Source organism: Sphingomonas sp. Ag1, assembly GCF_000980895.1.
GTDB lineage: Bacteria > Pseudomonadota > Alphaproteobacteria > Sphingomonadales > Sphingomonadaceae > Sphingomonas > Sphingomonas panaciterrae.
In genome coordinates this window covers 229,289-338,382 of the sequence record NZ_LAZX01000094.1, presented here as the reverse complement: position 1 = coordinate 338,382, position 109,094 = coordinate 229,289, and the positions used below count along the sequence as shown (strand labels likewise).

Genomic DNA, 109,094 nt, shown 5'->3' with positions numbered 1-109,094 from the left:
GGTACCGGGTGGTTAGCCGCGCAGCGCAAGGCTCCTGCGCCCCGCGTATTCCCCGAAGGTCTTCTATTCCGCAGGCCACCCGGCGAACCGGTCAGCCTTGCGTCCGCGCGCGCGGGCCCAACGTAACGGCTAAGCTCCGTAGGGCGACTGCCCCTTGGCACAGGCGCGCAGCCCGCGTCTACGGCTCGATTAGCTCGCGGGCGCTTCCTTCTTCGCCTTGGGCACCAGCTTCTTCGCGGCGAAAGCGGCGGCCGCGGACAGCGCCCAGGGCACGATCACTTCACGGGTGATCATCTTCAACAGTGCGTTCATCGTCATTCTCCTTGTGGTGAAGGGGTGCGGCATTTGCGGCGGTCGACGTTGCCGATCCGGTGGGCGACCCAGCCGCGGTGGAAGCGCTTCAGGACCGGGTTGACCCGGACGAGGCGGGCGTATTCGGCGCGCTGCAGGGCATCGAGGCGATCGAGCGTGGCAACGCAGAGCGCTGCCGCACCGAGCGTGCTCTGGCAGTACGTGAAGGCACCGATCGTCGCCGGCCCGACGCGCCCGTCCACCGCCAAGCGCGTGCCGCACTGCGCGTTGATCGACTGCTGAAACCAGCGGCCGGGACGCGCCGGGCCCATGTTGACCGTCGTGTCGAACAGCTCTTCGGTCACAGCCGCGTCGATCGCGATCAGCGGCTCGTACCCGGGTTCGACCAGGTAACGCGCGTAGTAGATGCTGTGCACCACCTCGTCCGGGATGGTGCGCATTGGGCCGACGTAGCCGTTCTCGACGGCGACCTTCTTGGTGATGCCCTTGTTGGTCTCGCCGCCCGGGTCGCGCGGATCGTTCACGTAGCCGCCTTCGACGGCGACCACGCCCAGGATCAGCGCCAGCGCGGCCGCGGCAATCTTGCCCTTATTCGCCACCGCGCTGCTCCTGGTTGGACGCGATCGGCGCGATCGTGGTGCGGCGCCGGCGCTTGATCAGCGACCGAACCATGTCGGTCTCGAGGATGCGGATTAGCGTCCAGATAACGGAGAGCAGCGCTGCGAGGTGCGGCAGCAGGTTGGCGAGCGTGCCGAAAGCGACGCCGAACGACACGACGTCGACCGACGCCTTCGCGGCGCCGGGAACATGGTCCAGCGTCATGGTGGTTCTCCAGAGATGGAAGGGCGCTAGGCGCGCCGTTTCAGGCCGCGAGCGGCAGCGTCACGTGGCGCAGCGAACCGTCGGCCTGCATCCGCTCGAAGCGCACCTGGCGCGCGGCGGGAAAGAACACGGCCGCGGCCTGCGACCATTGCGAGGGAGTGAGCGGGGTGCCGATCCACCCCATGAGGTGGACCGTATCGCCGTGGACCGTCACCACGATCATGCGATCGTAGTGCGGTCCATCATCAGGGTGGACGCGCACCAGCTCGGCGCCGGGCGCGATCGTAGAGGCGACCAGGCGCAGGTCGCCGATGCGAGCGGTGCGCATGCCGCTCACTCCTCGGGTGGGGCGGGCCAGGCTTCGGCTTCGTCGAGCGCGACTTCGGTGAGCATCAGCAACGCATCCTTCCGCTCGGCGTGATTTGGATCATCCATGACCCGGCGAGGCAGGACGTACTTGCCTGCATGTTTCCCCGCGACGATTTCGCGCGGATCAAGCTGGTGCTGGTCGGTTGCAGTGGCCTCACGGAAGCGGGCTGCCTGCTGCGGGCTCATGATGAGGTACGGGTACAACGTCATGTTATGCGACTCCTATCGCGGTGAAGAAGGTCTGGATGCGGGCGTGAAGGGCCATTGCTTCGCCGTCTGAAAGGCCCGAGGCGCTGCCAGCGACACCGATCGTGCCGGGTGAGTAGCTGCTGTTCACGCGAAGGATGGTGCCGTTCGACGAACCCGTCGAGCTCGAGGACGGTGTTGATGTGCCGTTGGGCGATCCGTTTACGTAATAGCTGACGAGGTTCGCGCTGGTGCGGCTCGCGATACGCGTGCCCAGTTTGGAGGTGCTCGGGTTTGCACCATTGCCACCGCCGTGAACGCGATACTGCTCGGTGCCGTTGTTGGATCGGACGGAAATGGCGTTCGCCCAATCCGACATGTTGCCGATGACGAGCGTGTCGCCGGTGGTGACCTCCTCCGTCATGCGGATAAAAAGGGTACCGCTGTTGCGCTGCATCCGGGTGAAGGGGCCCACCCATGGCTCACCCGTATGAAGGTAGGCGCTGCCGCCACCCGCGAAGCCAAGATCGGGTTTGAACGTCGGGCTGTTCACGGCGGTGAGCGACCGAAGTGGCGATCGGACGTTGATCCTTGCCGCCTGCTCGTCGTGGGCCGCCATGATCGTCAGCCAATCAATCTTGGCCCAGAGATCGTCCGTCTTCAGCCCCCGGATGAACTCGTCATAAAGTTGCGTGCGTGCTGCAGTCGGCTGGACCGACATGGCGCTGAGGAAAGCCTGGGTGTCGGGATCGAGTGACGCGACCGCCTCCGACTTGGTCGTGCAGGAGTAGGTTGCCGAGATGGTGCCGGCAGTCAGCGTGCTGTACGTGGTGGTGCTGTAAAGCGTCGAGGCATAGTGACTGACACGGAAACGGTCGCCGTGAATGCCCGTGGTCGGCCCGGGCCCGATATCGACGCCGTTCTTCCAGATAACACTGCCGGGCTCGCCGGAGACGGTGACGGTGACCGGCACGGTTGAGCCGGCCATGTCGAGGGTGATCTCGGTGGACAGGCGCCCCTGCCCAGGGGTGATGTTGGTGTCCTGGACAAAGGCGAAAGGCGCCGGATTGATGATCGCGGCTTGGCCGACCACGTCGGGGGCGCGGACGATCGCCGTCGACGGGAGCCCGGCCGGCGCGAGCGATACCGCTCCGGGTGCGATGGCGGGCGCGCGAACCACGCTACCGCTGGTGAGCAGTGCCGGGGTAACCGTAGCCGCTCCCTGCGCTGCGATGCTCGGGCCGCGCACGACGACAGTCGCGGCGATCGCCGGGGCAGTGATCGCCTGCGCCGGCACCGCCGCCACAATCGGCGCCGTGACGATGCTCGCCGGCAGGATCGCCGGCGCCCCGATTGCGGCCGCGCCCGCTGCCACTGCCGGCACGTGCACCAGGGCGTCGCCGGCGATCACGGCCGGCGCCACCATCGCGGCAGCTGCCAGCGACGGCACGCCGACGATGGACTGAGACGCGATCGTCACCGTGCTGACTGCCTGGGCATCGCCGGGCAGCGGCAGTGGCAACGCAAGCAGCACGGCAGCCAGGCCGCCGGTGGTGACGATCCTCGCCCGCTGCTGGATGCGGGTGACCTCGACCGTGCGAATCACGCGGCCGGCTCCGTTACCGGCGTCATCACCGGGAGCGTCACCTGCACGCCCAGCCAGACTTCCGGCTGAAGGTCGGAACGGACCAGGTCGAACGTGGCCGTCGAGTTGCCGATCTTCGCGGTGCCCGCGCCCGAGATGCGCAGCTCGATCGTCTCATCATCGATGCGGACGATCGAGCCGTCCCCGGTACTCAGCTGCGCGGCAAGCGCGTTCGCGCCGGCATAGTCGCGCAGCTCGGTGCGGACCGAGCAGCCGACCGGAAAGACAGGTTCGTCACCGGTGACGCGGACGCGGATCGAATAGGCATAGCCCTTCGCGATCGGCGCCACGCTCTGCTCGGTCATCCCCATGGGTGCGACCTTTCGCTTAGAGGGAGAAGATGCCGCCGGCGGCCCACGTCACGGAGACGTTGCCGCCATTCGGCGTGATCGGAAGGCCGGTCGCGGTGTCGATGATGGCGATCAGCTCCGACGTGCCCGGAGTGCCGGTGTCGCGGTAGATCACGATCGCCTCGGCCGCGCTGGCGGAGCCGGAGCCCGCCGGAACGGACGTGAAGGCGATGTCGTCGGCGTCGAAGGTGCCGCCCGCGACCGTCTTGTTGGCGAGCGTCACCGCCGCACCGATCCGCGCGCCGGCGGGGATGGCCGACAGGAATTGGTCGGCGTCGGCGTAGGTATAGGCGTCGGTGTCGACCAGCTGCGCCTTGATGGTGCCGGTCGCGAGATTGACGCCGGCGCCAAGAAGCGCCTCCTTGTACTTGGGGTACAGGCGGTTTGCCATGTTCTGCTCCTGAATTGAGTGGATGCGGATCAGTTGATCGTGGTGAGGTACGGCTCGATCATCTTGAACTGGCGCGTGTCGCTCGAGGTGGGACCGTAGCCACCGATCGGATCGAGCCGGAAAATGTAGGTCGCGTTCCAGCGGCCACCGCCGCCCCAGGCGGTCCAGCCGGCCCACACGTCGCGGTTGGCGAGCATGTAGGCGCAGGCCGCCGGCACGACAGCGCCGCACTGCTCCTGCCCGGTGATCGTCGGATCGCCGCCCATGAACTCGCCAAGGAACAGCTTGTGGCCGTTCGCGCGCGCCCAGTTGGTTGCCTCGACAAGCCGGTTCTGGGCATTGGCGTTGCAGACGCCGGACAGTCCGGGGCTGCCGGTGTCGAAATACTGGTGCAGCTCGATAGCAGCGTTGCCAGCCGGGTCGCTGAACGTGACAAAGGCCGCGGCATTGCCCTGGCCCACCCATGACCAGGCGCCGGTGTAAAAGGTGCCCGCGATGAAGATCCGGTTCAGCGCCGGCGTGCGCCCGCGGATCGCCTGCGTCACCCAGTCCATGATGTCCCGGCAGCGCGCCGGGGTGACCTGCCCGCCGCTCGGCTCATTCATCAGGCCGAACCAGACCAGCGGGTTGTTGGCATAGCGGTTCGCCAGCCGCTCCCACAGGTCGCACAGCGCAGCGGTGGGTAGGGCATAGTCGAAGCCGACTTTCCCCTGGTCAGCCCACCCCATGTAGTTGTGCACGTCGAGCAGCACGATCCTGCCCTGCGCGGTCACGTAGCTGATGATCTCGTCGATCCGGTCCATGTCGAGGCTGCCAGACCAGGTCGCGAGGACGCCAGGCGATCGCAGCTCGCCGAACGGCCCGTCCTGGATACGCTCCCAGCGCACCGGCAGGCGGATGATGCCCGCCCCCTTGCCGAGGTGGTAATCGATTTCCGGATGCCGCTGCGCCGGGTCGGCCTGCTCGGGTCGCGCCGGGTAACGATAATCGGTACCGTAGGTGCCCGGCTTCCGGTCGCCGAACTCGCCACCCGACAGATTGAGGCCGGTCACATAGGCCGGATTGGCAGGAATGGCTGGCGGCGAGAAGTAGACACAGGCGTCGCCGACGACAATCAGGCTCTCGGCGGTCGGATCGGCGAGGCGTAGCGCGTGCTTCCCCGCGCTGGCAGGCTTCGCCACCGACCAGCTCAGCTCGCCGTTCCATGCCGATGTCGAGGTGATCACGTCGCCGGCGATCGACAGCCCCGGTGTCGCGGCGATCGCCGCTGCCAGCGCGGCGTCGAAGCCGGCCGGCTTCGTTCCGCCTGACACCAGCCTCACCGATGCGGCCGACGTGCCGGTCGGGCTGGTGAGACTGTAGACGATCGCGCCGCCCGAAACCTCCGCCGCGATCCGCCAGTAGCTTGGGGTGGGCTCCACCGATGTATCGGCGATCTGGAACGTGATGGTACCGCCGAACAGCTGCGCAGGATTGGCGGCATCCCCATCGGTCCAGCGGTGGGTCTGGAAGTCCAGCTGCAGCGTGCCGGTGGTGATGTGGTCTTCGTTGATGGTGATCGGGATCCGGATCGGCGCCGCGTCCCGATACTGGTCCGTGAAGGTGATGACCCCGCCGTTGTAGTTGCCGCGAGTGGCGTAGCTGGTGTCGCACAGGCACCCCGCCGCCTCGGCAGCGGCCTTCAGCGTCGGGCGAAAGCCGCCGGCGATCTTCGACTGTCCCTTGTTCACGGCCGCATAGAGGAAGCTGGTGCCCGGAACCATGTTCTCCGTAGTCAGCTGGATGATCCGGCCGTCGCCCTCGTTCACGCTGGCGGAACCGGGCGAACCGTCCGGCATCAGCAACTGGGGGCGGAAAGTCGGCGTGCCGGCCGGCGTCTTCGACGTGTCGTTGATGAAGAACGGCAAGCCGTTGCCAGAGAGCGTCCCGGTAGCACCCTCCGGAAGCGCAAGCTGCAGCGTGACCTGTACCTGCCCAGGGTTGCCGTTGACGTCGGTGCGCCTGTTCGCGAGGCAGGTGATAGCCAACTCGACCGGAAGGCCATCATAGGTTTCGTCGACTTCGATTAAACCTGCGACCGCCGCGTTGTGCTCACTCGCTCTGAGCGCGGTGTACTTCATTCCACGTCGCTTCATTGCGGTGTTCCACGCCACATCCCACGGCAGCGACCAGTGCGCAGAACCGGCCTTTGCGCCCGACAGCTTCCAGATCATCTTCGACACGCCCGGCACGGCGTTGAAGCAGCGGATGGTGAGCCGAACGGTGGTGCCTTCGTCGAAGGTCACCAGGTTGGGGCGACTTGCCACCCAAATCGACGGTGTGGTTGCGACCGGTGTGAGCGCGGCCTGAAAGGCGGGGGAAACGGTCATGTCAGTTGACCATGTCGCCGCCCAGCACCCAGCGGGAGACCCCGCTGGTGACCAGATCGCACACGGCCGTGGCCATGGCGTATAGCCCGGCAGTGCGTTTGTAGTCCTGCCGGTGGATGACCGACCCGCCGTTGATGGCGGAGAACAGCAATCGAGCCGAGCCTTCCTGGAAGAACATGAACTGCGAGCCCTCCGGCAAGTTAGGCAGGCGCACGTTGATGTTGGGCGTATTCGAGCCGTTGCCGATACGGATCAGCTTGCCGACGTCGGCCGCCACCATGGTGAACGGGCCGGCGCCGCCGAAGAAGCGCACGCCGAAGCGAGCCGCGTCGACCCGCAAGCGTTCGATACAGGGAACTAGCCGCATCGTGCCGGGGCCTGCCGGCCACGGATAGTGGCCGTCGCCATTCGGTCCGCCCAGCGCAGTTCCGTTGAACCAGTCGTATGCCGCCTGGTCGCGGGCATCCTGCCGCGCCATGTACTCGAGCTGCAGCGCAGCGGCGTCGTCGAACTCCATTATCAATAGCCCTCCGCCCACCAGTCGACACCGCCGATGTTGACGTTGACGTCACCACGCGCTGCCTGAGTGGCGAAAACCGCCCCTGTCTGGGTCGGCTCGCCGATGTTCTCGATCCACAGGTCGGCGGTCGTCCTGTAGGTCGCATTCCAGACCTGCGCGCCGCGCGCCACACAGGCGTTCGGGAAAGGGCGTGGCCAGACGATGTTGAACTGGGTTTCCGAACTGATCGACCCGCGCAGCTTGCCAGTCATCCGGAGCAGCCCACCCGGCAGCTGCTGCACCGTATGGGTGCTGGTCAGCTCGTTGAAGGGGCCGCCGAACAGCGGCACGAGCGCCTCGTAGGCCAGCGTCTTCACGCGGACGTTTATCATCTCGACAGTACCGTCTTCGGCGATCGAGAAGGGGGAGAAAGGTTGCCCCCCGTTCGGGTTCACGATCTGGAAGACATCGGCGTAGATCGTGTAGGTGCCGACCTCGCCCGTCAGCGTGTTCACCGTGCCGGTGATCGCGCCGTCCAGATTGAGGACATTCATCGAGCGCAGCGTGGCGCCGCTCGCATCAAACAGGATCTCGTCGATCTTGGTTATGGAAGCGTCGTGCTCACTCGACGACTGCTCCAGCGATTCCACAACGGTGGTCAGCAGGCGATCGGCATCGATGTACACGCCAGCCGCGTTGAGGATCAGACCATTGCCCGCCGTGTTCTTGGCGGCGAGCATCGAGAAATCCTGCGCGAAGCTGGTGAAGCCGTCGGTCACCTGCTCCTGCACCCTCGTCATGACGGTGCCGATCGCCTCGCCATTGATGAAGGTGCGAACGTCAACGAGCGCCGCCAAGGCATCCGTGCGCAGGACACCGCCAAGGAAGTTAGAACCGTTGAGGACGGTGAGCCGGTTGATCTCCTCTGCCAAACGATCGCCGACCGGCGTCCCGTTGGGCGCGCCGACCGTGGCGCCGTCCTGCGGTCGCGGACGGCTCGGATCGTTATCCTCGACCGCGGTCCATAATGCCGTCTCGGCCGCCTCGCCGATCGCGAGGATCAGCGGGTTGTTGCCCTTGTCGTAGATGATCGGGTCGGCCGCAAGCACCGGCGCCGCGTCGCTGGCATCCCAGGCATAGATCGCCTGGTGCTCGACCGTCAGCGTCATCACGCACGTGCTACCCTGCCCCTGCTCCTGATCTGCGACCCGGAACAGCGCGCGGCGGAAGCCGAGCGGCGCAAAGGTGAACGGCACGACGTCGCCGACGCCATACTTCCACGCGCGCATGTCGAAGGGCGCAGTGAAAGCGCGCTGGTACTGCTTGCGCTGCAGCACCTGCGACGCGACCCGCTGCGCCTGGCTCGGGCTCTCCACCACGCCGAGATCCAGCGTGGCGATGCGGTCCTGCCCGTCCGGGCTGGCGATCCGCACCTCGGGATAGTCGATCAGCTGGTAGAGCGACGCCGCGGTCGCATCGACGTAGCGGCCGCGGATAACGTTGGGCGTCGCCTCGAGCGACGGATCGGGATCCCAGGTGAACGGGCCGACCACGTCGTCTTCGTTCAGCCCGTCGTCTGCCGCCGCGGCCGCCAGGTCGTTGTGCGCGATCGCCAGCTCGAGCTTGCCGTTGGTGTCGCGGAACCGGCCGCAGCAGGCGGCACAGAGCATGTCGAGGACGGTCTTGGGATCGTCGCCCTCGGAGATTACGCCGGCGCCGTGGTATCGCGGCTCCTGCCCGCCGGCCGAGCGGTTGACCAGCTCGTCGCACAGATTGGCTGCGACCTGGAACGACGGCAGGCCGATCCGCCGCCCGGGCACGCCGGAGCCGGTCGCGAGCCGCATTTCGCCAGTGACGGGGTTGCGGATCCGCCAGCCTAGCACGACGCGCAGGATCTGCAGCGCAAGGTTCTCGCCGATGACAACGCCGTCGTCCGCCCGATAGCGCCAGGTCGACTGGTCGTTCCAGCGCATCGGGCCCGAGCCGCCCGGCACCGTCGAGTCACGGCGCGGATCGTAGAGCTTCGCACCGCGGCCGATGATCGTCAGGCGGGTCGAGATCCCGTTTGCGAAAGGGCTGGTCGCCTTCTTGCCGTTAGGAGAGGTTTTGAAGCGGAGCCGTAGATAGGCGCAGCCCGTCAGCCGGGTGGATCCGTTCCACTTTCCCGAGCCGAAGGTGAAGGCGTTGGCCGGCGAACCTTCGAGAATGATGTTGGGGACGCTGAAGTAGCCGGCGAACTTGGCCGACACGCCGCGGCTGGCCGCCCACGCCAGCTCCTGGTCGATCCAGATCTCTTCGACGCCGTCGATCGCGTGGCTCGCGAGGCAGATGATCCAGTCGCAATATTCCTGGTCTTTGCCCGACCATTCTTCGTAGCGAATGTCGGTCGCCATCGCCGTCTGGCCGAGCACCGTCTTGCGGAAGGCACGCGGATCGACCGAAGCGATCAGGCGCTGCGCCTGCGATCCGGGAACCGAAGGGCCTTTCTGCAGCAAGCCAGCAGCGAGGGTGAGCCCCGACGAGGCGAGAAACAGCGCACCCGTCGAGATGCCGGCCACGCTCAGCGCCGCGATGCTTCCGAAAGCCACGGCGCCAACGCCGGTCGCGATCAGCGCCGCGGCGCCGACGATCATGCCGACCGTCTTGAGTGCCTTTGCCACGGCCTAGAACCCGTAGGCCACGCGCCAGGCGCGCGGCTCCACCCACGCGCGGCGATCGATCCGGACCAGCCCCTCGCGGTCGCCTTCGGACCCGACCGCGAACAGGAACGGTCCCCAGCAGATGCCGAGCAAGCCGCTGGACATCACGATGTCGCCGCGCTGGGCCAGCGCGGCCGGCACCGGCTCGAACTTGCCGTCCAGCGTTGCTGCCAGATCGCCGCGGCCGAAGCGGCGCAGTGCGCGCGCAGAGCCGATCGCGGTCGTGTAGCGCCCGCGGAACTCCGGCATCGGGTCGACGCCCGTCATCGCCTCGACGGCGCCGGCCGCAAAGATGCAGCAGTCGTGCTTGCCCCAGGCGAACGGACGCAGGCGAAGAGGTTCGAGATACGCGGCGAGCCGCGCATCCCAATCGGGATAGCGATGCATGGGCGTTCCTCGTTAGGTGCGACGGCTCGCGCCGTTGGCGATCGCGATGGCGACCTCGGCCGAGCGGTCGCCCGGGTCGAAGCTGCTCTGGTCGATGTACGTCCGGTTCGACGCCTGGCCGAAGAAGGCCAGGTATGATTCAACGCTGAGCTGGATCGTCTGCGACGTTCGATCGCCGACCACCCGTGGCACCGACATATAGCCGGTGTAGTAGCTCCACAGCGCCCCGATCTGCGTCAGGTTCTCCGGGTGGAGCATCCCGCGCCAGAGCCGGCAGTCGCGACCGACGAAGTTCGCGCGATCGCCGAGCTGCGTCATCAGTTCGTCGTCGACGCCGGCAAGGCCCGACAGGGTCAGCGTCAGCGTGTCGCTGCCCCCTTCGGCCGCCTTCACCGATCCGACCGCCACCATGCGCGGATCCACGGCCGTGAAGGTGAAGCCGTCGAGATCCTCGTCGCCGGTGCCGCTGAAGGTGAAATTGTACGGGGCGTTGGTGACCCGCACCGGCCCATCAGCCAGATCGAGGAAGCAGAACGTCACGGAACGGCGCACGTCCGCGGCGAGCGCGGCGAGCGCTGCCTGGTCGGGGCGGCTCTGCATCAGAACGCCTCTTCGCAAGCGAACGACACGGCATAGTTCTGCCCGATGCCGACCGACCAGCCGTTGCGCGGGTCGGACATCGCCATCACCGCATATGGGCGCCGGACCTCAAGAAGCGCGCCGTTCGCCGGCGTAAGGCGCAGGTACGGCTTGATCGACAGCACCGCCCTGCCCATCGCGTCGGCGATCACCGGTGCGCGGAGCATCAGCAGCTGATCGCCGACCGTCACGAACTGCCCGCGCTTGAGCTTCTGCCCTGCGGCGCCCCAACCCCGGGTGGCGAGCTGCAGCCCGCCCTGGCCGGCGCCGTCGACGCTCACCGCGATGCCGGCCGGCAGCTGGTCGCGCTCGACGGCCACCAGGCGGAAGCTGTTCGCGACGCCGTCCAGGTCGACCAGGAACGCACGCCAGTCGAGGACGCGTTCCTCTCCCAGGATTGGCGGGAGCGTCACCTGAGCGAACCAGCGCGGGGCCGCGGACAGGAGCGCCACACGGCGCTTGGCGGTGAATTCGCCCCGGTTGACCTGCGCGGGCTGGTCGATTGCCCAGTCAATCTTCGCTGGTACCGGCGCGGCCGGGAACGGGATCAGCATCAGCCCCACCCTCCTGGCAAGCCCGGACGTTGCAGACGCCGGATCGTGCGCGCCTGTGCGCCGGCCATGATCGGCTCGGCCGCGGTGCCGACGGTGGAAACCGCCACGCTCTGCATCTTCACTTCGAGCTCGGGGGCGGCGTCGATCGTCGCGTTGAGGTCGACCGCGATCCGCTGCGGCCGGCCGCTGAGGCCGCTGAGGCTCGGCAAGCTCGGCGCAACAACGCTGGGCAGCTTCGGTGAGCCGACAATTCCGCCGGTCGCCAAGCCGGGCACCCTGCCCTTGTTCATCGCGTCGATGATCGGCCAGTATTTGGCGGTCGCTGCGGCCGTGACGATTGACTCGCCGTTCGACACCATCAACGGCTTCTCACCGTCGATCAGAGCAAGGATGCTGTCCGACGTCCCTGTGCCCGGACCCGAGATCTTGCCCCCGGTCGCCCGGCCTTCGATTTTCCCGCCGGTAGCCATTCCGAAGAAGCTGCCGCCGATCGCCGAGACGATCGCCTTCCTGATGGCAATGCGCGCGAGATCCGCGATGATCGACGTCGCCATCTTCTTGAAGGCCGAGCCAACGCTTTCCGTACCGCTGACGATCGCAACCAGTCCGCTCTCGAGACTGTCCAGACCGTCAACCGCAACGCCCTGCAGCGCTTCGTTTGTGTCTCCAACGGTACGGCGCAGACGCTCACGATATTGATCGAGCGGGCCGGCATTGTTTCGGTCGACGCTTTGCTGGTCGGCCGCCTGCAGCCGGCCGAGCAGCGCCAATCGTTGCTGGGCTATTTTCTTCTGCGCCTCAGTCGAGTCGCGCGACGCGATCACGCCTTCTTCTTTTGCGCGCTCTTCCTCGTATTGAATGTTGAGAATGCGTTGTTCGAGATCCCGGCGCTCGCTGGCGGTCGTGACCAGGTCGCTCTGCCGCTGCAGCAGCTCGACCTCGTTGGACCGGTTGGCCGACGCGATGTTGAGCGCCTCGTCCGCCTCGCGCTGACGCTCCCTGGCATCAACGACGTCGGTCTCCAGCTTCGCGCGTTCGTCGTTCAGGCGCTGCAGCTCGAGCTTGCGGGTTTCCGCAACCTTGCCATCTCCGAGGCCGCCCTGCTTCGCCTGCTGCGCAATCCCGTTGTTGCGGTTCAGACGCTCGGCGTCGATCCGATCTTTTTCAATCTTGGCCCGCTCGATAGCGGAGTTGGTCAGATCGGCGCGGGCAGCGGCTATATCGTTGTTCGCCTGGCGCTCGGCCGCGCTGTAGGCTCGCTCGTCTGCCGCGGCGTCGCGGACCTCGGCCTTTGCCTTGCGATCTGCCGCTGCGGCCTCGCGATCGGCCTTGCGCTGGGCCGCGGCGCCGGTCTTGGCGTCACGGTCGCCCTGCGCGCCGGCCGAGGCGTTGCGGAACGAACCTGCATCTGCCGTGGCGGCCTGCTGAGCGGCCTCGGGCGACAGGCCATCCTTGCGGTACTTTTTGTACTGCGTCAGCTCGAACTTCTGCGCCTGCAGCGTGTCGATCTGGCTCCGATGGCCGCGCTCGCGTGCGATGGTCAGGTCACGCGTGACGCGCGCCAGCTCACCCTCGATGTCGCGGCCTCCGTTGCGATCGCTCTCCCGGATACGGGCATCCAGCGGGATCAGCGCTGCGCGCTGAGCCGCGCGAGCGGCCTCTCCCTGCTTCGCCCGGCTCTCCGCTATAATGCGGGCGTCCGCCGCGTTCGCGCGCTGATCTGCTGTGCTTAGGACCGCATACCCGGCGCTACCGAACGTCGACGATACACGCGGGCGTCGCCCGTCAATTCGCGTCTGTGCCTCATTCGCTCGCTTCTCAGCTGCGACCGACTCGGTCGTGAACTGTAGGATCTGCTCGCGACGACGCGCCACGGCCAACTGGCGCAGCTTCTCTGCCGCTTCTCCCACCGCGCCCGCGAAGGAAAGCATTTTGCCGGTCGCGCTGGTCGCCGAGGATCCCGCCTGCGCAATGCCTGACGCAGCAGCAGCGCCGGTGCTCGCCAGCTCCGCCAAGCCCTGGTTCAGGCGACGGCTGGCCTCAGCCGTTTCGCGCATCGCCACGACCGTTGCCTTGTTCCGCTCCTCGGCCGCGACCGAAGCATTCCGATAGAGAACCATGGCGCCAACCAGCGCGCCGATCGCCAGCACCGCCGCCCCGCCGGCAACCGATCCACCAATCAGGGTCAAACCGCCCGCGAAAAGGCGTGACGCGGCCGCGCCGGCGCGTGCCGCGAGCGTTGCCCGGGTGGTTGCAGCAGCTGCGAGGTTGGTCGCGGCCGTTGACCGGGCCTGAGCGCCGGCAAGGCTGCCCTCGGCGACGGCCAGCTCGCCATCCACCGCAGCAAGCCGCTGGCGGGCCGCGGCGAGGCGCTGGGTGGCAAAGGTGGCGTCATTGTTCGCCTTCGCCTGCGCCGCGAGTGCGGCATTGCGGCCGTTCAGCCCGCCCTGCGTCAGCGAAACAGCGGCCGCCCGGGCCGCGGCTTGCCGTTCAGCGACCAGCGCGCGCTCCGCTGCGATCTGCTCGGCGAGCGCGATCTGCTCGGCCCGGCGAGCAGCAATGGTGCTCTCGATCGACGCAACCTCGGTCGCCGCGCCGGCTGCGGCCAGCTCCGCCGAGCGCGCGGCCAGCTGGGCGCGGCTGACATAGGTCGCGTTCCCGAGCACGATCTGCTGTGCCAGCGCCCGATCGGTCTGCATCACGGTCGCGAGCACGGCCGAGACACCGCCGACCGCCAGGCCGGCAGCCTTCACGGTGCCGAACGTAACGGCGATCGTCGTCAGCGCCGGAATGATAGTGTCGAGGTTGTTGGAAAGCGTCTCGATGCCGCCTGCGATCCGGGCGGTTGCGCTGAGGCTGGCATCGGTCTCCCCGATATACTTGCCCAGGGCGTTGTTCAGGACGGTGAACGAATTGCCGATCGTCAGGTTTGCTTTCGCGGCCTGCGCTTCAAGCTGCTTCGAACCGTCCAGGAAGCCCTGGAAGAAGTCCTTCGATGTCAGGGTGCCGGCGATCACGTCCTCGCGGAGTGCCGAGACCGACCCCTTGTACTTGTCGATACCGTTGGCGACCGCCTGCAGGATCGGCCGCGCGCCCTCGTTGATGCTGTTGAATTCCTCCGCGCGCACATACGTGCCGCCCAGCGCCTGGGTGAGCTGCAGCAGCGCGCCGGCGCTGGACGCCGCGTCACCACCTTGCACCTTCAGCCCGGCGCCAACGCCGCTCACAAAGCGGAGAAGATCGGCTTGGCTGGCGCCCAGCTCCTTCGCGCCCTGGCTCAAGCGGCCATACAGCGCGCCCGTGCTTTCGAGCTGGATGCCGTAGCGCTGCGCGATCGCATACAGGTCGTTCTGCGTCTTGCCGAGCGCCTGCCCTTCTAGGCCCGCGACCTTCAGCTGGTTGGTGAACCGCGTATAGCCGTCGGCATAGTCCTTCAGCTGGTCGGCGCTGAACGCAGAAGCGATGCCGGCAGCGGAGCCAAGCAGCGCCGCCTTCATGCCTTCGGCCGATCGCCGCACGCTTGCTTCGGTCTGCGCCACGGACGCGCCGATCGACGAAATCTGCCGCTTGGTGGCCGCGATCGAGGTGTTGAGATTGGTCAGCGGGCGGCCGACCTCGCCGAAGCGGCGATCAAGGCCGTCGAGGCGCCGCTGCGTATCGCCGGCGAACTGGTCGACCCGGGCCTGTCCAGCCGTGAGATTACGGCGCAGCAGCTCGACCGACGCATCCACCTGGAGCAGCAGTTGCTTGACGTCGGTCGGAGCTGCCATGCTTCACTCCTCGCTGGGCGTGTTCATCGCCTTCCAGGCCTCGAAAGCGGCCCAGAATTCATGCGGTGTCGCGTGCCAGAATTGCCCTGCCGCCCACCCGAGTGCGGTCGAGGCGATGCCTGCTATTCGACGGCGGGGATCTCGGGGATCGTCGTCTCCGCCGCCTTCGCTTCCCCCGAGGGCAGGCAACCCCCGGTCAGCGCCAGGCCGAGCACCAAGGCGATACGCGGCTGTACCGCCATCACGCCGACCGGGTACAGCAGCTCGCCGATCGTATCGACGTTCGCGCCGCGCGCCGAGCTGGCGATCGCCTTGTCCGCGGCCGATGCATATTCGTCGACGACCAGGCCACGCCCCCAAGCGCGGACCAGCTCGGTCACGACGATCGCCTGCGTTTCCTGGCTGAGCGCGCCGGCCTCGGCGAGCTGCGCCAGCTGCATCAGCGGCGCGCCGGTCTTCTTCTCCATCGCGACGATCGCGGTGTAGGAGGGGCGGAGCACAAAGCGCTGCCCCTCCAGCACCAGGTCGACCTCGCCGCGGATCTCGTTCGCGGCGTCCATGGCTTAGCCCAGGATATCCTTGACCGGCGCGGCCGCGGCGCTGAACTCGATCTTCGCCTTCACGGCATCGTTCTGACCAAATTCGGTCGAGGTGATGTTGCCGTAGACCGAACCTTCGAAGACGACGTCGCCGACAGCGCCGGTCGCGCCACCCTTGCGGATCTGGACCATGAAAGGCACCGCCGGGGCGGCATTGCACAAGCTTTCCAGGCGAGTGTAGCCAGTCGCGTCCGGCAGGTTCGGCAGCATATCGAGCGAGATCTTCAGCGACTTGAGCCCCGGCGCCGAGGTGCCGTAGCCGGAATCGTCCTTGGTGGACGTATCGATCGAACCCGCATCGCGGCTGATCGAGAGGGCCTGCTGACCCTTGACGAGGTTATAGGTGCCCGCGGTCGCGCTATCGACCCAGAGCAGGTAATCGTTGCCAAGCTTCTTCGCCATCGTGCTTCTCCCATGTGAAAAGCCCCGCTGGCGAGGCGGGGCGAGGTTTGATGAAAGGGGGAGCCCTCAGCTGTTGCTGAAGGCGAGGATCGTCAGGATCGTGGTGCCGACGTAGCCGGAGCCGTCCTCGGCCAGCTCGGCCGCGCTGCTGGCGACCGAATAGTGCAGGTTCCAGTCGTCGGTTGCGATCGTCACGCCGGCGAGCAGCGCCTCGACCTCATCCTGTATGTCGGTACAGGGCCCGCGCTCGTCGCCCTCGACCTGAATGCCGATCACCAGCGTGATGCGCCGATCGGGATCGTCGGCGCCGGCGAACGGAACACTGAGCAATTCGCCGATGATCACGACGGGCAGCGGCTGGTCGTCCGGCACGTCCTGGAACACGGCCGCCCCGGTCACGCCGGCATCAAGCGCTTTGAAGGTTTCGGCCTCGACCGCGGCGGTGGCCTTAATCACGGCCGCCATCCCCGATACGCTTCAAAGCGCGATCAAAGACGTGGTTGGCACGCCGATTAATCAGGTCGCGCAGCTCGCGATATCGGCCGCTCACGAAGTTGTCGCCCTGACGAGCGCGAACCTTCATCGGCTTGCCGGTGCGCGGGCCGCGCTTGATGGTGACGGTCTGGGCCTTCCGGCCCTTGTCGAGGATGAAGCCGTAGAACAGCTTGGCGCGACCGCGCGGCGTGCCGAGGAGGCCGACCTGCAGGCGGAGCGTCTTTGGCAAAACTTTGTACTTCACGCCCGCGGCGAGCTTGCCGGTCTTCCGCCGGGCACGCGCCTGCATCGCTGCCCGGATCTTCTGACCGCCTTCGTCGAGCACGCCGACGATCTCGGCCGATACGGCTTCGGGCAGCTTCTTCAGCCGCTGGCGGAATGCGCGAGCGCCCCGAACCTTGCTCATTTGCCGTTCGCCCCGCTCTCGCAGGTCATCACCAGGCCGTCGCCGGCATCGTTCGGCGCGGCCGAGATGATGTCCATCACGATCGCTCCCCACACGAGCCGGTTCTTCGGCGTGATGCCGTCGCGGTATCGGATCGTCACGCGCCAGAGCTGGACGGCACGATTGATGTTCTCGCGAACGGCCTCCTGGCCTCGCAGTGCCACGATCTCGGCCCAGGGCTCGGCAACGTCGCGCCAACCACCGCTTGCCGGGTTCGGCCGGCGCCCGCCGGCGCCGTTGTCGATCTTGTCCGGCTCCTGCAGCACCACCTGGTGCTTGAGCCGGCGTGAATCGAGCGCGCTCACCCGTAGATCCGGTCATTCACGACCAGGCCCTCGATATCGACGGCGCGATCGTCGAACTTGCCGCGCATCAGGGCGAACATGGCCCACCGCAGGTTTTCCGGCACCGATGCGCCGGTCGGCCCGTAGCCAACCTTCAGATCGACCACGATCGGCCCGCGGGTATGCGCTGGCCAGCTATAACCCGGAACAAGATCGATGCCGCGCTCGAGGCCAGCGCCCGTCAGGTAGACGGTTTCGAGATCGACCGACTTCCGCTCCGCGCCGTCCAGGTAGGTGATATCGACGATCGCCATCACCGGTCCGACTGGCAGCACTGCCAGATCCGAAAAGCGGAAGGCACGGATGCGGACGGTCTGCTCAATCAGGCGCTGACCGGTGGTCTGCTCGAGATCCCGGCGCGCCGCACCGATCAACATGCGGATGTCATCGTCCTGCGCCGTGCCGTCGACACGCAGGAACCGCTTCGCCGAACCAAGCTCAATCGGTTCGACCGCCGGTTCGCTGATCGTGGCGAGCGGACCAAGCATGTCAGATGCGCTCCGCAAAGTCGGCATCGAGGAGGCGCTGCGCCTCGTCTGCATCGATGTCGGTGCCGATCGTCAGCTCCTGGCCGCGAGCACGCGAAACAGCCGGACCTTCCTGGCCGACCAGCATGCGGATGGCTTCCGCTCCGATCACGGGTGCGGCGACCGGGGGAGCGGCTGCAGTCATAGGCGCGTCGGTTGGGGGAACAGCTTCGGATGCGGGCGCGTCGACCGGAGAAGCGGTTTCGGTCGCAGGCGCGTAGATCGGAGGAGCGGCTTCGGTCGCGGGCGCATCGGACGGGGCCGCGGCTTCGGTCGCGGGCGCGTCGGCCGGAGGAACAGCTTCGGATGCGGGCGCGTCGACCGGAGAAGCGGCTTCGGATGCGGGCGCGTCGGCCGAGGGAGCGGCTTCGGTCGCGGGCGCGTCTGGCGCAGGCGCTGCGGCTGCCGCGGCGATCGCGCGCATGGTCTTCCGGGTGGTTGGGGCTTTCGCCATGTCGGGATCTCCTCAGTAAGAGGCAGGCGCACCTGCCGCTGACAGAAGAGGCGGGCCATTGGCGGCCCGCCTCCCTTGCTCGATCAGGCCTGCTGGAGGTGCTTGACCGCGTTGGCGTCGATCAGCTTGCCGTCGTAGCGGATCACGCCCGCCATCCCGACCTTCGGCCAGAAGCGCTCGCGCACGGTGCCGATCAGCGGCGAGCCGACTTTGCGGACGGTGTAGCGGCTATGGTCGCCGAACAGCACCGAGCGGGCGCCGGTGGCGATCGCCGGCACGTCGTCGTTCACCGAATAGGGCTTGCCGAGCAGGACGTCGGGCGCGTTGGCGCGCACATCGCCCATCTGCCACAGGTAGTTGCCCTGGCCGTCCTTCAGCTTGCGAACCACCGCCAGCGTGGTGTCGGCGAACTGCCAGCGACACTGCGGGCTGCGGCGATAGGCCTGATTGACCGAGTGCTGCAGGTCGATCAGCTCGTCTGCCGCGATCGCCGCGGCCGAGGCGGCGAGCTTGCCGCGGGTCGAGGCGCCGACGATGCCCTGCGGCTCGTTCACGCCGGTGCCGATCGTCAACTTGCCGTTCGCGCCGCGGCCGAGGCGCTCACCCAGCTTGCGTGCGATGAACTGTTCGACGTTGAAGGCCGAGTCCTGCAGCAGCTCGAAGCTGATCTGCAGCCACGGCGTCGCGAACACATAGGCGCCGATCGACGTGTTGCCGAACACCAGATCGCCCGAACCGTCGTCGGTCAGGTTGGCAGCCTCTGCCAGCGGCGCGCTGCCCTTGGTCGTGTCGTCGTTGGTCGGCACGTCATAGGGGTTGCCCGAGCTGGTGATCATCTCGTCCGTGACGGTCGGATCATACATGGGGCCCCAGTCACGCATGACCTCGACGATCCGTGCGGCAAGGGTGCGCGGCACCGTGAAGCCGCCGGCGGCCGGGGTGCCGGCGGTCTGCGCGCGGTTTTCCACATAACCACGACGCAGAGCCGAGCGCTGTTCGTTGCTGAGCTGCGACACGTCGCCGCCGACCGCGAGCATCCCGAAGAACGCGTCGCGATATTCGGTCTGGACGCGCTCGACGTCCTCGCCCTCGCCGCCGCGGTTCTCACCATCGTGGCCGCGCACCTCAAGATCGCCACCGTTCGGACGCCGGCCTTCGCGCAGCTCCAGGTCACGCGCCTCAGCACGCGCCATGCGCTCTTCACGCTCGATCTTCCGGTCGAGCGCGTCCAGCTCGCCCATGATGGTGTCGTGGCGCGCTTCCAGCTCGGCGGTGCGCGCTTCGTCGGTGTTTGCGGTGATCTCGCCGAGCGCGGCGCGAGCCTGCGTGACAAGGGTGCCGCGCTGCTCATGCAGCTGGGTCAAAGTGATCATCGATGTCTCCGGGGTTCAGGGGATGGCGTCGGTTTGAAGCGCCGACGTGCGCCTCGGGCTGGGCCCGGTGACTAGATCCCGCGCTCGAGCTGCGCCTGGCGGGCGCGCCGCGCTGCCAGACGCGCGCCGGCACCAGCGCGGTTGTGATCGCGCCGCTCGTCGCGGAGCAGCTCCAGGCTGCGCAACGCCACCTCGGTGTCGCGGTAAGCGGGATACGCGGTGTAGGTGATCTCGAAGAGCAAGGCCTCCAGGATCGTGCGCTCGGTCACCTCCTTGGTCTCGTCCCACTCCGATCGGACAGACACGAAGCCGATCGACATGCCGGCGATGTCGCCGCGCTCGAGCTGGACGATCAGGTCGCGTCCATCGTTCGTGTCCGGCAGCGGGTTCTCGAAGGCGAGCCCCTTGCTGTCCTCGCGCAGGATCAGCGTGCCGGCGCCCTTGCGGCCGACCACGCGACCGCTGTCGTGGCTATGCAGCGCCAGGACGTCGCGTTCCGCCAGCGAGGTGGTGAAGGCGCCCGGGGCGATCCGCTCGCGCCACATGCCGCCGATATCGGTCCAGGTATCGAACAGCGCGGCATATCCGACGCCGGTGCGGATCGCATCGTCCGCCGAGCGCAGCTCGAGCGGCGTGATGATCGCGCGCGTCTCGCGCCCGTCAATCTTGGGTGCTGGCATCGTCATCGTCCTTGGCTTCGCCGCCGCCGGCGGGCTTGTCGTCTTCCAGCGGTGGTCCGCCGTTGTGGCCGATCTTGGCGGTGAGCACGGTACCGAGCGGCACCGTCGCCCCCTGGATGTACAGCTTGCCGCCGTGGCCACTCGGATCCGGGGCGCGATCTTCCAGCGCGCGCGCCTCGTCGGGCATCAGCTGACCGGTCTGGATCGCACGGGCGAGGCCCTCGATCCGGCTCTTGAAGTCGCCGCGCTGCAGGCCGTCGAGGTTGTGCTTCACCTCGCGCGATCGCCGGCGCTGGCCGAACAGCTTGAGGTTCAGCTCCTGCTCGAAAATCACCGCCCAATGCACGACCAGGTGCTTCACGAGCTGCAGATCCTGCTGCTCGGTGTTGGAGAAGGTGCCTTTAGACAGATCCTGCAGGAAGACAGGCGGCAGCCCGTACAGGCGCGCGATCTCCTGGATCTGGAACAACCGTGCCTCGGTCATTTGACCCTTGTCAGGGTCGGTGCCGATCGGCTTCAGAGCGTGGCCTGGCGGCATGCCGAAGAAGGCACGGCCGGCTTTGCGCGCGAGGTCGATTGCGCGCTGGATCTGCTCGGTCGCCCGCTTCAGGCCCTCCGGCCCCTGCGGCAGCGGTCCCTCCAGCGCCATCGGCGGGATGCCGCCGCCAGCGAAGAAGCCAGCCGCATAATTGTTCATCGCGATCGCGAGGCCGATCGCCTTGCGGCCCATGTGGATCGGGCCATAGGCGCTGAGCTGGTCGGGCCGGAGTGCGAAGGTGATGTCGATCACGTCTGCCGCGGCATACTCTTGGCCGTTGCAGCGGTAGAACTTGCGGCCGCCACGCCGCACGACCGTCGTTGCCGTCGGGTCCATCGGCCAGATCGCGACCGGCTTGCCGCCCTGGCGCTCGATATAGCTAACGCCCCGGCCGCCGGTGAACACGCCGTGCCACATATACCGGCGCCAATTGGCGCTGGTCCATTCCGGGTTCGGCGCCTCGTTGAGCAGCATCTGCAGCTCGCCGCCGATCTTCTCCGCCTTGCCCGCACGATCGCGGAAGCTGTGGAGCGGCAGGGTCGCCATCATGCGCTCGAGGAAGTTGACCGCGTCGAACACGGCCGGAACCTCGAGCGCGCTCTCGACAGTCACATGCGGCAGCTCGGCCGCGTTGTTGCTGATGCCGAGGAACTGCGCCCAGTCGCCCCATTCGGCGGAGCTGGTGATGGTGTCGGTGCGCTCAAACGATCGCGTTTCGCGATCCCCGCCGAAGGGCCACAACCTCATTCGTCGGGCACCATGTTGAAGTCGGGATCATCCCAGGGGGAAGCCGGCATCGTTTCTTCCTCCTTGGTGAGTGCGACAGCGAGGGCCGCTATCAGCGCGACCGGGTTGTCGATCTTCGCCTCGATCCGCGGCTTGCGCGGGTAGACGTTATCCTTGGCGTCCAGCTGGGCGACGACGTTGGCGACCTGCCATTCCATCACCGGGCAGCCGGCGTGACGGATCAGCTCGGCCCGCATGAAAGCATCCAGCTGCTTCATGGGGTCGGAGAAGTTCACGACGGTAGGCCGAACTTCGAGGACCGGCGCGCCTTCCTTGACCAGGCGGTTGACCAGCATGGTCGCCTGTGCCGGATCATAGGCAATGGTTTCGACGTCGAAGATCTTGCGCGCCTCGTCGATCGCGATCTCGATCTCTTCGAAGTCGGTGATGTTGCCTTCGTTGACGTCCAGCAGGCCCTGCGCGTCCCAGCCCTGGTAGGAGCTGACGTCTTCCACCGCCTTGGTCGGCAGAAAGTACCGGCCGAGCCGAATGTACGGATCTTCCTTGGTCGCCCGCGGCCCGAGCGGCGGGAACAGATATTCGATCGCCGCGATATCGACCTTCGATGCAAGATCGAGGCTGATGATACATCGCCGGCCGACAAGGCGCTCGAGCGTCTGAGCATCGGCAAACTTCATCGGGATGGTGGCGTCGGTACACCGGCGCCACGCTTCGATATCGAAATAGGCCGCCTTTGCAGCGACCCAGAGGTTGAGATGCTTGGTCTTGAAGATCGCCCGCTTGCGCGGGGTGGCGATCGCGTCCCGCTGGCGGGCGAGCAGATATTCGAGCCCAACCGAGATCCCGATGTTCGGGTTGGCCTTCCGGAGCGCCGCTTCCGACTTCCAGTCGTCGTCCTCGTCGATCGAATATTCGGCGAAGAACGTGTCGTCTTCCAGCGGCGGGCCGCCGTTATGCCCGATGCCGTTGAGCCGCTCGCGCTGCTCCAGGATCATCGCGTAGCAAGGGCCGCCAAGGTTCTCGCCGGCCGTGGTGATCAGCAGCTGCAGCGGCTGGTCGCGCGCGCCCATGCCGGTGATCATCGTGTCGATCTGGGCGTCGTCGGCGTGCTCGTGATATTCGTCGTGGATCGAGCAGCTCGGCGATTGCCCATCACCGGGGTCGCCGATGATGGTTTCCATCCGCGATCCATCGTCAGGACGCAGCAGCTGCTTGGCGAGCAGCTGGATCCCGAACTTGTCTTTCAGCGCCTTGAGTTTCGACACCATCAGGCGCGCCGGCCTGAAAACCTCCCAAGCCTGCTTTTCGTTGGTCGCACCGGAATAAACTTCCGCGCCATACTCATTGTCGGCACAGAGCATGTAGAGCGCGATGCCGGACGCGATCGCCGACTTGCCGTTCTTGCGCGGCACAACCAGCAACCAGCGACGGAAGCGCCGGGTGTCTTTCTGCGAGCCTTCCTTATGGACCCACCCGAAGACGACGCAGATGTTCCAGATCTGCCACGGCTCAAGGATCAGCCGCTTCTTTTGGCGCGCCCATAGGCCTTTCGTATGGGGCAGCAGCTCGACGAAGCGGCAGGGCCGAGAGGCCTTTGCCTCATCGAAGCGGTACGGAAAGTCGTCGGACGCGCTGCGGACCAGCTCCGCCAGGAACCGCTCGCACTGAAGACGGATCTGCTTACCGGCTGGGATCCGCCCCGCCACGACGTCGCCGGCGTACTGGCGCGCGATCTGGGCATAGTCCCGCGTTGGCAGGCCTGCTGCTGTAGACACCGGACTAGAAGCCGGCGAACTCGTCCGCCTCGGTGCTCTTGCCACCTCCGAGCTTCATGGCGGCCGACGGGCTGAGCATCAGCTCGCCGAGCAGCGACTGAGCATGCCGCATGGCCTCGGAAAGCATGGAAACTTCGGGGCGGGCGCGGATCATCTCGGTGATCACCTGCTGCCCGTCCACCTTGCGGACGGTTTTGCTGGTGCAGGTGTCACCCGTCATTTCGAGCACCGCTTGCCAGCGCTGGATCTGTTCGAGCCGCTGCGCGAGAAGAGCGACCACCTGCGCGAAGTGCTGATCCGCCCGGCCCTGCGCCTCAAGCATGCCGGCGATATCGGCGAAGAGCAGCTGCGCGAGATCCGACAAATGCAGCGGCGGAATCATCGCGGCACCGGTCGGCGCCGGCAACGCCGCACGCTGCGCGGCCGTCATCGCGAGCGCCGGCGCGTTACGCTTTCGCCCCGCGCCGGGGCGGGATCCACCGCTCGCCATGGCCGTCTCCCCCGGGGATCATTTTGGGTTTGAATTCGCCCGCGCGAAAATCCGGTTGACCCCCGGTGTCCGGCCAGGCGGCCGTCGAGGGATCGACCCTCCCCCCCGGCCCGGCGGGGTCGAGGGGGTCGGGAGGGGGTCGGAGGGGCCGCAGAGGGGTCCAGGAGAGCCGATCGCCGCGTTCAGCCTGTACGGCTCTCGCGCCGCGTCTTGGCCTTGTGGCACGGCCCGCAGAGGCCCTGCAGGTTCGATCGATCGTTCGAGCCGCCCTCGCTGAGCGGCCTGATGTGATCGACTTCTTCGGTGGGCTGCTCCTCGCCGCGCTCCAGGCACTTGCGGCAGAGCGGCTCCTCGCTCTTGACCTGCTCACGCTGCCGAACGCCGGCTCGGCCGCGCAGGCGCTCATGCCTGAACCGGCTGACGTGCGCCTTCGCCTTGGGCCGAGCGCCAAAGCACGGCGGTTGGAACGGCATGCGCTCAGACGGTGGCGAGGTCGATCGAGATCGGCCGCCACGCAGCGTCGGGCGTCGGCCGTTCGTAGAACCGGACGTATTCGCGCGAACCAATCACGCGGATGCTTTCGCGGATCGCGCTGATTGCGCGGTTCCAGCGCTCGTCGGCGCTCTCCACACGCATCAGCATGAACAGCTCGGCGCGGTTGATCTGCCCTTGCTTGTCGACCTGGAACACGCGGTTGACCAGCGCGCGCATCTCGGCGCCGCTGTCGGCCGACCATTCGGCGAGACACTCGTCGATCAGCAGCTTCGCGGCCTGCAGCTCGGGGCCAAACTCGATCAGGTCAGCCACCTGCAGCTGCACCTTCATGCAACCGTCGAACGACGTCAGGGTGATGTTGCCCTTCTTGCCGCCGAGAGTGGTGCCGTACTGCTGCGCGATCAGCTCCTGCAGCGCGGTGATGGTGGAGAAGGTCTCGCGCTTGAACATGCGGACCGTGTCCGACGCAGCAGTCGCGCGGCCGATGATTCCGCGCACGCTCTCGTCCATCAGCAGATCCACCGGCTTCACCGCCTCGATCGGCACCAAGCTGCCCTTCGCATCGCGGAGATACAGCGCGTCGCCGACATGGACGGCCGCGGGGTGCGAGGCGTCGGTCATGCGGCCGCGGCGCCGACTACGCGGAAGATCGACAGGCTCTGCGGCGCGGGCTGACGCAGCGCCAGCTCGCGGAGCAGCTCGGCGAATTGCGCCTTCGGCACAGCCACGACCTCGCCCGGGACGGCTTCCAGATCCGCCAAGGCCTTCACCGCATTGATCATCGGATCACCAGAGGTAGCCGGTGCCAACCTTGGCGAGCGGCGGGTTAACTGATCGACCAGGGCCACGTGCGGCCTTGCGCAAGCGCGCGGCGAGCCCTTCCACCTGGTCGATGTGGCCGTCGTGTCTTGTCTGGGACGGCCGGCCGTTGCTCATGTCCGCAATCAGCACGTCGAGGTCGCCGCTGACGCTGACGAGATCGTCGTAGAGGGACTTGGGCTGGGCCATCTGGGAGGCTCCAAAAACGCGAAAGCCCGCTCGATGGCGGGTTTCGAACGCAGCTGTGGCGGGGTCGTTTTTGCCGTCTGCGTGTCGGTTTTGCGCCCCGCTGGTTCGGGCACCTCCCGAACGGTCAGGGGTGATCGGCCGCGATCGCGGCCCGCGCGGCGCGCTTCGTCGTGCCCCGGCCGGTCCACCACAGATCGAGCGCTTCGGTGAGCATGCGCCGCGCACGGGGCATGCTGAGGCCGTAACGGCGCGCGACGATCGTCAGCCCGACGTCGTGAACGATGATCGCGAGCAGCGCCTCGGCCGAGCTGCCCACCGCCGAGCGCCACCAATCATAGGCAAAGTCGGCAAAGACGGTGCCGAGCGCGTGGTGCTCCGCCCGGCCATGCGCGCCGCCATCGATGCGCGCCTCAAGGCTCGCCGTCTTGATGGAGACGCCAGAAGTGATGGACCGATAGGCAGCGGCGATCTCGTCAGCGGCCGCCAGCTGGTCGGCGTCGATCGCGCCGGTCGAATACAATCGCGCGAGCGATCCCGGCCGCCGGCGGGCGCGATCGGCGTGCTCGTGCGTCTCTGGCGTGCCCTGCGCCTTGTGCGACCAGCGCTCGCGCAGCTGCACGCGCTCCTCGATCCCAGGCTCGAGCACCATGATCGCCGGAGAGCTGCGGCGCGTCTTGCGCGTGCGCGTCGGCTTCGGCCGCTGCCGGCCGAGCACCAGGTGGTTGAAGCGCTGGCGCTCCCGATCGGTCGTGATGGTCATGAAGGCGCCCCGGCTAGTCGACGTCCGGCAGATGCTCGAATGGTGGGATCAGCGGTAGCTGCCCGTTTGGGAGGGGCTGCTGCAGGCGGCCCATTGGCTCGGCTGTGATCCAGCCCAGCTTCCGCATCACCGCCTCAAGCGCATTGCGAGATCCCGCCACGTCGCGGACGCGCAAGCTGCGTTGACCGCCAGGCGTCTTCTCGACGACCCCGCGCTCTATCAGCTGCCCGACAAGCTCCTTCGACCGAGACGGGCTTACATCTAGCGCATTGCTGATCTCGTCGTAGGTAGGGCTGACGCCGAAACGGGCGATCCGCTCGATGATGAACGCGAGCACCTGGTCGCGCCGCAACAGTCCCGCCGGCGGCTGAAAATCCACGCCCATCGTTTCCCCTCGCCCCCACAGAGGAACATAGAGGGAATCGCTCCATCTTGCCAGCGTGCCGCCTCGCCGCCGCTGGAACCGTCTCGCGGCTGCAACATTTTGCCCCGGCGGCTCTAGCCGGCCGCGTTGGACCGGCCCGGCGAGTTTATCCCTAGTCTCGTCGGGCCATGGCCGCCGTAGTGCCGTCGCAATGCAGCAATTGCAGCGGACGCCCCTCCGGTGCTGACCAAGCACGACAACGAACGCCATCCGCGATATAGCGACGCATGGAGTCGCTTCCCGAATTCATAGTCCGACCGAGACCCGAACGGGCACTCAAGGACAGTTGGGGAATATACGTCGAGAGCGAAGAACGGTGGCTCGACCTCGTTTTTCCGAACGAACGAGATGCGCAGGCTGCCGCGCAAATGCTTCAAAGCTCCGGTGCGAATACCCTGCCACGTCGATATCGCAAAACGCCAGGATGACGGCTATCGCGGCGGAGAACCCCTCCGCCACTGCCGCACTTTTCCGCAGCGTAGCGCTGCCCTGATATCCGCCTTGCTGGAAGTAGTACCCGCCCCGAGGGCCTAGCAATTGTTATGATGCCGGCCTCGACGCTGGGAAGATAGCGTGTCAGTCTCATTCCTTCAATTCAGCGGAGGGTTGAGATGACCGAAGATCAGCTAGGATATCATGACTTCATCGCCGACGTGGAGCACGTCAACGGTGTGCCCGTCGTGATCTCACCTTACGGTTTCAAGAAGCTGCATATCGAAGGGAAAACATACCTCACTCCGATGGACAAAGAGGAAGCGGCTGCTGTGGCCGCGCAGTTTGGCTTTACGGACAAATTGCTACCCGGTTGCGGGAAGGACCAACTAGGAAACTGCGTGCCCTACGATGGTTGCCGGAGATGCGCGCATTACGGGGGAAGCGGCGGTTGGATCTGTCTATGCGCTGACTAGGGCATCGAACCGCTAGCGGAGGCAGAAGGTCTGCTTCTTCGCCGATCACGGCGGAGACATCCTCCGCCGCGGTCGCCGATCTACCCTTCGGCCACGCCGCGGAGAGTGGGCGAAGTACCCACTCGATACCCGCGGCTATGCAACGGACCTCGAGGTAGCATACACTGGCTACCGTGCTGACAAAGGACGCCCTTATCACCGAACTTGCGCGCTGCCTTTACGAGGCCAGTGAGGACCTCGATCCCAGCGCCGGGCCATTCGTCCCTTGGCCAGAGGTGACAACGTTTGTTCACGATCACTATGTCGAGTTGATCGAGCGGCTACTTGATCGGTCTGACCTGCTAGTGCTCGCCAGCGACGACCAGGTAGTCCGGCGATAAATCGTTGGGAACGTCTGCAAACAGGCGAATACGAACCAGATGCAGGATTAGTCCGCCGTCCGTTTCAATCGCCCAATCCCAAATTTGATGTAACACACCCGGCTCTGTCGGCAAGCGCACGTTGGCTTCTCCGAAATAGCCGCCGATGAAGTGCGAGTAAGCTTCCGGTGAAGTATTACCCGTGACAATCCCTGGGAGATACGGCGTCGCTAGCCGAATACCTTTCGAATAGAGGTGCGCTAACGCAATCTTTGCCAGCATTCGTGCGAGCATGTCTATGTCCAGAGCACGACGATCGAAGACGGCCGGCGTTCCGGCTGACCCAAGTGCGGCGAGCGCGATTTCGTCCGGAACGATGACCACGTCGCCCACCGGCTCCTCTCCGATCGGCCGGTTCACCAACACTCCCGGCATGGGAAGGTCCATACCGAGGATGACGTAGGGATAAAGGCTGGGTTTCTCTTGCTTTATTTGAACGCCCCGACCGCGCTGATAGACCAGCAGGTCAATTGAGCTACGATTCTCGGTGATCTTGAAGCCGTTCTTGACCCGCATCGTACCGAAAATCTGGCGAAGAACGAACTGCTCGACCTTAGCCGTGATCGCCGCACACTTAGCGCAGCTGGCTTTCGGAAGCACTCTCTGACCGGCTAGCCCCCTCGGTATGATATGCTCCCGGCTGAGCGGGACATCATCAGCGTAGCAATAAATGCAGTGGCCGACCGGCTGAAGCCCGGCAGTCACTGGCTTCGTTTCACGGAAGCCCCACCGTCGGCGGTCGACTCTTCATAAGGCGGCAGTGTTTCCTGCAACGTGCTCGGGTGAACATTATGGCCGCCGGCCGCCACCAGGCTCTGCTCGAGCCGAGCGTCAGCCTTGCGGCCGTCCACCGGCGTACGACGCGTCTGGCCCATCGCCATCTGCAACTCGACCCACTGCGATGCTTGCACCCGCGCCGCGCCACGGTCCTTCAGGATTGAGAAGCGCACGTTCAAAACCGGGCTGGTCGAATAGGAGTTGCCCAGCAGCGCCTGCGCCAGGATGCCCTTGCCTCCGCTGACCTCGCGCTGACACAATACGTGCCGATCATCCTGCTCGACCACGGCAGCGTTACGATCAGCACAGAGATTGGCGAGCTTGTCAGATACAGCCGACGGCTCTTCCTTGAACCAGACGGTCAATGGACCCTCGGCGGTTGCCGGCGATGCCAGCAACAAAAACAAACAACCAAGCTGGTACCGCTGCAGTTTCGAACCGAACATTACTTGCCCCCACAAGTTATTGAGAAACGAACGCTTAGTAAGTCCCTCCCTCGTAGCCGAGGGAGAGGAGACAACATGAATGAGGTCGTATTTCGATCGACACCCGGGTGCCGCGAAGGCTGCGTGCCCTGTACTGTGCGCTGCGCTGTCATGATGGCTGGACAGCAGCAGGAGTGGGACGCCGTCGGCGCGGCTTGGCAGCTTCCGGCTGGGCCTCAGCGGGAAGCAGATCTGTCAGCTGCGCTAAGGCGCTGGGCAATCGCCGGGCAAGCAGTTCGGCGTGTTCGTCCGGATGCTCCGGATCCAGTTGCGCCAGCATCCCCGCGAACATTTGCGCCAACGCTGACGCTGGAGGCAGCCCGGCCCCCGGGTTAGGAGGCGGCGCGACGCGGTCGTGCTTCGGCAATGAGCGCGCGAGTTGCAGCAGCAGGCTCCGGTCACCGGCTGTCAGGCCTCGTGAACAGTCGACCAGTTCGCGCTCATCATAAGAGAGCTCGGGCTCGGGCGGCGCGCCAGCGGCAGGATCGTCGGCTTCGCCGGTGAGATATTCTGGCGTCGTAAGCAGTTCACGCGCAATCAGGTGAAGATACTTTGAGCCGTATCCACCACCAGAAACGAGCTTTCTAATGGTAGTCTGGGTGACGCCGACGCGACGTGCCAGCTCGGACTGCGACAGCCCGAACTCGCTCATTCGCTTCTGGAGTCGGTCCGCAACCAGCATCAGGTCACACTAAACCCAAGGGTTTGATGCGCGCGCGCATTTTGGTGCTTGACGCCATTAAACCAAGGGGTTTAGCTGGCAGCATGGATCAGGCAGACGCCCCCGCTCCGATTCTCGCGCTACGTCGCGCAGTGGACCTGAGACGGTCGCAGTCGGCGCTCGCTCGCGACATCGGCTTCACGCAGGGCTCTGTATGGCGCTGGCTGAACGGAACCGAGGTGCCGGCCAAGGCGGCGATCGCCATCGAGAAAGCAACCAAAGGCGCCGTCACCAAGGGAGAAATCCGCCCCGACCTCTTCGGCGCTGAGGCCGCAGCATGATCTTCTCTCTCAGCCGCGAACAGAGCGAGTTCCACCCGTCCACGGCGCAGCGGCGGCTCGATCGCTATCGCGCGCTGCTGGCCGGGATCGAGGCTGCGGAAGTTCGCTCGATCGCCGGCGGCGCCCGCCTCGACTTCGATCGAGCCCAATATGCGCTTGAGCGGTTGGTGAAAGCTCAGATTGAGTTCGCGGAGGCTCAGATCAAAGCTGCATTGCCGATCCCGGCGACGGACGAACCGTCGCCGTTCACGCCCGAACAGGAAGCCCGCGTTCGAGAGATAATGGAGGGCGGTCGGAGCAGGGTCAGCCCCGCCAATCTGACCCCTGCCGATGTCAGGGGTGAGGCATCGTGCTGATGTGCTCCACCACGCTCGCTGCAAGGTACGACTCTGCTCGTCGATCGGCGCTAAGTCTCTCGTCGCGAGCCTTACTGAGAAGCCTATCATGCAAGTTTGTGCCGTTCAGCGCGCCTTGTGCGGCGAGTTCTGTCACAAGCTCTTGCAGCAGCCAAATAGCCGCGCGCCCGGCGTCGGCCGACGTGTTGCCATCCATTCAGTTTTCCTTTCGTGGTTGTGTTAGCAAGACCACGATAACCGGAAGGGGTCGGGCGTCCAGCCCGGCCCCGGAAGGAGCGCATCGATCCATTTTCTTTTTCGGCCGCTGGCATGCCGGCCGAGACCTGCGTGGGGCGACCCACCCGAGCGAGAACACGCAGGACGTTTGTGTGCTGCATTTGGAAGAGCCCCCCACGGAAGACGGCGCCGGTTTCTTATCCCGGACCGACGCCGTCTTTTCGGCGCGGCACCTCCATAATCATGCCGATCGCATCCATGTGGCACGATCGATGGCAAGTTTCGGGGCAACGGCATGACTGTCGAGCGGCCGATCGCGTCTATAGAAGAGACGCTTCAAGAGGTGCTCACCGCACTCACGCTTCCAGTTGCGGCGAGAGTTACTGGCAAGACTGCCGGCTACCTCTCTCAACTTAGCAACAGCAATCTCGATAGATTCAATGTGTCGCTGGATATCGCGAGCAAGCTGGATCTGGAGCACGCTCGGTTATTTGGCGGCTCGATGCCGCTCTATGAGCACTACGGTCTGATCGTCAAAGCCGGTCAGTCGGACAGTGAGGCCAGTCACGCCGAACTGATCGCAGCCCATCAGGACGTCGTGAAGGAAGTTGCCGAAATGCAGCTCGCGTCCTTTGATGCTCAGAAGCCCAACGCCACGAAGCGGGACCGGGCAAAAGCTCTCCGTGAGGGGATCGGCGCGGTCAAGGCGGTAAGCCACATGGTCACGCTGCTCCAGAAAATGGCTTCGGGCGGTTCCGCCCGCTCCCCCTGATCGCCGCGGGCCGCCTCGGCCGCCGCGCCCGTCACCAGCCGAGACTTCCCCCTTCCGCCTATGCCGCCCGCGTCGCCCTGCGCTTCGCGGAGCGGCTTTGTGCTGCCCGGACACTGCCGATGATCATGCCGCACGACGCCCCGAAGAGCTGGACCACAACGGTGCTGTTCACGCCGGGCTCGTACCTCAAAACGCGCCGTACGGCGCAGCTGCTGACGCTGCAGGACGTCGCCGCGCGCATCCCCACCATCCCGCGCGACGCAGAGCATGATCTGATCGCATGGCTCGAGCGGATCGAAGCCGATCTCGTCCCGGCATCGATCAACACCATCGACGCGCTGCACAGCGCCTACCGCTTCGACCGCTCGGTGCTTGCCGCTCTCGCGGCGATCGCGCGCGGTGAGCGCGATCCCATCCACACCCCGCGCATCTGCCGCATCTGCGCCTGCAGCTGGCGACAGCCCTGCACCTACGATCACGTGGCCTGCGCGTGGGTCGCTGGCGAAGATCTCTGCACCGCCTGCGCCGACGATCTGATCGCGGCCGCCGTCGTCGGCGCGGTCGCGTGACGGCCGCCCGCTTCCGCCTGCGCGTCGTGCTCTGGATCGCGTCCAGCGCGATCGGGCTCGTCCTCGCCCTCACCGGCCGCCGCGAAGACGGCGTGCTGGTCGCCATCCTCCTCGTCTTCCTCGTGGTGACCGCCGCAACGGCCGACCACGCCCTCGCTATTCGGGAGAGAAAATGATGCCTCCACAGCGTCCCTTCGATCTGGCGCAGCCGTTCGATGTTCACCCGCTCGGTTGTGACTGCTCAAGCTGCCACGACGCGACCGCCGAACCGAGCCTGGCCAAATCGGTCGCCGTCTCCTTCATCCTCGCCGCCGGCGGGCTGATCACCGGGCAGGTGATCGGCGTTGCGCTGAACGGCTCCGGGATCCTCGCGCTGCTGGGGATCGGATGATGGCGCCGGATCAGTCGCACACGGAACTCAGCGAGATCCTTCAGGCGGTCGACGAAGTCGAGCGCTGGTCCGCACATGTCCAGCGGTTCGCTTACGAGCGCGTCGGCTCTGACCTGGACGCATCACCCCACCAACTGGCGGCCGCGGCGCAGAAGCTTGTCGCTCTCGTGAAGGAAGCGATCGTTCATGGCTGAGGAACGCGGAGAGGGCATGGGCGGCGGCCAGGTCGCGGCCGAGGAGCTGCGCCTCCTGATCGAGCGCGCCGAGCGCCTCGAGGAAGAGAAGAAGGGCATCGCCGACGACATCAAGGATGTCATGGCCGAGGCGAAGTCGCGTGGATACGACCCCAAGGCGATCCGCAAGATCATGTCCATCCGCAAGAAGAAGCGGGAGGAGTTCCAGGAAGAGGAGATGATCCTCGAAACCTACATGCAAGCGCTGGGCATGCTGTGATGGGGCCGGAGTTCACCCCCGATCTTGTGGCCGAGCGCCTGGCACAATCGGCAGCCTCGCGCCTGCTTGGTCCCCCGCCGCCTTTCAGCTCACCCGTGGTCATAGACGAGGGCGGCTATGCATGGGTGCCCCATCCGAACCCAGCGCTGAGCAGCGCCGAGGTTATCCTCGGCTGCTACGTTCATGCCGGGATCCGCCTTGGCTGGGCACCGATGCCCTTGCCCCTTCCGGGTGGTGTGCTGCTGACCCTGTTCGGCGGCGGGCCGCCGCCCGATGCGCGCTTCGAAGAGAGCGGCGTGGCCGCCTTCATCACGCGCCCCGGTCTCGAGGCACTGATCGCCGACCTGCAGGCGATCGCCGCCAGCATCGAGCCGCAGTCATGACCGGGCTGATCACCGCCGCCGGCGGCCTGCTCGCCGCCTCGGCGCTCAGCCTAGTCGCGGAGGGTCTCGCCCCCGGCTTCGCCGTCGGCGCCGCCTACATGCTCATCGCTGCGCTGGTGATCAACTCGCGCGGAAAGGTGCCGGCATAATGGGCCGCTCGGTCGCCGGCGACGCGGCATCAATCGCAGATGGTATCGCCACCTTGGACGCACTCAGTCGCAAGCGAGCGCTTACCGAGGTCGAGTCGCGTCGGCTCGAAAGCCTCATCAACCGCCAAAAGGCTTCGTCATCGCCGCCGAATCGGACGCGTTCGATCCGGCGTTCTAAGCCCGCGCCCCAGTCACTGGACGAGCGCCTCAGATCGACGCTGCAGACGATGCGCGCGGACTTCATGGCTCCGCGCGCGATCTACCTCGCGGAAGAGGATCTGGCCGCAGCGGCAGCGATGGGCTTTCCGGACACGTTCGATGGCCTGCCAATCAGGCCGGTCAAAGGCCGCAGTCGGTCGTGCATCTATTCCAAGCAGGGTGTCGCGCGCGCCCTCGGGCAACGTGGCGCTGGCGCGGTGCCCTATCCCTTCATCACCAGCTCGTCGCCGGCCGGGTCCGTTGAATCACCGGCCGGCGGCGGGAACGCTGCGCCATGACGTGCGAAGTCGTTCCCATTCCGGGCGGCGGTACAGCGATCGTCTGCTCCTCGCACCGTCGGCAGCGCTGCGCCTGCGGCAAGCCGGCGACCAGGCTGTGCGACTGGAAGGTGCCGACGAAGAAGAGCGGCACCTGCGACAAGCCGCTGTGCGCCAGCTGCACCACGTCACCGACGCGCGGCAAGGATCTCTGCGCCAAGCATGTCACCGCATATGCGGATTGGCAGGCGCAGCGCGTCCCCGAACTGCCGCTCGAGCCGAGGGCGTGAGCGCCGTGGCGAGCTTCGCCTGTCCATGCGGCTGCCGCGATGAGGTGCGCGAGCCAGCGCCGGGGACGCTGCCCTGCTGGGGCGACCGCTGCGACGGGACGATGAAACGCTTCACACCCAAGTTCGCGCCGCCCGCCGGCGCTGGGAGGATCCTCGCATGACCGTTGCCTCGACGCACAGGCGTGATGGCGCTCTCGATGCTTCGTACCGCTTGCAGCAAGCAGCCGACCTGATCCGCCACGCCGCGCACCTTCTCGAAAATATGGAGCGGCCGTTCTGGCGCGAGCTGCAAGCGCTCGACGGCGCGGATGCAATATCCACCGATCTGGCGCTGTGCTTGGGCCGGCTTGCCCGCTCGATTGAGGAGCGCGCGTGACCCGCCGCCCTCTCATGAAGGTAGCCGAAGCGAAGCAAGACGGCCGCCAATCGGCGTTCGGACGATTCCTGCGCATCAACGACGTGATTGCAAGCACCGGGCTCAGCCGAGCGACGATCTACCGCCTCGTCGCGAACCGCGATTTCCCAGCCCAGCACCAGCTCACCAAGCGCAGCATCGGGTGGTGGGAAAGCGACGTCGACGCGTGGCTCCGAAGCCGGCTCGGGCAGCCGCACGAGACCGCCTGAGCATCTGAAAACCGGGGGCATGGCCGGGGGCACCGCCAGCACCGATCCAAACAAAAGAACAGGAAAGTCAGTACGCTATGCCAGCTAATTCGGCAGCAGTCCCTTCCACCATTTCTCCCCGGCGGTTTCGCCGCGGGGAAGATGGCTGGACCCGGCGGCCTTTACCGGGTTCCAACATTCCATTCCGACCTGAACGACGGGTGCGGTCCGGCGACGATCCGCTACTGATGTAAGCGCGTCGGCGGACGATGGCGTCGGCCGCGGCCTTGCCGCAACACCTTTCAACTTTTCGGATTTTTCCGCCCCTACTTTACACCGCGGTGCGGAACGAATGGTTTGCCAAGCGTTCTGTCACAATGCCTCATGATCGCATCATAGCCGTCGGCCTGCTGACCGAACGTGACCTGCGCGTATTGGGCGAGGGCTTTAATCGGGTGTTTGCGGTCGAGGACGTGAAGGACTTCGACAATCTGCTCGCGCGGCTCGACCATATCGAGGCGACGCCGCCCACGCGCTCGCGACACGACCCGCGCAAATCCTGATCGAGCGATGCCGCCTGCTGTCGGATACACGCCGGTGGTTGGCGCATCGGCGGTCTGGCGCCTTAGCCTCGCCGTGCCGCGATCAGGCAGGGTCCAGGCACAGATAGCCGTCGTCGAAATCGGCTTCCTTGCGCAGCCTCGTCCAGTCGGGCACCGACACCCAGCCGTTGCCGTAATCGATCAGGCCGCTGCTCTTCATCCCCCGAAGCGTGCGGTTCACATGGACCGAGGTGAGCCCGAGCACGTCGGCGAGCTGCTCCTGCGTGAGCGGCAGGCGAAAGGTGGTGCGATTGCCCAGGTCGCTCTCCGCGCTGCGCGTGCCAAGCTCACACAACAGATGCGCGGTGCGCGTGCGCGCGTCGCGTCGGCCGAGGTTGATCACCCATTCACGGAAGATCGATGCGTCGGCGATGCTTTCGAGCAGCAGCGCCTCCGCGATCGCCGGCCGCTCCCGCGACAAAGCGATCATCGATGCGGCGGCGACCTCGGCGACCTTGACCGGGGTCAGCGCCTGAAGGCTCTCCGTGGTGCGGCGCATCGCGGTGTGCGGCAAGATGAGGAGATCGCCCGCGAGGTGGACGGCGACGATCTGCCGCGAGCCATTGGCCAGCACCCGGTGGCGGTGAACATAGCCCGACAGCAGCACCATGAACGACAGATTCTGCTCCCCCGCCCGGACCACGTAGCGTCCCGCGTCGTGGCGCTGGACGGACGTGGTCAGTGCCAGCAGAGCTTCACGATCGTCGGCGTCGAGCGGGCATCGCCGCTCCAGCTTGGCGATGAACGGAGCGAGCGGCGATGGTGGGTTGGCCTGACCCATGGAAATCGTCCTTCTGCTACGCTGCTGACGCACGGCGCCCGCCGATACGCCCGGCGCCGTGCGGGGCAATATCCAAACGTGGTGCGCAGAAGCACCAACCTACGTTAGGGATCGCGCCATGGCGATATATTCCCTGCTTTACGTCAGCAAAAGCTGCCTCAGGCTCCCCCAAGAAGAGGGCCGTGTGGCGGACATCGTCGCGGTATCGCGTCGACGCAATGTGGCGCTGGAGGTGACCGGCGCGCTGATGTTCGTCGAGACGCATTTCGCGCAGGTGCTGGAGGGGCCCGGAGCGGCGGTGATGACGTTGATGGAGAGCATCAGGGCCGATCCACGGCACACCGACCTGACGGTGATCGATACGGAGACGCTGGTGCGGCGGCGCTTTGCCCGCTGGACGATGGCGTATGCCGGGCCGCGCATGCTGGTCGAGGCGCAGATCGCCCCCGTGCTGGCGCTGGCCGCGGGGAATGGGTCCCCCTTCGCACCGGGGGACCTGATCGCCCTGATGCTGCAATTCGCCTCGTTCGAGGATTGATCCGCGACTCACTGGGACGCGGCTAACCTGTGTCAGGCACAATGGGTGGCTCTTCGGCGCGCGGCCCGCGTTGACCCGGGCATGTCCAAACCCTCGCCTTCTCGACGTGCCAGGCTGGCCGTCATCGTTGCCGGGCTGGTCGCGGCGATCTGGATCGTGATCTTCCTTGGCATGAACCTGAGCAGCAAGAAGACCAAGGATCGCACGCCCGATCCGGTCGCGCCGGCGACGCGCAATGGCTAATCCGGGCGACGCACGGCGGGCGTTTCAGATCGGTTGACCGGGTGAAGACCGCGCGGTAACGCAGCGGCACGGCGGACGTCCTGCATGGACGGGTCGCTGCCACGTCAGGATCACTGACCGGGCGGGTATAGCACAATGGTAGTGCAGCAGCCTTCCAAGCTGAATACACGGGTTCGATTCCCGTTACCCGCTCCACCCCTTTCCTCATTATCGCGGCAAACGGCGACAGCCAGCTATTCGTGCGCCGTCATGGGATTGTGCCGGAACGCGTAGAGACGCTGCGCAAGCAGGCGGCCGACGATGTGATCGTCGACCGCCATTCACGTGCCTTTCGGTTCGACCTTTCAGCCGAGCGGAGGATCAGGCCGCTTGTGGCGTCTTGCGCGCCGAGGCGGTCCAGATCTGGTCGATCGCCTCGCCCAGTGCCTTGTCGAATTCCGCGTCGGTCATGCCGTGGCGCAGATCCTCGAGCAGCGCGCGGCTGAAGCTGGCGATGACGCCTTCGTTCTTGGCAAGTTCGACACAGGCCTCTGGCCGCTTGAACCCGCCCGACAGCGCGACGACGCGCAGGACGCGTGGGTGCTTCACCAGCGGCAGGAAGAGGTTCGGCTTGGTCGGCAGCGACAGCTTCAGCATGACCTTGGCGTCGCCCGGCATCGCGTCGAGCGCCTTGGTCAGTTCCTCGAGCAGGATCTGATCCGCCTCGGCACGCTCCGGGCTCTTGATGTTCACTTCCGGCTCGATGATCGGCATCAGACCGTGGCTGAGCACCTGCTGCGCCACCTCGAACTGCTGCGCGACGACCGCGGCGATCCCCTCGCGATTGGCGAGGTTGATAACCGACCGCTCCTTGGTGCCGAAGATGCCAAGCTTCGCCGCGCGGTCGAGCAGCGCATCGAGGCCCGGCATCGGCTTCATCAGCTGAACGCCGTTCGCCTCATCCTCCAGGCCCTTGTCGATCTTCAGGAACGGCACCACGCCGCGGTCCTGCAGCGCCTGCGGCACCGGCTTGCCACCGGCTTCGCCATCCATGGTGCGTTCGAACAGGATCGCGCCGATCACCTTGTCACCGGTGAAAGCGGGCGAGGTGATGATGCGGCTGCGCATCTGGTGGATCAGGCCGAACATTTCCTCGTCGTTCGACCAGGCGCCCTCTTCGATGCCATAGCCCTTCAGCGCCTTGGGCGTGGAGCCGCCGGACTGGTCGAGAGCGGCGATGAAGCCCTCCCCGTCAGCGATCTTGGCGGTCATCTCGGCAGGCGTCATGGACAGTCCCCTCACAGGTTTTCGTTGCGCCGGCTCAATATGGACGATCCGCTGTTTTGACCAGTCGCGATCGGGGGGGCGTCGGCGAGCAGCGCGCGCAGCCGATCGGCGATGACGCCGGGTCCGAACGGCTTTTGCACGATATTCTCCTCCGGCACATGCGCGAGTGCCGCGAGATCCGCATAACCCGTGACGAACACGATCGGCAGGTCCGGCCGGCGTTCGAGGACGCGCGCGGCGAAATCAGCGCCGTTCATGCCCGGCATCGCGAAATCCGCAACGACCGCGTCGATCGCGCCGGCATCCCCGATCATGCCCAGTGCGATCGCGCCCGATGCCGCCTCCAGCACGGAGCATCCGGCCTCGCGCAGCTCCTCCGCCGTGACGCTTCGCACCGCATCATCATCGTCGAGCACCAGCACCATGCGCCCGACGATGTCGGCCACCTCCCCCACCTTCTCGGCGGCGACCGCGACCGGTTCGACCAGCGCGGCGGCACGCGGCAGAAAGACGCTGACGGTGGTCCCCACGCCGGGCGTGCTGTCGATCCGGACGCCGCCGCCCGACTGTTTGGCAAAGCCGAATACCTGCGGCAGGCCGAGCCCCGATCCCTTGCCGACCTCCTTGGTGGTGAAGAATGGCTCGAACACCTTGGACAGCACCTCGGGCGTCATCCCGCTGCCGGTGTCCGACACCGAGACAGCGACGGAATCGCCGGCCGCCGGCTCCTCGCTGCGCGACGGTGGGCCGAGCGTGACGTTGCGGGTTGCGACGGTCAGCGTGCCGCCCACCGCCATCGCATCGCGCGCGTTGATCGCGAGATTGAGGATGATGAGTTCGATCTGCGTCGGATCGACCAGCCCGGGCCACAGGCCCGGCATCAGATCGGTCTCGATCGCGACGCCGCCGCCGAGCGTGCTTTCAAGCAGGCCCTGCATCCCGCTCACCACCTCGTTCAGTGAGACGACGCGCGATTCCAGCCGCTGACGGCGCGAGAAGGCGAGCAACTGCCCGGTCAGCTTCGCGCCCCGCTCCGCCGCAGTGCGCACGTGGGCGAGCCGCTGACGGGTCTTGTCGTCCACGCCGATCTTGTCGAATGTTCGTTCGATCATCGCCACGTTGCCGAGCACGACGGTCAGCAGGTTGTTGAAATCATGCGCGATGCCGGAGGTGAGCTGTCCGATCGCCTCCAGTCGCTGCATCTGTGCGAGCCGCGCCTCGACCTGCTCGCGCTCCGCGATCTGCTCGGTGAGCGCGGCGGTCCGCTCCTCCACCCGATGTTCTAGCGCCTCACCGGCGAGATGCGCCTCGGTCACGTCGATGCCGCAGCCGACATAACCCTCGAACGTGTCGCCCAGCTTGCGCGGGCGCGCCTCGATATGGAACCAGCGATCGGTGCCGTCGGCGGTGCGCAGACGCACGTCGCGGGAGAAACGCGCCGGCTGGAGCAGATGGCGGCGGCCAGTCTTGACGAAGGCGGCCATGTCATCGGGATGGACGATGCAGCCCCAGCCCTTTTCCTGCAGGTCATCGGCAGTGACGCCCAGCATGGTGCCGAACGCCTGGCTGGCAAAGACCACCTGCCCCTCCGCGTCGTTGATCCACACCAGCGCGGGCAGGCTGTCCGCCAGGGCCCGGAACCGCACCTCGCTTTCGCGCAGCGCGTCGGCGCGGCGTTCGCGCTCGGTAACGTCGATACCCTCGACGAACACCCCGGCGACCCGGCCCTTGGCGTCGGCGATCGGCTGAAACACGAAATCGAGGATGCGGTTTTCCGCCGGCCCGTCCGGCGTACGTTGCAGCCGTACGTGAAGGTTCTCGCCGCGGAACGGCTCGCCCGTCGCGACGACATTGTCGAGGATGTCGATGAACCCCTGCCGCGCCACATCGGGCAGCGCCTCATGCAGGGGGCGGCCGATCACTTCGCGCTCTCCGACCAACTGGAGGTAGGACGCATTGGCCAGTTCGGTGATGTGCCCGGGCTCCCGCAGCACCGACATGAAACTGGGCGCGTGATCGAACATCTGCGCCAGCCGTTCGCGATCGGCCATCAGGGCACGCGCCGCGCGCACCTGCTGCGTCGTTTCCGACACGATGCACAGCACGCCACCGATCGAACCATCGGACAGGCGAACGGCGGAATAGGAGACGTTGAAATACACCTCCTCGCCGTAGCCGGCGCGCTCGATATAAAAGGGCCGGTCGCGCGCGGTGTAGGTTTCGCCCGTATCGTGCACGTGGCGCAGCAGCGGTTCCAGGTCAGCCCACAGCTCGGTCCACGCCTCACGCGCCGGACGGCCGAGTGCGCGTGGATGCTTGTCGCCGATCGTCGGGGCATAGGCATCGTTATAGATGGCGCAATAATCCGGGCCCCAGAACAGCACGATCTCGGCACCCGCGGCGAAGATCGTGCTGGCCACCGTCACCAGGGTCTCCGGCCATTGTTCCGGCGGCCCCAGCGGAGATTGGCTCCAGTCATGGGCGTTGACAAGCTGGCCCATCTGCCCGCCAGCTGCGAACAAAGCGGCAAGACGACCGTTGTTGGACGGTGGATCATCCATGATAGCTGCGTAACCCAGCGCGGCGCCGGGGCAAAGTAGATCAATCGCGGATAGCGTCAGGAAAGATACGGGTATCAGATGCAGACACGGTTCACTTCGATACACCACCACCGGATGCTCCGCGTGGCGGCCGCCACGCCGATCGCCAGCGTCGGCGATGCGGCGGCGAATGCGGCAGCGACGATCGCGCTCGCCCGCCGCGCGCATGACCAGGCGGTCGACCTGGTCGTTTTTCCGGAACTGAGCATCACCTCCTACGCGATCGACGATCTTCACCTGCAGACGGCGCAGCAGCTGGCGACCGTGGAGGCGTTGCAAGCGGTGACGAAGGCGACCGAGGATCTGGCGCCGACCCTGCTCGTCGGCGCAGCGCTGCCCCGCAATGGCCGCCTGTACAATTGCGCCGTGGCGATCGGGCGCGGCCGGATCCTGGGCGTCGTGCCCAAGACGTTCCTGCCCAATTACCGCGAATATTACGAGAAACGCTGGTTCGCGAGCGGCGCGGGGATCACTGGCGAGACGATCATGGTCGGTGAACAGGAAGTGCCGTTCGGCACCGACCTGATCTTCGCCGCGGCCGATCTGCCGCACTTCATCTTCCATGCCGAAATCTGCGAGGATTATTGGTCGCCGACGCCGCCCTCGACCGCGGGCGCGCTGGCCGGGGCGCTGATCTGCTGCAACCTTTCGGCGTCCAACGTCGTGATCGGCAAGTCGCGTGAGCGGGCGATGCTGTCCGCTTCGCAATCGGCGCGGGCGATCTGCGCCTATGTCTATTCCGCCGCGGGGCCGGGCGAAAGCACGACCGACCTCGCCTGGGACGGCCAGGGTACGATTCACGAACTGGGGGAACCGCTGGCTGAATCGACGCGCTTTGCGCTCGAGCCCGAACTCGTCATCGCAGACATCGACGCGGAGCGGCTGATCCAGGAGCGGATGCGCAACGGCACTTTTGGCGACGCCGCGACCTTCTCCGGCCATCCGGAGAAGCGCTTCCGGCGCATCCTGTTCGATCGCCGCCCGGACTTTGCCGATGTCGGGCTGCAGCGCGCGATCCGCCGCTTCCCCTTCGTGCCGGATACGCCGGCGCGGCTGGACGAGGATTGCTACGAGGCCTTCAACATCCAGGTCGAGGGGCTGCTGAAGCGGGTCGCCGCGACCGGGGTCGAGAAGCTGGTGATCGGCGTTTCCGGCGGCCTTGATTCGACCCATGCGCTGATCGTCGCGGCGAAGGCGATGGACCGGCTGGGGCGACCGCGCACGGACATCCTGGGGTTCACCATGCCCGGCTTCGCGACCAGCGAGGGGACCAAGGGCAATGCCTGGCGGCTGATGCGCGCGCTGGGGATCACCGCGGAGGAGATCGACATCCGGCCGGCGGCGCGCACCATGCTGGAAGGGATGGGTCATCCGTTCGGCCGCGGCGAGCCGGTCTATGACGTCACGTTCGAGAATGTGCAGGCGGGGCTTCGCACCGATTACCTGTTCCGCCTTGCGAACCAGCGCAACGGGCTGGTGGTCGGCACCGGTGACTTGAGCGAGCTGGCGCTTGGCTGGTGCACCTATGGCGTCGGCGACCATATGAGCCATTACGGCGTCAACGCCGGCGTGCCCAAGACGCTGATCCAGTTCCTGATCCGCTGGTGCATCGCGACCGATCAATATGATGCGGAAACCGATGCCGTGCTGGAGTCGATCCTGGCGCAGGAGATCTCGCCCGAGCTGGTACCCGCCGACGAAAGCGGCGCGATGCAGAGCACGGAGGACAAGATCGGCCCCTATGCGTTGAACGATTTCTTCGCGCATTACGTGCTGCGCCACGGGCTTGCGCCGTCGAAGATCGCGTTCCTGGCATGGCATGCGTGGCGCGATATGGACGCAGGCCGCTGGCCGATCGGCTATCCCGAGGAAGCGCGCACCAGCTATGACCTCGCCACCGTCAAGCTGTGGCTGGAGCGGTTCCTGGTGCGTTTCTTCACCACCAGCCAGTTCAAGCGATCGGCGCTGCCCAATTCGCCCAAGGTATCTGCCGGCGGCTCTGTGTCGCCGCGGGGCGATTGGCGCGCGCCGTCGGACGGTACCGCCAACGCCTGGCTTGCCGAACTGGCCGCCAACGGCCCGTGATCCCCCCCTTGCGGCAACGCGCCGTTTACCCACTGCTGATACCTGCTGCACATGGAGGATGATCGGACGTCGCGCTGGGCGCAGGCTTTGCGCCTGGGCTGCGGCTACTCCATTCTGGCGGCGGGGACGCTTGCGCTCACGCGATTCGATGGCGGCGTTGCATTCCTGTGGATTGCGACGGCGCTGTTGACTGCGCGTCTGACGGTGCTTCCCGCGCGAGAATGGGGCCCGCCGATCGCGGCGTGCTTCGCTGCCTCCGTCGCAACCTCGGCGATCTGGGGTTTCGGCGGCGCGACCGTCGTTCCGCTGGCGACGATCAACATGCTGGAAAGCGCGATCGGCGCGACCTTTCTGCGGCGGCTGGTTCATCGTGCGGAAGTGCTCAATTCACACCGCTGGCTGATCGTTTTCATCGCGGCGAACGGGATCGCCGCGCCCTTGCTGACCGCGGTGCTGGCGGGAGTGACGGTCTCCGCCACCCTGGGCGAACCGTTCCTTGGCAACGCCCTTCACTGGTATAACGGCCACGCGCTGGGCACGCTGGCGTTCATGCCGATCTTCATGCTGTGCATGGACGGCGAGGCCGCCCGGATGGTCCAGCGGATGAAGGGGCGCAAGCTGCTCGAAATGGGGGCGCTGCTGGCGCTGGTCGCCGTGGTGAGCGCGATCACATTCGTGCAAAGCACGGCGCCGTTGCTGTTCCTGCCGATGCTCCCCGTCGTGCTGGCAACGTTTCGTGGCGGAGCGCTGTCCTCCGCGGCGTCGATCGTGATCCTGACGCTGATCGGCGGCTTTGCCACGCTGAACGGCCATGGTCCGGTGGCGCTGAGCGATGCGCCGCTGGGCGCGCGCATGCAGTTCCTGCAGCTCTATATCGCCTGCACGATGCTGACGATCCTGCCGGCGACGGCGGAGCTTCAACAGCGCGCACGGCTGTTCCGGCGGCTGAGCGAGAGCGAGGCGCGCTATCGCATCCTCACCGAGAGTTCGACCGACATCGTCGTCAACATCGATCGCCATGGCCGGCTGCAATTCGTCTCCGCCTCGATCCGGCAGGTCAACGGGCGCGATCCGGAAACACTGATCGGCAAGCCGTTCAGCGCGCTACTGAAAGCCGACGATCTTGCGCGGGCGCAAACGCTGTTCCGCCAGATCATGGACGATCCCGAGATGATCGGCGTCCAGGAGTTCCGTGGTAAGACGCGCGAGGGCGAGGACCGCTGGTATGAAACGCACAGCCGCGCCGTCATCGATCCCGCGGGGACGGTGACAGGCATCGTCTGCTCCGTGCGCGACGTGACCCACCGCAAGGCGGCGGAGGAGCGGCTCGCCCGCGCCGCGCTGACCGACCCGCTGACCGGGCTGATCAACCGGCGGGGACTGGACGAGGAACTGGAGAAGCGGCTGGCGTCAGGCGCGGGCGGCTGCGTCGCGCTGCTCGACCTCGACCATTTCAAGCAGGTCAACGATACCTACGGCCATGCCGCAGGTGACGAGGTGCTGCGCCGCTTCGCCACGCTGGCGCGGTCGAGCATTCGCGACCAGGACATTATCGCGCGGCTGGGGGGTGAGGAGTTCGCGATCATCCTGCCCGACGCGACGATCAACCAGGCGCATCTGGTGTGCGATCGTGTGCGGCGCGCGATCGGCGATGCGCGGGTGCGCGTGGATGACAATGTCATCGGCATTACCGTCAGCGGCGGCGTGGCGACGTATCGCGGGCATCAGACGGCAAGCGACGTGCTGCGCAACGCCGATCGCGCCCTCTACCGCGCGAAGAACAGCGGGCGCGATCGCCTGGCGACCGCCGCCTGATCCGCCGTCTGCCCGTGCCACTCGGGTTGGTGGCTGAGGTGCGCGCTTGCGTCCGGCCGCATCGCTCGACACGGTGGGCGAAGACACAAGAACGAGCAGGAGAGCGAGGCGCATGGCTGATCAGGATCCATCGATCCATGAATTGAGCCGCACATTGGGGCTGGTGCGGGTGGTCGAGATGAACCCCGAAGGCCGCGCGACGCTGGAATATCAGGCGGGCACGCACATGTGCCATTCGGGCGGTGTCGTGCAGGGCGGGTTCGTCACCGGATGGATCGATGCGGCGATGGCGCACGCCGCGATCGCTATGGGCGGACCGGATGTGTCGCCGATGACGCTGGAACTGAAAGTCAGTTTCTTCGCCCCTGCACGCCCCGGCCTGGTCGTGGCCGAAGGCTGGGTCGAGCGGCGCGGGCGCAGCACCTGCTTCTTCGAAGGGCGGCTGACGGATGCCAGCGGCAAGGTGCTCGCCAAGGCCAGTTCGACCCTGATGCTTGCCTCGCGCGAGCGGGTGGAGCAGGCGGCGAAGAAGGCGGTCGGCTGACCCGCCCTCCCCGCCGCCGCCCCGTCGGCGCGGCGCTCAGGCGTTGCGCGCCATCAGGCCGCCATCGACCGGAATTATCGCCCCGGTGACGAAGCTGGCCGCGGGCGCGCACAGGCTGGCGGTCATGAACGCCACTTCCTCGGGCAGGCCATAGCGGCGCAGCGCGGTGCGGCGGGCGGCATAGACCTGCTTCGCCTCGTCGGGGATGCCCTGCGTCATGCCCGTCTCGATCGGGCCGGGGCAGATGCAATTGACCGTGATGCCGGACTTGCCCAGCTCCACCGCCAGGCTACGCGTCAAGCCGATGACGCCGGCCTTGGCGGCGGAATAGGCGCTGAACCCCGCCGTCGCGCCCAGCCCCTCGGTCGAGGCGATGTTGACGATGCGCGGGTTCGCCGCCTTGCGCAGGTGCGGCAGCGCCGCGCGGATCATCCGCTGCTGCGCGGTCAGCAGAATGGCGAGGTGCCGGTCCCATTGCGCCTCATAATCGGGGTCGTCGATCGACAGGTTGGCGGAGATGCCCGCATTGTTGACGATGATGGAGAGGTCGCCAAAGGCGGCTGCGCTTTCCTCCACCACGCGGGAGATCGCGGCTGGATCCGCCACGTCGCATGACCAGGGCTGCGCCGACAGCCCCTCCGCCACAATCTCGTCAGCGACCGCCTTGGCATTGTCGAGCGTCACGTCGGTGACCGCCACCTTTGCGCCCGCACGCGCGAGCAGGACGGCGGTGGCGCGCCCCATGCCGCTGCCGGCGCCGGTCACGATTGCCCCTGCCCCGTCGAGCCGCGCGGTTACCGCTGGTATAGCCCGCATCATCCTTCTCCCCTGCCGTTATTGGAATGGTCGTTGCCGAATCGCTTTTGCGACAGCGTTACGGGAAATGGCGGAGCGGTTGAACGTCGCTGCGGCTACTTCAGCCATCCGCCGGTGAACCCGGCGCGCTGGAGCCCGCGCCGAAGCACGGGCGACTTGCGCATCACCTTCCAGACGAATTCGTCGCGGTAATTGCCGGCCTGGATGATGACCGGCGCCTGCCCCAGCGCCAGATAGTCGCGCGCCATCCAGCCGTTTTCGGCGCTGACGTTGCCGGTCGTGACCTTTTGGTCGGTGTAGCGGAAGCTGCGATTGTACCCGCCGAGCAGGCCATATTCGCGGTAAAGCCCCGGCACCGCCGTCAGCGCGCGTGCGGCGGGGATCACGATTTCCGACGCAAACGGCAGGCTGCCGAGCGCCGCGGTCGCCGCGATCGTCCCGTCGTCGCGCTCGCCGGGCTGATCGAGCGGACCGCGGGGGCCATAGCCGTAGAAGGTGCGCTTCTCGCCCTTGAACGGCAGGCTGAACGCGCCCGGCCCCTCGCTTTCGGCAATGCCCCACAGGTCGGCGGAATAGCCGTCCCATTTCATCGGGTTGCTGATGCAATACGCGCGGTTGGCGTAGGTCGCGCGGCGGCTGTTCTCATGATAATCGAACCCCGCGCCGCGCATCACCGTGTCGCGGATGCCGCGGAAGTCGATCCACATATGGCTGTGCTGATGGCCGGTCAGCGGACCATAGGCGAGATGGCGGGTTTCGCCCTCGCCGCGCCAGTAGCGCACGTACGGCGCGCACCATGCCTCCCACGCGCCATCCTCCGCCGGGTGCCGGCCTGAACCCAGCGACAGCAGCACCGCCGCCATGCCATTGCCATAGCCCTCGACGCCTTCCTTGCCGAAGCCGCTTTCGGGCCGCCACGCGCGTGCAATCGCGGTGCCGCCATTCTGCATCCACAGCCATTCGGCCCGATCCGCGATGTCGACGCCGAGCCGCCGGATTTCCTGCTCCTCCGGCGTGTCGCCGGTCCACCAGCCGGCGGCGAACAGCATCCCCATGTTGAGCAGGGCATGGTCGACGCTGGAAATCTCCGCCTTGCCGCGCCGCACGCCGGTCTTCATGTCGAGCATGCGATAGAAGAAGCCGCGGTTGCCGCTCATCCCCTCGGCGTCGTCGCCTTGAGGCGCGCTGTCGAAAAAGCGCAGCGTCGCCAGCGTCAGGTCCCGCGCCAGGTCTCGCTTGATCCAGCCGCGCGCGACCGCGATCGGCCAGATCGTCAGCGCGCAGCCGACCGCCGCGATGCTCCCCGCGCTGGGCGATGGCCAGCGTTCGGGCACCAGCCCGTTCAGCGGGTTCACCGTGTCGCGGAAATAGCGAAAGGTGCGATATTCGATCTCGGCATAGAAATCCGGCAGCGGCAGCGCGGGCGCCGCGGCGCCGATGCTGAGCGGTACCGCCGGATCCTTGCACCCCGCCACCATCCCCGCGAGCCCGAGAGACGCGTTCGCGAGAAACAGGCGACGATCAAGCATTCACGACTCCGTTACCGTGGTGGCCCGCACGACCAGCTCGGGGGTGATCCATTCATCGGCTGCGCCCGTGTCGCAACCCTCCAGCGCATCGATCAGCCGCGCCGCCGCGCGCGCACCGACTGCGGTCATGTGCACGCGAATGGTGGTGAGCGACAGATAGCCTGCAAGCGGCACGTCGTCGAAGCCGCACACGGCGACATCCTGCGGCACCGCGCGGCCGGTCTGGTGCAGCGCGCGAAGCACACCCACGGCCATCAGGTCATTGCCCGCAAAAACGGCGTCAAAGGCGACCCCGTCATCGTGCAGACGCGCGATCGCGGCCTCGCCCGACGGTTCGGTGAAATCGCCGGGAACGACAACAAGATCGATGTCCTTTGGCAAAGCGGCACGGAAACCGTCCAACCGCTCCTGCGCGTCGGTGTTCCCATCAGGCCCGGTGATATGCACGATCCGTTTGCGGCCGAGCGCCGCGAGATGCCGCGCCATCGCCTCTGCGCCGGCCCGATTGTCGATCCGCAGGCTTACCCCATCGTGTGCGCGCGGCGTGTTGATCATCACCGTCGGCAGCGTGGGCGGCAGAAGATCCTCGATCGCGACCGAGCCGGCATAGGGCGCCATCACGACGAGACCATCGACCCGCCCGTGCATCGTGCGCAGCGCCTTGGTCGCATGATCGTGATCGGCATGGATGTTGGACAGCAGCAGATGGTAGCCGCGCGCGCTCGCCTCGCGATCAAGCCCGCGGACCAGTTCGGAGAAAAACTCGCCATGAAGATCGGGCAGGACGACGCCGATCGCATGGGTGCGCGCCAGGCTCAGGCTGCGGGCGCCGGCATGCGGGACATAGCCAAGCTCCTTCGCCGCGGCGAGGACACGGGCGCGCGTGTCCGGGTGGACATTGGCAAGGTTGTTCAGCGCGCGCGACACCGACGCCACCGATACTTCGGCCCGCCGCGCGACGTCGCGGATCGTGGCTCCGGCCATTGCTCGCCCCCTCAAACTTGCAACCTGATGGCCGTGCCGTCTACGTAACCGGTTACAAAGGCGTCAACGGCAATCCACGTCCGAGCGCAATTGTGAACGTTCTCATTTTGACCACGTGCTGCTTTGCGCCGTGAAGGGGAGGAAAATGGTCGATCATCGGGTGTCGCGGCGCGCCGCATTAGGCGGAGCGGGTGCAATCATGGCATGGGCGGCAAGCCCGGCGCGCGCATTGCTGCAATCCCCCAACCTGACGATTCCGGCAGCGGTCGACGCATTGCTGCCGCGCATGACGATCGAGGAAAAGGCCGGACAGCTCGACCTGATGGTCGCTGCCTGGGCGGGCGGGATCGCCACCGCGCTGAACCCGCCGTCGACCGGCACCACCACCTTCGAGACGCAGCTGGCGGATGCCGTTGCGGGAAAGATCACCGGCGTCTTCAACGGCAATGGCGCGCGGATGGCGCAGCGCATGCAGCGCGCGGTGATGCGCGAATCGCGGCTGAAGATCCCGCTGATCTTCGCCGCCGACATCATCCACGGCTATCGCACCATCTTCCCCGTGCCGCTGGCCGAGGCGGCGAGCTTCGATCCCGCACTTGCCGAACAGACCGCCCGGATCGCCGCGGTGGAGGCGACCGCGGCCGGGCTCGACTGGACCTTCTGCCCGATGGTCGACATTTCGCGCGACCAGCGATGGGGCCGCACGATGGAGGGGGCGGGCGAGGACGTCCGGCTCGGCATGCTGTTCGCCGCGGCGCGGGTGAAGGGCTTTCAGGGACGGGATCTCACCGCGCAGGACGCGATGATGGCGTGCGTCAAGCATTTCGCCGCTTATGGCGCGGCGGAAGGCGGGCTCGACTATAATACGGTCGACGTGTCCGAACGCACGCTGCGCGAGGTGTACCTGCCGCCGTACAAGGCCGGGTTCGATGCCGGCGCGCTGAGCGCCATGGCGTCCTTCAACGAGATTTCGGGCGTGCCGGCGCATGGCAATCCGTGGCTGCTCGACACGCTGCTGCGCCAGGAATGGGGCTTCGAAGGGATCGTCGTCGGGGATTACACCGGCGACGAGGAGATGATCGCGCACGGCTTTGCCAAGGATTCGCGCGACGCGGCGCGGATCGCGTTCATGGCCGGCGTCGACATGTCGATGCAGAGCAACAATTACGCCCGCTTCCTCCCCGGTCTGGTGCGTGACGGCTTGGTGCCGATGGAGCGGCTGGACCAGGCGGTGCGCCGGGTGCTGGCGGTGAAGCATCGGCTGGGCCTGTTCGACGATCCGTTCCGCCGCATCGACGCGAAGCGCGAACAGGCACGCACGCGCACCAGAAGCCACCTCGCCCTCGCGCGTGACGCGGCGCGCAAGTCGATCGTGCTGCTGAAGAACGAAGGCAGTCTGCTGCCCCTGCCCCGCACCGGCCAGAAGGTCGCGATCATCGGCCCGTTTGCGGACGACAAGCATGACCTGAACGGCCCCTGGGTGATCTATGGCGACAATGCCCAGTCGATCGACCTGGCACAGGGTGTGCGCGAGGTGATTGGCGCGTCCAACGTCACCGTGACAGCCGGGTCGAAGGTGGACGAGCCGCTGCCCGGCGGGATCGAGGCCGCGGTCGCCGCCGCCAATGCCGCCGACGTCGTGCTGCTCGCGATCGGCGAGGCGGAGAATATGTCGGGCGAGGCACAGTCGCGGACCGACATCGTCGTCCCCGCGGCGCAGCAGGCACTGGCCGAGGCGGTGGCGAAAACCGGCAAGCCCGTCGTCGTCCTGCTGAAGAACGGCCGCGCGCTGGCGCTGCAGGATGCGGTGAAGGATGCGCCGGCGATCCTCGTCACCTGGTTCCTAGGCTCCGAAAGCGGCCGGGCGATCGCCGACGTGCTGTTCGGCGCCTATAGCCCGTCGGGCCGCCTGCCGGTCAGCTTCCCGCATGAATCCGGGCAGCAGCCTTATTATTACGATCACAAGCCGACCGGTCGACCGGGCGGTGACGCCGTTGCGCCCTATCGCGCGACCTACCGCACCGCGCCAAACACCGCGCTTTATCCGTTCGGCCACGGGCTCACCTATGGCGACATCACCTATTCGGGGCTGAACCTGCCCGCGACGATGGGGGGCAACGGTGCGCTGACTGTCTCCGCCACGATCACCAACAAGGGCCAGCGTAGCGCCGAAGAAGTGGTGCAGCTCTATATCCGCGATCGCATCGGCAGCACGACGCGCCCGGTTCGCCAGCTGAAGGCATTCCGCAAAATCGCGCTCGCCCCCGGCGCCAGCGAGGTCGTGACCTTCACGCTGCGGCGGCCGGATCTGGAGTTCATCGGCGTCGACCTGAAGCCGACGGTCGAGCCCGGCACCTTTGACCTGTGGATCGCGCCGTCCGCGCAGGCAGAGGGCGTGCACGGGCAGTTCGAGCTGCTCGCCTGACCCCATCCGCCAGCCACCACCCGCCAGCCGCCGCCTGCGGGTGATGGCTGGCGCGAGGGGCGATCAGCCGGCGGTCGGCCTGATCCCCATGCGCCGCAGCCGGGGGGCGACCATTGGCGTCGTCAGCATCGTGCTCAGCACCGCCATCAGCAGCAGCGCGGTGAACGTCTCCGCGCTGATGATCGCGCGGTCGAGCAGTATGTTGGCGAAGATGATCATGATCAGCGCCTTGGTCTGCAGCAGCCACCCGATCAGTCCCGCCTCCCCGCGCGGCCATTTCAGGATCCGCCCGGCAAGCTGAACCCCGGCCAGCTTCCCGGCAACGGACGCCGCCAGCAGCACCAGCGCGCCGCCCAGCACCGCAACCCCGCCCATCGACCAGTCCGTCCGCAGCCCGGTGGAGAGGAAGAAGACCGGCATCACCGCCAGCAGCAGCGTCGCACGAAACTGGTCCATCCGCGCCTGATCGAACCAGCGCGCGTCGATGATCGCCCCGGCCAGAAACGCACCGACCATATAATGCAGCCCGGCCCAATCGGCGGCGAGCCCGCAGGCGGCCAGCCAGATCAGGCTGGCGTACCAGCGATCGGGCTCCGCCAGCCGCCGCATCACCATCCTGACCAGCGTCGCGGCGACCGGAAACAGCAGCAGGAAACCCGCCTGCCGCCCGACCCGCTCCCAATCGAGCAGGATCAGCGCCAGCACGCCCCAGATCGCGATATCATCGAGGCTGGCATAGCGCAGGATGCGCTGGCCGAGCGGGTGGCGAAGCACCGCCATCTTCTCCAGCAGCAGCACCAGGATCGGCAGCGCAGTGACGGCGCAGGCCATGCCGATGCCCAGCACCACCTGCCATCGTGCGCCCTCCGCGCCGGCCCAGCCGTCACGCCAGCCAAGCAGCAGCAGCGCCGCGCCGCAACCGATCGCCAGCGGCACGAACAGCGCGCAGGACGCGGTAACCAGCGTCTCGCGGCGATGCTGCCAGGCCGCGCCAAGGTCCAGCTCGACACCGGCGACGAAGACGAACAGCATCACCGCCCACCAGGCGATGCCGTTCAGCGCGGTGATGACCTCAGGGTTGAACACGCTGGCATGCCAGGCGGGGAAAAGCGCGCCGAGGATCCCGGGCCCGAGCAGGACGCCGCCGATGATCTGCACCACCACCAGCGGCGCGTAATAATCGGTGCGGGCGACCCGCCACAGCAGATAGGGCGCGCTGAAGACGATCAGCATCGCCACCAGGAACAGTTCGGTCGTCGTCATCACCCGCCCCCCAGGGAAGGCCGCGCTATCGAACCGGCCGTGTTATTCCGCAAGGGCGCACAGTGGCTTGGCCGATCAGGCAGTGATCCAGTCGCGCCGGCGGATGCCCTGCGCCCAGAGCAACGCGGTCAGATCATTATGGTCGATCCGCGCCGCCGCCGCCGCCGCGACGATCGGCTTGGCGCGATAGGCGACGCCCAGCCCGGCGATCCCGATCATGGCGAGGTCATTGGCCCCATCGCCGACCGCCAGGGTCGCCGCCTCGGGAAGGTCCATCGCGGCGCGCGCCTCGCGCAGCGTGCGTTCCTTGGTACCGGAATCGACGATCGGCGTCGCCACCTTGCCGGTCAGCGCGCCCTCCGCGACGAGCAGCTTGTTGGCGATCACGCGGTCGAATCCGATCTCGGCGCCGACCGGCTCGGCAAAGGCGGTGAACCCACCCGACACCAGGATCGTCGTCGCGCCGCGTGCGCGCATCGTGCGCACCAGCGCGACCGCGCCGGGCATCAGCCGCACGCGTTCCGCGCGGCAGCGGTCGATCGCGCTCGCATCCAGCCCGCGCAGCAGCGCCACGCGCGCGTCCAGCGCCGCGGCGAAATCCAGCTCGCCGCGCATTGCCGCCTCTGTAATCTCGGCAATCTGCGGCTTCAGCCCGGCGTAATCCGCGAGCTCGTCGATGCATTCGACGGTGATCATGGTCGAGTCCATGTCCGCGACCAGCAGCCGCTTCTCGCGACGCGCCGCTGGCTGAACGACGACATCGACGCCGTCAGCTGCACCCTCCAGCGCGGTGCGTGCGGCAGCCGGGTCGGCGGTGATCGCAATGTCCGCCGCGTCACCCTCGTCCAGCCATTCGGGCGTCCCGGGCGCACATCCGGCGTCCGTCAGGCGCGCGACGGCGTCCGTGAGGGTCTGGGGCGACAGGCGCCCTGCTGCTATCAGCGTTGCGGTGAACAAACGGCACTCCCTTCCGACGCTGGCGCTCATTGCAGGGCCGACGGCCAGCGGCAAGTCATCGCTGGCGCTCGCGCTCGCCGAACGCACCGGCGGCGTCATCATCAACGCTGATGCGAGCCAGGTGTATCGCGACCTGTCGATCATCACCGCGCGCCCCTCACCGGAGGACGAGCGCCGCGCCGAGCATCGCCTCTACGGCTATGTTGACGGCGCGGAGGGGTGGTCGGCGGTCCGCTGGGCGCAGGATGCGCGCGCGGTGATCGCGGAGGCGCATGGCAGCGGCCGCCTGCCGATCCTGACAGGCGGCACGGGGCTCTACATTCGCACGCTGCTCGACGGCATCGCGCCCGTGCCGGAGATTGATCCTGCGATCCGGGAGGAGATCCGCGCGATGCCCGTGGCGATCGCCTATGGCGAGCTGCAATCACGCGATCCCGCCGCGGCCGACCGGCTCGCGCCCGGCGACACGGCGCGCATCGCCCGCGCGCTGGAGGTGGTGCGCTCGACCGGTCGACCGCTGGCCGGGTGGCAGGCCGCGCGCAGCGGCGGGATCGGCGACGCCGTCACGCTCGCCCCGCTGATCGTGCTGCCCGATCGCGACCTGCTCAACCAGCGGATCGACGCCCGGCTGGGCGCGATGTTCGATGGCGGGGCGGTCGAGGAGGTCGCGGCGCTGCTCGCCCGCAGCGACGTCGATCCCAGCGCGCCTGTCCGCCGGGCGATCGGGGTGGAGGACATTGCAGCGATGCTCGCCGGCGACCTGTCGCGCGATGAAGCGGAGGCGCGGACCGCGCTCGCCACCCGCCGCTATGCCAAGCGGCAATATACCTGGTTTAGGCACCAGCCGCCGGCGGACTGGCCACGCATAAACAACAGCGATACGATCAATCTGGAATATTATTTCAAGACGGAGCCTTGACGCGCAACTTTTGCGACCGTAGCGCCGCCCGACCCATCCAGCCGGGTGCGTATAGTAAAGAAAGGAATTTCAACGTGACTGAGAAAAGCGGAGCAGACATCCTGGTCGAGGCGCTGTGCGATCTCGGCGTGGAGGTCATCTTCGGCTATCCTGGCGGCGCGGTCCTACCGATTTACGACGCCCTTTTCCGGTCCAAGCGAATTCGTCACATTCTTGTACGCCACGAACAGGCGGCGACCCATGCGGCGGAGGGCTATGCCCGTTCCACCGGCAAGCCGGGCGTGGTGCTCGTCACCTCGGGCCCGGGCGCGACCAATGCCGTCACCGGTATCACCGACGCGCTGCTGGATTCGATCCCGATGGTGGTCATCACCGGCCAGGTGCCGACCGCATTGATCGGATCGGACGCCTTCCAGGAGGCGGATACCGTCGGCATCACGCGCCACTGCACCAAGCACAATTATCTGGTGAAGGACCCCGCGCGCCTGGGCGAGGTAATCCACGAGGCGTTCCATATCGCCACGTCCGGCCGCCCCGGCCCGGTGGTGGTCGACATCCCCAAGGACGTGCAGGTCGCGACCGCCAGCTATACGAAGCCCGGCCCGATCCAGCACAAGACCTATCGTCCCGCGCTGAAGGCGGAGCGCAGCGGGATCGAGCAGGTCGTCGACATGCTCGCCGCAGCGGAGCGCCCGATCCTCTACACCGGCGGCGGCGTGATCAACTCCGGCCCGGGGGCGTCGCAGCTGCTGCGCGAGCTGGCGCGGATCACCGGCGCGCCGGTCACCTCGACGCTGATGGGGCTTGGCGCCTTTCCCGCCACCTCGCCGCAGTTCCTGGGCATGCTGGGCATGCACGGCACCTATGAGGCGAACATGGCGATGAACCAGGCGGACCTGATCGTCGCGATCGGCGCCCGGTTCGACGACCGTGTTACGGGGCGGCTCGACGCCTTTTCGCCCAACAGCCGCAAGGTCCACATCGATATCGACCGGTCCAGCATCAACAAGACGGTGCGCATCGACCTCGGCATCGTTGCCGATGCGGGCCATGCGATGGAGGACATGATCCGCGTGTGGAAGGGGCGCCAGCATCCCAAGCCTGACACTGCCGAATGGTGGCGGCGCATCTCGGGCTGGCGTGCGGTGCAATGCCTGAACTTCCCCAAGGATGATGCGGTCATCATGCCGCAGCGCGCGATCCGTTCGCTGTGGGAGGCGACCCATCAACGCGATCCGATCATCACCACCGAGGTCGGCCAGCACCAAATGTGGGCCGCGCAGCATTTCGGCTTTGAAAAGCCGAACAAGTGGCTGACCTCCGGCGGGCTCGGCACGATGGGCTATGGGCTTCCCGCGGCGATCGGTGCGCAGCTCGGCAACCCCAAGGCGTTGGTCATCGATATCGCGGGCGAAGCCTCGATCCAGATGAACATCCAGGAACTGGCGACGGCAACGCAATATCGCCTGCCGGTGAAGGTCTTCATCCTCAACAATGAATATATGGGGATGGTCCGCCAGTGGCAGGAGCTCACCTATGAGAGCCGCTACGCCGAAAGCTATTCGGACTCGCTACCCGATTTCGTGAAGCTGGCCGAGGCCTATGGCTGGAAGGGAATTCGTATCGAGCATCCCGACCAGCTGGATCAGGGGATCGCCGACATGCTCGCGCATGATGGCCCGGTGATGGTGGATTGCATGGTGGCGAAGCTCGCCAATTGCTTCCCGATGATCCCCAGCGGCGCCGCCCACACGGACATGATCCTGCAGGCGAACGAAGTATCGGGGACGATGGACGACGAGGCCAAGGCGCTCGTCTGATCCGCCCGTCTGATCCGGTCGTGCGGCGGCCGGCTGCGGCCGCCCACCCCATTCCTCCTCCCCGCCCCTCTCGCTCGCGCGGGAGGGGAGAAGGACAAGAACAGTGCATATCAAATCCGAAACTGCGGAGCGCCATACGCTCGCCGTCATCGTCGACAACGAACCGGGCATCCTGGCGCGGATCGCCGGCCTCTTCACCGCGCGCGGCTATAATATCGAAAGCCTGACGGTGAGCGAGATCACCGCCGACAAGGCGGTCAGCCGGATCACCATCGTCACGTCGGCCAGCAAGCCGATGCTGGAGCAGATCGTGGCGCAGCTCGACCGGCTGGTGCCGGTCCACAAGGTGCGCGACCTGACCGCCGAGGGCGCGCATGTCGAACGCGAGCTGGCGCTGGTGAAGGTGCGCGGCGTGGGCGACCACCGGATCGAGGCGCTTCGCCTCGCCGACGTCTATCGCGCGCGCGTGGTCGATGCGACCACCTCCAGCTTCGTGTTCGAAGTGACCGGCGGGATCGAGAAGATCGACAAGTTCGTCGAGCTGATGAGCGAGGTCGGCCTGATCGAGGTCGCCCGCACCGGCATCGTCGCGATCGGCCGCGGCAACGAGGCTGCCTGACTTTTCACCAACCAACCGTTTCGCCCGGCCGCCCGCCGGGCCCCGGACCTGACGCCGGGACGCACGAGCAAAGGAGTATCTATAAATGCGTGTCTATTACGATCGCGACGCTGACCTGAACCTGATCTCTTCCAAGAAGATCGCCATCGTCGGCTATGGCTCGCAGGGCCATGCCCATGCGCAGAACCTGCGCGACAGCGGCGTCAAGGACGTGGCGATCGCGCTCCGCGAAGGCTCGGCGACCGCGAAGAAGGTCGAGGCCGCCGGCTTCAAGGTGCTGTCGAACAAGGAAGCCGCCGGCTGGGCCGACATCCTCATGATCCTGGCGCCGGACGAGCATCAGGCGGCGATCTGGGAGAATGACCTGAAGGGCAATATGAAGCCCGGCAGCGCGCTCGCCTTCGCGCACGGCCTCAACATCCACTTCGGCCTGATCGAGGCACCCGCCGACATCGACGTCATCATGATCGCGCCAAAGGGCCCGGGCCACACGGTGCGCAGCGAATATGTGAAGGGCGGCGGCGTCCCCTGCCTCATCGCGATCCATCAGGACGCGAGCGGCAATGCACATGACATCGCGCTCGCTTATGCCAGCGGCGTCGGCGGCGGCCGTTCGGGCATCATCGAGACGAACTTCAAGGAAGAGTGCGAGACCGACCTGTTCGGTGAGCAGGCCGTGCTGTGCGGCGGCATCACTCACCTGATCCAGGCCGGGTTCGAGACGCTGGTCGAGGCGGGCTACGCCCCCGAGATGGCCTATTTCGAGTGCCTCCACGAAACCAAGCTGATCGTCGACCTGCTGTATGAGGGCGGCATCGCGAACATGCGCTATTCGATCAGCAACACGGCCGAATATGGCGACATCACCACCGGCCCGCGGATCATCACCGACGAAACGAAGAAGGAAATGAAGCGAGTCCTCGCCGACATCCAGTCGGGCCGCTTCGTAAAGAACTTCGTCCTCGACAACCGCGCCGGCCAGCCCGAGCTGAAGGCCGCGCGCAAGGCGGCCGAAGCGCATCCGATCGAGAAGACCGGTGCCGAGCTGCGTGCGATGATGCCATGGATCGGCGCGAACAAGCTGGTCGACAAGGAAAAGAACTAAGCCTCACTTGCGGCCGGCGCTGATCGGCCGCCACATCTGCATTGTTCCCGCCGCCGCAACCGATTAGGCGGCGGGCGATGCGGGGAGCGTCCACCACTCATGCGACGTACCGCGCCCGGCCGACCTGGCGTGCGCGGCTCGTATCGTCAGGCCTCGCGCTGCTGCTGGTGGCGCTGCTGGTGCTGGTGCTGATCCGCATGGGCGCCTGGCCCGGCCGCCCGCCGGGCGAGGGCAGCATCCTGTCCACCTTCGACGTCAGCTCGCCCGGCCCCGCGCCGCAGGCGGCACAGCCGCGCACGCAACAGCGCCCCAAGGCGACGTCGCAACGCGCGCCGACGCCCCCGGTCACGCAGCCCCCGCCGCCGGTTCCACCCCCGCCGATCGAGCTTCCGGGCGTGATCAAGCTGTCGCGCGCCGATTATGCCTCCGCCGACATCGGCCGCATCGAGAGCACGCCGGCGCCAAGCGGCGGCGGCGCGGGCGAAGGCGCTGCATCAGGGGGCGGATCCGAAGGGGTCGCCGGGGGCGGGCCGAACGGCGAGACGCTCTACGCCGCCGAATGGGTGCGCGAGCCGACCAAGGCGGAGCTTTCGCCCTTCATGCCGGCGCGCCAGGAAAGCGGCTGGGGCATCATCGCCTGCCGCACCGTGGGGCGCAATCGCGTGGAGGATTGCCGCGAGATGGGCGAAACGCCGGGCTCCGGCATCGCGCGCGGGCTGCGACGGGCATCATGGCAGTTCCTGGTGCGCCCGCCACGGGTCAATGGAAAGCCGATGGTCGGCGCCTGGGTGCGGATCAAGTTCGATATCGTGGTCGGCGTTGAAAATAAGTGATGCGCGAAAATAAGTGAAACGGGTCGTTTCGGACGCGGACCTTTTCCGCGCCCGAGCGTTCTGGCTTTCAGGGCTTGGGTCATTTCCGGGAGGTTTTCACATGCGCATCGCACATGCATTCATTTTCTCTGCTCTTTTGACGGGCTCGGTGTACGCCGCGCAGCAGCAGTCGCCGGCGCCGACCATCCCGGGCCAGAAGAACATTTCGGCCGTTACCGGCGGCACCTACACCGCAGATGCGGGCCATACCCTGGTGCAGTGGACGGTCGATCACCTCGGCTTCTCGCCCTATTTCGGCCTGTTCGGCAACATCACCGGCACGCTGACGCTGGATCCGAAGAACCCGGCGGCGTCGAAGGTCGATGTCACCATCCCGATCGCCGAAGTGACCACCGCCAGCGCAGGCCTCACCAAGCACATGCTGAAGCCGGGTGAGGCGGGCAAGCCAGCCGACTTCTTCGGCGCGGCACCCGCCCCCGCGCGCTTCGTTTCCACCCGCGTCACGCCCAATGGCGAGAAGGCACGGATCGAGGGCAATCTGACGCTGAACGGCGTGACCCGCCCGGTGGTACTCGACGCCAGCTTCTACGGTGCGGGCAAGGCGCCGGCGCAGATGGGCGGCAAGGAGAATGTCGGCTTCACCGCGACCGGCGCGCTGCGCCGCAGCGAGTTCAACATCGGCTATGGTATTCCGATGGTCGGTGACGAGGTGAAGCTGAAGATCACCGCCGCCTTCCAGAAGTAAGCAAGCGTTTCGGGCGGCGTCGCCGCGGGGGCTCGCCCCGCCGACGCCGCCTTTTCATCGCCCGTCAGGCGGCGCGCCGCGCCGCGATCAGCCCCTCGAACGTGCCGCGCACGGTCGGTGAGGCGGCGGCCAGATGGTGCCGCATCCGCGTATCAAAGGCATCAGCAGTATCGTTCCGCCCGCGCCGCGCCATGTCCCAGCTGCCGAATTCACGCACCGCGATCGCGCGGTCGTGCAGCACCACGATGCCGCGGTGGCGCGGGTCGCGGCTGATCCGGTCGAACACCGCCTGAACTGCGCCACTCTCACCCTCCAAAACCTGCAGGAACCGGCGTTCGTCGGTCCACAACAGCCCTGTCACACCGTCGCGCCGATTGTTGCGCATGGAGGCGGAGAGGATGATGCCCACATCAACGGCCGCGTCGGGAGTGGCCGAACTGATATAAAGAAGCTGTCTCACACTGATCCCTTGTCTTTCCCGACAGCCCTCCTTCTATCCATCAAGGCATTACGAAAGCGTCAAAGTTCGCCGCCGCTCTGTCCTGCCAGCGGCCCGGCGCAGCCCGCACATGTCGACGACGAATTGATCAGCGGGTGGACAAGCCGGCCAAGATGCGGCAACCGGACGGCGATGATCCGTGATCTCGGCCTCCTTCTGCGACTTACGCGCCCTTAGGCGCGATCCACGCCGTGCGCCCACGGGCCGCACGCGAAGCGCCTAAGGGCACCTGAAGAGCCGAAACTGCCCCTTCAAGCGAAGAGAGCCGATCCATGTTGCGCGATCCATCGACCAAATACCGCCCCTTCCCGACCATCGACATCCCCGACCGTACCTGGCCGTCGAAGGTGATCACCCGCGCGCCGCGCTGGCTGTCGACCGATCTTCGCGACGGTAACCAGGCGCTGATCGATCCGATGGATGCGGAAAAGAAGACCCGCTTCTTCGACCTGCTGGTAAAGGTCGGCCTGAAGGAGATCGAGGTCGGCTTCCCCTCCGCCGGCGCGACCGAGTTCGATTTTATCTCCGGCCTGATCAGGCAGGATCGCATCCCCGAGGATGTGAAGATCCAGGTGCTGACCCAGTCGCGCCGTGACCTGATCGAAACCAGCTTCCAGAGCCTTGAGGGCGCGCATTCGGCGATCGTCCACCTCTACAACGCCGTCAGCCCCGCGTGGCGCCGCATCGTGTTCGGCATGAGCCGCGAGGAAGTGAAGGCGATCGCGATCGAGGGCGCAAAGGTGCTGCGCGACGAAGCGGCCAAGCAGCCCAACGTCGACTGGCATTTCGAATATAGCCCGGAAACCTTCTCCACGGCCGAGGTGGATTTCAGCATCGAGGTGTGCGCCGCGGTGATGGACGTGCTTCGGCCGACCGCTGAGCGCCCGATTATCCTCAACCTGCCGGCAACGGTCGAATGCGCGACGCCCAACGTCTATGCCGACCAGATCGAATATTTTGGCCGCCACATTCCGAACCGCGAGGCGGTGGTGATCAGCCTCCACACGCATAACGATCGCGGCACCGGCGTCGCCGCGGCGGAGCTTGGGCTGATGGCCGGCGCGGACCGCGTCGAGGGCTGCCTGCTGGGCAATGGCGAGCGTACCGGCAATTGCGATCTCGTGACGGTCGCGCTCAACATGTACACCCAGGGCGTCGATCCGAAGCTGGATCTCAGCGACATCGACGGGATCGTGAAGACGGTGGAATATGCCACTAACATCCCGGTCCACCCGCGCACGCCCTATGCCGGCGACCTCGTCTTCACTGCCTTCTCCGGCAGCCACCAGGACGCGATCAAGAAGGGCTTCTCCGCGCAGCAGGCGCGCAACGACGATTTCTGGGAAGTGCCCTATCTGCCGATCGACCCGGCCGATCTCGGCCGCAGCTACGAAGCCGTGATCCGCGTCAATTCGCAATCGGGCAAGGGCGGCGTCGCCTGGGTGATCGAACAGGACAAGGGGCTAAAGCTGCCCAAGCGGCTGCAGGCCGATTTCAGCCACCACGTCCAGGCGTTGGCCGACGAGACGAGCCGCGAACTGAACGCCGCCGACATCTGGGGCGCGTTCGAGCGCACGTACCTGCCGGGCGACAAGGACCGCTTCGTGCTGCGTGATTATGATGAGACGGGCAGCGTCGGCGATCGCCGCTTCGTTGGCCGCGTTGCGATCGACGGCGAGGAACGCTCGCTCTCCGGTCGCGGCAACGGCCTCATCTCCGGCGTGATCGCCGCGCTGGCGGACACGACCGGGCCGGCGCTCGACGTGGTCGATTATACCGAGCACGCGATCGGCCATGGCGCGGGCGCGCAGGCAGCGGCCTATCTTGAATGCCGCACTGCCGATGGCCGCATCGTCTGGGGCGTGGGCATCGATACCGATGTCGCGACCGCCAGTGTTCGCGCCGTGCTGAGCGCCGCAAACCGCGCCTGATCAACAACTTTCCTCGATCCGCAATGATGACGGCGTGACTTGACCAGTCACGCAAAAGGATCATGCTGCGGATCGAAGGAGAGACGCCATGTTCACCTTGCTGCTGATGCTTCAGGCCGCAACGGCCGATATCGTGATCAAGGGGAAACGACTGGTTGAGGCGCAGGCGGATTGTGCCAGGGGTAATTGCACGCCCCTGCGTGACGCGACCGCGACCATCGCACTTGCCGAATCGCAGTTTCGCGACGGCGAATATCTGAAGGCGAAGCGGCTGCTTGCTGCGGCGGTTGCCCGCAACAAGGACAAGGCGGGGTCCGATCCCCGCCCGGTCGCCGCCTTGTACGAGGCTTATGCCACCGTCGCGATCCATGAGGGCGATCGCGACACCTATCGCTCGGCGGTGGCCGATCAGGTGCGGGTGCTGCGGGATCATCTTCCCGCCGACGACAATTCCGTCGTCTTATCCTCGATCACGCTGGGCGACATGTGGATGAAGCTGCGCGATTATCGCCGCGCGCAGAACGCCTATCGCGCCGCCGAGGCGGAGGCGCGCCGCCGCGGTGAGGATCGCGCTGCCGTGCTGGCGGGCTTGCGGCTCGCGGCGCTCGACATGGGCGTGGGCAAGAAGGCGGTCGCGCTACGACGGATCAGCGCGCTTGAGGCGCTGCCGGTGGCGGCTGATCCCGAAGTGCGGAAACTGTTGACCGTGATGCGGGTGCGCGCCGAGGCGGTATACACCGATCGCGCCAAGACGGGCGACATAGCCGATCAGGTCGGCGGTGCGCCCGGCGACCGGCAGTTGCTGGTCTGGGAACCACCGTACAATTTGGTCGCCAGTTCGGATGCGAATTCCCTCTCACGCGCGCAGGGGTTCATCGATCCCATTCCGCGCACCGCCAGCGAACAGGACGCCGTGCAATGGGCCGACATCGGTTTCTGGGTGAAGGCCGACGGCCGCACCGCCGAGGCCGAAGTTCTCCAGGCCTCGCCCGGCAGCCGTTGGGCTGCGGCCATTGTGTCTCAGGTGGAAGGCCGCCGTTACTCCCCCATTCCCGCGACGAGCGTGCCGGAAGAAGGCACCTACCGGATCGAGCGGTTCACCCGCCGATCGGACTATACCACCCCGATCGGCAGCCTGGTGCGCCGACGCATGGCGACCAACGGGTTCGAGATCGTCGACCTCACCAGCCCCGACGCAAAGCCGCGGCCCGCCAGTTAAATCGGACCCGGCTAGCGGCCGACGCGGTCCCGCACCACCTCGCACCCGACGCGCGCATCCGGGTAGACGTCGAGCTTCATCGACCGCACCCGCACCCGCTGTACGCGCGCGTCGGCGAGGCACATGGCGGCGATCGCCTCCACCAGCGTTTCCTGCAACGCAAAGCCTGGTCCAGCCGCAAGCTCCTGAATTCCCGTGCGAACGAAGTCATAATCCATCACCTCGTCGATCGCGTCGGCGGACGGCGGATGCGGATAACGCACCGTCATCTCGACCGACAGGCGTACCCGCTGCGGCTCCATTTCATGCGCGTGGATGCCGAGGCGCATGGCGACATCCAGCCGGTCGAGGATGATCGAATAATCAGCCACGCAGCGCCTCCCCGCGGGGCGCAAACATCACGTCCCGGTCACGCTTCAGGAAGCGCTGGCCGCTGTCGACATAGACGGTCTGTCCAGTGACGCTCGGCGCATCGAGCAACCACGCGACCGCTGCCGCCACCTGCTCCGCGCCCACCGGTCGCCGCAGCAGATTTTCGCGCGAAACCTGGTCGAACTCCGCCGCCGTCTGGTCGCCACTCGGCAGCGTTAGTCCCGGCGCCACCGCATTGACCCGGATGCGCGGCGCCAGCGCCATCGCCATCATCTCGGTCGCACCCGCGAGCGCATATTTGGTCAACGAGTAAGAGAAGAAATCCGGGTTGGGATTGGCGAGCTTCTGATCCAGCAAATTGACCACCGCGCCCTGAGCCAGGTCCGGCTGCGCTGCCAATGCCGCTGACAGCATCGCAGGCGCCGTGCAATTGATCGCGTACAGCTCCGCCGCGAGGCGCGGATTGATCGCCCCCGCGCGATCCTCCTCGAACCGTGATGCACTGTTCACGAGCGCATGGATCGGACCGCCTGCCGCGGCTACCGCGCGGTCGACGAGCGCATGTATCTCATTCGTGCGTGACAAATCGCCACTCACCACAACGCCATCGATCTCCGCCGCGAGCTTCACGGCGTCCTGCTCGGACGAGCCATAGTGGATGACGACGCGCCACCCCGCATCGGCACAGGCGCGGCAGATTGCCGCCCCGAGCCGCCGTGCTCCGCCCGTGACGAGAACAGTGCGGCTCACGCGCGCCCCTGCATGCCCATCAGCGCCAGCACCTCCTTGCGACTGCGTTCATCGTCGCGGAACACGCCCATCACGCGGCTGGTCACCATCGACACGCCCGGCGTTCGCACGCCGCGCGCGGTCATGCACGCGTGGCTCGCCTCGATGACGACCGCGACGCCTTGAGGCTTCAGGCCGTTCCAGATGCAGTCGGCAACTTCAGCGGTGAGACGCTCCTGTACCTGCAGCCGCCGGGCATAAGCGTGAAGGACCCGCGCAAGCTTCGAGATACCAACGACATGGTTGCGCGGCAGGTAGGCGATGTGCGCGCGGCCGATGATGGGCGCCATGTGATGCTCGCAATGCGACTGGAACGGAATATCCTTCAAAAGGACGATCTCGTCATAGCCACCCACTTCCTCGAAAATCCGAGAGAGGTGATGCGCGGGATCCTCGGCATAGCCGGCGCAATATTCCCGCCAGGCGCGTGCGACGCGCTTCGGCGTGTCGACCAGCCCCTCTCGGGAGGGATCGTCCCCGGCCCATTCGATCAGCGTGCGTATTGCACTTGCGACATGCTCCGGCACGGCGATCTTGCCGTCTTCGCCAATAATATCACCATCTTCCGGTGAACCTTTAACGCTCATCAAAGACAAACCCTTGTGCAATGCAATGTGAGCCATGCTGCAACGAAGCAAAAGTTCACATCAGCTACTGTTTCATTTCAGACACAAACGCCATCAGACAAGCAAATAAGAGCCGCAAATCCGTTTGACGTAAGAATTGTTATGGCGCTACCTTCCTTCCTGCAAATTGCACACCGCAGATCGGCAAAAAAGCCGGCGGCGGATCCAGGAGAGGATGTCAATGCGCAAGATCGATCTGCTTTCTGCCTCAGCCGTCGCGTTGCTTGCGATGCTTCCTTCTACCGCCTTCGGGCAGACAACGTCCGCCGACCCTGCACCGGCCCAGCCCGCGCCTAGCCAGCAGGCACCCGGCTCGACGGGCTTCTCCCCCGCGGCCCAGGAAGCCGGCTGGGGATCGGATATCGTCGTCACGGCGCAACGCCAAGCACAGACGTTGCAGGACGTGCCGATCGCGGTGTCCGCCTTCTCGGCCGAGACGCTGCAGGCGCAGCAGATCGACAACGCTTCCGATCTCCAGTTGACCCTGCCCAACGTGACCTTCTCCAAGGGCAATTTCACCGGCTCCAGCTTCACGATCCGCGGCATCGGCGATCTGTGCGTCGGCATTTCGTGCGATGCGGCGACGGCCGTCCATATCAATGGCACGCCGCTGTTCGCGACCCGCATATTCGAAACGGAATATTTCGATCTCGAGCGAGTCGAGGTGCTTCGCGGTCCCCAGGGCACGCTGTTCGGCCGCAGCGCGACGTCTGGCGTGGTCAACTTCATCACGGCCAAGCCGCGGACCGACAAATTCTCGGCCAGCGGCGACGCCGAATATGGCAATTACGATTCGATCCGGCTGAAGGGCATGATCAACGTGCCGCTGGGTGACACGGCGGCCGTTCGCCTCGCCGGCTTCTACCTGAAGCGCGACGGCTATACCGAGAATATCTACAACGACACCCGCATCGACGGCCGCGACATGTACGCGATCCGCGGTTCGTTCCGCTGGGAGCCTTCGGTCGACACCACGCTGGACCTGATGGGCTATTACTTCCGCGAAAAGGATGATCGCCTCCGCATCCAGAAGCAGCAGTGCCAGCGCGATCCGACCGGTACGCTGGGCTGCCTCAACGGGCGCCTCGACTTTCAGCGCAGCAACACCAACGCCAGCTTCACCGGAACCCTCGGCTCGCGTGAGTTCCTGGGGATCACGTTCGGCGCGTTCCGTGCAGCAGGCATCGACGCCTCGCTGCTCGGCCTGAACAGCCTGTACGGCCCGGATGCCTATGCCGGCTACCTCGACTCACCCGACGTCCGGAAGGTCGCCTCGGCGGTCAACCCGACCTACTTCACCGACGAATTGCAGATCCAGGGTCGCCTCGAGCATAATTTCGGGCCGATCCGCGCGCAATTGACCGGTTTCTACCATGAGACCAGCGTCGACTCGAGCCAGGACTATACGCTGGGCGTCGGCAACTCGCAGGGCATTATCCCGGGCCTCACTGCGCTGTCTGCTTTTGCTGCCAGCCCAACGCTCGCGCCCTATTTCCGCCCGATCGCCAATGCGCTGATCCCCAATGGCGTCGGCTCCTCCCTCTGCACCTCCGAAGCGGTGGCGAACGGGCTGGGCTCCTATGGCGGGTTCAAGCGCTGCGCCGATACGCCGCTTGCGTTCGACCGGTCGACGCAGAAGACGAAGGCATGGTCGGCGGAAGCGATCATCTCCAGCGACTTCGACGGGATGTTCAACTTCCTGCTGGGCGGTATCTACGTCCAGAACAAGCTCACCAATGGCGATTATTACGTTAATGCCTTCCCCATTGATTATGTCGCCGGCGTTCTCGGATCGCTACAGAGTCTCGCGCAAGCCGGCGCTGGCGTGCCGCCGTCCTTCTCGGCGACGCCATTCTTCCTGAACGCGGCGCCCGAGTTCAAGCTGAAGTCCTACGGCATCTTTGGTGAAACCTATTTCGACTTCACCGACCAGCTGAAGCTGACGCTTGGCCTGCGCTACAACAACGACAACAAGTCGCTCCGGGCGCGCAGCACGCTCGCGAGCTTCCTGACGCCGTACACGCAGACGGGCAGCGCGTTCGACTCGCCCTATTACGGCACCTATGACGCGGATCCGGTTACCCCCGGGATCCAGCCGTTCCAGCGGCGCAATCGCACGTTCGACGAGTTCACCGGCCGCGCCGTGCTGGATTACCAGTTCACGCCCAACAACCTGGTCTATGCCTCCTATTCGCGAGGCTATAAGTCCGGCGGCTTCAATCCGGCGGTTCAGGTCCCTGGCCTGACCATCCCCGACGCGTTCGAACCGGAAATCGTGAACGCCTTCGAAATCGGCTCGAAGAATACCTTCGGCAATGGCCAGCTGACGCTGAACGTCACCGGCTTCTACTATCGGTACAAGAACCTGCAGCTGAGCCGCATCGTTGCCCGCTCGTCGATCAACGACAATATCGACGCCAACATCTGGGGCGTCGAGGCGGAAGCGATCATTCGGCCGGCGCGTGACTGGGCGATCAACCTGGGCGCGAGCTACCTGAAGACCAGCGTCCAGGAGGAAGGGCTGTTCATCAACCAGCGCGATCCGTCGGGCGGCGATCGCAACTCGGTGATCATCAAGGACATCGGCGGCGCGTTCAACTGCGTCGTGCGCGGTCCGACCGCGGCCGCTGCCGAAGCCTTTGTCTCCGCCGCGAACAACGTGATCAACACGACTGCCGGGCTCACCGCCGCCAACGGCCTGCGGGGTCCGTCGCCCTACCCGGTCGATGCCAATGTTGGCGCGCCCAGCGGTGCGTTCAGCCTCTGCAACACGCTGCAGACGCTGGCAGGCCCGACCAGCCCGCTCAACCCGGGCAATCTGATCCAGGTGGTCGACGGCGTGGGCGTCAGCATCAAGGGCAATTCGCTGCCGCAGGCGCCGATCGCGAAGTTCTCCGCTGGCATCCAGAAAACGTTCGAATTCTCGAACGGCATGAACCTCGTCCCGCGCTTCGACCTGACCTACACCGGGGAAAGCTACGGCAACATCTTCAACGGCCGCGTCAACCGGATCCAGGGCTATGAACAGGCCAATGCCCAGATCCAGCTGAACGGCATGGATGACCGCTGGTATGTTCGCGGCTTCATCCAGAACATCTTCGACAACAATGCCACGACCGGCCTGTACCTGACCGATCAGTCGTCGGGCCTGTTCACCAACATCTTCACCCTGGAACCGCGCCGCTACGGCATCGGTGCGGGTTTCCGCTTCTGATCGAAAGAGGGGCCGGCTTCTGCGCGGCCCCTCATCATCCACATGAAGATCACCAGACGGCGGGTCGGCGACGGCCCGCCGTCTTCCTTCTGACCAAACCCCGTCAACGCAGCCGCTCTGCCGCCCAGGCGATATGGTCGGCCATGAAGGTAGCGATGAAGTAGTAACTGTGGTCGTAGCCCCGCTGCATCCTCAGCGTCAGCGGGATGCCCGCGGCCTCGCACGCCTGCTGGAGCAACTCCGGCTTCAACTGCTCGCGAAGAAAGGCGTCAGCATCGCCCAGATCAACCAGCAGCGCATCGAGACGAGCACCGTCGGCAATCAGGGCGCAGGCATCATACGGCATCCATGCTGCGCGATCGGAGCCAAGATAGCCGCCAAGGGCCTTCACTCCCCACGGGCAGTTCAGCGGCGAGACGATCGGCGCAAAGGCGGAGACGCTGCGGAAGCGGCCGGGATTTCGAAGCGCGATGGTGAGCGCGCCGTGCCCGCCCATCGAGTGGCCCGTGATCCCCTGCCGCGACATGTCCGCCACCGCGAATTCACGCGCGATCAACGCCGGCAGTTCATCCTCGACATAACTGCGCATCCGGAAGTTCGCCGACCACGGATCCTGCGTCGCATCGACATAGAAACCGGCCCCCTGACCGAAGTCCCAAGCATCGTCATCGGGCACGTCGTCGCCCCGCGGGCTGGTGTCCGGCGCGACGAAGATGATGCCGTGTTCGGCGCAGGCCCGGCGATACTCGCCCTTGTCGGTGACATTGGCATGCGTGCACGTCAGCCCCGACAGATACCAGAGCACCGGTAACCGCGCGCCTTCCTCATGAGGCGGGACATAGACGGAGAATGTCATGTCCGTACCGGTCGTCGCGGAGCGGTGGCGATACACGCCCTGGACGCCGCCATAGGCCTTGTTCTGGCTGATCGTTTCCATCTTGCCTCTCGTCATTGTTCGCCGCGAACTAGCCGCTCCGCCGCGATACGGCCACTCCTGGGCTATCCCATTGAGCTAACACTAGGGCGCCATGTTCACACAGCCTTCACACAAGGGCGTGACAAGCGCGCGCGGGCAGCGCAAGAAGGCTGTCACGCCTGCGCAACGGCGTGATTCCGCTAGATGCCGGCTGACCGGCGCAACAGGAAGGAATTCAATGGCTACGAAGACCAAGACTGAGGAGGGCAAGCCCAAGACCGGCGGCATTCATGCGCCTGTCCAGCCCTCGCCCGAACTCGGCGCAATCGTCGGCACCGACAAGCTGCCGCGCAGCGAGGTGATCAGCAAGGTGTGGGAATATATCAAGTCCAACAACCTGCAGAATCCCGAGAACAAGCGCGAGATCCTGGCCGACGAGAAGCTCCAGAAGGTCTTCGGCAAGGACAAGGTCACGATGTTCGAGATGAACAAGTACATCTCGGCCCACGTAAAGGCCTGATCGAACGGATGAGCGGGCGTCGCATAGGGGCGGCGTCCGCTCTCCCCCACACTCGGTTCCTCACGTGAGGATATAGCCGGCGCGGCATTGGTGCCCCCGGCGAGATTCGAACTCACGACCTGCGGTTTAGGAAACCGTCGCTCTATCCTGCTGAGCTACGGGGGCAATGACCGCCCTGCTACGGCCGCCGTGGAGGCGGGTCAACTAGGCGCTATTGCCGATCCCTTCACTTACCCTCGGGCCCTGATTGAACGCGAGCGACGCGGCTCAGTTCGCCTTTTCGGGTGGCACGACCGGCAGCGGCAACGGGGCGATCGGCACCCCTTCGTCGACCAGCGCCTTTGCTTCGGCCAGCGTGGTCTGGCCGTAGATCGCCTCGTCGGGCTGGTCGCCGGCATGCATCGCACGTGCTTCCGTGGCGAAGCGGTCGCCGACCCAGCGCGATCCCTCGAGCGCCTGGCGCTGCGCCTCGGCCAGTGCCTTTAGCGCGGCCTTCACCTTGTCCGGCACGTTCGCCGGGGTTGCCGCCGCGGAACGGCTGTTTCCCTTGGGCGCGACATTGGGCGCCATTACCGCCTTGTCCACACCAGTGTCGCCGCACATCGGACAGGCGATCAGCTTGCGCTCACGCTGCTCGGCATAGGCTTCCGATGAATTGAACCACGCTTCGAACACATGCCCTGTGCCGCATCGCAAATCGAAAACGATCATGGCACCACCCGGACCGGCGGAATGTCGCGGCGATGCATGGTGACCGGGATACGTCCGCGCACCTCGGAAACCTTCTCCGCATCGATATCGACCAGCGCCAGGCCAGGCTGCTCGCCCATATCGCACAGCACCTCCCCCCACGGGCCGATCGCCAGCGAATGGCCATAGGTTTCGCGTCCGTCCTCGTGCTGCCCAGTCTGGGCGGCGGCGATGACGAAGGCCGCATTCTCGATAGCGCGGGCCTGCAGCAGCACCTGCCAATGCGCCGCGCCCGTGGGGCGGGTGAAGGCGGCGGGCACCGCGATCAGCGTCGCGCCCGCATCGCTCAGCCGTTGATAGAGGCTGGGGAAGCGTACGTCGTAACAGATCGAAAGACCGAGGTTCCCGAGCGGCGTCGCGACCACCACGGCGGCGTCGCCCCCGGCATAGGCCGCCGATTCGCGCCAGCTTTCGCCGGTAGGCAGATCCACGTCGAACAGGTGCAGCTTGTCATAGCGCGCCCGGACCGTCCCATTGCCGTCAATCACGAAGGCGCGGTTCGCCAGCCGCCCGTCCGCGCGGCGCACCGCCAGACTGCCAAGATGCACCCACAGCCCCGTGCGGGCCGCTGCATCGCGAACGCTCCCCAATACCCGGTCATCATCTTCGGCCGTGATCTTACCGCCGGCACGGTCCCGGTTGCGATCGATCAGCCCCGACATCTCGGGTGTGAAGAGCATTGCCGCCCCGCCGCGGGTTGCCTCATCGATCGCGTCGGTCAGCGTGCGGGCATTAGCGGCGGGATCGATCCCGCTCGTCATCTGCAGGATGGCGGCGCGCATCGTCAGGGTGCGAGAAGCGGGTCGAGCTTCCCTGCCCGATCAAGCGCGGCAAGATCGTCGGAGCCGCCGATATGGCGCCCATCGATGAAGATCTGCGGCACGGTTGTCCGGCCTCCGGCGCGATCGATCATCTCGACGCGCTGCTCGCCGCCGAGAGTGATGTCATATTCGGTCGGCTCGACGCCCTTGCTGGCAAGGAGCTGCTTCGCGCGGACACAATAAGGGCACCACGCCTTGGTGTAGATTTCAACACGAGCCATGAGAGTGACGTGTGGATGCGCTGCGCAATTGTCAATCATCGCGATCGCTGAGCACGCGGGCCCAGCATAGCACCGCGACGTGCGCTGCACCGGCGGATCGAAGCGCTGCGATACAGGCGTCGGTCGTCGCGCCGCTGGTATAGACGTCATCGATCAGCACGATCCGCTTGCCCGCCACCCTTGCCCGCGCGCCGGGCGGCACCGCGAACGCCCCCCGCACAACGCGCCGCCGCTCGGCGCCACTCGCGCCACGCAATGCCTGAGTCGCGCGATGGCGGACCAACGCCTGCGCATCGACCCGGACACCGCTCAGCCGCGCCAACGCCGTCGCGATCAGGCCGGCCTGATTGTATCCGCGCGACCAAAGCCGCCAGCGGTGAAGAGGAACAGGCACCAGCAAGTCGACGTCGGCAGCCAAGTGGCGCGCCATTAATCGCGCCGCCGTCTCGGCGAAAGCAGCCCGCCCGCCATATTTGAGGCGCAGCGCCACGGCGCGCGCGACCTCCCCATACGCGACCGCGGCGTCTATCCCGCCATGCCGCGGCGGCGCCTGGAGGCAAGGAGCACACCATGTGCCGGGCGCCGGTTCATAGCTCAGCGGCGCGTGACAGGCCGCGCACCATGGCGGGCCGAGGAAGCGCAGCGATCCCCAGCATGTTGCGCAGAAGCGATGATCGTCATCGGCAATCGCGCCGCATCCCGCGCATCGTGGGGGCAGCGCCAGCGAAATCACTGGCTGAAGCAACTTGGCGAGCATCGTCCCCGCTTGTCGCGCGCCGCCGCCGGGCGCACAAGCCGCGCCATGACGGCTCCTGAGATATTCGACCGCAAGGCCCGCCGCACGCGGCGCGACCGCATCGCCGCGCGTTTTGCCGCACATGATTTCGTCCGCGCGGCCATGCTCGACGGCATCCACGAGCGGCTCGCCAGCGTGAAGCGGTCCTTTCACGACGTCCTCGATCTCGGTAGTTTCGATGGAAGCTTCCAGCCACCCGCTGGCGCCCGGATCGCCCGGCTGGACGCCGGCTATCGCTTTGCCCGTCAGGCGGGCGGCGTGCAGGCCGATGAGGATCGCCTGCCGTTCGCCGATCATTCGTTCGATCTGGTCGTCTCGGCCGGCGTGCTCGACCAGGTCAACGACGTGCCGGGCGCGCTGTCGCTGATCCGGCGTGTCCTGCGCCCGGATGGCCTATTCCTTGGTGCGTTTCTCGGTGCTGGCTCGCTGGCGACGCTTCGTTCGGCGATGCGATCCGCAGAAGCCGAGCGACCAGTCGCCCGCTTTCATCCGCAGATCGACGTGCGGTCCGCGGGCGACCTGCTGATGCGTGCCGGCTTCGCCCTTCCGGTGGCGGATGCCGAGCCGCTGCGCGTGCGCTACGGCAATGTCGGACGGCTGTTCGACGATCTGCGCGGCATGGCGGGCACTAACCTGCTGATCGATCGTCAGCCGCTGGGAGCCGCGACGGTGGCACGCAGCGCAGCTGCCTTTGCCGATCTGGCCGATGCCGACGGACGTACGGCGGAGCGGTTCGAGATCATCTTCCTGACCGGCTGGGCTCCCTCCCCCGATCAGCCGCAGCCGGCACGGCGGGGGAGCGCAACGGCATCACTGGCAGCGACGCTTCGCCCGCCCGGCTGAGCGCCGCCCTCGCGGTCAGGCGTCGGCGCGGCGGTTCAAGTCGTGCCCCAGAGCGAGCAGCGCGACACCGACGATGGTCCAGAATGCCTCACCGGTATGGACCAGCCCGGCGTCATGCGGCAGCGACAACGCGCCGGCCATGATGCCAAGGCCAAGCGAGCCAACGCCGATCGGCCATAGGTTCCCATGCTGCAACGCGCCGCGGCCCAGACCGATGGCACCCAGCACGATCGCCAGCATCAATCCGACCTCGTGAAAAATCGGGTCCACCATCATCCCGCCGACGGCAGACAGCATCGCGATCAACACCGCGCTGGCGATGCAGTGAACGACGCATAGCCCCGACACGATGATCGCCAGGCGATCCAGTCGAGCGGTGCTGGCGGGATGAGACATTGTTGCCATCGCCGACGCATGTAGCGCCACGCCGGACAGGTTACAACATCACATCGTCAATAAACACGCCAGGTCGCGTACTTGGCACCTCCGCCAAGCGACGGGGGATGAGTGCGATGGCGGGTGTACGCCATTGCGGCAACGACGCCGCGCTTCTAGATGGCTGCATGCTCAAGCCCAGCCCTGGCTTTCGCGTTTCGCCGCGGCCACTCGCCTTGGCGCGATGGCTTTATGTCGTCGCCGCCCTCATCGTTGTCATGGTTGCCGTCGGAGGCATCACGCGTCTGACCGAATCGGGACTGTCGATCACGCAGTGGAAGCCGATCAGCGGGACCATTCCCCCGCTGAACGAGGCGCAGTGGATGGCGGAATTCCGCCATTATCAGCGCATCCCGGAATACCAGGAGATCAACCGCGGCATGACGCTGGACGGGTTCAAGCAGATCTTCTTCTGGGAATATGTCCATCGCCTGCTCGGCCGCGTTATTGGGCTGGCCTTTGCGCTTCCCCTGCTGTGGTTCGCGATCAAGCGGCAGATCCCGCGCGGCTATGGCCCGCGCCTCCTCGCGCTGCTCGCGCTGGGCGGCCTGCAGGGGGCAATCGGCTGGTGGATGGTCGCATCGGGCCTGTCGGTGCGAACCGATGTCAGCCACGTCCGCCTCGCAGTTCACCTGACGGCCGCGCTCGTCATCCTGGGCGGCGTGGTATGGACCGCACTGGACCTGCGCGATCTCGCGCGCGATCCGCTGGCGAAGCCCGCAGGACTGAAGCCGCTTGCCGCGGTCGCGATGCTGCTCCTGGGCATCCAGATCTTCATTGGCGCCTTCACCGCGGGGCTCAACGCCGGCTATGCGTTCAGCACCTGGCCGCTGATGGGCGACAGCTTCTTCCCGGCCGGTACGCCGATGCTGGAGCCGGCGTGGCGCAACCTCGTCGACAATCCCATCGTGGTCCAGTTCGTCCATCGCTGGTTCGCCTTCGCCGCGGCCGCCGCCGTGATCTGGCTCGCCTTTGCGGCACGGCGGCGCGGCGCGGTGAATGCCTGGGGCGCGGTCATCCTGCTGACCAGCCTTCAGATCCTGCTGGGAATCGCCACGCTGCTCACCGGTGTCGACCTCACCATCGCGGTTGCGCATCAGGTGAACGCCGCGATCCTGCTGATCGCCGTGGTCGCCGCCGGGCACACGCTGGGGCGGCGTCGCGCCTAAGCGCGGCGCAGCTCAGCTATAGCGCTCCTCCTCCCAGGGATCACCGCGTCGGTGATAACCGTTCACTTCCCAGAAGCCTGGGCGATCGGCACCCAATAGTTCAATCCCGCTGATCCACTTGGCGCTTTTCCAGAAATAGAGATGGGGGATCACCAACCGCGCTGGTCCCCCATGCTCGCGCGTCAGCGGCTTTCCCTGCCATTCGCGCGCGATCAGCGCGTCCTCTGCGGCGAAATCGGCCAGCGGGACGTTGGTCGTATAGCCGTCATAACCGTGCAGCACGACAAAGGCGGCTTCGTCGCGCGGCTCGACCAGGTCGAGCAGCGTGCGGGTCGCGACGCCCGCCCAATCATTGTCGTAGCGCGACCAGGTTGTGACGCAGTGGATGTCACTCCGCCGCTCGGTCTGAGGCAAGGCCATGAACGCGGACCAGTCGAGCGATACCGGACGGGCGACCAGCCCCTTGATCGTCAGCCGCCATCGATCGGTCGACACATTGGGCTGGCGTCCCAGGTCCAGCACCGGCCAGTCGCGCACCAGATGCTGGCCGGGCGGCAGGCGCTCATCCGCGCCGCGCGCTGCGCCGGTGATGAACTTGCCCTCGCTGGCCCAGCGCTGCTTGGTTCGGGTCAGCTTGGTCTCGTCAGGCACTGCGTCGTCCGCCACGGCTTCGATCCTCCTGCGCCCCGCCTGCATATGCCCGCTCCCTGCATATAGTGGGCACGCCGGTGATCCAAACGGCGCCCCTCGCGTTGTCAGCCATGAACGGCTGTCGCGCGAAAGGATCCTGGGTGGCTGACGAAAAGGATACGGTTCACTATTCGGGCGCCGCCGGCGGATGGGGCTCAGTACGCGGCATGACCGAAGTGCTCGCGCGTGAACGACCCACGCCCGCCGCGCTCGACACCCTGCGGCGGCAGAACAAGCCCGGCGGCTTCATGTGCGTGTCCTGCGCTTGGGGGAAGCCGAAGCACCCCCACCCGTTCGAATTCTGCGAGAATGGCGCGAAGGCGACCTTGTGGGAGATGACATCCCGCCGCTGCACGCCCGAGTTCTTCGCGCAACATACCGTGACCGAGCTGCGCGACTGGAAGGACTATGATCTGGAGCATCAGGGCCGCCTCACCCACCCGATGCGCTACGATCGCGCGACCGACAAATATGTCCCCTGTGCCTGGGATGAGGCGTTTGCCGCGATCGGCACGGAGTTGAAGCGGCTCGACCCGAAAAGCACCGTCTTCTACGCCTCGGGCCGCGCCAGCCTTGAGACAAGCTACCTCTACGCCCTGTTCGCGCGCATGTACGGGCACAACAACCTGCCCGACAGTTCGAACATGTGCCATGAGACCACGTCGGTGGCGCTCAAGAAGGCGATCGGATCACCCGTCGGCACCTGCGTCCTCGAGGATCTCGAGAAATGCGACGCGATCTTCTTCTTCGGCCATAACACGGGATCAAATGCGCCCCGGCTACTCCATCCCCTGCAGGAGGCGGTGAAGCGCGGGGTGCAGATCGTCACCTTCAACCCGATCCGCGAGACGGGGCTGGAACGGTTCAAGAACCCGCAAAGCCCGGTCGAAATGCTCACCGGCAAGGAGACGGAAATCTCCTCGCTCTACCTGCAGGTAAAGGCGGGCGGCGACATTGCGGCGATCATGGGCATGATCAAACACGTCCTCTCCACCGAGGAACGGCGCTGGCGCGAGGACAAGCGCCATGTCCTGGACGTCGATTTCCTCGCACAGCACACGACCGGGTTCGAGACGGTGAAGGCCCATGCCGAGCAATTGTCGTGGGAGGAGATCGAACGCGAAAGCGGTCTGGCCCGGGCCGATCTCGAAAAGGCCGCCGACGTCTATATTGCGGCCGAACGCACCATCTTCATGTACGGCATGGGGCTGACGCAGCACGTGCACGGCTCCGACAATCTGACCACGCTCGTCGATCTTGCCTTGCTGAAAGGCAGCATCGGACGCGAAGGCGCCGGCATCTCGCCGATCCGCGGTCACAGCAACGTGCAGGGACAGCGCACAGTCGGCATCTCCGAAAAGCCCGAACTCGTCCCGCTCGACCGCATGGCCGAGCAATTCGCGTTCGACCCGCCCCGCGACACGGGCCTCAACACCGTCGATGCCTGCGAGAAGATCATTTCCGGCGAGGTGAAGGCCTTTATCGGCCTCGGCGGCAATTTCGTACGCGCCATCCCGGAACAGGTGAAGATGGAGCAGGCGTGGCAATCGATGCGCCTCACGGTCCAGATCGCCACCAAGCTCAACCGAAGCCACCTGATCAACGGCGAGGTCGCTTATCTCCTGCCGTGCCTCGGCCGGTCGGAACGCGACATGCAAGTGACCGGCGCGCAGGCAGTGACGATGGAGGATTCGTTGTCGTGCATCCATGGATCGCAGGGCAATGGTCACCCGGCCAGCGACCATCTGAAATCCGAAGTCGCGATCGTCTGCGGCATGGCCAAGGCGACGCTGCCGCTCAATCCGAAGGCGCGGTGGGACGACTGGACCGCCGATTACGGCCTGATCCGCGACCTGATCGAGGAAAGCTATCCGGAGATGTTCGCCGATTTCAACGCGCGCGTCTTCACGCCGGGCGGTTTCTACAAGGGCAATGCGGCGCGCGAACGGATCTGGAAGACGGAAAGCGGCAAGGCGGAATTCACCGTTCCCACCTCGCTCTCCGCGCTCGGCCTTGGCGACAAGGAAGGGCGCTGGCGGTTGATGACGCTGCGCTCGAACGATCAGTTCAACACCACCATCTACGGCTATTCCGACCGCCTTCGCGGGATCGAGGGCACGCGCGATGTCGTGCTGATGCATCCGGACGATATCGCGGCTGCCGGCCTGGCAGAGGGCCAGGTGGTCAGCCTCGCCAGCGATGCCGATGATGGGGAGCATCGTCAGGTCGATGGCCTGACCGTCACGCCCTATCTGCTGCCGCGCGGGTGCATCGGCGCTTATTACCCCGAAACCAATCCGCTGGTGCCGCTGTGGTACCATGACGAGGCATCCAAGACCCCGGCCTCGAAGGGCGTGCCCGTTCGCATCGTGACCTGAGCGGGGCGCGCCCTCTATCCGCTGTCGCGTCGGCGCGTTATGCGCTGCGCGTCCAGCACCGGATTGTCCCGCAAGCCAGCCCGCGTCCAATCGCACGGGTACAATTTGCGACGATTTTCCGGTGCCGCCGCGACATTTCCCCCACAACCCCGCCGTAGGACGTGATCATCCCACGTCGGTTCCGGAGCCTGTCCTTGTCGATCCTGCTGCTGCCCGCTTCTCTCGCCGCAATGACCGTCCCTGCCACTGCCACGCCGGTCCAGGTGGGCGAATTGCCACCGGCCGAATCCCAGACGGCCGAATCCGAGACGGCCATCCCCCTGCAGGGCGAGCCGCAGTCGGTGGAGGAAGCTGAGGCTGAACTCGAGCTTGAGGATGACATCATCGTCACCGGCAGCCGCCAGCCGCGCGGATCGGTGATCGGTGACATCAAGCCCGAAGTGGTGCTGAGCGGCCGCGACATTCGCGCTTATGGTGCCAGCAACATCGGCGAATTGCTGGAGGAGCTTGCCCCGCTCACCGGCAGCATCCAGGGCCGCGGCGCCGGCGCCCCCGTGGTCCTGCTGGGCGGCCGCCGGATCAGCGGCTTCCGCGAGATCCGCGGCCTGCCTCCAGAGGCGATCCAGCGCGTCGACATCCTGCCGGAGGAAGTCGCGCTGAAATACGGCTATCGCCCCGATCAGAAGGTGGTGAACATCGTCCTGCGGCGCCGCTTCAATGCGGTGACGGCGGAGGCGGATACCGGCTTTGCCACCGATGGCGGGCGTCAGGTACATGAGGCGACGCTCAACTACCTTCGCCTGGGCAACGGCAACCGCTTCAGCGTCGATGGCGAATATACCCACAGCAACCCGCTGTTCGAAACGCAGCGCAACCTGGCGGAGGCCGATCCGAACCGCACGTTGCTATCGGCCAGCGACGCAGCGAAGCTGAACGCGACGTACAACCAGACCATTTTCGGCAATGTATCGGCCACGATCAGCGGTGAGCTGGAAGGCGCCGATACCCGCGCCGGCCTTGGTACGTCGTCAGACGGCCAGCGGCTGCTGCGCGAGGGGCGCACCCGCACCGGCGTGCTCAATTACGCCCTGAACGGCGACCTTGATCAATGGCGCTGGTCGCTAAACGGCGGCTATACGCGCGACTGGTCGACAACCCTCACCGATCGCGACGGCGGCCCGGGCAGCGGCACCCGCCGCGACCGGGCGGAGTCGGTAGCGCAAACGATCGAGACCGAAGGGACGCTCAGCGGCAGCCTGTTCGATCTTCCCGCCGGCGCGGTGACGACCACGCTGAAGGCTGGCTTCACCCTGCGCGACATCAGCGGCGAATCGCGCCGGGCCGGCATCGTGACTGCGACCGACCTGTCGCGCGACCAGGGTTCGGCCCAGGCGAACATCGACATTCCGCTATCACGCAATGGCTCGATCGGCGCGCTGTCGGCGACGATCAACGGCGGGGTCGATCAGCTGTCGGATTTTGGCACGCTCGGATCGGTCGGCTATGGCTTCAACTGGCGACCGGTCGAGGCCGTGCGCCTGATCGGCTCGGTCGCGCATGAGCAGGGTGCGCCGACGATCCAGCAGCTCGGCAATCCGTTGATCGTCACGCCCAACGTCCGCGTATTCGACCTGGTGACCGGCCAGACGGTGGATGCGACCACCATCACCGGCGGCAATCCGAACCTTGCGGCCGACCAGCGCCGCGTGCTGAAGCTGGGCCTGACGGTGAAGCCGATCAGCGGCACCAACCTGACGCTGCTTGCCAATTACACAGACAGCCGCATCGACAATCCGATCGCAAGCTTTCCGACCGCGACGCCGGAAATCGAGGCGGCCTTCCCCGGCCGGTTCGATCGTGACGCGGCCGGCACGCTGATCAGCATCGACACGCGGCCCGTGAACTTCGATCGCAGCCGCAGCCGGCAGATCCGTTGGGGCTTCAACTGGACCGAGACGCTGGAGGCGCCGCCGCCGACCGGCCCTGACGGCCAGCCGCTGACCGCCGAACAGATTGCGGAACGCCGCGCCGCCTTTCGCGAGCGGGGGCGTTCCGGGGCGGGCGCCAGTCCGGCTGGCGGCGAGGCGAGCCAGACCGGCGTGCGCTCCGCGGGCGATCGCGGACCGGGCGGCTTTGCCGGACGTGGCGGTGGTGGCTTTGGCCGCAGCGGGTTCGGCGGCGCACGCCAGGGCCGCGTGCAGCTCAGCGTGTTCCACACCTGGCGCCTCGAGGACACGATCCTGATCCGGCCCGGTCTGCCCGAACTCGACTTGTTGAGCGGTTCGGCCATCGGTGCGCGGGGCGGCCAGCCGCGGCACCAGGTGGAGTTCAACGCCGGATACAACCGGCACGGCATCGGCGTCCGGCTGAACGGCACGTGGCAGGAGGGCACGACCCTGCTCGCCAACCCCAACGGCGCCCCCTCGCCCGAGGATCTCAGCTTCGGCGCGCTCTTCACCGCCAATCTGCGTGTCTTCGCGGATCTCGGCCAGCAGCGCGCGCTGGTGCAGAAGGCGCCGTTCTTCCAAGGCTCGCGCGTCACCCTGTCAGTCAACAATCTCTTCAACCAGCGGCTCGACGTACGTGATGCTGCGGGCGCCGTTCCGATCGGTTACCAGCCGGCGTTGCTCGACCCGCTCGGCCGGTCGGTGAGGCTGAGTTTCCGCAAGCTGTTCTTCTAGGATCAGGATGCCGGTATCATTTTACCCGTCAGGAAAGCCGCTGAATCGTTGACTTTCAGCAGGCCTTTGTCCAATGCCCTCACTGTCACGCCGCCCCTTGACGGGGTGGCGTATCTGTTTCTTGCAAAGGTCCAAGCCCATGAAGGCGCTGATGAAGACCACCAAGGCGGCCAAGCCCGCAGAGGTGGAAAAGAAGTGGCACATCGTCGATGCCACCGACCTGGTGGTCGGTCGTGCAGCGGTCGTGATCGCCAACGTCCTGCGCGGCAAGCACAAGCCGTCGTTCACCCCGCACGTCGATTGCGGTGACAATGTCATCGTGATCAACGCCGACAAGGTGCGCTTCACCGGCAACAAGCTGGCCGACAAGGTCTATTACAAGCACACCGGTTATGCCGGCGGCATCAAGGGCGTCACCGCCGCCAAGGTGCTGGAAGGCCGCTTCCCCGAGCGCGTGCTCGAAAAGGCTGTTGAGCGCATGATCCCGCGCGGCCCGCTGGGCCGTCAGCAGATGCGTAACCTGCGCATCTTCAAGGGCGCTGAGCACCCGCACGAAGCGCAGAACCCCGAGGTCCTCGACATCGCCGGCATGAGCCGCAAGAACAAGGTGGGCGCATAATGTCCGACAATCGCCAGTCCCTCGCCGATCTCGGCGCCGCGCTCAGCGAGCAGCGCGAAACCGCCGTCGCTGCTGCAGAAGAGAAGGCCGAGGCCTATCTCGAAGGCAAGATCGACGAGCCGTCGCAGCGCGCCCCGCTGCGTGCGCAGGAACTCGACAAGTACGGTCGCGCCTATGCCACCGGCCGTCGTAAGGACGCCGTTGCCCGCGTGTGGCTGAAGCCGGGTTCGGGCAAGATCACGATCAACGGTCGTGATCAGGAAGTGTATTTCGCACGTCCGACGCTGCGCCTCGTCATCAACCAGGTGTTCGGTATCACCGAGCGCGAAGGTCAGTATGACGTGATCTGCACCGTCAAGGGCGGCGGCCTTTCGGGTCAGGCCGGCGCAGTGAAGCACGGCATCAGCCAGGCGATCACCAAGTACGAGCCGGCGTTGCGCGCCCCGGTGAAGGCAGCGGGCTTCCTGACCCGCGACAGCCGTACCGTCGAGCGTAAGAAGTACGGCCGCGCCAAGGCACGCCGCAGCTTCCAGTTCTCGAAGCGCTAAGGCTTATTGCAGCGGCGCCGGTTTTGCCGGTCCGCTGCTGGCCACTGGCTGCACAAAGGGGCAGCTCCGCAAGGAGCTGCCCCTTTTTGTTGTGTTTCGGGCTGGGCCATCACGCCGAGGAAAATCGCGCGAGACCTGCATCGCATGCGGGCGCGGTGATCCTATATGGGTGCGATGGACGCACTTGCCGATCTGGCTCCCCATTATCCGCTGATCCTTGGTCTTTTCGCTCTCGTCGTGATCGCAGGCTTCCTGCGACGCCTGCCGGTGATCGGCCGCCTCGTCAGTCTTGCCATGTGGGTGGCGCTGATCGGCGCGCTGGTATTCGTCCTGGGCGAGCGCGAACGCTTCGATCCCTATCTCGGCCGTGTCGCCGAGGTGCTGGACCTGTCGGGGCAGCAGGTGGAGGGCGCCGAGACCCGCATCCGGATGAGCCCGGACGGGCATTTCTGGGCCAATGTCAGCTTCGGCCGGGTGAAGCGGCGTATGCTGGTGGACAGCGGAGCGACGGTGACCGCGCTCTCGCTGGATACGGCAAATGCCGCGGGCCTCGATGTGCGTGACGCGATGTTCCCGATGCTGCTGCGAACCGCCAATGGCACGATCCGCGCGCAGACCGCGACGATCGGCGAGCTGTCCCTTGGCAACATCGTCGCGCGTGACGTGCCCGTCGTCGTGTCGCCCGCCTTCGGGGAGACGGACGTGCTGGGCATGAACTTCCTGTCGCGGCTGAAATCCTGGCGGGTCGAGGGTCGCACGCTCGTGCTGGTCCCCAACAATCCGCAGCCGGTTACATCCGGATGATGTGCTGACCGAGGCGCTCGGCCTCCTCTGGGTCGTGCGTTACGATCAACATCGGCAGGCGCAGATCATCGCGCAGCCGCTCGATCTCCTGCATCGCCTCCTCGCGCCGCGCACGATCGAGCGAGGCGAGCGGTTCGTCGAGCAGCAGGAAATCCGGGGCACTCAGCAGCGCACGCCCAATCGCCACGCGCCGCGCCTCGCCGCCTGACAGGCTGCGCGGCCAGCGCTCCAGCAGCGGCTCGACCTCCAGCGTCGCGGCGATCCGGGGCAGCGCTAACGCGTCGCTCGCCCCGTAGAGGAGGTTCCGGCGCACGGAGAGATGCGGAAACAGCCGCGGCTCCTGAAACACCACGCCGGCGCGGCGGCGATGCGGCGGCACGTCGATCCGCGCGGCCGCATCGTACAATGTGCGGCCACCGACCCTGACATGGCCGACGCTCGGCGCGAGCAGCCCGGCGATCATCATCAGTACGCTGGTCTTTCCCGCGCCCGACGGACCGACGAGGACGGTGCTTCGTGCGTCGGAGCGGAACGCGGTGCCGATCACCCGCTCACCGCGCCGGACGGTCAGGTCGATGTCAAAGGACATGGAGCCGCCGTCCCTGCCGCCGCGCCACCGCCTCCGACACCACCAGCGCCGCCAGGCTGAGGCCGACCGAAATCGCCGCAAGTCGCCACACGATCGCCTCGCCGCCCGGCTGCTGAAGCGCGGCATAGATCGCCAGCGGCAGCGTCTGCGTTTCGCCCGGCACGTTGGAGACGAAGGTGATCGTCGCGCCGAACTCCCCAAGCGACCGCGCAAAGCCGAGCACCACGCCCGCGAGGATCCCGGGCAGCGCGAGCGGCAGCGTGATGGTGGCAAAGGCGCGCCACCGCCCTGCCCCCAGCGTCCGCGCCGCTTGCTCGAGCCGCTGGTCCACTGCCTCTATCGACAGCCGCATCGCGCGCACCATCAGCGGCAGCGCCATAATACCCGCAGCGATCGCCGCCCCGGTCCAGCGGAACATCACGCTGACCCCGAACCATCGCTCCAGCGGCCCGCCGATCGGCCCGCCCGGAGCAAAAACCAGCAGCAGAACCCAGCCAGTGACCACCGGCGGCACCACGAGCGGCAGATGAATGATCCCATCGAGGAGCACCTTGCCCGGAAAGTCGGTGCGGGCGAGAAGCCAGGCGAGCGCAAAGGCGATCGGCAGCATGCCAAGCGTCGCCACCCCGCCAACCAGCAGCGACAGGCGCACGACGGTGGCGATCTCCTCCGTCATGGGCGGGTGAAGCCGTGCCGCACCAGGATCGACTGACCGGCGGGTGACAGCAGGAACCGGCGGAAGCCCTCGGCGTCCGGGTGCCTCGCGCTGACAAGCCGCGCGACCGGGTAATGGACCGGCGGATGACTGCCGGGGGGAAAGCGGCCGACGATGCGCAGCCGCGGCGCGATCCGGGCGTCGGTGGCATAGACGATGCCATAGGGCGCAGCGCCACGCTCCACCAGCGACAGTGCGGCGCGCACGCTTTCCCCGCGAACGACGCGGCGCGCGACCATCGGCCACGCGCCCAGCCGCTCGAGGGCCGTCTTGCCGTAGCGGCCGGCGGGCACTGCGGCTGGATCGCCCATGGCGAATGGGCCCGCCGCCAGCAAGGTGCCGAGAGCGCGCCCCCGCATGCCGCCAAGTTCCTGCCCGCGTCCGGGCGCGGCAACGACGACCAGCCGGTTGCCGGCAAGGACCGCGCGGGTGCCGGGCACCAGCCGCCCCTTTTCGGCGAGCCACTCCATCCAGCGGTCATCCGCGGATACGAACAGATCGGCTGGGGCGCCGGCGCCGATCTGCCGTGCGAGCGCAGAGGATGCAGCGAAGGACAGCACCGGGCGCGGGTGGCCACTGGCAGCCCATCGGTCCGCCGCCTCGCCCAGCGCCTCCTGCATGCTGGCCGCCGCGAGGACCAGCGGCCCACGCGCCTGCGCCGCCGCGGGTCGCCCCAGCAACGCGAACAGCATGAAAAACAATGACCACAGGCGCATCGCATTCCCCCCGGCCGCGCGCTCTTACCACGGAGTTTGCCGCCGACCAGCAGGACTGTCAGGTGGACAAGCGCTGGCCGCTTGTCCTAGCGACATCAGGATAACGGAGAGGAGCGGCCATGCACATGCAGGACCGGCACAGGCGACACGCATGAGCGAGATCGGAACGATGCTCGCCGACACCGCCGAGCGGCTGTTTACCACCCATGCCGAGGCGATCGAGCAAGCGGCAACGAGCGGCGAGTGGCCCGCCGCCGCGTGGGAGACGATCGAGGAAAGCGGCCTGCCGCTCGCCCTCGTGCCCGAGGACCATGGCGGCTTCGGCGTCCCCACGGCGGAAGCACTGGCGCTGGTGCGACTGACCGGCACGCACGCCCTTGCGCTGCCGCTGGCCGAAACGATGATCGCCAATGCCGCGCTCGCCGCGGCGGGCTTGCCGCTCGGCGACGGGGCGATCGGCCTCGCGGCCGATCCGCAAACCCCCGTTCCCTGGGGCCGTTTCGTCCAGACCGTCGTGGCGATCGAAGCGGGCCAGCTTCACCGCGCCTCCTCGCCACGCGTGACACGAGAGGGCAAGAATATCGCTGGCGCACCGCGCGACCTGCTCGATCTGGCCGAGGGACCGTCAGCGCCTTTCCCCGCCGGGACGCTGCTTGCCTGGGCCGCACTCGCACGCGCGCTGCAGATGGCGGGCGCGCTTGATCGCGTCCTCCAGCTGACCGTTGATCACGTGACCACGCGCGTCCAGTTCGGCCGCCCCCTCGCCAAGTTCCAGGCGATCCAGCAGGAACTGGCGAAACTGGCGGGCGAGGTCGCCGCGGCATCTGCCGCCGCCGATCAGGCCGTCGATGCGTATGTGGCTGGCGGCGACATCACCTTCGCGGTCGCGGTAGCCCGCACGCGCATCGGCGAGGCAGCGAGCAAGGCCAGCGCGATCGCGCACCAGTTGCACGGGGCGATCGGCTTCACCCGCGAACACGTGCTGCACCGCTACACCACGGCCCTTTGGGCGTGGCGGGATGAATATGGGACGCAGCGACAATGGACGCTGGTGCTGGGCAAGCGCGCGCTCGCCGCGGGACCTGACGGATATTGGCCGATGGTGGTGGCAGCATGACGACCCTGCACTTTCCCTCACCCGCCCGCCACGAGGCAGCCGAGGCGCTTCGAGAAGAGGTACGCGCGTTCCTCGCTGACGAGCTTGCCACGCGCCCGCCGCTCGCGCGTGCGGACAGCTGGAACGGCTTCGATCGCGATTTCAGCCGCAAGCTGGGCCAGCGCGGCTGGCTCGGCATGACCTGGCCAAAGCAATATGGCGGTCACGAGCGCAGCGCCTTTGAACGCTATGTCGTCGTCGAGGAGACGCTGGCTGCCGGGGCGCCGGTTGCCGCACACTGGATCGCCGACCGCCAGAGCGGCCCCAGCCTCCTCAAATACGGGACGGAGGAGCAGAAGCAGGCCATCCTCCCGGGCATTGCTGCGGGCGAGACGGTGTTCTGCATCGGCATGAGCGAGCCCGATTCCGGGTCAGACCTGGCCGCGACCCGTACGCGCGCCGTGCCAGCCGATGGTGGGTGGCGCGTCACCGGCACGAAGCTGTGGACGACGGGCGCGCACGACGCCGATTACATGATCCTGTTCTGCCGGACGAGCGGCACTCCGGCCGATCGTCAGGCTGGCACCAGCCAGCTCCTTGTCGATCTGCGCACCACCGAAGGGATCACGATCCGTCCGATCATCGACCTTGCCGGGCAGCATCATTTCAACGAGGTGCATTTCGAGGATGCCTTCCTTCCCGCCACCGCGCTGATCGGTACCGAAGGCGCCGGCTGGGAACAGGTCATGAGCGAGCTCGCGTTCGAACGCAGCGGGCCCGAGCGGTTCCTGTCCTCGATGCAATTGCTGATCGAACTGGTGGGTGTGCTTCAGGATGCGACCGGCGAGGCGGCGCAGCTCGCCCTCGGCCGCCTCAGCGCGCATCTCATCACGCTGCGTCGCCTGTCGCGGGGCGTCGCCGTGATGCTGGAGGCAGGCGAGAACCCGGGCACCCATGCAGCGATCGTCAAGGATCTGGGGGCGACGTTCGAACAGGAGCTGCCGGATATCGCGCGCAGCCTCGTCGATGCCGAACCGGACGCTGCGTCGACATCAGACTTCGTCGCCGTTCTGGCACATATCACGATGAATTCACCCAGCTTTTCCCTGCGCGGCGGAACACGCGAGATCCTGCGCGGCATCATTGCACGCGGGCTCGGGCTGCGCTGAGACCAATTCGGAGAACACCATGACCGTCGTTACCACCGAGATCCGCGCCCCGATCGCGATCCTCCGCCTCAACCGGCCAGACGCGATGAACGCGCTTGGCGCCGACGGCGATGGCGAGGCGGTTCGCGCCGCCTGCGACGCGCTGAACGCTGACCTCTCGATCCGCTGCGTGATCCTGACCGGCGAGGGCCGCGCCTTCTCGGCTGGCGGCGATATCAAGAAAATGGCCGATCCGGAGGGCCCCTTCTCCGGCGGCGGACTGCCGATCCGCAGCCATTATCAGCGCAACATCCATCGCATCGCCCGTGCGCTCTTCTCGCTCGACATGCCGGTGATCGCCGCGGTGAATGGCGCCGCGATCGGGCTTGGCTGCGACGTGGCATGCATGGCGGACATCCGCATCGCGTCGGACAAGGCAAAATTTGGCGTCACCTTCCTGAAACTCGGGCTGGTACCGGGCGACGGCGGATCATGGCTGCTGCCGCGCGCGATCGGGATGAGCCGGGCGGCCGAGCTGTTCTTCACCGGCGACGTCATCGATGCCGCGACCGCAGCCGACTGGGGCCTGGTCAGCCGGGTCGTGCCGCATGACAGCCTGATGGATGAGGCGCTGGCGCTTGCGGACCGTATCGCTGCGCTCCCGCCCCATTCGCTGCGCCTGACGAAGTCGCTGCTGCGGCAGGGGCAGACGAGCAGCTACGATCAGGCACTCGATTCGGCATCGACCGCACAGGCCGTCAGCCATGCGACCGACGACCATCGCGAGGGCGTGGCCGCGCTGCTGGAGAAACGTGACCCGGTGTTCTCCGGCCGCTGACGCCCGGCGGCCGCGCCTTCAGCCCTTTGGTGGTCCGGTGCCGTCGTCGGGCGCCATCAGATACTCGCGCTCCTCGGCCGTGCTGTCACGGCCGAGCGCAGCATTGCGCGTCGGAAAGCGGCCAAAACGCTCCACCACGTCGCGATGGCCGATCGCGAATGGCACGTTCGGCCCGCCCAGCGCGGTGAATTTCTCCACTGACAGGCGCTGCAGCAGCAGATCCTCGGCATGCATCAGCGGCATGTAGAGAAAGGCGCGCTCTTCCTCGACATAGCGGGCTTCCCAGCCGTTGGAGATGGCCAGCAGCGTCAGCTCCACCGCCAGATCATCAGCCTCATAGGCACGCGGCGAATCGCGGTAGATGTTGCGGGAAAACTGGTCGAGAAGGATGACCGCGGCGAGCAACTCATCCGGCCCGTCGCGCCACCCGGCGGCGCCGCTGGCATAGACCTGGTCACGCAGCGCGCCGAACCGCGTTCTGATCTCCTCATCGAGTTCCGGGTCGCGCTTGAACTGGCGTTCCATCGGCAGCGCGAACCAGAAGTCGAGCACCGCGCGCGCCTCATCGTGGACTAACCGCGAATGTATCCCTAGATCGCCAGCCATGCTCGCCTCCCGTTCGCCCGACGTGATTACCCTGGGCTGTCGATTGAACCTTGCCGAGAGCGAAACGATCCGCGCGCTCGCCGGCTCGCGAGATATGGTGGTGATTAATGGCTGCGGCGTGACAAACGAGGCCGTTCGCCAGACCCGCGTCGCGGTGCGGCGCGCGCGGCGTGATCGCCCGGCCGCCGAGATCGTGGTGACGGGCTGTGCATCCGACATGGATCCCGCCGCCTTCGCCGCGATGCCCGAAGTGGACCGCGTCGTACCGAACGCGACCAAGCTGCTCCCCGCGACGTGGGGCGGCTTTCCCAACCACCGACCCGCCCGCCGCCATGCCCGCGCCTTTGTAGGGGTCCAGAACGGCTGTGATCATTCCTGCACCTTCTGCGCCATCCCGCTCGGTCGCGGCCCGAGCCGGTCGGAGCCCGTGGGCCAGGTGGTCGCGCGCGTCGCCGCCCTGGTCGAGGATGGCGCGCGCGAGGTGGTGCTGACCGGGGTCGACCTTACCAGCTACGCCGACGGCCTCGGCACGCTGGTGGAGGCGATCCTGACGGGTGTGCCGCGGTTGCCCCGCCTTCGCCTTTCCTCGCTCGACACGATCGAGATCGACGATCACCTCTTCGATCTGGTGACCAGCGAGGAGCGCGTGATGCCGCACCTCCATCTTTCGCTCCAGGCCGGTGACGATCTGACTTTGAAGCGGATGAAGCGCCGTCATTCACGAGCGCAAGCCGTCGCGATGGTGGCCCGGCTGAAGGCGAAGCGCGCGATCGCAATCGGCGCGGACCTGATCGCCGGTTTCCCGACCGAGAGCGAGGAAGCCGCGGCCAATACGCTGCGCCTGCTGGCCGATTGCGACATCGTTCACGCGCATATCTTCCCTTTCTCACCCCGCGATCGCACCCCGGCAGCCCGCATGCCCCAGGTGGCGCCGGGCGTCGCCCGCGAGCGTGCCGCACGCCTGCGTGAGGCTGCCGCGACCCGCCGCGCCGGGTGGCTCGCCACGCTGGTCGGCAGCGACCAGCAGATTGTTATCGAGAAACCCGGCGATCGCGGCCACACGCCCGCCTTCGCCGAGGTACGCTTGCCCCACCCGATGGCGACCATCGGTGATATCGCGACCGTGCGGATCACTGCTGCCGCCGACGATCATCTCATCGGAATTCCTGCATGACCGACAACCGATCCTGGCACGACAAGCTCCTGGGCGGATTTCGCCGTACGTCAGACCGGCTGGTCGGCAACCTTGCCGGGCTGGGAACGGCCCGGCTGGACGATGCGACGCTGGACGAGATCGAAGAGGCGCTGATCGCGTCGGATCTCGGCCCGGAAACCGCCGCCCGCATCCGCGCCCGGCTTGCCGAGGGCAGCTATGAGCGGAACATGGAGGAACTGGGCATCCGCCTCGTCGTCGCCGAGGAGGTCGAAAAGGTTCTAGAAAAGGTCGCCAAGCCACTGGAGATCGACGCTTTTCCGCGGCCGCAGGTGGTACTGGTGATCGGCGTCAACGGATCGGGAAAGACCACCACCATCGCGAAGCTCGCGCACCTGTTCATGGAGCAGGATTATGGCGTGATGCTCGCGGCAGGCGACACGTTCCGCGCCGCGGCGATCGGCCAGCTCGCGACCTGGGCGGAGCGGATCGGCGTGCCGATCGTGACCGGTCCGGAGGGCGGCGACGCGGCCGGCGTGGTGTGGGACGCAGTGAAGAAAGCCACCGAGACGGGCATCGACGTGCTGATCGTCGACACCGCGGGACGACTGCAGAACAAGCGCGAGCTGATGGACGAACTGGCCAAAATCCGCCGCGTCCTTGGCCGCATCAACCCGGCCTCTCCGCACGACGTGGTGCTGGTGCTCGACGCCACGACGGGCCAGAATGCGCTGAGCCAGATCGAGGTGTTCAAAGAAGTCGCGGGCGTCACCGGGCTGGTGATGACCAAGTTGGACGGCACCGCGCGCGGCGGCGTTCTGGTGGCGGCGGCTGAACGTTATGGCCTGCCGATCCACGCAATTGGCGTCGGCGAGTCGATGAACGACCTGCGCCCGTTCGACGCGCATGAAGTCAGCCGGATCATCGCGGGCGTGGATCAAGCACGCTGATCGACCGTTCGCGTCAGACCAATTGTTGAGCCGCGGCCGCTCGTTCACGGGCGGCCCGACCAGCGGAGTAACTGGTGAGTACCGAAACCAAAAACACCTCGGGCCTGCGGCTCGCGCTCGATTACGGGCCGTTGATCGTCTTTTTCGCGGTCAATTTCCTTGCGCCCGGGCCCGCGATTGCACGCATTCTCGCGGCGACCGCCGCGTTCATGATCGCCATGGCGGTGGCGCTCGGCATTTCGTGGTGGAAGACGCGCCACATTCCGCCGATGCTGCTGATCTCCGGCGCGCTGGTGATCGTGTTCGGCGGCCTGACGATCTGGTTCCAGGACGAACGCTTCATCAAGATGAAGCCGACGTTCGTCTATGCGATCTTCGCCGCCGTGCTCGGCTTCGGGCTCGCCACCGGCCGCCCGCTGCTGCAGCTTCTGCTGGAAAGCGCCTATCCGGGGCTGACGGCGGACGGATGGCGCAAGCTGACCCGCAACTGGGTGATCTTCTTCCTGTTCATGGCCGTGCTGAACGAGGCGGTCTGGCGGTCGACCAGCACGGATTTCTGGGTCGGCTTCAAGCTGTGGGGCGCGATCCCGCTGACCATGATCTTTGCCATCGCCAACGTGCCGATGCTGATGCGTCACGGGCTGCAGGCGGGCAACATTCCCGACACGATCCCGCCGCAGGAATGAGGGACGCGGGTGGTGACCAGGCCAGGGCTTGTTGCGGCAGGGTAGGAAGTCGCTGCAGCGCGCCTATCTTGCGCTGATGCCCGCATCTTACCGGCCGGTTGACGGCCCTCCCCCGCACAGCCTGAACGCCGCCGCAGTGTCTTTGCGCGGGACGGCCCGCCAGTGACCGACTCGCTGTTTCAGACGACGGTCCGCAAGCCCCTGGCAGAGGAGCTTCGTCCTGCGCGGCTGTCCGACGTCATCGGCCAGGATCATCTGCTGGCGCCGACCGCGCCGCTCGGGCGCATGGTGCAGGCGAAGCGGTTGTCCTCTTTCGTCCTGTGGGGGCCGCCCGGTGTCGGCAAGACCACCATCGCCCGCCTGATCGCGCGTGAGACGGGCTATGAGTTCATCCAGCTGTCTGCGGTGTCGACAGGGATCGTTGACCTCCGAAAGGCGATCGCGGCCGCCGCTGATCTGCGTGCGATCAGCGGACGGTCGACGGCGGTTTTCATCGATGAGCTTCACCGCTTTTCGCGCCCGGTGCAGGACGCGATGCTGCCGGCGATCGAGGACGGCACCTTCGTCCTGATCGGCGCGACGACCGAGAACCCGAGCTTCAGCCTCGTCTCCGCGCTTCTTTCCCGTGCCAAGGTGCTGACGCTCAATCGCCTCGACACGCCAGCGCTGTCGCAGGTGCTGGCGCGTGCGGAGCGGCTGATCGGACGCGCCCTGCCGCTCGATGCTGCGGCGCGCGACGTGCTGGTCGACATGGCCGACGGAGATGCGCGCTACATGCTGGGCATTTGCGAGGATCTTCTCACATTGGATGAGAAGGAGCAGCTGCATCCGGCCGCCCTCGCCGCCTTCGCGCTTCGCCGCGCACCGCTCTACGACAAGGGGCAGGAGGAACATTACAATCTGCTCAGCTGCTTCCACAAAAGCCTGCGCGGCAGCGACGCGGATGCTGCACTCTACTGGGCGGCGCGGATGACCAACGGCGGCGAGGATCCGGCGGTGCTGTTCCGCCGCCTTGCCTGCGCCGCCTCTGAGGATATCGGCATGGCGGATCCCCAGGCGCTGGTGCAGGTGCTGACGGCGTGGCAGGCGTTTGAAAGGATTGGCTGGCCCGAGGGGCGGCTGTTCCTGGCGCAAGCGATCAATTACGTCGCGACCGCGCCGAAATCGAACGCTTCCTACCTCGCCTTTGGCCGCGCCACCGATCTTGCGCGCCGTACTGGTTCGCTCCCCCCGCCCAAGCACATCCTGAACGCGCCGACCGCGCTGATGAAGGAGCACGGCTATGGCGCGGGCTACCGCTACGATCACGATCAGCCCGATGCCTTTTCGGGCCAGGAGTTCTTCCCGGACGAGATTGCCGCCGGGCCGCGCGAGCCGCTCTATCGCCCCAATGAACGCGGGTTTGAGCGCGACGTACGCAAGCGGCTGGCGTTCTGGCAGGCGCGTCGCTCCCGGGGCGAGACAGACGATCGTTGATGCGCCTAATAGCGATGCTGAAACAGGCGGAGGAAGTCGCACGTGGGCATCAGGGGTGACATCGGGAACAGGTTCAGGTCGACTGCACAAGCACGGCGGCTCACCGCCGGCGCAGCCTGCGGCAAGCGGGCGCGCACCCACGGCATAGTCGCCGCGCTGATCGGGGCGACGATCGCATCGGCTGCGCCAACCACCGCCGGCGCTCAGGTCATCGGCGCGCAAACCTCCACCGCCTATCAGGAGGCGATTGCGGCGGGCTACAAGGCGCTTGCACTGTGCGAAGGGGTGATCGCCGCCGGCCGGACGGAGGCGCAGGTCGAGGCGCTCGAGCTCCGCGGGATCTACCCGGAATATCAGCCGCTGCTCCCGCGCCTGCGCGCCACGATCGACCGTCCCAACCGCAGTGTTCAGGTTGCCTTCGCCACCGATCTGCCCCCACGGCGCGCGGATTGGTCGCCGCGCACCGGCTGCGTCCTCCAGCCGATCGGCCGCGTCGTTGCGCCGTGGCCGGCAACACCGCTCGCCGCCTCGCTGCCACTGCCGGGGGACTCACGGCCGTGGCCGCTCGGCGACTCGGGCATCGCGCCGCGCCCACGCCCCGCGCTGGCACAGACCGTCGCGCGTGCCTTCGACCGCAGCACCTACAAGGGCGAGACGGTCGGGATCGTCGTGCTGCACGATGGGCGAATCGTGGCGGAGCGTTACGCGGACGGCTTCGGCCCGTTCACTTCCAACCGCACCTGGTCGGTGGCGAAGAGTATTGCGGGCACATTGGCCGGCATGGCGGTGCGGGACCTGAAGATCGACCCGCGCAAGCCCGCGCCTATTCCCGAATGGAGCCACCCCGCCGATCCGCGCCGCGCGATCACGCTGGACCAGCTCCTTCGCATGTCGTCGGGTCTCCATTCCGATCATTACGGCAATCGCACCGATGCGATCTATTTCGGCGGCACCACCGTCACCGAACAGGCGACCGGCTGGCCGCTGGAGGTGAAGCCGGGCACGCGCTTCCGCTATGCCAACAACGACATCATGCTGGCGGCGCGCGCTATCCGCGCCGCGATGAACAATGATACGCGCTACGCCGCCTGGCCGTCGCAGCTGTTCACCCCCCTCGGCATGAAACACACGACGGCCGGGACCGATTGGCAAGGCAATCTGATCCTCTCCAGCCAGGTCTATACCACCGCTCGCGACCTTGCGCGGTTGGGGCAGTTCTGGCTGCAGGACGGCGTCTGGCAGGGCAAGCGCCTGCTGCCGGAGGGCTGGATGCGCTACATGACGACAGCCAGCGGCCCGCAGCCCGCCGATGGCCCCGGCTATGGCGCCACCATGTGGCTGTTCGGACCGGCGCAGGGCCTACCCGCAGGCAGCTATTCGGCGCAGGGCAATCGCGGGCAATATGTGATGGTGGTCCCGTCGGAGAAGCTGGTAATCGTCCGCCGCGGTGAGGACCCCACCAACGCCCGTTTCGACATCGCCCGCTTTACCGCTGACGTGATCCGGAACCTGAAATGATGGGCGTCTGTACCGCTCGGAGGCGGCGGCGCTGACCCATTTTCGTCAGTTCGCGGCGATCGACTGGTCCGGGGCGAAGGGGTCTCGCCACAAGGGGATCGCCGTTGCGCTCTGCCAGGCCGGCGAGGAGGCACCTCGCCTTGTCTCCCCGTCCGGCCGCTGGTGGTCGCGAACGGAGGTCTGCGCCTGGCTGCGCGATCATGCGCACCAACCACTGCTTGTCGGGATCGATTGCAGCTTCTCCGCGCCCTTCCTCGCGCGGAGCGCGCATCTGCCGGGCGAAACCCGGACCGAAACGGCCCGCGCGCTGTGGGCCTATGTCGACGAACAAAGCAGCGATGAGGATCTGGGGGCGGCCTCCTTCCTGGAGGCACGGCGAGGCCGCCACTTCTATCTTGGCGCGGCTGACGGACCGAAGGCGCAGTTCCTCCACTGGCGCACGTGCGAGATGGCCGGCGATCGTTCGACCAAGCCGACCACGGTCTATGATGCGATCGGTGCGGCGCAGGTCGCCAAGGCGAGCTTTGCGGGGATGCGGATGCTCCACCATCTGGACGGAGCGCTGGCGATCTGGCCGTTCGACTCGAAACCTGATGAGGGCGCGGTACTGGTCGAGATCTATACCGCCATCGCGGCGCGCGCGGCCGGCCTGCCACGCGGCCGCAGCAAGCTGCGCGATGCAGTCTCATTGGACGATGCGCTCGCGCAATTGGGCAGCCGCCCGCATGACCCGCTGGCGCAGTATGACGATCACTCGACCGACGCGATCCTGGGCGCCGCCTGGCTGCGCGCCGATGCAGACCGAGCCGACTTGTGGGCCCCGCCCGGGCTCGACGCTCAGGTTCGACAAACCGAAGGCTGGACCTTCGGCGTCACCTGACGCATGGAGCGCCGACACGCCGGTTTAGCTCAGCTGGTAGAGCAGCGGTTTTGTAAACCGAAGGTCGCGGGTTCGATCCCTGCAACCGGCACCATTTCCCGACGCAACCTCGCTGGTGGAGGGGCGTTCCACGAACGCAATGATCCGCATCGCAAGCTATAACATGCGCAAGGCGATCGGCACCGACCGGCGCCGCAACCCGGAACGCGTGCTGGAGGTCCTGCACGAACTGGATGCGGACGTCATTGCCCTGCAAGAGGCGGACCGGCGGTTTGGCGCGCGGGCAGCGGTGATCACCCCGCATCTTCTGGACGAGCATAGCGACTGGAAGGCGGTCGATTTCGGAGTTCGGGCCGGATCGATGGGCTGGCACGGCAACGCCTTCCTCGTTCGCAAGTCATCGCAGGTGGTCGATTGCGAGGTCATCCACCTCCCCGCACTCGAACCGCGCGGCGCGATCGTGACCGAGGTGCGGCTGGCCAAGGGCGGGGTGTGGCGCTGCGTCGGCATGCACCTCGACCTGTCGGGGCTCTGGCGGCGCAAGCAGGCCGCGGCAATCCTCAGCCATGTGGCAGCCAGCAGCGAGCAATTGCCCACCGTGATGATGGGTGACCTGAACGAATGGACCCGCGCCGGCGGGTGCCTCCGCGATTTCGGGCGCGATTTCGTATTTGCCGAAACCGGCCCCAGCTACCATGCCACGCGTCCGATCGGGCGGCTGGACAGGATCATGGTATCAAGCGACGTGAAGGTGATGGATTGCGGGGTGCACAGCAGCGCCGCCGCCCGCAAGGCGAGCGATCATCTGCCGATCTGGGCTGACGTCGAAGCCGCATGATTCGTGATTCGGAATTACGGCTGGCGCTCGTCTGCTACGGCGGGATCAGCCTTGCCGTGTACATGCACGGCATCACCAAGGAGATATGGCACGTCGCGCGCGCGAGCCGGGCGAGCCAGTCGGGGGGATCGCTGGATCGTTCCGCCGGCGTCTACCAGGGGCTGCTGGCGGAGATCGCCCGCTCCACCGGCATCCGTCTGCGGATCTTGCCGGATATCATCGCAGGCGCCAGCGCCGGCGGGATCAACGGCATCTTCCTCGCGCAGGCGCTGAGCGCCGGGCAATCGCTCGACCCGCTGACGGACCTGTGGCTCGACAATGCCGATGTGGAGGCACTGATCGCGCCGGCCGCGGCGCCCGTGTCACGCTTCTCCAAGGCTTGGGCGCTGCCGATCGCCTGGATGGCGGCCGGGCGCGGTGTCGACGGACTGGACGATCTCGACGAACAAACGCGCGAGGAGGTGCGGGCAAAGCTGTCGCACTTCGTCCGCTCGCGCTGGTTCGAGCCGCCGTTTGATGGTCCCGGCTTCACGGGCATGCTGCTGGACGCCTTTGCGGCGATGGAAACGGGTCCGCGCGGCCCCCGCCTGCTGCCGGAGGGCCAGCCGCTCGACCTGTTCGTGACGGTAACCGACTTCAACGGCCATCCCGAACGGCTGCAGCTCCACTCCCCGCCGGAGGTAGTGGAGACCGAGCATCGCGTCGTGCTGTCGTTCAGCGATCACGGCCATGCGATCGAGACCTTGGCCGCCGCGCCCGAGCTTGCCTTCGCCGCGCGGGCCACCTCAAGCTTTCCCGGCGCTTTTCCCGCCTTCACCGTGGCCGAGCTTGATCAGGTGCTCGCCAATCGCAAGGATCGCTGGCCCGGGCGCCGGGCGTTTCTCACGCGGGTGCTGCCGCGTCAGGCCGCCGCCCACGCGCTGGATACCGCGGTGCTGATCGACGGCTCGGTCCTCGCGAATGCCCCGTTCCGTCCGGCGATCGACGCACTCGATGCCCGCCCCGCGCGGCGCGAGGTGGACCGCCGGTTCGTGTATATTGATCCGTCGCCCGGCATGAAGTTCAGGCTCACCGGCCCGGCGGAAGGCCCACCCGGCTTCTTCCAGACGATCCTCGGCGCGATCAGCGAGCTGCCCCGAAAGCAGCCGATCCGCGACAATCTGGAGGCGCTCGCCGCCCGCTCGCGGCGCATCGCCCGCATGCGCACCATCACTGATGCCGTGCGGCCGGAAATCGAAGCAGCGGTCGAGGCCTTGTTCGGGCGCACGTTCTTCCTGGACCGGCCAACCGCAGCGCGTCTCGTCGTATGGCGCCGGCGTGCGCAGATCGCAGCGGCGGAGCGGGCCGGCTTCAGCTATGCCGGCTATGCGCACCTCAAGATCGCCGGCGTGATCGAGACGATGACGGCCTTGCTCTACGCCGCGGGTGACGAGCCTGGGCCACACCGCTGGCAGCGGATCCGCAGCCGGATCGAGGCCGCGCTGCATGCGCGCGGCTATGATGAGGCGGCCCCTTCCGATGCCTCCAGCGCTGCGTCGATCGATTTCCTGCGCACCTTCGACATCGGCTTTCGCATCCGCCGTCTGCGCTTGCTGGCGCGGCGGTTGGTCGAGCTGGAGGCGGAGCATGATGAGGCAGTCCTGGCGCCCGTGCGCACCGCCATTTACGATTCGCTCGGCGCCTATCTCCACCGCAAGGCGCCCGAGGCGCATGGTGCCCTGCGGGGCGCGGTGCGCAGCCTGCGCGGGGACGCATCCCCGCTGCTCGACGATCTCGCCGCCTCTCTCGACCTGACCCGGCTCGATCATGAAACGGACGAACGGGTCGCCGAGGCGCTGGCGCAGCTTCCCCGTCAGCTGCGCCGCACCCTGCTTCTCCACTATCTCGGCTTTCCTTATGTCGACCTCGCCACCCTCCCGCTGCTTCAGGGTGAGGGGCTGGACGAGTTCGATCCGGTCAAGGTCGATCGCATCTCACCCGATGATTGCACCGCGATTCGCCAGGGCGGTGCGGAGGCCACGCTGAAGGGGATTCAGTTCAGCAATTTCGGCGCCTTCTTCAGCCGCAGCTACCGCGAGAATGATTACCTCTGGGGCCGGCTGCACGGCGCGGAGCGGATGATCGACATCATCGTGTCCGCGCTGCCCGCCACCGCCCGCCTCCGCCCGGGCACGGTCGCCGCCGCAAAGCGATCGGCCTTTCTGGCGATCCTTGATGAAGAGGAACCGCGCCTCCTCACGGCCGGCGGCCTCATCGCCGATCTGCGCCGCGAAATAGGCTGAGGCTGGCCAAAACGGCGCCGGCGTAATAGCGTCGCGCCATGCCGGAGCCTTGTACATGCAGTTCCTGAAAATCCTGTTCTGGGCCTTGGTCGCCTTCGCCGCTGCGGTATTCACCTTCGGCAATTGGAAATGGGTGTCGGTGTCGCTGTTCGGTAACCTGATGGCGGAGGTGAACCTTCCCATCCTGTTGCTGGTCACGTTCCTCGCCGGGTTCCTGCCGACCTTCCTGTACCAGCGAGCGCTGCGCTGGCGCCTGCGTCAGCGGCTGTCCGCCGCGGAGCGGACCATTGCCGACCTTCGGGCGCTGCCGCTTGCCGATCCCCGGCCTGCCGCGGCCGCGCCTGCGCCGGCCATGGCTGCGCCCGCCCCATCCTCTTCCACAGATTTCCCGCCGGAGGCCATCTGAACCATGTCCAACCCCATCTTCGTGGCACTGGACACGCCCGATCTTGACCGCGCCAAGGCGCTTGCCGCCAGCGTTCGCCACCATGTCGGCGGGATCAAGCTCGGGCTGGAATTCTTCGCGGGCAACGGCCGACACGGCGTGAAGGAGATGGCGGAACTCGGGCTGCCGATCTTCCTTGATCTCAAGTTTCACGACATCCCCAACACCGTCGCCAAGGCGATCCAGGCGCTGCGCGCCCTCGAACCGGCGATCATCACGGTGCACGCGGCTGGCGGGCAGGCGATGCTGGAGGATGCCAAGGCGGCCGCGCCCGCGGGTACGAAGGTCGTTGCCGTTACCATGCTCACCAGTCTCGACCAGCGCGATCTCGCCGCTACCGGGATCCACGGTTCGGCGCACGATCAGGTCCTGCGCCTGACGGAGCTTGCCCAGCGGTCCGGCGTCGATGGCATCGTATGCTCCGGCGAGGAGGTGAAAGCCGCGCATCAGTCATGGCCGGACGGCTTCTTCGTCGTGCCCGGCGTGCGCCCCGCCGATGCGGTCGTCGGCGATCAGAAGCGCGTAGTGACGCCGCGACAGGCGCTCGACAACGGCGCATCGATTTTGGTGATCGGGCGCCCGATCACCCAGGCTGAGGATCCGGATTCCGCCGCGCGTGCGATCGGCGCGACGCTGTAGGAGGCAATGTCATGGCTTTCGAAGGCAGCTGTCACTGCGGGGCGGTGACGTTCCACGTTGATGCCGATCGGCCGGTCGGTGCGATGAGCTGCAACTGCTCGCATTGCCGGCGAAAGGGCTTCCTTCTCGCGTTCCTGCCCGCTGAGACGTTCACGGTCACGGCCGGCGCTGATCGCCTGACCTCATACTTCTTCAACAAACATGTGATTCGGCACCAATTCTGCGCGGTTTGTGGCTGCGAAACGCATGCCGAGGGGACGGGGCCGGGCGGCGTTCGCACGACGGCGGTCAACCTGCGATGCGTACCGTCAATCGACCTCGATAGCCTCGCCATCGAAAAGATCGACGGCGCACGCTTCTGATCCCTAAGCTTTTCCGTGGCTTGCGGGATGTCATTCCCGCGCCATCTTCCCTTCATCGCGTTCCTGCCGGAGATGCAATGACCACCGCCAAGATATGCGGGCTATCCACGATCCAGGCGCTCGATGCGTCCGTCGCAGGGGGCGCAAGCCACCTCGGCTTCGTATTCTATCCCCCGTCGCCGCGTCATCTCGCCTTTGAGCACGCCGGGGCGCTCGCCGCCCGCGTGCCGTCTCACGTGGCGCGTGTCGGCGTGTTCGTCGATCCCGACGATGATCTCGTCGCGGGCGCGGTGACGACGGCGCGACTAACGATCATCCAGCTTCACAAGACCTCGCCGCAACGCATTGCGCAGCTTCGCACGGCAACCGGGCGGGAGACATGGGCCGCCCTCCCCGTGAAGACCCGGGGCGATCTCGAATCGGCGCGATCGCTGGCGGGTGCTGCCGACCGGATCCTCTACGACGCCAAGACGCCCGAGGGCGCACTGCCCGGCGGCATGGGTGTCCGGTTCGACTGGGCGTTGCTCGACGGCTTTCGTCATCCGACCGCATGGGCGCTTTCGGGCGGGCTCGATGCCAGCAACGTCGCGGAGGCGGCACGCCGCACCGGCGCGGCGCTGGTCGACGCTTCCTCCGGCCTCGAAACCGCCCCGGGCGTGAAGAACGTGGACAAGATAGCCGCGTTCCTGCAAGCGGTCGCCGCATCATGAATGCACCAAACACCTTCCGTGCTCAGCCCGACGATCGCGGTCACTTCGGCGACTATGGCGGCCGTTATGTTGCCGAGACGCTGATGCCGCTGATCCTTGAGCTGGAGCGGGAATATCGCGCCGCAAAGGGAGATCCGGCGTTCCAGGCGCAGTTTGACGACCTGCTGGAGCATTATGTCGGGCGCCCCTCACCGCTTTATTATGCGGAACGCCTGACGGACGCGCTGCGCGAGAATGCGGAGCCCGGCATGGGCGCTCAGATCTGGTTCAAGCGCGATGAGCTGAACCATACGGGCGCGCACAAGATCAACAATTGCATCGGCCAGATCCTGCTCGCCATCCGCATGGGCAAGACGCGCATCATCGCGGAGACCGGTGCCGGCCAGCACGGCGTCGCGACCGCCACGGTCTGCGCCCGCTTCGGCCTGCCCTGCGTCATCTACATGGGCGCCAAGGACGTCGAGCGGCAGCAGCCGAACGTGTTCCGGATGAAGCTGCTGGGGGCTGAGGTCCGCGCCGTCACGTCGGGGGCGAACACGCTCAAGGATGCGATGAACGAAGCGATGCGCGACTGGGTCGCGAACATCCACGACACCTTCTACATCATCGGCACCGCGGCCGGCCCGCATCCCTATCCCGAGCTCGTCCGCGACTTCCAGAGCGTCATTGGGCGTGAGGCGCGGGCGCAGATGCTGGCACGCACCAGCCGCCTGCCCGACCTGCTGGTCGCCGCGATCGGCGGCGGGTCCAACGCCATCGGCCTGTTCCATCCCTTCCTCGACGATGCCGAGGTCGGCATGCTCGGGGTCGAGGCAGCCGGCGAGGGGCTGGAGAAGAAGCACGCCGCCAGCCTTGCGGGTGGTTTTCCGGGCATCCTCCACGGCAACAAGACCTATTTGCTCCAGGACGAGGACGGCCAGATCGCCGAGGCCCATTCGATCTCGGCCGGGCTCGACTATCCCGGCATCGGGCCCGAGCACGCCTGGCTGAAGGACATCGGCCGCGTCGATTATACCGCCGTCACCGATGAGGAGGCGCTCGACGCCTTCCAGCTTCTATGCCGGACGGAGGGAATCATCCCCGCGCTGGAGCCATCCCATGCGATTGCAGCAGTAGCGCGCAAGGCACGGGAAATGCGCGACGATCAGATCATCCTCGCCAATCTCTGCGGGCGCGGCGACAAGGACATCTTCACCGTCGCCCATGCATTGGGGGTGGCGATATGAGCGCGCGTCTGACGGCGGCTTTCCCGAAGGACCGTGCCGCGCTGGTCACCTTCATCACCGCCGGCGACGGCGACACGCCGGCCGTGCTCGACGCACTTGTGGCGGGCGGTGCCGACGTCATCGAACTTGGCATGCCCTTCACCGATCCGATGGCGGACGGCCCTGCGATCCAGGCGGCCAACATCCGCAGCCTTGAGAGCGGCACAACAACCGCCTCCATCCTGCAGATTGCAAAGAATTTTCGTGACCGTCACCCGGACGTACCGCTGGTGCTGATGGGTTACGCCAACCCGATGCTCCGCCGCGGCGCTGACTGGTTCGCCGCCGCAGCGCGCGACGCCGGGGTCGACGGCGTGATCTGCGTCGACGTTCCGCCGGAAGAGGACGACGCACTCGGACCGGCGCTGCGCAGCGCCGGGATCGACCTCGTGCGGCTGGCGACGCCCACCACCGACGATGCGCGGCTCCCCACCGTTCTGGAAGGCGCCTCGGGCTTCGTCTATTATGTGTCGGTGGCAGGGATCACCGGATTGCAGCAGGCCGCCCAGGCGTCGATCGAGGAATCCGTTGCGCGGCTGAAACGCGCGACTGATCTGCCGATCGCGGTCGGCTTCGGCGTGCGCACGCCGGATCAGGCGAAGGCTATCGCCCGCGTTGCTGATGGCGTCGTCGTCGGCTCCGCGATCGTGGAACTGGTCGAACGCTTCGACGCTGATGCACCGGCGGCGATCCGCACCTATGTTGAGACTTTGGCGGTGGCGATCCGCGCCGCACGGAAGGAATTTGCATGAGCTGGTTGTCCAGCGTTCGTAACGCTTTGTCCTTCGTTGTTCCGGCAACGAAAGAGACGCCCGACAATCTCTGGCACAAGTGCAAGGGATGCGGGACGATGGTGTTCACCAAGGAGTTCGAGGAGAACCTGTCGGTCTGCCCGAGCTGCGATCACCACGGCCGCATTGGCCCATCGGCACGGTTCAAGCAGCTGCTGGACGAGGGCAGCGCCGACGTGCTCGCCCCGCCGCCGGCGCCAGAGGATCCGCTGAAGTTCCGCGATTCCAAGCGCTACGTCGATCGTCTCAAGACGGCGCGGGCCGACACGGGCGAGCAGGACGCCTTCCTCAACGCGCGCGGCACCATCCATGGTCGCCGCGTCGTGATCGGTGTGCAGGATTTCGCCTTCATGGGCGGCTCGATGGGCCAGGCCGTGGGTGAGGCGTTCATCCAGGGCGTCGAGACGGCGATCGCCGACAAGGCGCCCTATGTCGTCTTCACTGCCAGCGGCGGCGCGCGCATGCAGGAAGGCATCCTCAGCCTGATGCAGATGCCGCGCAGCACGGTGGCGATCCAGATGCTCCACGATGCGGGGCTGCCGTATATCGTCGTGCTCACCGATCCGACCTCGGGCGGCGTGATGGCCGCCTATGCGATGCTGGGCGACGTGCACATCGCCGAGCCGCGTGCGACGCTCGCCTTCACCGGCCGCCGCGTGATCGAGAATACCATTCGTGAAAAGCTGCCGGACGATTTCCAGACCAGCGAATATTACCTCGAACATGGGCTGATCGACATGGTCGTGCATCGCAAGGAACTGCGCGATCGCCTCGCCACGATCATCGGCTACCTCTGCGCGGAGCGGCAGGCCGCCTGATCGCCCCGCCATTGCCGCTCGCGCCACCGGCGCGGCGGCCATGCCGGCCCGGCGTCATCGGCCGCTCGGCCCGTGTCGCGCGGTTCATTCAGCGACGCCGAAGGCGGAACGACGATGCCCGATCACGCACATTCCCGCGACCCGGCCGTACAAAAGCAGCTGGATCGGCTGTGGTCGCTGTCGCCCGGGGCGGATGTCCTCGGCCTGTCGCGGATCACCGAGCTTTTGGCGCGGCTCGACAACCCGCACCTCCACCTGCCGCCCACGTTCCATGTCGCTGGCACCAACGGCAAGGGGTCGACCTGCGCCTTTCTTCGCGCCGCACTGGAGGCCGCGGGAAAGTCCGTCCACGTCTATTCCAGCCCCCATCTGGTCCGCTTCAACGAACGGATCCGGGTCGCCGGGCGGCTGATCGACGACGCGACATTGGCACCGCTGCTGGCCGAAGTGCTCGATCGTGCCGGCGATGTCGGCGCCAGCTTCTTCGAGGTGACGACCGCGGCGGCCTTCCTGCAATTCTCCCGTTCGGCGGCCGATGCCTGCATCATCGAGGTGGGCCTCGGCGGCCGGCTCGACGCAACCAACGTCATCCACCCGCTTGTCTGCGGCATCGCCGGCCTCGGGATTGATCACGAGGCGTTCCTGCTCGCCGAAGAAGCGGGCACACCGCCCGAGCCGATGGCCCGCATTGCGTTCGAGAAGGCCGGCATCGCCAAACCCGGCGTGCCTTTGGTGACGCAGCATTACCCACCAATCGCCGCTGAGGCGATCGCAAGTGTCACTGCGGGCTGCGGCGCACCGTTGGCGGCGCGAGACGACAAATGGCACGCAACCCACGACGGCTCCGCCATCCTCTATCGGGACGCACAAGGCGTGCTGCAGCTGCCACTGCCGACGCTGGCCGGCCAGCATCAGTGCGACAATGCCGCGCTCGCCGTCGCCATGCTGCGCCACCAATCATTGATCGACATTCCGCAAGCCGCGCTCGCCGCCGGAATCCGCGCAGCGCGATGGCCGGCGCGGATGCAGCGACTGGAACATGGCCCGTTGCTCGACCTCCTTCCTCGTCAGCCCACCGATGGCGTGTGGCTGGACGGCGCACACAACGAATCGGCCGCCGCTGCCATCGCTACGGACTGGCCCCATAAAGCGGCGACTACCATCATCCTGGGTGTTCTGGCGAACAAGGATGCTGGCGCGATCCTTCGGCACATGATCGGCATGGCACAGTCGGTCAGCATCATTGCGCTGCCGGTGCCGGGGCACGCCTGTCACGACCCCGCCGCACTGGCCGGGCAGGCAACGGCACTGGGGGCCACAAGCGGCCTTGTGGCTAACGATATCCGGCATGCCTTCCGCGTCGCTGCAGATCTGCCCGTTGCGGACCGCATGCTGATCGCCGGCTCGCTTTATCTCGCTGGCACCGTCCTGGAGGCAAACGACGAAGCGCCGCAATGACGCTTTGAGTTGCGATTGACTTGCAATAGCGGATTAGAGACAAGTGCGGCAGAGGAGTCGCCAGCATGTCCATGTCCGTCCCGCCGTCATCAGTCGCAGAGCGCCTGTCGGTCCTGCCGCACACGCTGCCCGCATGTGAGAACGCCCGGCTGGTGCTGTTTGCGATGCGCCGCATGGGGGCGAATGGCCTCGCGGATGCCCGCGCCGCGCACGCCATGTTCACGGCCTTTGGCGAACGCTTTCGCCGTCCGCTGATGCTGGTGCGCGCGCTGATGGCGGATCTTGCCACCTCCGCCGCCGGGCCGATCTCCATTACGCATTGCTGCTGCTCGCGCATGACCCATGCCGAACGCGCGCTGATGCACGTCCTCGCGCGTGTCGAGCTTCACCCGGACAATGCCCGTGTCCTGCTGGCTGACCTGCTCGGCATCCGGCGCGTCGACGGCATCCTCGCCAGCGCAGCGGTCGTGGCCGCTGCCTTCGCCGACGAAGGGCGACCGATCACCTGTTGATGAGCAATGGTCAGCCCGGCTGCGATGCCCCGGCTGCGGCGACCTCCGGCTCTTCGGAAACCTCCTGCCGTGCCGTATCGACCACGAAGCCGCGCTTCCACAGGACCCACAACAGCACCAGCCCCGGCACCGCAACGATCATCGTCACGATCCAGAATCCGACCCAGCCAAACGCCTCCGCGACATAGCCCGATGGCGTCGACAGCCACGTACGCCCGACCACCGCGAAGGAGGTCAGCAGCGCGAACTGGGTCGCGGTGTAGGCGACGTTGGCCAGACCCGACAGATAGGTAGCAAACACCGTCAGGCCGATGCCGCTCGTCACCTGTTCCGTTGCCACCGCGATGAACAGCCAGGTGGGCGAATGTCCCTTGGCGGCAAGGATCGCGAAGGTCGCGTTGGACAGCATCATCAGCACGCCCGATACGAACAGCGCCCGCCCCATGCCCAACCACGCCAGGAACGGCGCGCCGATGGCCGTGCCGATCAGCAATCCCCACAGCCCGACGACCTTGTTGATCGCCAGGAACTCCTTGTCCGAAAAGCCGAGCTCGACGATCATCGGGTTGAGCATGCCCTGCCCCATCGCATCGCCCAGCTTGTAGACCAGCACAAACATCAGGATCAGCAGCGCACCGCGCCGGCGGAAGAACTCGCGGAAGGGGCTGACCACCGTGTCGTTGAACCAGCCGCGCCCGCCGCGCTGTACCACCTGGTCATGCAACCCGCGGCCGATCCACAGCGCGGCCAGCGCGCCGGGCAGCACACACAGCGACGTCAGTCCGTAGCCGAGCGCCCAGCCAAGTCCCAGGCCCTCGCTGGAGGCGACGGCGATCGTGCCCACGCCGGCGATGAAATTGCCGGTGCGGTAACCGAACTGGTTCGCCGCCGTGCCGTGCGCCAGTTCGTCGTCCGGCAGGATCTCGATGCGATAGGCGTCGATGACGATATCCTGCGTCGCCGACAGGAACGCGGTGACGATGGCCCAGAAGGCGAAAGTGCCGATGTGCAGTTCGGGCTGGCTCGCGCCCAGCATCCAGACCGACGCGAAGAGCAATGCCTGAACCACGAACAGCCATGCCCGGCGCTGGCCGAACCATCCGGTCAGGATCGGCAGGCGGACGCGATCGATCAGCGGGGCCCAGAGGAATTTCAGCGTATAGGGGGTGGTCAGCCCGACGGCGAAACCAATCGTCTTCTTGTCGATCCCGACCTTCGCCAGCCAGAACGTCATCGTGCCCAGCAGCAGCGTCAGCGGAAAGCCGCTGGATATGCCCAGCAGGAAGGCAGCGGCCGGACGTGGTCGCAAATAGGGCTTCATTGCCGCGACAAAGCCGCGTCGCGCCACCGTCTCGGTCATCTACGCCTTACCTCCCGCCCCGCGTTGCCAGGCGGACTAGCCGATCAGCGCGCGCTCGTCATCCTGCCGGATCGGTGCGCGCGCCAGACGGTGCGTCAGGCGCGAAACGACGTGTCTGGCGGCTCGCGAGAGCTCCATGATCGGTGTTTCAGGAAGATCGAAAACAAAACGCCACCCCGGGATGGGGTGGCGCGAGTGACGGGGCTCGAACCCGCGACCTCCGGCGTGACAGGCCGGCGCTCTAACCAACTGAGCTACACCCGCTCTTATCTGCCCCGATCATCGCCCGATAAGCGATCCCGAGGCACTTACCCCATGGTGCCGAAAAACCGGCACACGAACGACAACGTCGTCGGAGTTCCCACTGATCTGCACCAACTCCGCAAGAGAGTGGCGCGAGTGACGGGGCTCGAACCCGCGACCTCCGGCGTGACAGGCCGGCGCTCTAACCAACTGAGCTACACCCGCTTGGATCAGCGTGGAGGCGCGCCACTATGCCACGGGCGCGGGACTGTCAACGACTGCGGCGTCACTTTTTTCGCTCGTCCGCACTCCGTTCTGCGGCTGGCGCACCAATGTACCATGTTCAAAGAGGAAGCCTGCGATGTCGGGCTTGCCCGCGCCCTTGAGGATCGTCTGGATGATGATCAGCAGCGGCACGGCCAGCAGCGCGCCGACAGTGCCCCACACCCATCCCCAGAAGCTCAGCGAGACGAGGATCAGCACCGGGTTGATGGTCAGGCGATGACCGACGACCAGCGGCGTGACGACGTTCGCCTCGATCAGGTGCAGGCCATACATGATCGCCGGCGCCGCCATCGCGGTGCCCACGTCGCGAAAGGTCATCAGGCCGCCAATGGCGACCAACAGGGCCGCGATCACTGGTCCGAAATAAGGGATGTAGTTGAACAGCGCGACGATGCCCCCCCACATCAACGGGAAGGGCATGCCGAGCAGATGAAGCGCGCCTGCCGTGATGAGGCCCAGCACGATGTTGATCGCGGTGATCGTGCCCAGATAGCTCGACACGTCGTCCACCACCTGCTGGATGACGCGCGCGGTCGCCATCGCGCCGCCAAAGCTTTCGCGGTTGGTGATCAGCCGCTGGCGGATTCGCGTCCAGCCCGACAGGAAAAAGAACGTCACCAGGACGGCATACAGCACCTGGATGATGACCGCTGGCGCCGAGGTCGCTGCCAGCTCCAGGATCGAGCTGGGCGGCGCCACGGCGGCCGTGGGCGATTGCCGCACATTGCTCGTTGCCAGCCGCTGCAGCGTCCGGTTCGCATAGCGCTCGAGGTTCGAATACAGGTCCAGCAGCGGCTCCAGATTCTTCTGGATGCGATCGATGCGCGTGGGCAGCATCTGGAAGAAGTCGATCGCCGGCACCACGATCGCCGCCAGCGCGATGTTCGCCGCGACCAGGAACACCAGCACGCAAAACAGCGCCGCGATCGGCGACGGCACGCGCCGCGCCTCGATCCATTCCAGCAGCGGGATCAGCGCCACCGACACGACCAACGCGACTGCGGTCGGCATGAAGAACTCTGCGCCCGCCTTCAGCGCAAAGGGCAACCCCACCACCAGCCCGAACCCTGCTGTCAGCGTCAACGCCGCCAGCAAGCGATCGCGCCTGAGGGCGACGCGCGGGTCCTCCGTCGCCGGCGCCGCGGGCGGCGCTGGCTGGTCCTGCACGATCGAGGGCGCCGGGAAACCGGAAACGGGATCAGCCATGACGATCGACTCTGGTAGGAAGCGAGACAATGCGCCGCGCTTGCCGGTGCCTCGCCATAACGGTCACCTGCGGCAATGACCATTGAGCACGATGGGGGTGAGCGCGTCGCCGCAAATTGTCCCGCGACACCCCACTAGTTCACCCAAGGGCCGTCCTCGAGGTAGAGATAATCCGGCTCGAACTCGCCCAGCCGCGCCAGCCGCGTCATGTCGAGTATCTGCACCCGCCCCCGCGCGACGACGGCCAAGCCCTCCTCGCGCAACCGTCGCACCACGCGATTGACGTGGACGCTGGTCAGCCCGACCGCCTCGCCCAGATCCTGCTGCGTCAATGGAAGGTCGAAGCTCTGGTCCTGGACCCGTCCGACCGCGGCAAGGCGGCAATAGGCCTCGCAGATGAAGTGCGCGAGCCGCCCGGCGGCGTCGAGGCGCCCGATGCGGAAGATCCACTCACGATGCGCCGCGGCGTCCAGCATCGTGCTGAACCACAAGAGGAAGCCGAGATGCGGCCGCTCCGCCATGATCGCGTCGATCCGCTCGTGGGGAACCAGCGCGACGGTCGCCTCGGTGATCGTCGCCACGTCATGGTCGATGCAGCGTGTCGGGTAGCCGTGCAGATCGACGAAATCGCCCGGCACCTGATAGGACAGCAGCTGGCGATATCCGTCGCGCGCATCCATGAAGCGGCACATATGCCCCTCGATCAGGAGCGTGCTGTACCGCATGCGCTCCCCGCGCCGCGAAACCACCTTGCGCGCCGGATACCGCTCCACGCGCTCCACCGCACTTTCCAGGGCAGCGAGTTCGTCGGCGCTCAATTCGTTGCGGCGCCGGCCACGCAGAAAATCCTTGGTGTGCACTGCATACCCCTTTGTTGCGAGGTCGCAACGCTTCAGGCGGCGACACGATCCTCAAAGTAGCTTTTCAGATCGCGCTTCAGGATTTTGCCATTGGCGTTGCGCGGCAGCATTTCGTTGCAGAAATGGATCGCCACCGGCACCTTGAACGCCGCCAGCCGCTCGCGCACCCATTGCTGCAGCTCCGCCTCGCTCGCCTGCATGCCGGGGGCGAGGTGAACGACGGCGGCCGGCTCTTCTCCGAGCGTACGATGCGGGATACCGATCAGCGCGCAATCGGTGACCGCCGGATGATCGTAAAGGACGTTCTCGACCTCGCTGGAATAGATATTCTCGCCGCCGCGGATCACCATGTCCTTGGCGCGATCAACGATGAAGCAGAACCCTTCCTCGTCCAGCCGCGCCAGGTCGCCGGTCCGGACCCAGCCATCGACGAAGGTCGCCGCCGTCGCTTCCGGCTTGTTCCAATATCCCTTCACGATCATCGGCCCCCGCGCCCACAATTCGCCGACCTCGCCCGGCGGC

General features: G+C 66.5%; 122 protein-coding genes and 5 tRNA genes (1 of these 127 cut by a window edge). 61 read left to right on the top strand and 66 right to left on the bottom strand.

Going from position 1 to position 109,094, the window contains the following annotated elements:
* Nucleotides 1-189: 189 nt before the first annotated feature.
* The 33 genes from XM50_RS21000 to XM50_RS14330 all read right to left on the bottom strand — a co-directional run bounded on the left by XM50_RS21000 (nt 190) and on the right by XM50_RS14330 (nt 26,509).
* The gene (locus tag XM50_RS21000) at nt 190-312 is read right to left on the bottom strand and encodes a hypothetical protein (RefSeq protein WP_269430573.1); all 123 of its coding nucleotides are present in this window, start codon (nt 310-312) and stop codon (nt 190-192) included.
* A gap of 2 nt (nt 313-314) precedes the next feature.
* Nucleotides 315-911: a glycoside hydrolase family 108 protein gene (locus XM50_RS14480; RefSeq protein ID WP_046410470.1), complete on the bottom strand. Its 597-nt coding sequence runs from the start codon at nt 909-911 to the stop codon at nt 315-317.
* A complete protein-coding gene (locus XM50_RS14475; RefSeq protein ID WP_046410468.1) occupies nt 901-1,134 on the bottom strand; it encodes a hypothetical protein in 234 nt (77 codons plus the stop codon). The genes XM50_RS14480 and XM50_RS14475 overlap by 11 nt, the downstream gene beginning before the upstream one ends.
* A gap of 40 nt (nt 1,135-1,174) precedes the next feature.
* Entirely contained in the window at nt 1,175-1,462 is a 288-nt protein-coding gene (locus XM50_RS14470) for a hypothetical protein (protein WP_156167268.1), read from the bottom strand.
* A 5-nt stretch (nt 1,463-1,467) separates the two neighbouring features.
* Nucleotides 1,468-1,713: a hypothetical protein gene (locus XM50_RS14465; RefSeq protein ID WP_046410465.1), complete on the bottom strand. Its 246-nt coding sequence runs from the start codon at nt 1,711-1,713 to the stop codon at nt 1,468-1,470.
* A 1-nt stretch (nt 1,714) separates the two neighbouring features.
* Nucleotides 1,715-3,295, bottom strand: coding sequence for a hypothetical protein (locus XM50_RS14460; RefSeq protein ID WP_046410463.1), 1,581 nt, complete (start codon nt 3,293-3,295; stop codon nt 1,715-1,717).
* Nucleotides 3,292-3,645 (bottom strand): hypothetical protein, encoded by a 354-nt coding sequence (locus tag XM50_RS14455; RefSeq protein ID WP_046410462.1) that lies wholly within the window; start codon nt 3,643-3,645, stop codon nt 3,292-3,294. The genes XM50_RS14460 and XM50_RS14455 overlap by 4 nt, the downstream gene beginning before the upstream one ends.
* A gap of 16 nt (nt 3,646-3,661) precedes the next feature.
* Nucleotides 3,662-4,075, bottom strand: a complete 414-nt coding sequence (locus XM50_RS14450) for a hypothetical protein (protein ID WP_046410460.1) — start codon at nt 4,073-4,075, stop codon at nt 3,662-3,664.
* Nucleotides 4,076-4,104: 29 nt separating this feature from the next.
* Nucleotides 4,105-6,444 (bottom strand): cellulase family glycosylhydrolase, encoded by a 2,340-nt coding sequence (locus XM50_RS19250; RefSeq protein ID WP_052742589.1) that lies wholly within the window; start codon nt 6,442-6,444, stop codon nt 4,105-4,107.
* Between the two features lies 1 nt (nt 6,445).
* Nucleotides 6,446-6,961, bottom strand: coding sequence for a hypothetical protein (locus XM50_RS14440; protein WP_046410459.1), 516 nt, complete (start codon nt 6,959-6,961; stop codon nt 6,446-6,448).
* A gap of 2 nt (nt 6,962-6,963) precedes the next feature.
* Complete coding sequence (locus tag XM50_RS14435; RefSeq protein ID WP_046410458.1) at nt 6,964-9,603, bottom strand: gp53-like domain-containing protein; 2,640 nt, start codon at nt 9,601-9,603, stop codon at nt 6,964-6,966.
* A 3-nt stretch (nt 9,604-9,606) separates the two neighbouring features.
* Entirely contained in the window at nt 9,607-10,029 is a 423-nt protein-coding gene (locus XM50_RS14430; protein WP_046410457.1) for a DUF6950 family protein, read from the bottom strand.
* Nucleotides 10,030-10,041: 12 nt separating this feature from the next.
* Nucleotides 10,042-10,629 (bottom strand): hypothetical protein, encoded by a 588-nt coding sequence (locus XM50_RS14425; RefSeq protein WP_046410456.1) that lies wholly within the window; start codon nt 10,627-10,629, stop codon nt 10,042-10,044.
* On the bottom strand, nt 10,629-11,222 hold the full coding sequence (locus tag XM50_RS19245; protein WP_156167267.1) for a hypothetical protein: 594 nt from the start codon (nt 11,220-11,222) through the stop codon (nt 10,629-10,631). Before XM50_RS19245 ends, XM50_RS14425 begins: the two co-directional genes overlap by 1 nt.
* A complete protein-coding gene (locus XM50_RS14415; RefSeq protein WP_231622030.1) occupies nt 11,222-14,719 on the bottom strand; it encodes a tape measure protein in 3,498 nt (1,165 codons plus the stop codon). The genes XM50_RS19245 and XM50_RS14415 overlap by 1 nt, the downstream gene beginning before the upstream one ends.
* Nucleotides 14,720-15,114: 395 nt before the next feature.
* Entirely contained in the window at nt 15,115-15,552 is a 438-nt protein-coding gene (locus XM50_RS14410) for a GTA-gp10 family protein (RefSeq protein WP_046410452.1), read from the bottom strand.
* Between the two features lie 3 nt (nt 15,553-15,555).
* A complete protein-coding gene (locus tag XM50_RS14405; protein WP_046410451.1) occupies nt 15,556-15,993 on the bottom strand; it encodes a phage tail tube protein in 438 nt (145 codons plus the stop codon).
* 66 nt (nt 15,994-16,059) lie between these two features.
* Nucleotides 16,060-16,449, bottom strand: coding sequence for a hypothetical protein (locus XM50_RS14400; RefSeq protein WP_197075561.1), 390 nt, complete (start codon nt 16,447-16,449; stop codon nt 16,060-16,062).
* Nucleotides 16,442-16,894: an HK97 gp10 family phage protein gene (locus tag XM50_RS14395; RefSeq protein ID WP_046410449.1), complete on the bottom strand. Its 453-nt coding sequence runs from the start codon at nt 16,892-16,894 to the stop codon at nt 16,442-16,444. The genes XM50_RS14400 and XM50_RS14395 overlap by 8 nt, the downstream gene beginning before the upstream one ends.
* Complete coding sequence (locus tag XM50_RS14390; protein WP_052742587.1) at nt 16,891-17,238, bottom strand: head-tail adaptor protein; 348 nt, start codon at nt 17,236-17,238, stop codon at nt 16,891-16,893. Before XM50_RS14390 ends, XM50_RS14395 begins: the two co-directional genes overlap by 4 nt.
* Nucleotides 17,235-17,765, bottom strand: coding sequence for a head-tail connector protein (locus XM50_RS14385; protein ID WP_046410448.1), 531 nt, complete (start codon nt 17,763-17,765; stop codon nt 17,235-17,237). The genes XM50_RS14390 and XM50_RS14385 overlap by 4 nt, the downstream gene beginning before the upstream one ends.
* A 1-nt stretch (nt 17,766) precedes the next feature.
* The gene (locus tag XM50_RS19240; protein ID WP_156167266.1) at nt 17,767-18,228 is read right to left on the bottom strand and encodes a hypothetical protein; all 462 of its coding nucleotides are present in this window, start codon (nt 18,226-18,228) and stop codon (nt 17,767-17,769) included.
* A 113-nt stretch (nt 18,229-18,341) separates the two neighbouring features.
* The gene (locus XM50_RS14375) at nt 18,342-19,631 is read right to left on the bottom strand and encodes a phage major capsid protein (RefSeq protein WP_046410447.1); all 1,290 of its coding nucleotides are present in this window, start codon (nt 19,629-19,631) and stop codon (nt 18,342-18,344) included.
* A gap of 71 nt (nt 19,632-19,702) precedes the next feature.
* Nucleotides 19,703-20,311: an HK97 family phage prohead protease gene (locus XM50_RS14370; protein WP_231621990.1), complete on the bottom strand. Its 609-nt coding sequence runs from the start codon at nt 20,309-20,311 to the stop codon at nt 19,703-19,705.
* Nucleotides 20,292-21,596 carry a phage portal protein gene (locus XM50_RS14365; protein ID WP_046410444.1) on the bottom strand — a complete coding sequence of 435 codons (1,305 nt, stop codon included), beginning with the start codon at nt 21,594-21,596 and terminating at the stop codon, nt 20,292-20,294. Before XM50_RS14365 ends, XM50_RS14370 begins: the two co-directional genes overlap by 20 nt.
* Nucleotides 21,593-23,371: a terminase large subunit gene (locus XM50_RS14360; RefSeq protein WP_231621989.1), complete on the bottom strand. Its 1,779-nt coding sequence runs from the start codon at nt 23,369-23,371 to the stop codon at nt 21,593-21,595. Before XM50_RS14360 ends, XM50_RS14365 begins: the two co-directional genes overlap by 4 nt.
* Before the next feature lie 4 nt (nt 23,372-23,375).
* Nucleotides 23,376-23,861: a P27 family phage terminase small subunit gene (locus XM50_RS14355; RefSeq protein WP_046410442.1), complete on the bottom strand. Its 486-nt coding sequence runs from the start codon at nt 23,859-23,861 to the stop codon at nt 23,376-23,378.
* A gap of 182 nt (nt 23,862-24,043) precedes the next feature.
* Nucleotides 24,044-24,334 carry an HNH endonuclease signature motif containing protein gene (locus tag XM50_RS14350; protein WP_046410441.1) on the bottom strand — a complete coding sequence of 97 codons (291 nt, stop codon included), beginning with the start codon at nt 24,332-24,334 and terminating at the stop codon, nt 24,044-24,046.
* 4 nt (nt 24,335-24,338) lie between these two features.
* Entirely contained in the window at nt 24,339-24,977 is a 639-nt protein-coding gene (locus tag XM50_RS14345; protein ID WP_046410440.1) for a DUF3164 family protein, read from the bottom strand.
* Entirely contained in the window at nt 24,974-25,138 is a 165-nt protein-coding gene (locus tag XM50_RS20160; protein WP_156167265.1) for a hypothetical protein, read from the bottom strand. The genes XM50_RS14345 and XM50_RS20160 overlap by 4 nt, the downstream gene beginning before the upstream one ends.
* Nucleotides 25,139-25,142: 4 nt before the next feature.
* Nucleotides 25,143-25,364: a hypothetical protein gene (locus XM50_RS14340; RefSeq protein ID WP_046410438.1), complete on the bottom strand. Its 222-nt coding sequence runs from the start codon at nt 25,362-25,364 to the stop codon at nt 25,143-25,145.
* Between the two features lie 124 nt (nt 25,365-25,488).
* Nucleotides 25,489-26,124 carry a hypothetical protein gene (locus XM50_RS14335; RefSeq protein WP_052742585.1) on the bottom strand — a complete coding sequence of 212 codons (636 nt, stop codon included), beginning with the start codon at nt 26,122-26,124 and terminating at the stop codon, nt 25,489-25,491.
* Nucleotides 26,125-26,137: 13 nt separating this feature from the next.
* Nucleotides 26,138-26,509, bottom strand: coding sequence for a LexA family protein (locus XM50_RS14330; RefSeq protein ID WP_046410436.1), 372 nt, complete (start codon nt 26,507-26,509; stop codon nt 26,138-26,140).
* A gap of 650 nt (nt 26,510-27,159) precedes the next feature.
* On the opposite strand from XM50_RS14330, the gene XM50_RS14325 reads away from it, so the two are divergent.
* Nucleotides 27,160-27,456, top strand: coding sequence for a hypothetical protein (locus tag XM50_RS14325; RefSeq protein WP_046410435.1), 297 nt, complete (start codon nt 27,160-27,162; stop codon nt 27,454-27,456).
* 341 nt (nt 27,457-27,797) lie between these two features.
* Here the strand turns inward: XM50_RS14325 and XM50_RS14320 are convergent, their stop codons facing one another.
* The 3 genes from XM50_RS14320 to XM50_RS14310 form a co-directional block, all read right to left on the bottom strand.
* Nucleotides 27,798-28,475, bottom strand: coding sequence for a hypothetical protein (locus tag XM50_RS14320; RefSeq protein ID WP_156167264.1), 678 nt, complete (start codon nt 28,473-28,475; stop codon nt 27,798-27,800).
* A 101-nt stretch (nt 28,476-28,576) separates the two neighbouring features.
* Nucleotides 28,577-29,098: a hypothetical protein gene (locus tag XM50_RS19235; protein WP_052742584.1), complete on the bottom strand. Its 522-nt coding sequence runs from the start codon at nt 29,096-29,098 to the stop codon at nt 28,577-28,579.
* Nucleotides 29,099-29,246: 148 nt separating this feature from the next.
* Nucleotides 29,247-29,819: a helix-turn-helix domain-containing protein gene (locus XM50_RS14310; RefSeq protein WP_046410431.1), complete on the bottom strand. Its 573-nt coding sequence runs from the start codon at nt 29,817-29,819 to the stop codon at nt 29,247-29,249.
* A gap of 83 nt (nt 29,820-29,902) precedes the next feature.
* On the opposite strand from XM50_RS14310, the gene XM50_RS14305 reads away from it, so the two are divergent.
* The 15 genes from XM50_RS14305 to XM50_RS20150 all read left to right on the top strand — a co-directional run bounded on the left by XM50_RS14305 (nt 29,903) and on the right by XM50_RS20150 (nt 35,360).
* A complete protein-coding gene (locus XM50_RS14305) occupies nt 29,903-30,139 on the top strand; it encodes a Cro/CI family transcriptional regulator (protein WP_046410430.1) in 237 nt (78 codons plus the stop codon).
* A complete protein-coding gene (locus XM50_RS14300; RefSeq protein WP_046410428.1) occupies nt 30,136-30,495 on the top strand; it encodes a hypothetical protein in 360 nt (119 codons plus the stop codon). Before XM50_RS14305 ends, XM50_RS14300 begins: the two co-directional genes overlap by 4 nt.
* Before the next feature lie 511 nt (nt 30,496-31,006).
* Nucleotides 31,007-31,483, top strand: a complete 477-nt coding sequence (locus XM50_RS14295) for a hypothetical protein (protein ID WP_046410427.1) — start codon at nt 31,007-31,009, stop codon at nt 31,481-31,483.
* A 119-nt stretch (nt 31,484-31,602) separates the two neighbouring features.
* Complete coding sequence (locus tag XM50_RS14290) at nt 31,603-32,052, top strand: XRE family transcriptional regulator (RefSeq protein ID WP_231621988.1); 450 nt, start codon at nt 31,603-31,605, stop codon at nt 32,050-32,052.
* Entirely contained in the window at nt 32,049-32,228 is a 180-nt protein-coding gene (locus XM50_RS14285) for a hypothetical protein (protein WP_046410425.1), read from the top strand. The genes XM50_RS14290 and XM50_RS14285 overlap by 4 nt, the downstream gene beginning before the upstream one ends.
* Nucleotides 32,225-32,443, top strand: coding sequence for a hypothetical protein (locus XM50_RS14280; RefSeq protein WP_046410423.1), 219 nt, complete (start codon nt 32,225-32,227; stop codon nt 32,441-32,443). Before XM50_RS14285 ends, XM50_RS14280 begins: the two co-directional genes overlap by 4 nt.
* Nucleotides 32,443-32,637 (top strand): hypothetical protein, encoded by a 195-nt coding sequence (locus XM50_RS14275; protein WP_046410422.1) that lies wholly within the window; start codon nt 32,443-32,445, stop codon nt 32,635-32,637. Before XM50_RS14280 ends, XM50_RS14275 begins: the two co-directional genes overlap by 1 nt.
* Nucleotides 32,630-32,896: a DUF2312 domain-containing protein gene (locus XM50_RS14270; RefSeq protein ID WP_046410420.1), complete on the top strand. Its 267-nt coding sequence runs from the start codon at nt 32,630-32,632 to the stop codon at nt 32,894-32,896. The genes XM50_RS14275 and XM50_RS14270 overlap by 8 nt, the downstream gene beginning before the upstream one ends.
* Nucleotides 32,896-33,279, top strand: a complete 384-nt coding sequence (locus tag XM50_RS14265) for a hypothetical protein (RefSeq protein WP_156167262.1) — start codon at nt 32,896-32,898, stop codon at nt 33,277-33,279. Before XM50_RS14270 ends, XM50_RS14265 begins: the two co-directional genes overlap by 1 nt.
* Nucleotides 33,276-33,428: a hypothetical protein gene (locus tag XM50_RS20155; protein ID WP_156167261.1), complete on the top strand. Its 153-nt coding sequence runs from the start codon at nt 33,276-33,278 to the stop codon at nt 33,426-33,428. The genes XM50_RS14265 and XM50_RS20155 overlap by 4 nt, the downstream gene beginning before the upstream one ends.
* Nucleotides 33,428-33,925, top strand: coding sequence for a hypothetical protein (locus XM50_RS14260; RefSeq protein WP_046410419.1), 498 nt, complete (start codon nt 33,428-33,430; stop codon nt 33,923-33,925). The genes XM50_RS20155 and XM50_RS14260 overlap by 1 nt, the downstream gene beginning before the upstream one ends.
* Entirely contained in the window at nt 33,922-34,194 is a 273-nt protein-coding gene (locus tag XM50_RS14255) for a hypothetical protein (protein ID WP_046410417.1), read from the top strand. The genes XM50_RS14260 and XM50_RS14255 overlap by 4 nt, the downstream gene beginning before the upstream one ends.
* 157 nt (nt 34,195-34,351) lie before the next feature.
* Nucleotides 34,352-34,570, top strand: a complete 219-nt coding sequence (locus XM50_RS14250; RefSeq protein ID WP_046410416.1) for a hypothetical protein — start codon at nt 34,352-34,354, stop codon at nt 34,568-34,570.
* The gene (locus XM50_RS14245) at nt 34,567-34,818 is read left to right on the top strand and encodes a helix-turn-helix transcriptional regulator (RefSeq protein ID WP_231621987.1); all 252 of its coding nucleotides are present in this window, start codon (nt 34,567-34,569) and stop codon (nt 34,816-34,818) included. The genes XM50_RS14250 and XM50_RS14245 overlap by 4 nt, the downstream gene beginning before the upstream one ends.
* 248 nt (nt 34,819-35,066) lie before the next feature.
* The gene (locus XM50_RS20150) at nt 35,067-35,360 is read left to right on the top strand and encodes a hypothetical protein (RefSeq protein ID WP_156167260.1); all 294 of its coding nucleotides are present in this window, start codon (nt 35,067-35,069) and stop codon (nt 35,358-35,360) included.
* An 82-nt stretch (nt 35,361-35,442) separates the two neighbouring features.
* Here the strand turns inward: XM50_RS20150 and XM50_RS14235 are convergent, their stop codons facing one another.
* On the bottom strand, nt 35,443-36,180 hold the full coding sequence (locus tag XM50_RS14235; protein ID WP_046410413.1) for a Crp/Fnr family transcriptional regulator: 738 nt from the start codon (nt 36,178-36,180) through the stop codon (nt 35,443-35,445).
* A 118-nt stretch (nt 36,181-36,298) separates the two neighbouring features.
* Between XM50_RS14235 and XM50_RS14230 the strand changes: the two genes are divergently transcribed.
* The 3 genes from XM50_RS14230 (at nt 36,299) to XM50_RS14225 (ending at nt 37,156) form a co-directional block, all read left to right on the top strand.
* Nucleotides 36,299-36,718: a BLUF domain-containing protein gene (locus XM50_RS14230; protein WP_046410411.1), complete on the top strand. Its 420-nt coding sequence runs from the start codon at nt 36,299-36,301 to the stop codon at nt 36,716-36,718.
* An 81-nt stretch (nt 36,719-36,799) separates the two neighbouring features.
* Nucleotides 36,800-36,961 (top strand): hypothetical protein, encoded by a 162-nt coding sequence (locus XM50_RS20145; RefSeq protein ID WP_156167259.1) that lies wholly within the window; start codon nt 36,800-36,802, stop codon nt 36,959-36,961.
* Nucleotides 36,962-37,082: 121 nt separating this feature from the next.
* Nucleotides 37,083-37,156, top strand: a tRNA-Gly gene (locus tag XM50_RS14225).
* Nucleotides 37,157-37,321: 165 nt separating this feature from the next.
* Here XM50_RS14225 and XM50_RS14220 read toward each other — a convergent pair.
* Nucleotides 37,322-38,227, bottom strand: a complete 906-nt coding sequence (locus tag XM50_RS14220; protein WP_046410409.1) for a fructose bisphosphate aldolase — start codon at nt 38,225-38,227, stop codon at nt 37,322-37,324.
* Between the two features lie 11 nt (nt 38,228-38,238).
* Nucleotides 38,239-40,788: a PAS domain-containing protein gene (locus XM50_RS14215; protein WP_082103081.1), complete on the bottom strand. Its 2,550-nt coding sequence runs from the start codon at nt 40,786-40,788 to the stop codon at nt 38,239-38,241.
* Between the two features lie 78 nt (nt 40,789-40,866).
* On the opposite strand from XM50_RS14215, the gene XM50_RS14210 reads away from it, so the two are divergent.
* The 3 genes from XM50_RS14210 (at nt 40,867) to XM50_RS14200 (ending at nt 45,271) form a co-directional block, all read left to right on the top strand.
* The gene (locus tag XM50_RS14210) at nt 40,867-42,912 is read left to right on the top strand and encodes an NAD(+) synthase (protein ID WP_046410408.1); all 2,046 of its coding nucleotides are present in this window, start codon (nt 40,867-40,869) and stop codon (nt 42,910-42,912) included.
* Between the two features lie 51 nt (nt 42,913-42,963).
* The gene (locus XM50_RS14205) at nt 42,964-44,727 is read left to right on the top strand and encodes a sensor domain-containing diguanylate cyclase (RefSeq protein WP_046410407.1); all 1,764 of its coding nucleotides are present in this window, start codon (nt 42,964-42,966) and stop codon (nt 44,725-44,727) included.
* A 112-nt stretch (nt 44,728-44,839) separates the two neighbouring features.
* Nucleotides 44,840-45,271 carry a PaaI family thioesterase gene (locus XM50_RS14200; RefSeq protein ID WP_046410405.1) on the top strand — a complete coding sequence of 144 codons (432 nt, stop codon included), beginning with the start codon at nt 44,840-44,842 and terminating at the stop codon, nt 45,269-45,271.
* A 36-nt stretch (nt 45,272-45,307) separates the two neighbouring features.
* Here XM50_RS14200 and XM50_RS14195 read toward each other — a convergent pair whose 3' ends face one another.
* The 3 genes from XM50_RS14195 to XM50_RS14185 form a co-directional block, all read right to left on the bottom strand.
* Nucleotides 45,308-46,087, bottom strand: coding sequence for an SDR family NAD(P)-dependent oxidoreductase (locus tag XM50_RS14195; RefSeq protein ID WP_046411700.1), 780 nt, complete (start codon nt 46,085-46,087; stop codon nt 45,308-45,310).
* 95 nt (nt 46,088-46,182) lie between these two features.
* Nucleotides 46,183-47,616, bottom strand: a complete 1,434-nt coding sequence (locus XM50_RS14190; protein ID WP_046410403.1) for a glucoamylase family protein — start codon at nt 47,614-47,616, stop codon at nt 46,183-46,185.
* Nucleotides 47,617-48,600 carry a LacI family DNA-binding transcriptional regulator gene (locus XM50_RS14185; protein ID WP_046410402.1) on the bottom strand — a complete coding sequence of 328 codons (984 nt, stop codon included), beginning with the start codon at nt 48,598-48,600 and terminating at the stop codon, nt 47,617-47,619. It abuts the gene before it with no gap.
* Between the two features lie 145 nt (nt 48,601-48,745).
* Between XM50_RS14185 and XM50_RS14180 the strand changes: the two genes are divergently transcribed.
* Nucleotides 48,746-51,025 (top strand): glycoside hydrolase family 3 N-terminal domain-containing protein, encoded by a 2,280-nt coding sequence (locus XM50_RS14180; RefSeq protein WP_046410399.1) that lies wholly within the window; start codon nt 48,746-48,748, stop codon nt 51,023-51,025.
* A gap of 63 nt (nt 51,026-51,088) precedes the next feature.
* Here the strand turns inward: XM50_RS14180 and XM50_RS14175 are convergent, their stop codons facing one another.
* Together XM50_RS14175 and serB are read right to left on the bottom strand one after the other, a co-directional pair.
* Nucleotides 51,089-52,288, bottom strand: a complete 1,200-nt coding sequence (locus XM50_RS14175) for a cation:proton antiporter (protein ID WP_046410398.1) — start codon at nt 52,286-52,288, stop codon at nt 51,089-51,091.
* A 75-nt stretch (nt 52,289-52,363) separates the two neighbouring features.
* A complete protein-coding gene (gene serB / locus XM50_RS14170) occupies nt 52,364-53,245 on the bottom strand; it encodes a phosphoserine phosphatase SerB (protein WP_046411698.1) in 882 nt (293 codons plus the stop codon).
* On the opposite strand from serB, the gene miaA reads away from it, so the two are divergent.
* The 6 genes from miaA (at nt 53,238) to XM50_RS14140 (ending at nt 59,286) form a co-directional block, all read left to right on the top strand.
* Nucleotides 53,238-54,164 (top strand): tRNA (adenosine(37)-N6)-dimethylallyltransferase MiaA, encoded by a 927-nt coding sequence (gene miaA, locus XM50_RS14165; protein WP_046410396.1) that lies wholly within the window; start codon nt 53,238-53,240, stop codon nt 54,162-54,164. The two genes, serB and miaA, sit on opposite strands and share 8 nt — an antisense overlap.
* Before the next feature lie 74 nt (nt 54,165-54,238).
* A complete protein-coding gene (locus XM50_RS14160; RefSeq protein WP_046410394.1) occupies nt 54,239-55,984 on the top strand; it encodes an acetolactate synthase 3 large subunit in 1,746 nt (581 codons plus the stop codon).
* A gap of 103 nt (nt 55,985-56,087) precedes the next feature.
* Complete coding sequence (gene ilvN, locus XM50_RS14155) at nt 56,088-56,603, top strand: acetolactate synthase small subunit (RefSeq protein WP_046410393.1); 516 nt, start codon at nt 56,088-56,090, stop codon at nt 56,601-56,603.
* 85 nt (nt 56,604-56,688) lie between these two features.
* Nucleotides 56,689-57,708 (top strand): ketol-acid reductoisomerase, encoded by a 1,020-nt coding sequence (gene ilvC / locus XM50_RS14150; protein WP_046410391.1) that lies wholly within the window; start codon nt 56,689-56,691, stop codon nt 57,706-57,708.
* Nucleotides 57,709-57,785: 77 nt separating this feature from the next.
* Nucleotides 57,786-58,541, top strand: a complete 756-nt coding sequence (locus XM50_RS14145; RefSeq protein ID WP_046410390.1) for a hypothetical protein — start codon at nt 57,786-57,788, stop codon at nt 58,539-58,541.
* Between the two features lie 100 nt (nt 58,542-58,641).
* A complete protein-coding gene (locus XM50_RS14140) occupies nt 58,642-59,286 on the top strand; it encodes a YceI family protein (RefSeq protein WP_046410388.1) in 645 nt (214 codons plus the stop codon).
* A 64-nt stretch (nt 59,287-59,350) separates the two neighbouring features.
* On the opposite strand, the gene XM50_RS14135 is transcribed toward XM50_RS14140, so the two are convergent.
* Complete coding sequence (locus XM50_RS14135) at nt 59,351-59,746, bottom strand: BLUF domain-containing protein (RefSeq protein WP_046410387.1); 396 nt, start codon at nt 59,744-59,746, stop codon at nt 59,351-59,353.
* Nucleotides 59,747-60,057: 311 nt separating this feature from the next.
* Between XM50_RS14135 and leuA the strand changes: the two genes are divergently transcribed.
* Nucleotides 60,058-61,716 (top strand): 2-isopropylmalate synthase, encoded by a 1,659-nt coding sequence (gene leuA, locus XM50_RS14130; RefSeq protein WP_046410385.1) that lies wholly within the window; start codon nt 60,058-60,060, stop codon nt 61,714-61,716.
* 88 nt (nt 61,717-61,804) lie between these two features.
* Nucleotides 61,805-62,935, top strand: coding sequence for a hypothetical protein (locus XM50_RS14125; protein WP_046410384.1), 1,131 nt, complete (start codon nt 61,805-61,807; stop codon nt 62,933-62,935).
* Between the two features lie 11 nt (nt 62,936-62,946).
* Here the strand turns inward: XM50_RS14125 and XM50_RS14120 are convergent, their stop codons facing one another.
* The 3 genes from XM50_RS14120 to folE are packed head-to-tail and all read right to left on the bottom strand — an operon-like array spanning nt 62,947 to nt 64,683.
* Entirely contained in the window at nt 62,947-63,306 is a 360-nt protein-coding gene (locus tag XM50_RS14120) for a dihydroneopterin aldolase (protein WP_046410382.1), read from the bottom strand.
* Entirely contained in the window at nt 63,299-64,057 is a 759-nt protein-coding gene (locus XM50_RS14115; protein WP_046410380.1) for an SDR family oxidoreductase, read from the bottom strand. Before XM50_RS14115 ends, XM50_RS14120 begins: the two co-directional genes overlap by 8 nt.
* Nucleotides 64,054-64,683: a GTP cyclohydrolase I FolE gene (folE, locus tag XM50_RS14110; protein WP_046410379.1), complete on the bottom strand. Its 630-nt coding sequence runs from the start codon at nt 64,681-64,683 to the stop codon at nt 64,054-64,056. Before folE ends, XM50_RS14115 begins: the two co-directional genes overlap by 4 nt.
* Nucleotides 64,684-64,903: 220 nt before the next feature.
* Between folE and XM50_RS14105 the strand changes: the two genes are divergently transcribed.
* Nucleotides 64,904-67,936, top strand: a complete 3,033-nt coding sequence (locus tag XM50_RS14105; RefSeq protein WP_046410378.1) for a TonB-dependent receptor — start codon at nt 64,904-64,906, stop codon at nt 67,934-67,936.
* A gap of 103 nt (nt 67,937-68,039) precedes the next feature.
* On the opposite strand, the gene fghA is transcribed toward XM50_RS14105, so the two are convergent.
* Entirely contained in the window at nt 68,040-68,873 is an 834-nt protein-coding gene (fghA, locus tag XM50_RS14100; protein WP_046410376.1) for an S-formylglutathione hydrolase, read from the bottom strand.
* Between the two features lie 217 nt (nt 68,874-69,090).
* Here fghA and XM50_RS14095 point away from each other — a divergent pair, with 217 nt between their 5' ends.
* Nucleotides 69,091-69,372 carry an SWIB/MDM2 domain-containing protein gene (locus tag XM50_RS14095; protein ID WP_046410374.1) on the top strand — a complete coding sequence of 94 codons (282 nt, stop codon included), beginning with the start codon at nt 69,091-69,093 and terminating at the stop codon, nt 69,370-69,372.
* 88 nt (nt 69,373-69,460) lie between these two features.
* On the opposite strand, the gene XM50_RS14090 is transcribed toward XM50_RS14095, so the two are convergent.
* The 5 genes from XM50_RS14090 to XM50_RS14070 form a co-directional block, all read right to left on the bottom strand.
* Nucleotides 69,461-69,537 (bottom strand) — tRNA-Arg (locus tag XM50_RS14090).
* 102 nt (nt 69,538-69,639) lie between these two features.
* Nucleotides 69,640-70,083, bottom strand: coding sequence for a DUF1178 family protein (locus XM50_RS14085; protein ID WP_046410372.1), 444 nt, complete (start codon nt 70,081-70,083; stop codon nt 69,640-69,642).
* Entirely contained in the window at nt 70,080-70,904 is an 825-nt protein-coding gene (locus XM50_RS14080; protein ID WP_046410371.1) for a carbon-nitrogen hydrolase family protein, read from the bottom strand. Before XM50_RS14080 ends, XM50_RS14085 begins: the two co-directional genes overlap by 4 nt.
* Before the next feature lie 2 nt (nt 70,905-70,906).
* A complete protein-coding gene (gene grxC, locus XM50_RS14075) occupies nt 70,907-71,164 on the bottom strand; it encodes a glutaredoxin 3 (protein ID WP_046410369.1) in 258 nt (85 codons plus the stop codon).
* A 31-nt stretch (nt 71,165-71,195) separates the two neighbouring features.
* On the bottom strand, nt 71,196-71,921 hold the full coding sequence (locus tag XM50_RS14070; RefSeq protein WP_046411696.1) for a ComF family protein: 726 nt from the start codon (nt 71,919-71,921) through the stop codon (nt 71,196-71,198).
* 45 nt (nt 71,922-71,966) lie between these two features.
* Here XM50_RS14070 and XM50_RS14065 point away from each other — a divergent pair, with 45 nt between their 5' ends.
* Nucleotides 71,967-72,803, top strand: coding sequence for a class I SAM-dependent methyltransferase (locus XM50_RS14065; RefSeq protein WP_046410367.1), 837 nt, complete (start codon nt 71,967-71,969; stop codon nt 72,801-72,803).
* Between the two features lie 15 nt (nt 72,804-72,818).
* On the opposite strand, the gene XM50_RS14060 is transcribed toward XM50_RS14065, so the two are convergent.
* Nucleotides 72,819-73,208: a MerC domain-containing protein gene (locus XM50_RS14060; RefSeq protein ID WP_046411695.1), complete on the bottom strand. Its 390-nt coding sequence runs from the start codon at nt 73,206-73,208 to the stop codon at nt 72,819-72,821.
* A 158-nt stretch (nt 73,209-73,366) separates the two neighbouring features.
* On the opposite strand from XM50_RS14060, the gene XM50_RS14055 reads away from it, so the two are divergent.
* Complete coding sequence (locus XM50_RS14055; RefSeq protein ID WP_046410366.1) at nt 73,367-74,407, top strand: COX15/CtaA family protein; 1,041 nt, start codon at nt 73,367-73,369, stop codon at nt 74,405-74,407.
* 12 nt (nt 74,408-74,419) lie between these two features.
* Here the strand turns inward: XM50_RS14055 and XM50_RS14050 are convergent, their stop codons facing one another.
* Complete coding sequence (locus XM50_RS14050) at nt 74,420-75,103, bottom strand: sulfite oxidase-like oxidoreductase (RefSeq protein WP_046410364.1); 684 nt, start codon at nt 75,101-75,103, stop codon at nt 74,420-74,422.
* A gap of 95 nt (nt 75,104-75,198) precedes the next feature.
* Between XM50_RS14050 and XM50_RS14045 the strand changes: the two genes are divergently transcribed.
* From XM50_RS14045 to XM50_RS14025, 5 genes are all read left to right on the top strand, one after another.
* Nucleotides 75,199-77,475, top strand: coding sequence for an FdhF/YdeP family oxidoreductase (locus XM50_RS14045; RefSeq protein ID WP_197075560.1), 2,277 nt, complete (start codon nt 75,199-75,201; stop codon nt 77,473-77,475).
* Nucleotides 77,476-77,669: 194 nt separating this feature from the next.
* Entirely contained in the window at nt 77,670-80,156 is a 2,487-nt protein-coding gene (locus tag XM50_RS14040) for a TonB-dependent receptor plug domain-containing protein (RefSeq protein WP_052742580.1), read from the top strand.
* Between the two features lie 139 nt (nt 80,157-80,295).
* Nucleotides 80,296-80,775 carry a 50S ribosomal protein L13 gene (gene rplM / locus XM50_RS14035; protein WP_046410361.1) on the top strand — a complete coding sequence of 160 codons (480 nt, stop codon included), beginning with the start codon at nt 80,296-80,298 and terminating at the stop codon, nt 80,773-80,775.
* Nucleotides 80,775-81,323, top strand: coding sequence for a 30S ribosomal protein S9 (gene rpsI / locus XM50_RS14030; protein ID WP_082103079.1), 549 nt, complete (start codon nt 80,775-80,777; stop codon nt 81,321-81,323). Before rplM ends, rpsI begins: the two co-directional genes overlap by 1 nt.
* Before the next feature lie 174 nt (nt 81,324-81,497).
* Complete coding sequence (locus XM50_RS14025) at nt 81,498-82,127, top strand: retropepsin-like aspartic protease family protein (protein ID WP_046411690.1); 630 nt, start codon at nt 81,498-81,500, stop codon at nt 82,125-82,127.
* Here XM50_RS14025 and XM50_RS14020 read toward each other — a convergent pair.
* From XM50_RS14020 to modA, 3 genes are read right to left on the bottom strand one after another with little or no spacing between them, the layout of a single operon-like run.
* Nucleotides 82,114-82,716: an ATP-binding cassette domain-containing protein gene (locus XM50_RS14020; protein ID WP_046410360.1), complete on the bottom strand. Its 603-nt coding sequence runs from the start codon at nt 82,714-82,716 to the stop codon at nt 82,114-82,116. The genes XM50_RS14025 and XM50_RS14020 overlap by 14 nt on opposite strands.
* Nucleotides 82,706-83,392, bottom strand: coding sequence for a molybdate ABC transporter permease subunit (gene modB / locus XM50_RS14015; protein WP_046410358.1), 687 nt, complete (start codon nt 83,390-83,392; stop codon nt 82,706-82,708). The genes XM50_RS14020 and modB overlap by 11 nt, the downstream gene beginning before the upstream one ends.
* A complete protein-coding gene (gene modA / locus XM50_RS14010) occupies nt 83,389-84,147 on the bottom strand; it encodes a molybdate ABC transporter substrate-binding protein (RefSeq protein WP_046410357.1) in 759 nt (252 codons plus the stop codon). Before modA ends, modB begins: the two co-directional genes overlap by 4 nt.
* Nucleotides 84,148-84,298: 151 nt before the next feature.
* Here modA and XM50_RS14005 point away from each other — a divergent pair, with 151 nt between their 5' ends.
* The 3 genes from XM50_RS14005 to XM50_RS13995 are packed head-to-tail and all read left to right on the top strand — an operon-like array spanning nt 84,299 to nt 87,229.
* Nucleotides 84,299-85,264 (top strand): acyl-CoA dehydrogenase family protein, encoded by a 966-nt coding sequence (locus XM50_RS14005; protein WP_046410355.1) that lies wholly within the window; start codon nt 84,299-84,301, stop codon nt 85,262-85,264.
* Entirely contained in the window at nt 85,261-86,412 is a 1,152-nt protein-coding gene (locus tag XM50_RS14000) for an acyl-CoA dehydrogenase family protein (protein WP_046410353.1), read from the top strand. The genes XM50_RS14005 and XM50_RS14000 overlap by 4 nt, the downstream gene beginning before the upstream one ends.
* A 19-nt stretch (nt 86,413-86,431) precedes the next feature.
* On the top strand, nt 86,432-87,229 hold the full coding sequence (locus XM50_RS13995) for a crotonase/enoyl-CoA hydratase family protein (protein WP_046411689.1): 798 nt from the start codon (nt 86,432-86,434) through the stop codon (nt 87,227-87,229).
* A gap of 18 nt (nt 87,230-87,247) precedes the next feature.
* Here XM50_RS13995 and XM50_RS13990 read toward each other — a convergent pair whose 3' ends face one another.
* Nucleotides 87,248-87,835, bottom strand: a complete 588-nt coding sequence (locus XM50_RS13990; RefSeq protein WP_046410352.1) for a DUF924 family protein — start codon at nt 87,833-87,835, stop codon at nt 87,248-87,250.
* On the opposite strand from XM50_RS13990, the gene XM50_RS13985 reads away from it, so the two are divergent.
* From XM50_RS13985 to XM50_RS13900, 18 genes are all read left to right on the top strand, one after another.
* Nucleotides 87,834-89,009, top strand: a complete 1,176-nt coding sequence (locus XM50_RS13985; protein ID WP_046410350.1) for a MiaB/RimO family radical SAM methylthiotransferase — start codon at nt 87,834-87,836, stop codon at nt 89,007-89,009. The two genes, XM50_RS13990 and XM50_RS13985, sit on opposite strands and share 2 nt — an antisense overlap.
* Nucleotides 89,006-89,938, top strand: coding sequence for a signal recognition particle-docking protein FtsY (gene ftsY / locus XM50_RS13980; protein ID WP_046410349.1), 933 nt, complete (start codon nt 89,006-89,008; stop codon nt 89,936-89,938). The genes XM50_RS13985 and ftsY overlap by 4 nt, the downstream gene beginning before the upstream one ends.
* 74 nt (nt 89,939-90,012) lie before the next feature.
* Nucleotides 90,013-90,624 carry a septation protein A gene (locus XM50_RS13975; protein ID WP_125944557.1) on the top strand — a complete coding sequence of 204 codons (612 nt, stop codon included), beginning with the start codon at nt 90,013-90,015 and terminating at the stop codon, nt 90,622-90,624.
* A 162-nt stretch (nt 90,625-90,786) separates the two neighbouring features.
* Nucleotides 90,787-92,100, top strand: a complete 1,314-nt coding sequence (locus tag XM50_RS13970) for a replication-associated recombination protein A (protein WP_046410345.1) — start codon at nt 90,787-90,789, stop codon at nt 92,098-92,100.
* A 42-nt stretch (nt 92,101-92,142) separates the two neighbouring features.
* Complete coding sequence (locus XM50_RS13965) at nt 92,143-93,618, top strand: serine hydrolase domain-containing protein (protein ID WP_231621985.1); 1,476 nt, start codon at nt 92,143-92,145, stop codon at nt 93,616-93,618.
* A 31-nt stretch (nt 93,619-93,649) separates the two neighbouring features.
* A complete protein-coding gene (locus XM50_RS13960) occupies nt 93,650-94,498 on the top strand; it encodes a hypothetical protein (RefSeq protein ID WP_046410344.1) in 849 nt (282 codons plus the stop codon).
* Nucleotides 94,499-94,516: 18 nt separating this feature from the next.
* A tRNA-Thr gene (locus tag XM50_RS13955) sits at nt 94,517-94,592 on the top strand.
* 45 nt (nt 94,593-94,637) lie between these two features.
* Nucleotides 94,638-95,336, top strand: coding sequence for an endonuclease/exonuclease/phosphatase family protein (locus XM50_RS13950; RefSeq protein WP_046411687.1), 699 nt, complete (start codon nt 94,638-94,640; stop codon nt 95,334-95,336).
* The gene (locus XM50_RS13945) at nt 95,333-97,618 is read left to right on the top strand and encodes a patatin-like protein (protein ID WP_046410342.1); all 2,286 of its coding nucleotides are present in this window, start codon (nt 95,333-95,335) and stop codon (nt 97,616-97,618) included. Before XM50_RS13950 ends, XM50_RS13945 begins: the two co-directional genes overlap by 4 nt.
* Before the next feature lie 55 nt (nt 97,619-97,673).
* Nucleotides 97,674-98,024, top strand: coding sequence for a lipopolysaccharide assembly protein LapA domain-containing protein (locus tag XM50_RS13940; RefSeq protein WP_046410340.1), 351 nt, complete (start codon nt 97,674-97,676; stop codon nt 98,022-98,024).
* A 3-nt stretch (nt 98,025-98,027) separates the two neighbouring features.
* Nucleotides 98,028-98,702, top strand: a complete 675-nt coding sequence (gene pyrF / locus XM50_RS13935) for an orotidine-5'-phosphate decarboxylase (protein WP_046410339.1) — start codon at nt 98,028-98,030, stop codon at nt 98,700-98,702.
* A gap of 11 nt (nt 98,703-98,713) precedes the next feature.
* The gene (locus XM50_RS13930) at nt 98,714-99,064 is read left to right on the top strand and encodes a GFA family protein (protein ID WP_046410337.1); all 351 of its coding nucleotides are present in this window, start codon (nt 98,714-98,716) and stop codon (nt 99,062-99,064) included.
* 77 nt (nt 99,065-99,141) lie between these two features.
* Entirely contained in the window at nt 99,142-99,774 is a 633-nt protein-coding gene (locus XM50_RS13925) for a phosphoribosylanthranilate isomerase (RefSeq protein ID WP_046410336.1), read from the top strand.
* Nucleotides 99,771-101,000, top strand: coding sequence for a tryptophan synthase subunit beta (trpB, locus tag XM50_RS13920; RefSeq protein WP_046410335.1), 1,230 nt, complete (start codon nt 99,771-99,773; stop codon nt 100,998-101,000). The genes XM50_RS13925 and trpB overlap by 4 nt, the downstream gene beginning before the upstream one ends.
* A complete protein-coding gene (gene trpA, locus XM50_RS13915; protein ID WP_046410333.1) occupies nt 100,997-101,791 on the top strand; it encodes a tryptophan synthase subunit alpha in 795 nt (264 codons plus the stop codon). The genes trpB and trpA overlap by 4 nt, the downstream gene beginning before the upstream one ends.
* A complete protein-coding gene (gene accD / locus XM50_RS13910) occupies nt 101,788-102,648 on the top strand; it encodes an acetyl-CoA carboxylase, carboxyltransferase subunit beta (protein WP_046410332.1) in 861 nt (286 codons plus the stop codon). The genes trpA and accD overlap by 4 nt, the downstream gene beginning before the upstream one ends.
* Nucleotides 102,649-102,762: 114 nt before the next feature.
* Complete coding sequence (locus XM50_RS13905; RefSeq protein ID WP_046411685.1) at nt 102,763-104,106, top strand: bifunctional folylpolyglutamate synthase/dihydrofolate synthase; 1,344 nt, start codon at nt 102,763-102,765, stop codon at nt 104,104-104,106.
* A 65-nt stretch (nt 104,107-104,171) separates the two neighbouring features.
* Nucleotides 104,172-104,618, top strand: a complete 447-nt coding sequence (locus XM50_RS13900) for a DUF6628 family protein (protein ID WP_197075559.1) — start codon at nt 104,172-104,174, stop codon at nt 104,616-104,618.
* A gap of 10 nt (nt 104,619-104,628) precedes the next feature.
* Here XM50_RS13900 and XM50_RS13895 read toward each other — a convergent pair whose 3' ends face one another.
* From XM50_RS13895 to XM50_RS13870, 6 genes are all read right to left on the bottom strand, one after another.
* Nucleotides 104,629-105,978, bottom strand: a complete 1,350-nt coding sequence (locus XM50_RS13895; protein WP_046410330.1) for an AmpG family muropeptide MFS transporter — start codon at nt 105,976-105,978, stop codon at nt 104,629-104,631.
* A gap of 187 nt (nt 105,979-106,165) precedes the next feature.
* A tRNA-Asp gene (locus XM50_RS13890) sits at nt 106,166-106,242 on the bottom strand.
* 127 nt (nt 106,243-106,369) lie between these two features.
* A tRNA-Asp gene (locus XM50_RS13885) sits at nt 106,370-106,446 on the bottom strand.
* Between the two features lie 24 nt (nt 106,447-106,470).
* A complete protein-coding gene (locus XM50_RS13880; RefSeq protein WP_082103077.1) occupies nt 106,471-107,712 on the bottom strand; it encodes an AI-2E family transporter in 1,242 nt (413 codons plus the stop codon).
* Between the two features lie 134 nt (nt 107,713-107,846).
* Complete coding sequence (locus XM50_RS13875; protein ID WP_046410329.1) at nt 107,847-108,572, bottom strand: Crp/Fnr family transcriptional regulator; 726 nt, start codon at nt 108,570-108,572, stop codon at nt 107,847-107,849.
* A 32-nt stretch (nt 108,573-108,604) separates the two neighbouring features.
* Nucleotides 108,605-109,094: the 3' end of a class I adenylate-forming enzyme family protein gene (locus XM50_RS13870; RefSeq protein WP_231621984.1), read on the bottom strand. It continues 1,241 nt past the right edge of the window; only the last 490 of its 1,731 coding nucleotides appear in the window; its start codon lies off the right edge, out of view; the stop codon is at nt 108,605-108,607.

What these genes read in the sequence shown, in the direction of transcription:
- XM50_RS14080 (WP_046410371.1), bottom strand. Translation starts at nt 70,904, where the DNA reads ATGCGCGCCGCCATCCTGCAGATGACGAGCGGGATCGATCCCGCCGCT.
- XM50_RS14175 (WP_046410398.1), bottom strand. Translation starts at nt 52,288, where the DNA reads ATGACGACGACCGAACTGTTCCTGGTGGCGATGCTGATCGTCTTCAGC.
- XM50_RS13895 (WP_046410330.1), bottom strand. Translation starts at nt 105,978, where the DNA reads ATGACCGAGACGGTGGCGCGACGCGGCTTTGTCGCGGCAATGAAGCCC.
- XM50_RS14220 (WP_046410409.1), bottom strand. Translation starts at nt 38,227, where the DNA reads ATGACGCCTGCCGAGATGACCGCCAAGATCGCTGACGGGGAGGGCTTC.
- XM50_RS14355 (WP_046410442.1), bottom strand. Translation starts at nt 23,861, where the DNA reads ATGGCGAGCGGTGGATCCCGCCCCGGCGCGGGGCGAAAGCGTAACGCG.
- XM50_RS14190 (WP_046410403.1), bottom strand. Translation starts at nt 47,616, where the DNA reads ATGCTTGATCGTCGCCTGTTTCTCGCGAACGCGTCTCTCGGGCTCGCG.
- XM50_RS14185 (WP_046410402.1), bottom strand. Translation starts at nt 48,600, where the DNA reads ATGGCCGGAGCCACGATCCGCGACGTCGCGCGGCGGGCCGAAGTATCG.
- XM50_RS13990 (WP_046410352.1), bottom strand. Translation starts at nt 87,835, where the DNA reads ATGGCTGGCGATCTAGGGATACATTCGCGGTTAGTCCACGATGAGGCG.
- XM50_RS14350 (WP_046410441.1), bottom strand. Translation starts at nt 24,334, where the DNA reads ATGCCGTTCCAACCGCCGTGCTTTGGCGCTCGGCCCAAGGCGAAGGCG.
- XM50_RS14330 (WP_046410436.1), bottom strand. Translation starts at nt 26,509, where the DNA reads ATGGGCGTGGATTTTCAGCCGCCGGCGGGACTGTTGCGGCGCGACCAG.
- XM50_RS14065 (WP_046410367.1), top strand. Translation starts at nt 71,967, where the DNA reads ATGACGGCTCCTGAGATATTCGACCGCAAGGCCCGCCGCACGCGGCGC.
- XM50_RS14145 (WP_046410390.1), top strand. Translation starts at nt 57,786, where the DNA reads ATGCGGGGAGCGTCCACCACTCATGCGACGTACCGCGCCCGGCCGACC.
- XM50_RS14265 (WP_156167262.1), top strand. Translation starts at nt 32,896, where the DNA reads ATGGGGCCGGAGTTCACCCCCGATCTTGTGGCCGAGCGCCTGGCACAA.
- XM50_RS13945 (WP_046410342.1), top strand. Translation starts at nt 95,333, where the DNA reads ATGATTCGTGATTCGGAATTACGGCTGGCGCTCGTCTGCTACGGCGGG.
- XM50_RS14365 (WP_046410444.1), bottom strand. Translation starts at nt 21,596, where the DNA reads ATGAGGTTGTGGCCCTTCGGCGGGGATCGCGAAACGCGATCGTTTGAG.
- pyrF (WP_046410339.1), top strand. Translation starts at nt 98,028, where the DNA reads ATGTCCAACCCCATCTTCGTGGCACTGGACACGCCCGATCTTGACCGC.
- XM50_RS14410 (WP_046410452.1), bottom strand. Translation starts at nt 15,552, where the DNA reads ATGGACGCCGCGAACGAGATCCGCGGCGAGGTCGACCTGGTGCTGGAG.
- XM50_RS14325 (WP_046410435.1), top strand. Translation starts at nt 27,160, where the DNA reads ATGACCGAAGATCAGCTAGGATATCATGACTTCATCGCCGACGTGGAG.
- accD (WP_046410332.1), top strand. Translation starts at nt 101,788, where the DNA reads ATGAGCTGGTTGTCCAGCGTTCGTAACGCTTTGTCCTTCGTTGTTCCG.
- XM50_RS14020 (WP_046410360.1), bottom strand. Translation starts at nt 82,716, where the DNA reads ATGTCCTTTGACATCGACCTGACCGTCCGGCGCGGTGAGCGGGTGATC.
- XM50_RS14230 (WP_046410411.1), top strand. Translation starts at nt 36,299, where the DNA reads ATGGCGATATATTCCCTGCTTTACGTCAGCAAAAGCTGCCTCAGGCTC.
- XM50_RS14385 (WP_046410448.1), bottom strand. Translation starts at nt 17,765, where the DNA reads ATGCTTGGTCCGCTCGCCACGATCAGCGAACCGGCGGTCGAACCGATT.
- XM50_RS13995 (WP_046411689.1), top strand. Translation starts at nt 86,432, where the DNA reads ATGACCGTCGTTACCACCGAGATCCGCGCCCCGATCGCGATCCTCCGC.
- XM50_RS19235 (WP_052742584.1), bottom strand. Translation starts at nt 29,098, where the DNA reads ATGTTCGGTTCGAAACTGCAGCGGTACCAGCTTGGTTGTTTGTTTTTG.
- XM50_RS14465 (WP_046410465.1), bottom strand. Translation starts at nt 1,713, where the DNA reads ATGACGTTGTACCCGTACCTCATCATGAGCCCGCAGCAGGCAGCCCGC.
- XM50_RS14295 (WP_046410427.1), top strand. Translation starts at nt 31,007, where the DNA reads ATGACTGTCGAGCGGCCGATCGCGTCTATAGAAGAGACGCTTCAAGAG.
- XM50_RS14345 (WP_046410440.1), bottom strand. Translation starts at nt 24,977, where the DNA reads ATGACCGACGCCTCGCACCCCGCGGCCGTCCATGTCGGCGACGCGCTG.
- modA (WP_046410357.1), bottom strand. Translation starts at nt 84,147, where the DNA reads ATGCGCCTGTGGTCATTGTTTTTCATGCTGTTCGCGTTGCTGGGGCGA.
- XM50_RS13930 (WP_046410337.1), top strand. Translation starts at nt 98,714, where the DNA reads ATGGCTTTCGAAGGCAGCTGTCACTGCGGGGCGGTGACGTTCCACGTT.
- XM50_RS13925 (WP_046410336.1), top strand. Translation starts at nt 99,142, where the DNA reads ATGACCACCGCCAAGATATGCGGGCTATCCACGATCCAGGCGCTCGAT.
- XM50_RS14060 (WP_046411695.1), bottom strand. Translation starts at nt 73,208, where the DNA reads ATGGCAACAATGTCTCATCCCGCCAGCACCGCTCGACTGGATCGCCTG.
- ilvC (WP_046410391.1), top strand. Translation starts at nt 56,689, where the DNA reads ATGCGTGTCTATTACGATCGCGACGCTGACCTGAACCTGATCTCTTCC.
- XM50_RS14085 (WP_046410372.1), bottom strand. Translation starts at nt 70,083, where the DNA reads ATGATCGTTTTCGATTTGCGATGCGGCACAGGGCATGTGTTCGAAGCG.
- XM50_RS14270 (WP_046410420.1), top strand. Translation starts at nt 32,630, where the DNA reads ATGGCTGAGGAACGCGGAGAGGGCATGGGCGGCGGCCAGGTCGCGGCC.
- XM50_RS14180 (WP_046410399.1), top strand. Translation starts at nt 48,746, where the DNA reads ATGGTCGATCATCGGGTGTCGCGGCGCGCCGCATTAGGCGGAGCGGGT.
- XM50_RS14475 (WP_046410468.1), bottom strand. Translation starts at nt 1,134, where the DNA reads ATGACGCTGGACCATGTTCCCGGCGCCGCGAAGGCGTCGGTCGACGTC.
- XM50_RS14105 (WP_046410378.1), top strand. Translation starts at nt 64,904, where the DNA reads ATGCGCAAGATCGATCTGCTTTCTGCCTCAGCCGTCGCGTTGCTTGCG.
- XM50_RS14125 (WP_046410384.1), top strand. Translation starts at nt 61,805, where the DNA reads ATGTTCACCTTGCTGCTGATGCTTCAGGCCGCAACGGCCGATATCGTG.
- XM50_RS14405 (WP_046410451.1), bottom strand. Translation starts at nt 15,993, where the DNA reads ATGGCGAAGAAGCTTGGCAACGATTACCTGCTCTGGGTCGATAGCGCG.
- ftsY (WP_046410349.1), top strand. Translation starts at nt 89,006, where the DNA reads ATGACCGACAACCGATCCTGGCACGACAAGCTCCTGGGCGGATTTCGC.
- XM50_RS14000 (WP_046410353.1), top strand. Translation starts at nt 85,261, where the DNA reads ATGACGACCCTGCACTTTCCCTCACCCGCCCGCCACGAGGCAGCCGAG.
- XM50_RS14375 (WP_046410447.1), bottom strand. Translation starts at nt 19,631, where the DNA reads ATGATCACTTTGACCCAGCTGCATGAGCAGCGCGGCACCCTTGTCACG.
- XM50_RS21000 (WP_269430573.1), bottom strand. Translation starts at nt 312, where the DNA reads ATGAACGCACTGTTGAAGATGATCACCCGTGAAGTGATCGTGCCCTGG.
- modB (WP_046410358.1), bottom strand. Translation starts at nt 83,392, where the DNA reads ATGACGGAGGAGATCGCCACCGTCGTGCGCCTGTCGCTGCTGGTTGGC.
- XM50_RS13985 (WP_046410350.1), top strand. Translation starts at nt 87,834, where the DNA reads ATGCTCGCCTCCCGTTCGCCCGACGTGATTACCCTGGGCTGTCGATTG.
- folE (WP_046410379.1), bottom strand. Translation starts at nt 64,683, where the DNA reads ATGAGCGTTAAAGGTTCACCGGAAGATGGTGATATTATTGGCGAAGAC.
- XM50_RS14070 (WP_046411696.1), bottom strand. Translation starts at nt 71,921, where the DNA reads ATGCTCGCCAAGTTGCTTCAGCCAGTGATTTCGCTGGCGCTGCCCCCA.
- XM50_RS14455 (WP_046410462.1), bottom strand. Translation starts at nt 3,645, where the DNA reads ATGGGGATGACCGAGCAGAGCGTGGCGCCGATCGCGAAGGGCTATGCC.
- XM50_RS14215 (WP_082103081.1), bottom strand. Translation starts at nt 40,788, where the DNA reads ATGGATGATCCACCGTCCAACAACGGTCGTCTTGCCGCTTTGTTCGCA.
- XM50_RS14025 (WP_046411690.1), top strand. Translation starts at nt 81,498, where the DNA reads ATGGACGCACTTGCCGATCTGGCTCCCCATTATCCGCTGATCCTTGGT.
- XM50_RS20145 (WP_156167259.1), top strand. Translation starts at nt 36,800, where the DNA reads ATGTCCAAACCCTCGCCTTCTCGACGTGCCAGGCTGGCCGTCATCGTT.
- XM50_RS14095 (WP_046410374.1), top strand. Translation starts at nt 69,091, where the DNA reads ATGGCTACGAAGACCAAGACTGAGGAGGGCAAGCCCAAGACCGGCGGC.
- XM50_RS14335 (WP_052742585.1), bottom strand. Translation starts at nt 26,124, where the DNA reads ATGACCATCACGACCGATCGGGAGCGCCAGCGCTTCAACCACCTGGTG.
- XM50_RS13880 (WP_082103077.1), bottom strand. Translation starts at nt 107,712, where the DNA reads ATGGCTGATCCCGTTTCCGGTTTCCCGGCGCCCTCGATCGTGCAGGAC.
- XM50_RS14250 (WP_046410416.1), top strand. Translation starts at nt 34,352, where the DNA reads ATGACCGTTGCCTCGACGCACAGGCGTGATGGCGCTCTCGATGCTTCG.
- leuA (WP_046410385.1), top strand. Translation starts at nt 60,058, where the DNA reads ATGTTGCGCGATCCATCGACCAAATACCGCCCCTTCCCGACCATCGAC.
- XM50_RS14210 (WP_046410408.1), top strand. Translation starts at nt 40,867, where the DNA reads ATGCAGACACGGTTCACTTCGATACACCACCACCGGATGCTCCGCGTG.
- XM50_RS20155 (WP_156167261.1), top strand. Translation starts at nt 33,276, where the DNA reads ATGACCGGGCTGATCACCGCCGCCGGCGGCCTGCTCGCCGCCTCGGCG.
- XM50_RS14005 (WP_046410355.1), top strand. Translation starts at nt 84,299, where the DNA reads ATGAGCGAGATCGGAACGATGCTCGCCGACACCGCCGAGCGGCTGTTT.
- XM50_RS14300 (WP_046410428.1), top strand. Translation starts at nt 30,136, where the DNA reads ATGATCTTCTCTCTCAGCCGCGAACAGAGCGAGTTCCACCCGTCCACG.
- XM50_RS14290 (WP_231621988.1), top strand. Translation starts at nt 31,603, where the DNA reads ATGATCATGCCGCACGACGCCCCGAAGAGCTGGACCACAACGGTGCTG.
- XM50_RS14205 (WP_046410407.1), top strand. Translation starts at nt 42,964, where the DNA reads ATGGAGGATGATCGGACGTCGCGCTGGGCGCAGGCTTTGCGCCTGGGC.
- XM50_RS13950 (WP_046411687.1), top strand. Translation starts at nt 94,638, where the DNA reads ATGATCCGCATCGCAAGCTATAACATGCGCAAGGCGATCGGCACCGAC.
- XM50_RS14235 (WP_046410413.1), bottom strand. Translation starts at nt 36,180, where the DNA reads ATGGGTCAGGCCAACCCACCATCGCCGCTCGCTCCGTTCATCGCCAAG.
- XM50_RS14280 (WP_046410423.1), top strand. Translation starts at nt 32,225, where the DNA reads ATGATGCCTCCACAGCGTCCCTTCGATCTGGCGCAGCCGTTCGATGTT.
- XM50_RS14195 (WP_046411700.1), bottom strand. Translation starts at nt 46,087, where the DNA reads ATGCGGGCTATACCAGCGGTAACCGCGCGGCTCGACGGGGCAGGGGCA.
- XM50_RS14395 (WP_046410449.1), bottom strand. Translation starts at nt 16,894, where the DNA reads ATGAGCAAGGTTCGGGGCGCTCGCGCATTCCGCCAGCGGCTGAAGAAG.
- XM50_RS14055 (WP_046410366.1), top strand. Translation starts at nt 73,367, where the DNA reads ATGCTCAAGCCCAGCCCTGGCTTTCGCGTTTCGCCGCGGCCACTCGCC.
- XM50_RS19240 (WP_156167266.1), bottom strand. Translation starts at nt 18,228, where the DNA reads ATGCGCGCGATCGCCGCGGCAGCCGCAGCGCCTGCGCCAGACGCGCCC.
- XM50_RS14305 (WP_046410430.1), top strand. Translation starts at nt 29,903, where the DNA reads ATGGATCAGGCAGACGCCCCCGCTCCGATTCTCGCGCTACGTCGCGCA.
- XM50_RS14275 (WP_046410422.1), top strand. Translation starts at nt 32,443, where the DNA reads ATGGCGCCGGATCAGTCGCACACGGAACTCAGCGAGATCCTTCAGGCG.
- XM50_RS14255 (WP_046410417.1), top strand. Translation starts at nt 33,922, where the DNA reads ATGACGTGCGAAGTCGTTCCCATTCCGGGCGGCGGTACAGCGATCGTC.
- rplM (WP_046410361.1), top strand. Translation starts at nt 80,296, where the DNA reads ATGAAGGCGCTGATGAAGACCACCAAGGCGGCCAAGCCCGCAGAGGTG.
- fghA (WP_046410376.1), bottom strand. Translation starts at nt 68,873, where the DNA reads ATGGAAACGATCAGCCAGAACAAGGCCTATGGCGGCGTCCAGGGCGTG.
- XM50_RS14310 (WP_046410431.1), bottom strand. Translation starts at nt 29,819, where the DNA reads ATGCTGGTTGCGGACCGACTCCAGAAGCGAATGAGCGAGTTCGGGCTG.
- XM50_RS13905 (WP_046411685.1), top strand. Translation starts at nt 102,763, where the DNA reads ATGCCCGATCACGCACATTCCCGCGACCCGGCCGTACAAAAGCAGCTG.
- XM50_RS14340 (WP_046410438.1), bottom strand. Translation starts at nt 25,364, where the DNA reads ATGGCCCAGCCCAAGTCCCTCTACGACGATCTCGTCAGCGTCAGCGGC.
- XM50_RS14050 (WP_046410364.1), bottom strand. Translation starts at nt 75,103, where the DNA reads ATGCAGGCGGGGCGCAGGAGGATCGAAGCCGTGGCGGACGACGCAGTG.
- trpA (WP_046410333.1), top strand. Translation starts at nt 100,997, where the DNA reads ATGAGCGCGCGTCTGACGGCGGCTTTCCCGAAGGACCGTGCCGCGCTG.
- trpB (WP_046410335.1), top strand. Translation starts at nt 99,771, where the DNA reads ATGAATGCACCAAACACCTTCCGTGCTCAGCCCGACGATCGCGGTCAC.
- XM50_RS20150 (WP_156167260.1), top strand. Translation starts at nt 35,067, where the DNA reads ATGGCGTCGGCCGCGGCCTTGCCGCAACACCTTTCAACTTTTCGGATT.
- XM50_RS14260 (WP_046410419.1), top strand. Translation starts at nt 33,428, where the DNA reads ATGGGCCGCTCGGTCGCCGGCGACGCGGCATCAATCGCAGATGGTATC.
- XM50_RS14200 (WP_046410405.1), top strand. Translation starts at nt 44,840, where the DNA reads ATGGCTGATCAGGATCCATCGATCCATGAATTGAGCCGCACATTGGGG.
- XM50_RS14440 (WP_046410459.1), bottom strand. Translation starts at nt 6,961, where the DNA reads ATGGAGTTCGACGACGCCGCTGCGCTGCAGCTCGAGTACATGGCGCGG.
- XM50_RS19250 (WP_052742589.1), bottom strand. Translation starts at nt 6,444, where the DNA reads ATGACCGTTTCCCCCGCCTTTCAGGCCGCGCTCACACCGGTCGCAACC.
- XM50_RS14450 (WP_046410460.1), bottom strand. Translation starts at nt 4,075, where the DNA reads ATGGCAAACCGCCTGTACCCCAAGTACAAGGAGGCGCTTCTTGGCGCC.
- XM50_RS14415 (WP_231622030.1), bottom strand. Translation starts at nt 14,719, where the DNA reads ATGAAGGCGGCGCTGCTTGGCTCCGCTGCCGGCATCGCTTCTGCGTTC.
- XM50_RS14430 (WP_046410457.1), bottom strand. Translation starts at nt 10,029, where the DNA reads ATGCATCGCTATCCCGATTGGGATGCGCGGCTCGCCGCGTATCTCGAA.
- XM50_RS14140 (WP_046410388.1), top strand. Translation starts at nt 58,642, where the DNA reads ATGCGCATCGCACATGCATTCATTTTCTCTGCTCTTTTGACGGGCTCG.
- XM50_RS13900 (WP_197075559.1), top strand. Translation starts at nt 104,172, where the DNA reads ATGTCCATGTCCGTCCCGCCGTCATCAGTCGCAGAGCGCCTGTCGGTC.
- XM50_RS20160 (WP_156167265.1), bottom strand. Translation starts at nt 25,138, where the DNA reads ATGATCAATGCGGTGAAGGCCTTGGCGGATCTGGAAGCCGTCCCGGGC.
- XM50_RS19245 (WP_156167267.1), bottom strand. Translation starts at nt 11,222, where the DNA reads ATGCTGATCCCGTTCCCGGCCGCGCCGGTACCAGCGAAGATTGACTGG.
- grxC (WP_046410369.1), bottom strand. Translation starts at nt 71,164, where the DNA reads ATGGCTCGTGTTGAAATCTACACCAAGGCGTGGTGCCCTTATTGTGTC.
- rpsI (WP_082103079.1), top strand. Translation starts at nt 80,775, where the DNA reads ATGTCCGACAATCGCCAGTCCCTCGCCGATCTCGGCGCCGCGCTCAGC.
- XM50_RS14425 (WP_046410456.1), bottom strand. Translation starts at nt 10,629, where the DNA reads ATGCAGAGCCGCCCCGACCAGGCAGCGCTCGCCGCGCTCGCCGCGGAC.
- XM50_RS14470 (WP_156167268.1), bottom strand. Translation starts at nt 1,462, where the DNA reads ATGCGCACCGCTCGCATCGGCGACCTGCGCCTGGTCGCCTCTACGATC.
- XM50_RS13940 (WP_046410340.1), top strand. Translation starts at nt 97,674, where the DNA reads ATGCAGTTCCTGAAAATCCTGTTCTGGGCCTTGGTCGCCTTCGCCGCT.
- XM50_RS14370 (WP_231621990.1), bottom strand. Translation starts at nt 20,311, where the DNA reads ATGCCAGCACCCAAGATTGACGGGCGCGAGACGCGCGCGATCATCACG.